This is a genomic window from Arthrobacter zhaoxinii (assembly GCF_024385505.1).
GTDB classification, from domain to species: Bacteria; Actinomycetota; Actinomycetes; order Actinomycetales; family Micrococcaceae; genus Arthrobacter_B; species Arthrobacter_B zhaoxinii.
The window spans coordinates 230,687-343,674 of the sequence record NZ_JANFLT010000006.1; the positions used below are offsets into that span (position 1 = coordinate 230,687).

The following is a 112,988-nucleotide window of genomic DNA, read 5'->3' on the forward strand; positions in this document are numbered from 1 at the left end:
CGCTGGTATATAGCGGGCTACGGGGATTAGGCGTCGGCGAGCCTGGCGAGCAGTTCGGCGTCCTTCGTGAGGATGGATTCGAGGGCAGCGTCGATTGCACGCCGGCGCTCGTCTCGATCCAAACCGTCCCGCGGGGCCTCATGCTGCTCAGTCATGCGAGCACTCTACCGCCCGCATGGACAGCAGGGGGTTGCCCACGAATACCCGGCGCCCCGTGCCTCTTGCGCAACCTGCCGGCCGTACCTGCCCGGAGCACCCGCAGTTTTTTGCGGGATAGGCTGTGGCAGGTAATCGGTCCGTAGTTATAGGGGGATGAATGCGTCAGGGAAGTATTGCCGGGGTAGTGCTTATTTGTTCTCTGGGATTAGCAGGGTGTACCTCCTCCGATGAAGGATCTGAACAACCGGTTTCCGCAGCTTCCCCGAGCACATCGGCGTCAGGCACCACGGCCCCCTCCACCACTGGGACGACGGCCCCCGCCACCCCGACGTCGTCCGCTCCCGCCGTCGACCCTGCACAGCCTGTGACAGCTATGACCATTGCCCAGCAGCTGCAGACAGCGGTCCCGACCATTACATCTGTCACCGAAGTGACTGAAGCGAATGATTCCACCGGGTCCATCGGTCAGCCGGGCCAGTACACATCGGCGGCGTGGATTGCCGACACCGGTGCTGCCGCGAATGAGAAGAGCGTGGTCGGCGGAGCTGTCGTGGAAGTTTTCGCCGGGGAAGCAGAAGTGCAGGCCCGCTTGTCCTTTCTCCAGCAGCACATCGGCCAGGGCCCGGCCTACAATGCCGAACACCATTATCTGAAGGGAACGGCGCTCCTACGGGTGTCAGGAGCACTAGGTCCCGAACAGGCGGCTCTCTACGAGCAGGCCTTCAACGCCACCAGTTTCGAATAAGCCTTTCTCCAGCAATCCAGTCTCAAACAGGGGGTATCGCAATGCCGTTGTTCAGCACCAAACCGATAGTGGAAAAGAAGGAACAGTGGACCTCGGCCCTGCCGCCGCACGAGGTCTTGGACGTGTTGGCGTCGGCATTCGCGTCCCACGGTGAGGACGTCCGACGGGAAAAGTCCTCGGTGGAGGTGCACCTGGGGTCGAATGCGCTGTACCGGACATGGGGCAACATGACGGCCGAAGGCCGCGCGAACATACCGGTCGCCTTGAGCTTCACCGTGGCTGAATCCGGCACCGGAACTGCCCTGTCCGTCCATGCGTTCGACACGTTCGGTTTTAGAGTCGGCAGCGGAAAGTCCTTCGGTGTGCCGGAGACCTTCAACCGGCGGCTGGAGGAATTCCTCAGCTACGCAGCGGGGGTTATCGGCATCGACCGGCCCGTCACCGGACCCGTCCCTGCCCCGCCTCGCTTCAACCTTTAGGCCCGCACCAGCCCCAGCATCCGCCGGACAATCTCTTCCCCGGCCAGGATTCCGCGCGCCTCGGTGACCTGCAGGTGCGGCTCGAAGTAGCCGGCGTCGTCCAGCTCGCCGTGTGCCGGACGGAAGGCGACGTCGGCGCACTCCAGCATCGGCCGGTCCAGCAGTGAATCCCCGGCCGCGATGATGCGGTCCGCACCGATCCGGCGGGCAACTTCAGCGACGGCCTGCTGCTTGGTGACCGGCGTGGGCACGCAGTAGAGCTTCCGGCCCTGCAGCGACACGGTCCAGCCGCGCGCATCGCACCAGTCCTCCAGAGCCAGCAGGAACTCGCCGGGGAGGGCCTCCCGGTCCACAATCGCGTACGCGAACAGGTCCTCGGCGGAACGAAGCTTCAGAATCCATTCATGGAACTCAGGACGGCCCAGGTAAGCCTCGATCTCGGCCAGCGGCGCGCACCCGGTCGTGACAAGGCTGCGCACCGAAGCCTGCCAGTCAACGACGGTCTCCCCGTGGTGCAGGATGACGCCGCCGTTGGTGGTGACCGCATACTCCGGGGTGGGCCCGGGCAGCTGGATCCGCCGGTACTGCGCCACGGTCCGGGTGGTGACGGGGACGAACACGGACGCTTCGGCGGCGGAGACCAGCAGGGCTTCGGCGGCGCGGGTCATATAGGACAGCGGCTTGCCCTCGTAGACTTCCGCGACCACCATGGCCGGAGCCAGGGCATCCTCGGTGTTCAGGAACAGCGCGTTGGCGGAGTAGATCAGGGTGCGGTCCAGGTCGGACGCGAGCATCGTCTTCACGCGTCGGCCCCCGGAACACCGGCACCGGCAGCAACAGCCCGGCCGTCGGCGCCCACGGCACCGGCGGTGAACTGCGGATGGATCAGGCCCACGCAGCTGAACGGCAGGTCCGGCACCTCCTCCACCGGAACCCCGCGCTGTTCGGCCAACAGCAGCACATGCGCCACGTCCTCCAGCGCCCCCGGATGCACCAGGACCTTCCACGGCACCCGGCGCAGCAGCACGCGCGTGGTCTCGCCGACGCCGGGCTTCACCAGGTTCACGTTGAGAATGCCGTATTCCTCGCTGAGGCGCTCCACCGCCTGCCAGCCCACCCAGGTGGGGGTCCGGTCCGCGGCAGCCAACGCAGCCGCAGCCGCGTCCGCCTCGGGCCGCACGTCGTCGAAGTGGGACTCGATCGCGGTCAGGAAGTCGCGGGACACGTCGGCGCCGGCGAGATGCGCGTAGAACTTCGCGCCGTGGAAATCATGCGGCGCAATGAGGTCCTTGTTGAACACCGTGCGGGAAACCAGCCCGGAGACGGTCGAGTTCAGGCAGGCCGACGGAATCAGGTAGTCCTCGCGCGTGCCGAACAGCTCCACGGAATGGCCGGGATCCGCAAGCACCGCCAGCTCCGAGGAGAACCGCACCCCGTCGGTCGCTTCGAACCGGTCCAGTGCGGCGGTCAGCTCGCGGGTGATGGCTCCCTTGCCGGTCCAGCCGTCCACAAACAGGATCCGCCCGGGGGAGTACGTCCGCGCCAGGTAGCGCAGCGCGGTTTCGTCCATCCCGACGCCGCGGACAATGCTCATGGTGTAGTGCGGCAGGTCCAGGCCGTGCATCCGCTGCGCCCAGCGGCGCATCAGGATCCCGATCGGTGTGCCGGCCCGGGCGAGCGAGACCAGCACCGGCTCGCGGTTCCGGGCGGCCAGCGCCAGTTCCGTCACGGTGCCGACGGCGGCTGCGACGCGGGGCGCGGAACGGCGCAGCGCTTCCTCGTACAGATCCTGGTACTGGGCCGACGGCAGATATTCCATTGGCAGCGACTCGGCGTAGTTGGCGCCGCCGGACTGGATGGCCGCCTCCCGTTCAGCGGTCGGGGCTTCCAGCGCCGCATCGCGCAGGTCCTTGAGCAGCCAGGTCACGTCCTCGGGTGCGTAGGACCCGAAGTCGGGTCCGGTCAGCGGCACGGCGACGGGAACCTCAACGGGTGCGTCCCAGTCCCCGGGGGCGGGCGCATCGGCGGGCAGCAGCACAACGACGACGGCGCCCGTCACTGCGCGCAGCGCCTCGGTGACGCTGCCCGGGCCGGTGATCGAGGCAGGGTCGGTGCCGGGTTCGGGCAGCAGGACAATGCTGCCGAAACCGGTCTCCGCGCCGGTTGCGTCCCGGCGTGGTCCCACGTTGTACGCGTGCCGCGGGCCGGGGCCGTCCTCGGTGAGGTCGTGGCTGGAGAAGTCCACGGCGTTGCGGATGGCGTAGTCCGGCCGGTCAATCGGCACGATGGGGGAGCGGGTGGTGGTCGCGAACCGGACGGCGGCATCCGGCAGCGCTTCGGCCAGGGCATTGGCAATGGTCAGCGGCACGTGGATGAATTCCTCGCAGCCCAGCACCAGCACCGGATCCGCCTCGGTGGGCAGTGCGGCGGAGATGCGGGAGGCAATGAGGGCCAGACTCTCGGCGGAGACGGCTCCGGGCAGGGCGTCCGGCAGGGAGCCGAGGTATTCGGAGGAGACGCCGGCCTGGTTGCCGAACCGGTCGCTGTGCAGGCCGCGTGCAGTGCCGGAGTAGTCCAGCACGGTCACGGTGCCGGGTTCGGGAGCATCGGGTTCGGGGACTGCGGGTGCCGGTGCAGCGGGCGCGGGTGCGAAGGCGACGGCGGCAGCAGCGCCAGCCCCGGGTACGGCAGGCAGCACGGTCGGCGGTGCGGAAGGCAACGGCTCCGAAAGCCCGCCGATCAGCTGCTCCGCCCGGGCGAGGATGTCTTCGCCGAGTTCGATGCTGCCGGTGCCCAGCGCGACCACGCGGATGCTGCAGCCCAGTTCTTCGGCCAGGTCGTCGAAGCGGGACCGGTCGGCGTCGGAACGCAGGTCGATCAGCGAGGCCACCACATAGAGCGGATGCGGTGCGGCGGTGTGCAGTTCGGTGATGGTGTTGATGACGGTGGCGCCGGTGCTGAGCTCATCGTCCACCAGCACCACCGGTGCCGGGATGTTCAATGCCGAGGAGTCCACGGGCAGCAGCCGGTGGGAGGTGGCATGCGAGTGGGCTTCTTCGAACGCGCCGTAGGCTACGGCACCTGCCGGGGCGTGCCGGGTGGAGTGGATGTAGTAGGAGCCCAGCATGTCGGCGACCAGCCGGCCGAGTCCGGTGGCGGTCTCCGCGTAGCCGATGGTGACCACGTCGGGGTGGGAAATGGGCAGCGCCCAGAGCCGTTCGCGGGCATACTGCAGCCGGGCGCGCGGTGACCGGGCAGCGGTGTGCCGCCCGCCGTCGTCGTTCCCGGTTTCTGTGCCGTCCTCGAGGACCGCCCCGAGCTCACCGGCGACGCTGCGGAGCACGGCCTCATCCACGGTGCTGCCCAGTGCCGCACCGGTGAGTGCGCCGAGCAGCTCCCCGGCGGCCAGGACCAGGGCGGGTTCGGTGGGCACATGCTTGGCCAGCACGCGGGACACCAGCAGGTGGGCCCGGCGCGGGTTGCGGCGCAGCGCCAGTCCCACCAGGTCCTCCACCGGCAACAGCGCTGCGGGATCCGAGGTGATCCGCACTCCCAGGGCCTGGTTTACAAATCCGCCGGTCCAGGGGTGGTGCTTCAATTCATGCTCGCTTCCAGAAGATCTACATAGGTGATGTCGGGGGCCGCGACGCCGAACGCGGCGGCCCGGACGAGGGTGGAAGCTGCCCACGCCTGATGCGGTTTCATTTCGTTCATCTTGTTGCGGTACGGCGACGCCGCGGCGCCGCCCCCGGAGGCTCCGGAGATGTGCAGGGCATCCAGGTACGCCTCGTGGCTGATCACGGACATGGCGTGGACCAGGGGAACGTGCGAGGGGTGGATGACGGTCTTGCCGAGCAGCCCGTTGGCCTGGTCCAGTTCGATTTCGCGGATCAGGCCGTCCAGGTTGGCGGTCAGCAGCCGCTGTCGCAGGCCCAGTTCGTCGGCGTCCGCGAAGGGGGAGGAACGCAGCATCGGGCGCAGCAGCCGTTCGCCGGAGCTGTAGTGTTCCCAGACCGGGCCGCTGATGACAAAGCCGTCCGGCCGGCCGAGCATATTGACGATGTCGCCGATCACCGCGGAGACCACCTTGACGTCATAAATGGTGAGGTCCCGGGAGCGGCGCAGCCCGTAGGCGCTGGACATGTCCGTGGCGCCGATCCGCACGGCCAGGATGTCCGGCCGGTTCGCTTCCAGCACCTCGAAGATTCCCGTGAGGGTGGTGGTGCGGGTTTCGGCGTGGATCATCAGGGGGGATTCGAGGATCGGCATGATGCGCAGCGGACGGGCGCCGGGATCGGCAGTCCAGCGGGCCTCGTTCACGGTGTGCAGGGCGTCGAGGAAACGCTGGGCAGCACCGGTGGTGTTCTCGAACTTCGGAATCACGAACCCGGTGAGGACGTCCAGGGCGGGCCCGCTGCGCTCGGCCAGGCTCAGGAGCTGCTCGGGGGTGCGGACACGGACGAAGAGCATCAGGTCTTCGGGGCCGCCGGGTTCGCGGACACCGTCCGCGTGCAGCTCGGCGAGGGCTCCCACGACGTTGGTTTCGGCCGCCGGGACCTCGGCGTCGGCAATGGAATCCTCCAGGCAGATGACCATGCTGACGGCTCCGCGGGCGGCCTGCTTGCGGATGTCCTTGACCAGCTCCGGCCGGGTCGCGGGGCTGTAGAGCGTGGCCCCGAGGGCGGTGGCCAGCAGGGCAGCGTCGGAGTCCAGGGTCAGCTGCTGGGGCGGGAGGTGGAACAGGCGGGCAGTTTCCGGCTCGCTGAGGTAGGAGAAATGGCGCACGGCTTTACCGCCCCTGATAGGGCAGGCGGGTGGTCATGTGAAATCCGAACGCCTCCCAGATGGTTTGAAACTCCATCCCGTACGGCAGCTCTTCGGCCCGCAGTTCCAGGACGTCGCCGATGCGGATGACGGAGAGCACGTAGAAGCTGCGCTGGCCTGCCTTTGCCGGGATGGTGACGGACTTGCCGTTGTAGAGGCCCACGCTCATGGGCTGCTTGGGCTTCGGGAAGAACAGGGCGCGGCGCAGTTTCCGGACGTGGCGCAGCGGGACCAGTGCCAGGTCACCCTCGTAGCCGACCAGGGGGCGGTTGCCCGGAGTGGAGACCAGGACGCCGTCCAGGTTTTCCGGCTCGAACTCGCCGGAGGAGATGGAACCGGTGCTGTATCCGGGCCCTTCCCACACCGCACGGACGGTTCCGGCGACCACCAGGCTGCCCACCGCCGATTCCATCGGGGTCAGGCGCACCACGGGGTGCTGCCGGTCCAGGCTGCGCAGGTCGCCCATGCCCGGCGCCGGAAAGAGGCGGCTGTGCAGGGGAGCGACGCGCACCGGCTCGGGCGAGCCGGAAGACGACGTCGGCCGCGTGGAAGCACCGGCTCGACTGCTGGCTGCCTCGGCATTGGGGGACAGGCCGAGCGAGAGCGACGGGGAGACCGACGGCGCAGCCTCCTGCCGGGGCGGCGGGGACAGCGAGAGGGAGCCCGGTGCCGGGGCCGCCGAAGGCGTCCTTGAAGCAGGCCGAGCAGCCGGCGTCGTCCGCGGTGCCGACGGTGCCGACGCAGCGCTCGGTGCGGCGGCAGCCGGGGGTGCAGCCGGAGCCGCAGCGCGCGGCTTGACCCGGCGGCTCAGGAAGGGAAGATCGGTGCGGACGGCCGACGAACGGTTAACAGCCATCGACTAGAGGTCGAATCCGAAGTCGGCAGCCAGCCCGCGCAGGCCGGTGGTGTACCCCTGGCCCAGGGCGCGGAACTTCCAGTCGGTGCGGTGCCGGTACAGCTCGCCGAACATCATCGCGGTGATGGTGTCCCGGTTCGCCGCGGGCAGGTCAAAGCGGACCAGCTCTCTGCCGTCGGGCCGGGCCACGCGGACATACGCGCTGCGGACGGCTGCGAAGGTGCCGGGTCCGCGCATTTCCGGATCGGCGTAGACGGCAAAGACGATCTTCGAGACGGCATCCGGCACCCGGGACAGGTCGACGTCGATCTGCTCGGTGTCGTCGTCGCCCTCGAAGAGGACGGATCCCTCCGGGCTGGCGATCTGGTTGAAGAACACCAGGTGCGCGTCGGAGAGCACCCGGCCGTCGGAACCGCACAGCAGCGTCAGCGGAACCAGTTCGGATGCGGGGCCGCGGCTGGGAATCACGTCCCAGCCCAGTCCCACCATGACGGAGGTCAGGCCCGGGTTTTCCGCGGTGAGGGCGGCGTTGGCGCCGGCTACCAGGGTTCCCATCAGTTCTCTCCGAAGGTCAGGGATGAGGGGGAGAACTTGTCATCGAGGAACCGTCCGTGCGAGGACAGTTCGGCAATGGCGCCGGTGCGGACCTGGTTCTCCAGGTCCCGGGCAATGCCTTCCAGGATGGTCAGCTGGTCAACGAGCAATGTGGTCGCCTCTGAAGTCTCGGTCCGCTCTCGGTCGCTGAGGGCCACGTAGGCGCGCAGGGGAGTGGGGAGGTAATTGGTAATGATGGCGTTGAGCAGCACGCGCTGCTCGGTGGAGGCTCCGTGGCTGCCCACGTACTCCACCAGCGGCGCCAGGATGTCGTCGATCTGCCGGACCATGGAGGACACCGAGGTCGGCAGGGCGCCGCCGGCCCTGCGCACCGCGGTGCGCAGGTTTTCCAGGGACTTTACGGTCTCCTGGTGCTCGGCGTCGGGGCCCGACGGCGAGGCGGGTGCGGACAGCTCCGGCGCCGGGTCCGGTTCGGGCGAGTTGCCGAAGAGGGACCCGAAGAACCTGCCTACCGGCATGGCCGGCTCCTTTCCGCCGGAGCTGTCCTGGGCCGCATCTAGCGGGACTCGCTCTGGCGGGAACGCTCGAGGTAGGGCCGGGCCTGCGTGATGGTGGACTCCAGGGACTTCACGGTCCCTTCCATGTTGCGGGCCGCCTCGGAGCGGAACGTGTCGATCGCGTCCATGGTCTGGTACACGTTGTCGAAGGCCTTCTGCAGGGTTTCCACGCTCACGCCGGAGGTGGAGGCCTGCTGGTGGATACGGGCCGTCTGGTCCTTGAGCATTTCGCTGGTGCTCAGGATCATGTTGTTCGTGGTGGTGTTCACCGCGTCGATCTGGTCCAGCACCATCTTCTGGTTGGCCAGGGCCTGGGCTACGATCACGGCGGTGCGCAGCGCGGAAATGGTGGTGGTGCGGGCGCGTTCCACACCCTTGATCAGTTCCACGTTGTTCTTGCGGATCAGGTCCATGGCCAGGTAGCCCTGCACGGAGACGGCCAGCTGGGTGAGGATGTCCTGGCGGCGCTGGCGGATGGGGAAGAGGACGTCCGCCTCCAAGGCGTTCGCCTGCTCAATCTGCCCGGCGTTCTTGAGCTTGTCCACCTTCTCCACGCAGGCGGCGTCGAGGGACTCTGCGAGCACGGAGTATTCGCTCAGGGTCTGCATGGTCTTCCACAGCTCCACCTTTTCACCGGCGAGCGAAGCGTTGTCCTTGAGCAGTTCATCCTGGCCGGCCATCAGGGCCTTGATGATCTTGTCCAGCTGCACCTGGGCGGACTCGTACTTCTGGAAGTACTTGGCCAGCTTGTTGCCGCCCGGGATGATGCCCAGGATCTTGCGGCCGGTGCCGAGGTTCGCCTGGTTCGGGGTCAGGTCCTCAACGGTGCTGCGCAGGTCGCCCAGGGTGGTGGCGACCTTCTTCTGCGCGTCGTTGCCGGACTTCTTCGCACCGTTCACCGAGGTGGAGGAACGGTCCAGCAGGCGGGACGAATACCCGGCGGACTGCACCATTTCGGAGCCGGCCAGCTTGTTGATGGAATCCACCTGCGCGGTGAATTCCGGGCTGCGCGCATCCAGCTTGGACACTTCATCCATGAAGGACTTGGCCTGCGCGGCGATTTCAACGCGGCGTTCCTCCGGCACCGGAACCATGCCCGGAGCGCTCTCGGGAGCGACCGGAGCGGGCGGTTCCGGAGCGTTCAGCACCAGGGCGGCTTCGGTGGCGTCCGGGGGAGTCAGCGGTGTGGTCATGGTCCAGCCTTTTCTTGGTTGAGCTGCGTATACGGAGGCGGGGAGTGTCCCGGACTGCGGAACACTCCCCGCAGGGTGTAGCTGAAAGGGCGAGTCTAGCCCAGCTGAACACCGAAATCGGTTGCGATGCCGGCCAGCCCGGTGGCGTAGCCCTGGCCCACAGCCTTGAACTTCCATTCGCCGTTATTGCGGTACACCTCGGCGAAGATCATGGAGGTCTCCGGAGCGGCGTCCTCGCTCAGATCGAAGCGGACAATTTCGCTGTCATTGTCCTGGTTGATCACGCGGCAGTATGCCCCGCGGACCTGGCCGAAGTTCTGGTTCCGGACATCGGCCTGGTCGATGGAGACGACGATGACCACGCGGTCGACGTCGTCGGCCATCTGCGTCAGGTCGATCAGGATCTGCTCGTCGTCGCCTTCACCGGCGCCAGAACGGTTGTCGCCCAGATGAGTGACGGATCCGTCCTTGGCGGCGGGCTGGTTGTAGAAGATGAAGTCGTCGGAGGACCGCACCTTGCCGTTGGGTGCGATGATCAGCGCGGAGGCGTCGAGGTCGAAGGGCTCGCCCGTGGTGGTGCGCGGGTCCCAGCCCAGGCCGACGACGGCCTTCTGCAGTCCGGGATCGGTCTTGGTGAGGGAAAGGTTGTTGCCCTTGGTGAGGGTCAGTCCTGCCATGGTGTTCAGCTCCTTGTAGACGAAGTGGAGATTAGTCGAGGGTGATGCCGAAGTCGGTGGCAACCCCGTACAGCCCGGACGCGTAGCCCTGGCCGATGGCGCGGAACTTCCACTCTCCGCGGTGGCGGTAGATCTCAGCGAAGATCATGCAGGTTTCCGCTGCGGCGTCCTCACTGAGGTCGTAGCGGACCACCTCGGCATCGGTGTCCTGGTTGACCACCCGGCAGTACGCATCGCGGACCTGCCCGAAGTTCTGGTGCCGGGCGTCCGCCTGGTCGATGGACACCACAATGACCACGCGGTCGACGTCGTCGGTCAGGATGCTGAGGTCAATCAGGATCTGCTCGTCGTCGCCGTCGCCCTGGCCGGTGCGGTTATCGCCCTGGTGGACCACCGAGCCGTCCTTCGCGGACAGCTGGTTGTAGAAAATGAAGTCGTCCTGGGAGCGCACCTTGCCGTCGGCTCCGAGCAGCAGTGCGGAGGCGTCCAGATCGAACGGATCTCCGCTGGTGGTGCGAGGGTCCCAGCCCAGGCCGATCAGGGCCCGTTCCAGGCCGGGGTCTGCCTTGGACAGGGAAAGGTTGCTTCCTTTGGAAAGTGTGAGGCCGGACAAGGTGCTCTCCTTACGGACGGGCGGGTGGTTAGAGCGAGCGGGCTGCCGTGGGGATCAGGTCCATGACGGTGCGCCCCTGGGCGCGTTCGCCGATGGCCTTGAAGCTCCAGCCGGAGCCTTCGCGGCCCACCTTGGCCATAACCATGGCGGTGTGGGTGCCGGCGTCGGTCAGCTGGTAGCGGGCAATCTCGGGGCTGCCGGGCGTGGAATCGTCGATCAGGCGGCAGAACGCATTCTGCACCTGGTCGAAGGTCTGCCGGCTGTAGCTGGAGATTACGAACACGATGTTCTGCACGGCGGGAGAGACGGCCGAGAGATCCACCAGGATGACCTCGTCATCGCCTTCGCCGGCACCGGTGAGGTTGTCACCGGTGTGCTTCGCGGAGCCGTCCTTGCTGGCGAGCTGGCCGTACCAGACCTGGTCAACAGCGTTGCCATTGGCGTCGAAGAAAATAGCCGAGGCATCCAGATCCACTTCGGCGGTCTTCTTACCGAACAGGCCGCGCTTGGCCGGCGCAGCGGAATCCCAGCCCAGTCCCAGGCGCGTCTTGCTCAGGGCGCCGCCGTCCTTCTTCGTCAGTGAAAGCGACTGACCTTTCTGCAGGCTCAAGCCCATGATTCTCCCTCGTTAGTTTGTGTAGACAGGTTCTTTGCCTGCGCCGGACTTCGCTGCGCGCTTGTTGCGCACAATCGAGGAAGCCAGCGACGCAAGGATGAAGACGACACCGATCAGGCCGGTGAAGATCTCGTTGATCTCGATTTCGATGGTGAGCAGCAGGATGGTTGCCAGGGCGCCGATGGCCCAGTGCGCACCGTGGTCCAGGTAAACGAACTCGTCCAGGGTGCCCTGCCGCACCAGGAACACGGTCAGGGACCGGACGAAGATGGCACCGATCAGGCCGAGGCCCAGAGCGATGATGATCGGGTCCGAGGTGATGGCGAAGGCGCCGATGACGCCGTCGAAGGAGAAGGACGCGTCAATGACTTCCAGGTAGAGGAAGAGCATGAAGGCGGCCTTGCCGGTGGCCTTCACGAGTTCGCCGTTGCCGGACTTCGGAGCACGTGCCTCTGCATCGTCGGCGTCGAAATCGTCGTCGCCGTCGACGTCGAACATGTCACCCAGGCCGGTGACCAGCAGGTAGGTGATCAAGCCGGCAGCGCCGGCGACGAAGACGTCGGTGGTGTGCGAGGGATCCGAGCGTCCGCCGGCGGCCAGCAGGGCACCGAGGCCGACGATCAGGGAAGCGCCGTTGACCTTGCCGATCTTGGCGAACGGGGTTTCCAGCCAGCGCAGCCAGCGGATGTCGCGGTCTTCGAACATAAAGTCCAGGAAGAGCATCAGCAGGAACAGGCCGCCGAAGGCGGCGATCTGCGGGTGCGCCTCGTGGAGGAGGTAGCCGTAGCTGCCCGGCTCATCCGGGTCGCCCTTCTCGAGGGCCAGCTGCAGGGCTTCGATCGGGTTGATGCTGGCGGTAATGCCCACAATGACCAGCGGGAACACGATGCGCATGCCGACGACGGCGATCAGGATGCCCACGGTGAGGAACATCTTCTGCCAGAAGACGCTCATTTTTTCGAGGATGCGCGCGTTGACCACGGCATTGTCGAAGCTAAGGCTGATTTCCAAGACGCCCAGGATGGCGCAGAGGATGAGTGCCTCTACCCCGCCGTAGAAGAACGCCGTAACCAGCGCAGCGGCCGTAACAACAAACGACCAACCGAAAGTTTTGAAAAACACTCTGCTTGCAGCTCCTTCAGTTCCTGCGCGCAGCCGGTGGGGGCGGGAAGGGCAAAAACCAAGTAGGGGATGGATGAATCCGAAACGAATTAGGCTTCAGTATGTCGCACCCCGGAGGCCACGGGCAACTACCCTCCGTTGGCGTCGGCGGGGATGCCCGCGCCGATTGGCCGGTGGCCCCCGCGGTCTGAAAAGATAATGGAAAGGCTGCTTACGAGGGCACCCATTTGAAGGAGGACTGCATGCAGGACGAAATGTATGGGAACGGCAATGCGGAACCGGTCATGAACATCCCGGCGGCCGACGTCGTCAGCGGCGGGGCATCCGCGGCAGCACCCGCCGAGGTGGATCCGGCCGAGGTCGCCATTCTGGCCCAGGCGGAGGACCCCGGAACAGATCCCCTTCGGCTGCAGGAGCTGGCCACCGACCATCCGCTGGCCCGGCCGGCTGTTGCCGCCAACCCGGCTGCCGGCCCGGAACTGCTCGAATGGCTGGGTGCGCTCGGCGACGCCGGCGTGAACGAAGCCCTGGCCCGCCGCGGCCGCTAAGCCGTTCTTTCCGCTTAAACGGAACATCCCGCCGCACAAAAGCCTGTGCGGCGGGATGCTGCGTTTAAGCCGTGCACTCAGATTTCGGCGACGGCGACGATCGGGAAGGTGGGGGTGCTGGATCCGCCCGCCGGTTCGACGGTCAGCGCCACGGCTCCGGCCCGGGCTACGTCACCGCTGAGCCAGATGCTGACGTCTCCACCGGCGAAGTGCGTATCCGGAACGGGGGTCTCACCCTCGAGCAGCCACAACTGGTACTCCTGCCCCTCGCCGGGATCGGGCAGGGCATCCGCTACGAACAAAGCTGCGTCTTCCTCGCGGGAAACGAGCAGAGTGGCCGGGTTTCCGTTGACGTCCACGCGGTGCGTGGCAACGTCCGGTGCGGCCAGCAGCCGGTTTTCCCGGTCCTGTTCCTGCGCTGCCTGCTGCTCCTGCTGGCGCTGCTCCGACTGGGCCCCGAGGGTCCATCCGGCCACGGCGATTCCCGGAAGCAGGACCGCGGCTGCAGCTGCGGCCAGCAGGCGGCGGCCGCGGCGGCGGCGTCGTTCGTCCAAGGAGACGACGGCGGCCGGCTCGGCTTGGAGGTCCGGCTGCTCTGTCCGGGGGCCGGGCAGCGGCCGGGTGCCGTGGACGGCGGAGAGCACGGAGGCGCGCAGGGCGGGCGGGGGAGTCGAGTCCGTTCCGGCGGCCAGATCGGCGGTGACCTCCGCGTACTCGGCCAGCTCGGCCCGGCAGCGGGGGCAGTCCGCCAGATGCTGTTCGAATGCGTCCCGCTCGGCCGGTTCCAGGGCGTCCACGGCGTACAGCGGTGCCAGCTCATGGATATCCCCGCTGTTGTGGCTGTGCTCGTTCATGATTGACCCCCCAATGCTGACCGAAGCTTCTTCAACCCGTCCCGGATACGGGCTTTGGCCGTACCCAACGGAATATCCAGTCGTACGGCTACCTCCTGGTAGGTGAATCCCTGGTAGTAGGCGAGGGCAACCGCTTCGCGCTGGAGCGGCGTGAGTGAGCTCAGACCGTTCCGCACCTCATGGGTTTTCATGCCCTGCTCCACCTCCTGCCACGTCTGGTCCACCGGTGTTCCGGTCCGCTGGTCCTCATAGGTCTGTTCCCGGTCCCGTTCACGGGACACCTGGCGCACCCGGTCGACAGCCCTGCGGTGCGCAAGGGTGCCTAACCATCCAAGCACCGTTCCCCGGGCCGGGTCGAAGCGGGCCGACTGCTGCCAGGCCATCAGGTAAACCTCCTGGACAACTTCAGCTGCGATCTCCGGAGACCGGGTCACCCGTACCGCCAGTCCGTACACCCTGGACGACGTGGCATCGTAGAGGGCCGCGAAACCGGCCTCGTCACCTTCCCCGCACCGCCGCACCAGCTCTGCGAGCTCGCTCCCGCGGTCATCCGGCGCGGCATCCGGCACGGCAGCCGGCACGGCAGCCGGTGCCGCTGCGGGCGAATGCCGGGCCGGGAAATCCGCCGGGCCCATCCCGGGGTCAGTCATGGGCTCCCACAGGTCATCCCTTCGGCGGCGGCGCCCCGCCGAGGCTACGGACGGGGATATGTTCGCTGAGAACACTGCCATACTTTCGCACCAAGCTTCGACCCGCCCGGTGCCGTAAACCCGTGAAGAGTTCTTCATGCCCGGTGTTCGCAGCCAACCGCTTGCCGGACGGGTGCCGCTCCCGTCCCTTGCGTGCAGGTAGCCGGTGCAGATTTCAAAGTATTTCTTCCCGGCACCCATCCGGCAGGGGATCGGCTCCGAACCTTCCATGTCTAACCACCGATGCACACACGTGCACACCGACACGACGAAGGAACCGATCATGAACAAGAAGATGCGCCTGCTTGCCGTTCCCACCCTGGCCCTGGGTGCACTGGCCCTCTCGACGGCCCCGGCCATGGCCCACGGCGAAGACTCCTGGTCGAGCCAGGCCACGTTGAACACCATGAATAATTCCGGCACCACCGGCCAGGCCATGGTGGAGGTACACGGCATGGAGGCCAAGGTAACGGTCAACGTTTCCGGTGCGGCAGAGACGTTCATGGACGGTCCCTTCCCGCACGCCCAGCACATCCACATCGCCGCCCAGGGCGTCTGCCCCGGGCCCGACGCCGACACGGACGGCGACGGCGTCGTCAACACCACCGAGGGCCACCCGTTCTACGGCCACATCGGCAACTCGCTCACCACCGAAGGCGACACCAGCGCAGACTCCGCACTGGCCGTGGAGCGGTTCCCGGGCGGATCCGCCTACACGTATGAGCGCACCTTCGAACTGACTCCGGAGACCGCAGCATCGCTGAAGGACGGATCTGCAGTAGTGGTAGTCCACGGCGTTGATCCGACTCTGATGCCCGCCGCCGCGTCTGAGAAGATGTCCGACCTTGACCCGTCGCTGCCTGCCGCTGCGACCCTTCCGGCCGCCTGCGGCACCCTGGCCGGCTCACAGATGGATGCCATGCCCGAAGGCGGAGCTGACACCGGTGTGGAGGCAGCAGCCAGCAACGGCAACACCGCCGGAATTGCCGTAGCCGGCGCCGGTGTCCTGGCCATGGGCGGCGCCGCGATGGTTCTCCGCCGTCGTGCCAACGCCTAAGACTGAACCTCGCTGAAGCGCCGATTCCCATGACGGCATCCAGCCACGGCCGCCGCGCTTCTCCTGCTCGCCGGGTGCACCGGCTCATCCTCCCCGGAGGCCGGAGCACCCACGGGTACAACGACGGCGGCGTCCCCGTCGATCACACCGAGTCCGTCTCTCACGCCGGGCCCGTCTCTCACGCCCGGCCCGGCCCCCGACCCCAGTCGGTCCGCCGCCCCGACAACGGATCAGTCACCGGTCCTGGCCCCGTCCGCCCCCGTGTCCTTGTCCATCCCGGCCAGCGGCACCGACTCCACGCTCCTGCACCTGGGGCTGCGGGAGGACGGTTCCCTCGACGTACCGCCGGAGCAGCCGGGCTCGCCGGCGAGCTGGTACACGGGCTCGCCCACTCCCGGGGAACGCGGCCCTGCGGTCCTGCTGGGTCACGTCAACGCCACCGACGGCGGCGAGGGCGTCTTCGCGGGCCTGCGTACCTTGAAGCCCGGCGACCGGCTCGAAATTGCACGGGAAGACGGGACCACGGCGGCGTTCGTCGTCGACCGCGGTGAACAGTACGGCAAGGACACCTTCCCGACGCTTGAGGTTTACGGAAACACAGCCGGCGCAGAACTACGCCTCGTCACCTGCGACGGCTTCGACCCCGCGACCGGAACCTTCGACGACAACTACGTCGTGTACGCCACCCTCGCCCGCTGAACCTTGTCCCTCCTGGCCGCAGGAGGGACAGCGTCGGATACCCCCTCTCCCGTCCCGTAGCCCGGCCTGGCTGCGTGCTAGGGTCATGTGCGATACGTATCTGTTGGCTCGGGGGGACCATCACTTACTCCTTCCGGGTCCTCGCTGACACCTGGGGGAGTCGTGAAACACTGCACGTCCTGCGGCGCTGAACTACAGCCGCACTGGAAATTCTGTACCAACTGCCAGGCGCCGCAGCCTGCAGCGACGGGCAGCGAAACCACCGCAACGCCGGCAGCGGAAGCCGGCTCTCCTCAGCCCGACGAGTTCCAGACGCAGCAGTTCGAGCAGCCTCCGGCACAGCAGGCGCAGCCGACGCAGCAGTTCGAGCAGCCTCCGGCACAGCAGGCACAGCAGGCACAGCAGGCGCAGCCGACTCCGACGGGCATTCCTACGGCGCCGACCTCGGTATTCGATCCGCCTGTGGCGGCCCCCGCGGCAAGCCTTGCCCACTCCGGATCAGTCCAGAGCAGTCCCCTCGCCGCAGGTCCTACTGACGGTGGATCGAACGACGGCGGGCCCTCCGGTCCGCAGGGACCCGCCGGATCCGGCACACCGTCGTCGGGCGGCAAGAAGCGCTCCCGCAGGACGATCATCCTGGTCTCCGTGCTGGCCCTCCTCGTGGTCCTGGGCCTGGGGGCGTTCCTCTTCGTACAGAACATGATCCGCGGCGGCGCCGGGTCCGCGGAAAGCGCTGCGGACAAGATGGTGGAGGCCATTGAGTCCAAGGACTTCATCGGACTGGCCACCATGGTCCCGCCGGAAGAACGCGAACCGCTCCAGCGCCTCCAGGAACATCTGATGGACAAGGCCGAGGATTTTCGGCTGGAGGATGCGATCAACAAGGTCGCCGACGAAGAAGCGGAACTCGACGATGACCTGACCTTCGACGGCATCAGCATCACGTTCGACGGCGTGGAGCCCGAGATTACCGAGATTGACGATTCCACCGCGCTGATCAAGTACACCTCCGGTGAGGCACGGTTCCAGCTGGATCCGGCCGAAACCACCGGAGCCATCCGCTCCGCACTCGAGGCCTCCGGCCACGAGGACGAGGAAAAGATCGATGAAACCGTCCAGCTCAACGAACTGGGACCGGACGGCTCTCCGCTGACCCTGGTGGCCACCGAACGCGGCGGCCGGTGGTACGTGAGCCCGATGTACAGCATCACCGAAATGGTCAGCGAGAGCGAAGGCTATGACCATGGCAGCATTCCCGAATCAGCGGGCGGCAGCGACAGCCCGGCTGCAGCAGCGCAGGCCGCAGTGGAAGCAGTACCGGATGTGATGTCCGAAGGAAGCGTGAATCCGCTGGCCGGGACGCTGTCCATCCACGAAGGCAGCCTGCTGTTCCTCTACCAGGATCTGTTCGACGACGCCCTGGCCGGGGCAGGCGGGGAAGAGCTGAACATCGGCGACGTGCGCTTCACGGAAGGCGAGAAGGACGGCGACCGTGCCGTCGCCGTCGTCGAAAACATCACTGTCGAAAGCGAATACGGCGACAAGCTCACCCTGACCGGCGACTGCATCGAGGGCGAGCGGGAATCCGACAGCATCTGCTTCGGCGATTCCGGTTACTCCATAGAGCCTTCCATGCAGATGCTGGGCGGCGCGAAGATCATGAGCCTGACCACCATCAAGGAGGACGGCGAGTGGCGGGTGAGCCTGGGGCACACCGTCACGGACTGGATTATTAACTGGACCGATTCCCTGACCCGTGAGCAGGCCCTGGCCATGCTGCAGCTCGCGAACGCCGAGGACGCCACCGGAGATATCAGCGTGGAGGAAGCCACCGAGGTGGAGTTCAACTCGGCCGGCTTCGCGGTCCTGAACCTCACTGTGGAGGAGGAGACTGCGCTGACCTCTGAAGACGACTACGAGTTCAGTGACATGGCGGTGTACTCCGCGGACGGCAAGGAGTTGGTTGGCGACCTGGGGTACGGCGATGAAATCCCCGCCGGGGATTACAAGCTCGTGGTCTTTGCCGGTTCGGAATGGCAGGAGGGGTTCGCCGAAAAGGGCAACGACTTCGAATACTCCGCCGAACTTACGCTCGTTGAGGATGAGCCGTACGACTTTGACTCTTCGGATTACCCATCGGATGAATCGGAGTACCCATCGGATGAATCGGATTATTCGACGGAATCCCTGCCGTCCGGCTCGTATCTCACCACCGACTTCGGCGTGCTGACCACGGAGTCCGCGGAAGATTCCGTGAAGAGCCACACCATCTCGGGCACTGACGTTGCAGCTGATTTGGAAATCAGCGCCTTCGGCTCATCGAGCTCTTCAACGGTGCTGGGCATCACGCTTGACGGTAAGGAACAGAAGCTTGAAATCCCGAAGGGCGGGACGGACGCAACCGAGCTTGTCATTGCCTACCCCAATGACGGCAAGGACCACGAGCTGAAGGTCCAAATACTGTCCACAAGTTCCGAGAGCGAATCCGTGCTCGTGAGCTATACGGCGGCGCTCAAAACGAAGTAGCAGGCGCCCCGGCGCAGTTGTTCAGCCTGCGCCGGGGTCTGCCGGAGAACCGGCCCCAAATGATTTCTGAAATTCCAAGGAAGGCGTTATGAAATTCTGTCCCGAATGCGGCAAACAACAAGAACCGGGGGGCCGGTTCTGTGCAGAGTGCGGTTACGCCGTCGGCGCCGCACCTGGTGCCTCCGCGCCTGCTGTCGAACCCGTTGCCTCCGCGCCTGCTGTCGAACCCCGGATGCCGGTGGCCGGGACACCGGACGCCGAGTCCACAGTAGAGCCGCAGCTCGCCGCCGTCGGGCCTTCCGGCCAGCCGGTCCAGCCGGTTCAGCCGGGCCAGCCGCCTTACGGCCAGCACGGCCAGGGCTACGGCCAGCCGCATTACGGCCAGCCAGGCCAGCCGATCCAGCAGCAGCGTCAAGAGCAGCAGTATCCGGGGAACAGCACCTCCGGTTACGGCCAGGCCCAGGCGCCTACGCAGGTCGGAGCCAGGCGGCCGTCCGCCTTTGCCGGAGTTCCGGTCAGCGATTACGTCCGGGACGGCCTAGCCGTCCTGGCCCTCTTCGCCTCGCTGTTCATGACCTGGTCCAGCGGGAGCAGTTACGACGACGACGGCAGCAAAGCCGGCACCCGCGTTGATGTACTACTGATTACCCTCCTCAGCATCCTCTCCGTGGGCGTCAGCTACCTGTGGCGTGCCGGCGTATTCGGCCCCACGGTCGGCTACCGCAGGATCCAGGATATCCGGCTCCTCGCCAATCTTCCGTACGTCCTTCTGGTGCTGGTCTACTTTGCCCTGAGCATGGTCTCGGAGTTCGGGTACGACGGCGTCCGCTACCTGGACGGAGCCGTCGCCTTCGGTCTCGCCGGTGCCCTCCTCGCGGCACAGCCACGACGAGGAGAGATCGCTCCCGGCGATGTTGATGCGGCCCGCCACCGGCGCTGGCTGTTCGTGATGCTGGGCATTGTCGGTTTGGCGGCTGTCACCACCATGGTGCAGGTCATCACCTTTGCCCTCAGTGCGGCGGACTACGCCAGCGCGGCCTCCGACAGCTTCTGGGCGTACATGGTCGCGCAGTCCCTTGCCGCCCTCCTTTCGGTTGCGGTCCTCGCACTTGTTGCCCTCAAGGTCTTCCTCGGGTCCGACGCATGGCGCTTCACCGGTGTGGCGCTCGGTGTTGGCGCTGCCTTCCTTTCCGTGCTGGTACTCCTGGGTGTGGACTCGGTTGGGTTGGGCTACTTCCCGGGATCGGCATGGTTCTCCATCCTGTTGTGGATGGCCTTCGGCGCTGCGGTTTCCGCTCCGTCCGTCGCCCGCACCACCCACCGCACTGCCGTAGCCCCGGGGGACCGCCTCACTGCCCTCCGGCCGGTACTGGTCCTGACGCTGATCCTGGCGTCCGCTCTGGCGGTATTTATGCTGGTTGGCCTGGGCCAGACGGTGGCGGAGGACCTGGACGGCGTGGCCACCTGGTCTGTCGGGCTGGTCCTGGCACTCCTGCTGGCCGCAGCCACCGTGGTGGTCGTCAAGCTCGCTGCCCGCGACGAGCGTTCCGCTTTTGTGATGGGCAGCGTGTACGCCGGTGCCGTGTTTGTCCTGTCTCTGATCCTGATGGTCCTCTTCGAAGTGCAGGACTTTGACCAGGCTTCTTCGATGGATTATGTACTGCTGCCGACCGGAAGCGTCCGGCAGCTGATCATGGTGCTCACCTGGGTGATGCCGTTCGCGGCTCTGGCGGTGCTGTGGCTGGACAAGGCCGCGCGCGCACACTTCAAATCGCTGCCGGCCTCCGGCAACACCGTCAACGGGTTTGCCTTCGAAGGGGCACCGGCACAGCCTCAGCAGCCGGGCATTCCGATGCCGCAGGCCTTCTATGCAGGTCAGCAGCACCAGATCCCGCAGCCGGGCCAGCCGGTCCAGCAGCAGGCGCCGGTCCAGCCCCAGCAGCAACAGCAGGCTCCCGCCACCGCTGCATACGAACCTTCCGTTCCGGCAGCTGAGGTGCATGAACCGGCAGTTCCCGTTCAGGAACCCGCAGCCGAGCCGGCTCCCGCCCAGGAGCAGGCTCCCGTTCAGGAACAGGTGCAGCCAGCTCCCGCCCAGGAACCCGCTGCCGAGCCGGCTCCGGTTCAGGACGAAGCGGACACCGTTCGGCCTACGCCGGCCGCTGACCCGGATGCCGCGCTGCTGGCCGAAGCGGCCGATCCGGCCACGCCCCTCACCCGGCTCCAGGAACTGGCGACCCACCCGCGCGCACGGGTGGCCGTTGCCGCCAACCCGTCCACCTATCCGGCATTGCTGGCCTGGCTGAGCCAGCTCGGGGACCCGGCAGTGAACGAAGCACTGGGTCGACGGTAATCAGGTACTAAGCGGCGGCCGGCGTCGCTGGCACTGGGAACATCACTGGTGCCAGCGACGCCGGCCGCCGGCGTTTAATATCCACCAGCTCCGAGGGGCGCTTATGAAGAAGTCCATACGACGGGCGGCGGGCATCGCCTGCACGGCAGTACTGCTCTCCGGGTGCTCGACACCGCCTGCAGCCGGACCGCTGCCGAACGGTACGGCAACGGCGTCGCCACCGGCAGCCCCCGACGCGGCCTCCGACCCGGCATCGTCATCCCCGACACCCCCGTCCCCGCAGCCGGAACCGCCCCTGCCCTCCGGCTGGCTGGCGCAGATAACGGGCGACGCCGGACGCCTGGCCATTCTCGGAGACTCCTTCGCCGCGGGGGAGGGCGCCGGCGACTACCAGCCGGCGGTGCCCGGCCGCGGGGATTCCTGCCACCGCAGCGTCTACCCGGCGGGGGCCGAGTTGTTTGCCCCGGAAAACACCGCAAACCTGGCGTGTTCCCGGGCCACCACCGGGCATCTGGCAGCTCAACAACTCCTGGAAACAACAAATGAAACCGGCGCTGACACCGTTCCTGCCCAGCTGGAGCAGCTGCAGGACTTCGACCCCACGCTGGTGGTGCTCTCCGTGGGCGGCAACAACCTCGACTTCGCCGGAATCCTGCAGGCCTGCCTGCTGGAAGCCACACCCTGCAGCGACAATCCGGGACTGGGCGCGCACGCGGAAGCGGAGCTGGCTTCGCTCCTCCCCGACCTTGTCGACGGATATGACCAAGTGGCGGCTGCCGTCTCCGCCCCGGTACTGGTGCTTCCCTACCCCCAGCTTTTTGACGCGCCCGACGGCGACTGCGGCCGGCTTACCACCGAGGAACAGCGCTTCGGGCGGAACCTCATCACCGACCTGAATGCCGTCATCCGGTCCGCCGTGGACAGCTCGTCCGCTCCGAACGTCTACTACGTGGACGCCGTCGAAAACGCGCTTGCCGGCCACGGTGTCTGCAGCCAGGAGCCTTTTGTGCACGCGGCGGATGTGTCCGGGCTGCTGCAGGCGGCCGATTCCCCCACCGCCAACCAGGAACTGCTGCATCCCACGTATGAGGGCTACCGTGCCATGACCCGGGAGCTGGTCCGCTGGGCCGCCGCACACCCGGCGCCGTAGTGAGCCGCATCACGGCAAAGCCCTGGGGCTGCGTAATACTGGGACGGTCGGCAAGGACGCCGGCAGGGACGAAAGGACAGGCGCATCGTGACGGAACCCCCGCAGCAGACCGCGGCATTTGAAGGATTCACCACGCTCCGGGTCACGGAGAGCGCGGACCGCATCCACGTCCAGTTGCACCGTCCCGAGGTCCGCAACGCCATTGACGCCGCCATGGTGGCGGAACTGCATGCGGTCTGCGCCGAACTGGAGCGCCACCCGCGGGTGCTGATCCTCTCCGGCACCGAAGCCGGCGGAAAAGGGATCTTCGCCTCCGGAGCGGACATCACCGAGCTGCGCGAACGCCGCCGTGATGACGCCCTGGCCGGCATCAACTCCGGCCTCTTCACCCGGATTGCGGCCCTGCCGCTGCCCGTGATTGCCGCACTGGACGGATTCGCGCTGGGCGGCGGCGCGGAACTGGCCTACGCCGCGGACTTCCGGATCGGCACACCCCGGCTGAAGATCGGCCAGCCCGAACCAGGGCTCGGAATCATGGCGGCCGCCGGCGCCAGCTGGCGGCTCAAGGAACTGGTAGGGGAGCCGTTGGCCAAGGACATGCTGCTGGCCGGGCGGATCCTGTCAGGGGAGGAAGCCCTGGCCGTCCGGCTGATCACCGAACTCCACCACCCCGCCGGCCTGCTGCCCGCCGCCCATGCGCTCGCGGACCGCATCACCGCACAGGATCCGCTCGCGCTCCGCCTCACCAAGGCGGCCTTCGCCGCCCCGCGCGAGGCGCATCCGCTGATCGACAACCTCGCCCAGGGCATCCTGTTTGAATCCGAGGCAAAGTTCGACCGCATGCAGGCCTTCCTCGACCGCAAGGAGAATCCCCGTGAACAGCGCTGACAGCATGCCAGCCCGGGTGGGGGTGCTGGGCGGCGGCCGGATGGGTGCCGGCATCGCCCACGCCTTCCTCCTGGCCGGCGCCGAGGTGGTGGTCGTCGAACGCGACGGGCAAGCCGCCGACGCCGCCCGCACCCGGGTCAGCGGCTCCGTCGCCAAGAGCGTGGAACGGGGAGATACCGATCAGGCTCCGGAGCAGGTCACCGCCCGGGCCTCCTATGCAGTGGACTATGCAGCGTTTGCCGGCTGCGGTCTGGTGGTGGAGGCGGTGCCGGAGGACTTCGCGCTGAAATCCGCGGCCCTGCGCGAGGTCGAGGAACAGCTCGACGACGGCGCCTGGCTGGCCACCAACACCTCATCGCTGTCCGTGGACCGGCTGGCTGCGGACCTGCTGCGGCCGGAGAATTTCTGCGGGCTGCACTTCTTCAACCCGGTGCCCGCCTCCCGGCTGGTGGAACTGGTCCTCGGTACCAAGACGTCCGGGAACCTGGCCGCCAGCGCACAGGGGTGGATCGAAGCCCTGGGTAAGACCGCCGTCGTCGTCCGCGATACGCCCGGCTTCGCGTCCTCACGCCTTGGCGTTGCCATTGCGCTGGAGGCCCTGCGGATGGTGGAGGAAGGCGTGGCGTCCGCCGAGGACATCGATGCAGCCATGACGCTGGGCTACCGCCACCCCACCGGACCGCTGCGCACCACGGACCTGGTGGGACTGGACGTGCGGCTGGGCATTGCCGAGTATCTGCATTCCACGCTGGGGGAGCGCTTCGAGCCGCCGCAGATCCTGAGGGACAAGGTGGCACGCGGCGAACTCGGGCGGAAGACCGGCCAGGGGTTCTTCAGCTACGAATAGCCCGCTCCGGCGCCACCGTCTCCAGGAAGGTCCGGACCATGGCGGGGTGGTCCAGGGCCATGGCCACTGAAATGACCGGTGCCGGAGCGAGCAGCCCGTGCACCGCATCTTCGCCTGCGATTCTCCGCCGGTCCACCAGGGTCTGCCCGCGGCTGTGCCCGGCCAGCTCCACCCGCACCGGATAATCCTCCAGCACCACGGTCTCCGGCGCCGCAATCAGGCAGGCGGCACCGGCGTCGCCGATCGTCATGGGCTCGAGGGTGCCGTCATTCGCGCTCACCCGGGGAAGCGGTTCCGCGCCGACGACGCCGCCGGCCGCCCGGGTCCGCGCGCCCGAGGCCAGCAGTTCGCCCACGAGCCGTGCCCCGGGATCCGACGAAGCTTCCAGTTTCAGGTACTGCGGCGCATCAAGGGTTGCCAGCATAAAGACGTCCAGCCCGTACATGGTCACCGGCACACCGCTGTCCAGCACCACGGCCAGCGCCTCCGGATCGTGCCAGGCATTGAACTCCGCATGCGAGGTGGCATTGCCGATCCCGGCGGACCCGCCCATAAACACAATCCGCTCAAGCTTCCGGGCGGTGAGCGGGTACGCGCGCAGGAACACCGCCAGATTGGTCAGCGGGCCGATCCCCAGCAGGGTCACCGGCTCCGGAGACTCTTCGATGGTGCGGTGCAGCAATTCGACGGCGGCCAGCGGCGAGGCCAGCGTGCTGCTGGCCGGCAGCTGCAGCCCGCCGATCCCGTTGGCGCCGTGGAAGGCATGCGCGTTGCGGGGTTCGTTGATCAGCGGCCGCTCCGCCCCGCGGGCCACCGGCACGTCCGGCCGCCCGGCAAGGTCCAGTACGTCCAGGGTGTTGCGCAGGACCTGGTCGACGTCGGTGTTCCCCGCCACGCAGGTCACGGCCCGCAGGTCGATCCGCGGGCTGCGGGCCAGGAAGGTCAGGGCCAGGGCATCGTCCACGCCGGTGTCGACGTCGGCGATCACCGGGATGCGGCGCGGCTGTTTCGGGGAGGAAGAGGAATGCACGGCGCCGTCTTTCGCTTAAACTGCTGGGAATTGAAGGTGGTTAGAGAATTAAACACCGCGGTTCTTCGCAAAGGGGAAAAGCATGCCGAATACGCTTCCGCCGGACACCGTTGCTGTCCTGGGCGGCGGAGTGCTGGGACTCTCAACCGCGGTGCAGCTGCTGCGCGGCGGTGCGGACGTGCTGTTGGTGACGGAGGCGGAGGTAGGCAGCGGTGCCTCCGGGCGCTCGCTGTCCTGGTTGAACGCCGGCGGCGGCTACGGCGAGGACTACTACCGGCTCCGGATGGCCGGCATTGACCGCTACCGGACCCTGCTGGCACGGAACCCCGGCCTCGACTGGCTGGCTTTCGACGGCGGCCTGTACTGGGACGATGATCCGTTCACCGTGGTCGAGCGGCACAACAGCCAGACCCGGCAGGGCTACGACGCCCGGATGCTGGAACGCGAGGAGGTTCCCGGTGCCGTAGCCGGTGTGGAGCCCGGTGTGCTGCCGCACCGGGTGCTGGTCAATCCGGGGGAGGGCTGGGTGTCGCTGCCGCACCTGGTCCGGCACCTGGCCGAGGAGTTCACGCTGCGCGGCGGCACCCTGATCGAACACGCGGGCCGGTGCACGCTCACCCGCGGCACTGTTCCCGGCACTGAGGGCACCGACGACGGCATCAGGGTGCACGGGCTGCGCACCGCCGGCGGGGAAGAGTACGCGGCCGACGCCGTCGTCGTCGCCTGCGGGGCCGGCACCTCGGCAGTGCTGGCCGAAGCCGGAGTGCAGCTGCCCGACGCCTCGGACCCGGCGATGCTGGTGATCAGCGAACCGGTGGAGCACGGACTGCGGGCCGTGCTGAACACGCCGCGGATCTCGCTGCGTCCGCATCCCGGCGGACGGCTCGCCATGGACTCCATCTGGTATCTGGACCGGGTGGAACGCCGTGCCGACGGTAGTTGGAGTGTGGATTCGAAGGTGCCGGGCGAGCTCGCAGCGGAAGCGACCCGGGTGCTGGCCGGGCATCCCGAGGTGGTGCCGCAGAGCTGGCATCCCGGGCTGAAGCCGGTGCCCGGGGACGGGGAGCCCGTGCTCGGTGAGCTGGCCGCGCTGCCCGGTTGCTGGGCAGTGTTTACCCATTCCGGGGCCACGCTGGGCCTGATCGCGGGGGAGCTGGTCGCCGACGAGATCCTCACCGGCCGCCGGCATCCGCTGCTGGCACCGTTCCGGGCCGAGCGTTTCAGCTTCGGCTGGGACTCCTGAGGGGATTCCTAAGCCTGGGACTCCTAAGCCGGATGCGGCGCGGCCAGCACCGGAGCGAAGGCCAGTTCCGCGGCGCCCACCAGCAGCAGCTCGGAACGCAGCGCCGCCCGGCGCAGCTGCACCCGCTCGCCCAGGCCGGCCACCGCCTCGGCGGCAACAGCTCCGGTCAGGCGTTCCGGATTGGCAGCAAACAGGGTGCCCAGGAAACCGCCCAGGACAATCGCGTCCGGGTTGAAGATGTTGACGAAGTTCGTCAGTGCCACTGCCAGCTGATCCAGCTGCCGGTCCACCTCTGCGTTGACGGCGTCGTTCCGGGGTTCGGCCATTGCGGTGTCCAGGGTGTCCTGGTCGGCGCGGTCCAGGCCCAGCGCATCCAGCAGCCGGGCCAGGTTCACTTCGGTTTCCAGGCAGCCGCGACGGCCGCAGTGGCAGGAAGCGCCGGCGCTGTTGACCTGCGTATGCCCGAGTTCGCCCGCGTAACCGTCCGCTCCGCGCAGCGGTGTGCCGGCCACGATGATCCCCCCGCCGATCCCGCTCGCGCTGCCGTTGAGGTACACGGTGTTTTCCGTGTCGACGGCGGCACCGAACAGGGTTTCGGCCACCGACCCCAGCGTGGCGTCGTTGCCGGCGAAGACCGGCAGCGCCAGTGCCTGGGCCAGGGGAGCGGCCAGCGGCTCGTTCCGCCAGCCCAGATGCGGGGCCAGCAGCACCTGCCCGTCGGAGGTTCGGGTGAGTCCGGGCACGGCCACGCCCACGCCGGCAATCCGGTCCATGGCGGCAAGATCCGGAGCCATCCCAGCGAGCACGGCGCGGGTGATGCTGACTGTTTCATCCACGCTCGGCGGCGAGACGGTGTCATGGCGGACCCGGCGGTGCACCCGGCCGCCCAGGCCCACGAGACCCACGGTCACGGCGTCGACGTCGGGGTGGACCACCACGGCAGCCACCCGCTCATTGGGGTGGACCAGCGGACTCGGCCGGCCGACGCGTCCGGCGGGCGGATCCGTCTCATAAGCCAGCCCCATGGCGGCCAGGTCTGTTGCCAGAGCGCCGACGGTGGAGCGGTTGAAGCCCGTGAGGCGGGTCAGGTCTGCGCGGGAAAGCGGGCCGCTCCGGTGCAGCAGGGTCAGGATGCGCGAAAGGTTGGCGGAGCGCAGGTTGTCCGTGCCGCGACCTGCCGGTGCAGACGCGCTGATAATGCTGCGTTCCACTCTGCGTTTCCCCTCCCTGTCGCTGTCCCTTCCAGCCTACCCGCCGGCGGACGCCTTTAGTTGGACATGGCAACAAAATCCCGCGGGAAGCCCGCGACCGTCCGGATTGTCCCGGCCGAAAGTCCGGCAGGCATTGACATGCGAGCGGTGTCACAATATGTTGTTGGTTCCAACTAATACTTCATCTGGAGCTAACGTGACAATGACGCCATCGCCTTCCGACCGCTTTACCTTCGGCCTCTGGACCATCGGCTGGACCGGAACCGATCCGTTCGGCACTCCCACCCGCGCGGACCTGGACCCCATCAAGGGCATGCACAAGCTCGCGGAACTGGGTGCCTACGGGGTGACCTTCCACGACAATGACCTGATTCCCTTCGACGCCACGGCGCAGGAGCGGGAACTGATCCTGAAGAACTTCACCGACGCCTTGGCGGAAACCGGTCTGAAGGTTCCCATGGTCACCACCAACCTGTTCAGCCACCCGGTCTTCAAGGACGGAGGCTTCACCTCCAATGACCGCTCCGTGCGACGCTTCGCACTGCGCAAGGTCCTGAAGAACATCGATCTGGCCGCGGAACTCGGCGCCGAAACCTTCGTTATGTGGGGCGGCCGTGAAGGCAGCGAGTACGACGGATCCAAGGACTTCGCCGCAGCATTCGATCGGATGAAGGAAGGCGTGGACACTGTTGCCGGCTACGTCAAGGAAAAGGGTTACAACCTGCGCCTGGCGATTGAGCCCAAGCCGAACGAGCCGCGCGGCGACATCTTCCTGCCGACCATCGGCCACGCGCTGGCTTTCATCAGCCAGCTGGACAACGGCGACATTGTCGGCCTGAACCCGGAGACCGGTCACGAGCAGATGGCCGGGTTGAACTTCACCCACGGCATCGCCCAGGCACTGTGGTCCGGCAAGCTGTTCCACATTGACCTCAACGGCCAGAAGTCCATCAAGTTCGACCAGGACCTGGTGTTCGGACACGGCGACCTCACGAGTGCCTTCTTCACCGTGGACCTGCTGGAAAACGGCTTCCCCAACGGTGGTCCGCGTTACGAAGGTCCGAGGCACTTCGACTACAAGGCCTCCCGCACCGAGGGCTACGAGGGTGTCTGGGAATCGGCCAAAGCCAACATGGGCATGTACCTGATGCTCAAGGAACGCGCCCTGGCGTTCCGCGCCGATCCGGAGGTGCAGGAAGCCCTGCAGTACTCCGGTGTTACCGAGCTGGGCCAGCCCACGCTGGCTGCCGGTGAGTCGGTTGCGGACCTGCTTTCCGACACGGCGTCCTTCGAGGACTTCGACGCCAACGCTGCCGCGGAACGCGACTTTGGCTTTGTGAAGCTGAACCAGCTGGCACTGGAACACCTGATGGGTGCCCGCTAAGCTGCCTGCGCACGGCGCCGCACACCACTGAATCGTGCTGCCGTCGGCTCTCCTTGGGGGGAGAGCCGGCGGCAGCGCCCTTTGAAAGGCTCACCACCATGCCCCTCGTTGCCGGAGTCGACAGCTCCACCCAGTCCTGCAAAATAGTCATCCGCGACGCACACACCGGCGCACTGCTGCGCGAGGGCACGGCCCGCCACCCGGCGGGTACCGAGGTTGACCCGGAAGCGTGGTGGGCTGCGTTTCAAGAAGCGGCGGCCGCCGCCGGGGGACTGGACGACGTCGATGCCGTTTCGGTGGGCGGGCAGCAGCACGGCATGGTCTGCCTCGATGAAACCGGTGCAGTGGTCCGCCCCGCCCTGCTCTGGAACGATGTGCGTTCCGCTGCGGCTGCGGACAAGCTCGTGGCCGATGCCGGACCCGACGGCGCCCGCTACTGGGCCGAGACCACGGGATCGGTGCCCGTGGCCTCCATTACTGCCACGAAGCTGCGCTGGCTGGCGGAGAACGAACCGGAAAACGCCGCCCGAACGGCTGCTGTCTGCCTTCCGCATGACTGGCTGAGCTGGCGGCTGGCCGGTTTCGGCCCCGGCAGCGGCGCCGAAGGGCTGGCAGCGCTGACCACCGACCGGTCCGATGCCTCAGGCACCGGCTACTGGTCCCCGTCCACGGGGAAGTACCTGCCGGAGGTCCTCGAACAGACCCTCGGCCATGTCCCGCAGCTGCCCCGCGTACTGGGCCCGCTCGAGGCCGGCGGCCGCACCCCGGCCGGTGCCCTCATCGGGCCGGGTGCCGGCGACAACGCCGCGGCCGGACTGGGTGTTGCTGCCGGGGTGGGGGACGTGGTGGTCTCGATCGGCACCTCCGGCACCGTGTTTGCGGTCGCCGACGCGCCGACGTCGGACGCCACCGGTCTGGTGGCAGGTTTTGCCGACGCCACGGGCAACTTCCTGCCGCTGGCCTGCACCCTGAACGCTTCCCGCGTGCTGGACGCCACCGCGGCCCTGCTCGGGGTGGACCTGAATGAACTGACCCGGCTGGCCCTCTCCGCTCCGGCCGGTGCCGACGGCCTGGTGATGGTGCCTTACTTCGAGGGCGAACGCACCCCCAACCTGCCCGATGCCACCGGGTCCCTGCACGGTATGACGCTGCGGAACTTCACCCCGGCGAACCTGGCCCGTGCCGCCGTCGAGGCTGTGGCCTGCTCGCTCGCGGACGGCTTCGCGGCGTTGAAGGACACCGGGGTCTCCGCCCAGCGGGTGATTCTGGTGGGCGGCGCGGCCCGGTCCGAGGCAATCCAGCAGTCCATCGCGGCTGTCTTCGGCCTTCCGGTCACCGTCCCGAGTCCGGGGGAGTATGTCGCTGACGGTGCTGCCCGGCAGGCTGCTGCCCTGCTCACCGGAGCCTGGCCTGCCTGGAACGACGGCGCGTCGGTGGTGGTGACGGCCGATCCCGCCCCCGGGGTGCTGCAGCGTTACCGGCAGGCTGCCGGAACTGCGACGCTGCCGGCAGCCCGGTAGGATCGGCGCATGAGAACCTCTTTCGGCCCCAACGGCCATCCTGTCGAACTGGCTGCCGGGGATTACCGGGCCACCATTCTGCCCGTCGGGGCTGCCCTCGCTGGGCTGACCCGCGGGGGCCGACATCTGGTGCTGCCGTTGGATCCGGACACCATCCCGCAGGCCTTCACCGGCAAGGTACTGATGCCCTGGCCGAACCGGATTGTCGGCGGCCGCTACACCTTCGAGGGCACCGACTACCAGGTTCCGGTCAATGAACCCGAGACCGGGATGGCCCTGCACGGGCTGGTGGCCTGGGATGCCTGGGATGTTGTTGAATCCTCGCCGGAGCGCGTGGTGCTGCGGCACCGGCTGATGGGCCAGCCGGGGTATCCGTTCCAGCTGGAGCTGGAAGCGGTTTATGAGCTCGACGCCGAGTCCGGACTGAGTGTGGAGCTCGCCGCCGTCAACGCCGGCACCGTGTCCGCACCCTACGGCGTTTCGGCGCACCCCTACCTCACCGCAGACCAGGTGCCGGTGGACCGCTGCGTGCTGGACGTTCCTGCCGCGCAGGTCCTCGGCGGTCCCGAGCAGCCCGGCAGGCCCCTGGACCTGAGCGAACTGCGGGACACCGCGGGAACGGTGCTGTCCTTCTCCGCTTCGGAACCGATCGGTACCCGAACTGCGGACCATGCCTTCACCGGCCTGCCCGACGGCGACTGGCAGGTGACGCTCACCGACCCGGAGACCGGCGTCGGCGCCGTGCTGTCCGCCGTCGGCAAGGATGCGCCGTGGCTGCAGGTCTACTCCGGCGAGAAGATGGACCGCCTCGGCGTCGCCGTCGAACCGATGACCTGCCCTCCGGATGCGTTCAATTCCGGGGAGGGCCTGATTGTGCTGGCTCCCGGCGAGGAGCATCGACTGGCTTACCGGATCGCTGCTGCCTAAGAGAGGGCGCGGCAGTAGACTTCCCGGATGCAAACCCTGGAGACGCCCCGACTGACCCTGCGCCCGTTCACTTCTGGGGACGCGGACTTCGTCCTGGACCTGTACTCCCGCATGGAGGTGCAGCGTTTCCTCGGAGCCGTTCCGAAACTGATGAAGGATCTCGACGAGGCAAACGCCCTCATTGAAGCCTGGGCGCGCGTGGACGACGGGACCTGCGGCGTCTGGGCGGTGCAGGACAGGGAGTCCGGGCAGTTGGCCGGGACGCTGCTGCTCAAGTCCATTCCGGCGTCGGGCCCGGAGCGGAAGCCCTCGGGCGATATCGAGATCGGCTGGCATTTCCATCCCGACAGCTGGGGACACGGCTATGCTCCGGAGGCTGCCTCCGCGGTCCTGCGGTACGGCTTCAAGCAGGGGCTGCCCCGTGTGGTGGTGGTGATCAATCCGGCCAATACGTCCTCCCGGCGGGTCTGCGAGAAGATCGGCGTGGTTTCCCAGGGCAGCACGGACCGGTATTACAACGCCATGCTCGAGCTGTTCACCGCCGGGAACCCGGGTTAACCCGCCAGCTGCTTCTGCAGGAACGCCAGCGCGGCGACGTCGTCCTCGATGGCCCCGGCCTCGTGTCCGTTGAACGGCCACACCGTCAGTTCCTTGGGGCCGGCGTAGTTGTTGTACGCGGCGTAGACCGTGGACGGGGGAGTGGTGGTGTCCATCAGCGCCACCGAGAACAGCGCAGGAGCGGTGGACCGCGGCACCAGGTTCACGGCGTCGAAATAGGCCAGCGTCTCCATCACCGTCTCCACCTGCCCGCGCTGGACCGCGAGGTAATCCCGGATCTCGCGGTATGGATAGGAATCCGTGACGGTCACGGCGCGCGGGAAATCGGACAGGAACGGCACGAATGCGACGACGGCGGCCACGTCCGGGCAGAGCGCCGACGCCGCGAGGGCCAGCGCCCCGCCCTGGCTCTGTCCCAGCGTGGCCACCCGCGCCGGATCCACCGGGACCAGGCCGTCCTGTGCCAAAGACCGCATCGCTTCCACCGCCCGGACGGCGTCGGTGAACAGGCGCCGGTAGTAATAGGTGTGCGGATCCAGCACGCCGCGGGTCATTACCCCGGGAACCTGCGGACCGGCGCTGCCGGCGGCGTCGGGCGTGGTGCCCTTGCTCCAGCCGGCGCCCTGCCCGCGGGTATCCATCTGCAGGTGCGCGAACCCGGCCGAAGCCCAGAACAGGTTCTCGTGTGCGTCCCCGCGCCCGCCGCCGTAACCGACAAACTGTACGACGCCGGGCAGCGGATCGTCACCGCGCAGGCTCCGGGCCGGCAGCCGCAGCCAGGCCCGGATGGGGTCACCGCCGAAGCCGGGGAAAACCACGTCGTAGAGCTCCACGGTCCGCAGCCCGCTGGGGTAGGGGATGACCTCTACCGCCAGCGGGTGCTGCCGCGCCTCCTCCAGGGTGTCCGCCCAGAACCGGTCCAGGTCCTCCGGGGGACGGGTGCTGCCGCGATAGGCGGCCAGTTGGTCGGCGGGCAGATCGGAGTTCATGTTGGCTCCCGGGTTGATGGAAAGGTGCTCAGCCCAGCGGCGCCACGTCCGCCGGGCAGTGCAGCCGCCGGGTATGGTCCACCACCCGCACGGTTCCGGTCAGGCTAACACCGGCCGTTCCGCGGATATCGGCACTCGACGCCCCAAGACGCAGCTCCAGGCCACCGGGCTCCACAATCCGCTGCCCGTCCCGCCCGGTGAAGGACGCGGCATCGGCCGGAACCGTAAACCGGACCTTCGCCGCTTCTCCGGCGCGCAGCGGGACCCGGGCAAACCCGGCCAGCCGCTGCACCGGACGCACTACCGAGGCCACCGGATCGTGCAGGTAGAGCTGGACAATTTCGACCCCGTCGCGTCCACCGGTGTTGGCCACCGTGACGGAAACGGACGTTTCGCCGTCGACGCCGAACTCGGCAGGACCTTCCAGGGCGACATCCGACCAGTCGAAGCTGCTGTAGGACAGCCCGTGGCCGAAGGCGAAGGCGGGGGTGGGGTCGATGCTGGACACGTCGCTGGTCTGCGCCAGCGGCGCGGCCAGGTAGGTGGACGGCTGCGCGCCGGGGGAGGCCGGCACGCTGACCGGCAGCCGGCCGCTGGGATTGACCCGGCCGCTCAGGACTCCGGCGATGGCCGGTCCGCCCTCTTCGCCCGGGAAGAACGCGTGCACAACCGCGGCTGCTTCCGTGGCGGCGCGGCCCAGGGCATAGGGCCGGCCGGTGAGCAGCACCAGCACCACGGGGACCCCGGTATCCATCAGCGTTTCCAGCAGCTGCTGCTGGACGCCGGGCAGGACCAGCGATTCGGTGTCGCAGCCCTCGCCGCTGGTGCCGCGGCCGAACAGCCCGGACCGGTCACCCAGCACGGCCACCACCACATCGGCCTCGCGGGCTGTGGCCAGCGCGGCCGCAAAGCCATCCGTCTCCGGCCCGTCCACAGTGCAGCCGGAGGTCACGGTGATTGAGCTGTCCGGGAATTCGCGGCGCAGGGAGTCCGCAACGGTAGGCAGCTCGATTCCGGCTGCCACCTCCGGGTGCTGCACGCCCACATGGGCGGGGAAGGAGTAGCAGCCCAGGAAGGCCATGGGGTTGTCTGCATTGGGGCCGACGACGGCGATGCGGCCCGGTGCTGTCAACGGCAGGACGCCGTCGTTGGTGGTGAGGATGAGTGCCTGTTCGGCGACCTCCGCAGCCAGGGACCGGTTTTCCGGAGAGTCCAGGTTCACCGAACCCCGCACGGCGGCAGGATCCTCGGGATCCAGTCCGGCCAGGGCCGCGGGCACCGGGGACCAGCCCGGATCCAGCAGGCCCAGTTCGATCTTCTGGGTCAGAACCCGCAGCACAGCAGTGTCGATCACGGATTCGTCCAGGCGTCCTGCTTCGAGTTCGGCCAACAGGTGGTCGCCGAAGGCATCCACGGTGGGCAGTTCCACGTCCACGCCTGCGGTCAGCGCCGCAGCGGCGGCCTCTCCGAGGGAGCCGGCCACCCGGTGCAGTTCCTTGAGGAAGCTGATGCCGAAGTAATCGGCCACCACTGTGCCGTCAAAGCCCCATGTCTCGCGGAGCAGGCCGGTAAGCAGGGAGCGGTCGGCAGCGGAGGGGACGCCGTCGACGTCGGTGTAGGCATGCATGACCGAGCGCACCCCGGATTCCTGCACGGCCATTTCGAACGGCACCAGCAGCACATCGGCGCGCTCGCGCATGCCGACGGAAACCGGGGCCAGGTTGCGGCCCGCCTTGGATGCCGAGTATCCGACAAAGTGCTTCAGCGTTGCGACTACGCCGGTTCCTTCCAGTCCGCGGATGTAGGCGGAGGCAATGCTGCCCACTAAGTAAGGGTCTTCGCCGATGGTTTCCTCGACCCGCCCCCAGCGGGCGTCGCGGACGACGTCGAGCACGGGCGCAAGCCCCTGGTGCACGCCGACCGAGCGCATGTCGGTGCCGATGGCGGCGCCGATCCGTCCAATCAGTTCCGGGTTGAATGTGGCACCCCAGGACAGGGGCACCGGATACGCCGTGGCGCCCCAGGCCGCGAACCCGGCGAGGCATTCCTCATGGGCCATGGCGGGGATGCCGAACCGGTTGGACTCGGCGATCCGCTGCTGGGTGCGCATCAGGGACAGGGCGCCCATGCCGGCGTCGACGGGCACAGTGCCGAAAGGCCGGGTGAGCTGGCCCAGGCCGGAGGGCAGCAGGTCCTCCAGCGGGACGGGTTCCTTCATATCGTGCTGGTGGGGTGCTACCTGGCCGCCTTCGCTGGAGGCGCCTACCCAGACGCCGAAGAGCTGGGCCACCTTCTCCCGCAGTGTCATTTGTTCCGCCAGCCGGACGGCGCGCTCGCGGTCGGGCAGGGAGGTGTCCCGCCAGGGGAGGTGCTGAACTGTTGTTTCTGTCATGTCTACTTTCCGCCAACGCCCATAAGGCCCTGGACCAGCGCACGGCGCGCAAAGAGGTACACCAGCAGGACCGGAACCATGGAGAGCATCACTGCGGCGAGGATGCCCGGCACGTTGATGCCGTACTGGGTTTGGAAGTTGAAGAGGCCGAGTGTGATGACCTTGGTGGACTCCGACTGGGTAAGGATCAACGGCAGCAGGAACCCGTTCCAGCCCTGCAGTGCGGCGAAGACCGCAATTGTGGACAGTCCGCCCTTGGACAGCGGCAGTACCAGGCGCAGGAAGGTGCGTGCGGTGCTGGCTCCGTCCACGGACATGGCCTCGTACAGCTCGGGGGTGATGTCCCGCATGGTTCCGGACAGGATCAGCGTGCAGATCGGCAGGGCGAAGGCAGCCGTGGGCAGGATGATGCCCAGCAGCGTGTCGTACAGGCCCACCGAGTTGATCAGGTAGAACATCGGCACAATCACTGCCTGGACCGGAATGGCCAGCCCGAGCAGGAAGAACCGGAAGATCAGTGTGGTGCCGCGGGACTGGCTGCGCACAATCGCGTAGGACAGGGGCGGCACCACCAGTAGGACGATGCCGACCACGCCGGCCGTGACCAGGAAGGTGTTCAGGAAGTACTTGCCGAAACCGCTGTCGAAGACCAGCAGGAAGTTCTCGAAGGTCAGGCTGGTGGGGACGGACAGCGGCCCGTTGGCGCTGAACTCGGTGCGGCTCTGCACGCTGGCGGCCACCATGACATACAGCGGCAGGGCCACGATCAGAAGCCAGACGGTGACCGCGGCGCCGGCAATGTAATTGGGACGGGTACGCATCAGAGTCCCTCCATGGTGCTGCGCATTTTGTCGTAGCCGGAGGCCTTGACCATGATCAGGGAAATGGCGGTGGCGACGATTACCAGAACCAGGGCAATGGCGGAGCCCATGCCGAAGTTGTAGCGGCGGAACGCCTCTTCGTACATGTAGAAGGCGGTGATGGTGGTGTCCGTTCCGGGTCCGCCGTTGGTCAGGATCAGCACCGTTTCGAAGGTGGTCAGCCCGCCCACCACCATGAGGATCACGGAAGTGATGATGCTGTTGCGCAGTTGCGGGAGGGTGATGCTGAAGAACTGCCGCGCCCTGCCCGCTCCGTCGATTTCCGCGGCCTGGTACAGCACCGGGGGAACGGACTTGGCGGCGCCCTGATAAATCAGCGTGTGGAAGGGCGTGAACTGCCACATGCCCACGAAGATGATGACGCCGATGGCGGTGGACTGGTGGCCGAAGAGGTTGCCGTCCCCGAACAGCCATTTCAGCTGGGCCGGAACACCGAAGTTCGGGTCCAGCAGTGCCCGCCACAGCACCGAGATGGCAGCGGAGGAGAGCAGCAGCGGCAGGAAGAAGATCGCACTGAGGACGGCGCGGTTGCGCTGCGGGCCGGCGGCCCAGACGCCCAGCAGGATGCTGACCGGGGTCTGCGTGGCGACACCGAGGACGATGAACAGCACGCTGAGCCACAGGCTCTTGAGCATGACCGAATCGCCCGCGAGCGTCTGCCAGTTCTCCAGGCCGACAAACTTGGGATCCCCGAGTCCCGTCCAGGTCATGAAGGACAGGACGACGACGGCGATCAGCGGCACCACGGCGAAGAGCAGGAAGAAGATGGTGGCCGGCAGGGTCCAGGCAAGGCCCGGACGGTTGAGCCGGGCCCGGCCGGCCCGCACCGGACGACCCTTGGCAGGGTTGTCCGGTGCGGCCGGAGGCCGGGGTGGAAGCAGAGTGGTCATGGTCTGGCCTTCGGTCCGGCTACTTCTTCAGCGACTGCATGGCGGCAATAAAGCCGTCTTCGTCGATGCTTCCGGCGAAGAAGTCGGCAACAGCGCTGTGGATGGTGGGTGTTGCGGCCGGCGGGTAGGCCTGGTCCCAGGACAGCTGGAAGTTGGGCGCATCCTGCACCAGTCCGAACTGGAACCGGGCGTAATCCGGATCAGCGGCCTGGTCCAGGAACTGTTCCGTGCTGGTGGTGGTGGGCAGGTTGCCGATGGACATCTGCTCCTGTACGAATTCATCCGAGTACATCAGCTTCAGGAAGTCACGTGCGGCGTCGGGGTACTTGGTGTCCTTCAGCACGGAGTAGTAGTTGTTGGTGTTGCCCACCAGGTTCGCTGCGTCACCCTTGCCGCCCTCGATCGCGGGGAAGGCGCTCCAGCCGAGGCTGTTTGCCACGAAGTCGGGGTTGGTGTCCTGGATAGTGGAGTACTCCCAAGAGCCCATGAGTTCGAAGCCGGCCTGTCCGCCGGCGAGTAGTGCGGGGGAGCCGCCGTCGGTGAACTTCACGGACTGGAAGTTGGTGCCGAAGGCTCCGGCATCCACCAGCTCGCGCAGCATGCCCAAGGATTCCTTGCTTTCGTCGGATTCCCAGACGTCGGTCTCGCCGTCAATTGCGCTCTGGAAGAGTTCCGGCCCGGCCACGCGGTCATAGACGTAGGAGAACCACATCTGGGTGGGCCATTCGTCTCCGCCGCCCAGGGCGATGGGGGTCTTGCCGGCCGCCTTGAGCTTATCGACGTCCTCGAGCAGCTCATCCCAGGTCGCCGGGGCTTCGTCGATGCCCGCTTCCGCCAGCACGTCCTTGTTATGGAAAAGCATCACGGGCTGGGTTCCGCGCATCGGCACACCGTACGGGGTGCCGTCCACCGTCGCGACGTCGAACACCGAGGGAAGGAAAGCGTCCTTGAGCTGGGGATCCTCCTCGATGAAGTCATCCAGCGGCATCAGCAGATCAGCGTCCACGAAGTCGGAGATGCTGCCGCCGCCCCAGTTGAAGAAGATGTCCGGTGCTGCGTCGGTGCTCATGACCGTCTGGAGCTTCTGCTGGTATTCGGCGCCGGGGATGGTGTCCAGCACCACCTTGACGTCGGAGGTCTCATTGAACTTTTCGACCATGGCGGTCTCGACGTCGTTGCTCGCGTCGCCGTAGACCAGGACATGGAGTTCATTTTCGGGACGGTCGGAGGCGGCGGAATCGCCGCCTCCGCAGCCGGCCAGTGTGAGGCCGATGGCCAGCATGCTGGCGGCGGCCAGGACCGGAGTCCGGGGCGAGGGTTTGTTCATCGTTGAACACCTTCCGAAAGTTTCGGTATGTTGATCGAAAGTTACATGATGCCGTCAGCATAAGTTGCGCGTAATGTGATGCGCAATACTTTTTTCCAAGTCTCTAATCCGCTGCGTCTCGAAGCCCCTGAAGGACACTCCATGCAGTCATCACTGCCGTCGAACCCGGTCACGCTTGCGCATCTGGCCTCCGAGGCCGAGGTTTCGCTCTCCACCGTTTCGAAAGTTCTCAACGGTAGGTCCGACGTTTCGCGGAAGACCAGAGCGAAAGTGGAGACGCTTCTCGAGGAGCACGGCTACCGGCGCAAGGGCGGAGCCAAGTCACGGCTGCTGGAACTGGTGTTCCATGAACTCGAAAGCGCCTGGGCTCTGGAGATTATCCGGGGCGTGGAAAACATTGCCCGGGAGAAGGGGCTGAGCGTTGTCCTGACCGAGAGCGGAACGCGGCACTCGCCCTCGCCCGAATGGGTGGAAGGCGTCATCGCGCGGCGTCCGGTCGGCGTCGTGCTGGTCTTTTCCGATCTTGCCCAGGATTCGCGCAGGCAGCTTGAAGCGCGGTCCATTCCGTTTGCGATCATCGATCCTGCGGGCGATCCTGCTCCGGATGTGCCGTCCGTGGGGTCGGCGAACTGGTCCGGAGGGATGATGGCTACCCGTCATCTTCTCGATCTGGGGCATACGCGGATCGCTGCGATCACCGGGCCCGAGGACATGATGTGTTCACTGGCCCGGATTGACGGCTACCGTTCGGCGCTGAACGCTGCCGCGCTGCCGCTGGACAAGGACCTGATCCGGTACGGCAACTTCCACGTCGACGGCGGCCGCGACCACGCGCTGGAGCTGCTCAGCCTTCCGGACCGTCCCACTGCGATTTTTGCCGGCAGCGACCTGCAGGCCCTTGGGGTGCTCGACGCCGCACGGCAGTTGGGCATCAGTGTTCCGGAGGAGCTTTCGATTGTGGGCTATGACGATCTGCAGGTGGCGCAGTGGTCCAGCCCTGCGCTGACCACCGTGCACCAGCCGTTGATTGAAATGGCCGAAGAGGCTGCCCGGATGGTGGTGCGTCTGTTTGAGGGGGACCAGCCGAACAACCTGCGTCTGGACCTGGCGACGTCGCTGGTGGTTCGCCAGAGCACGGCTCCAGCTCCGGTTTCCTCCTGAAGGCGATTTCCTCCTGAAGTCGAAGGCGGTCTCTAGGCCGGCTAGGCCGGCTAGGCCGGCTAGGCCGGCGTGCGGGCGTACTGCAGATCTACTTACCCGGCGCCGGCGTCGGAGGCTGCAGGAGGTCGAGCTGCAGTCCGGGTCGGACCCCTAGACGTACTTGCCCGGCGGCGGCGCCTGGCTCCTGCGCGCTTACCTGGCTTCGGCGCCCTGGCCTGACCCCGGAGCGCTTACCTGGCTCCTGTGCTTACTTGGCTTCGCCGCCCTTACCTGGCTCAGGACAGGAGGCTGCGTTCAGAACGGAGGGGGTGAATCCGGTTCGCCTTGGCTTTGCCGGCCTTGAGTATTCTGGTCCTGACCTTGAGCCGGAGGCCTCGGTTCCCGATGCCCTGGTTCGAAGAGCCCCAGTTCGAGGAACGGTTCGGTCCGGTAGACCCGTCCCGTGGGGGACGTCCACTCCATCACCCCGGGTGTGGGTTGGCTGGCTTTCCAGTAGCCCAGGGTTTTGAACCGGTGATGCCGGCGGCAGAGGTGTTCCAGGTTGCCGTGTTCGGTGTCCCCGCCTTTCGCCCAGTCGGTGGTGTGGTCGATCTCCGTGACCGCAGTACTGACCCGGCAGCCGGGAAACCGACAGGTTCCGTCGCGGGCTCTGAGCCAGCGGGCGAGTCCGGCGGGGACTTTCCGGCGTCTGCCTACCCCGAGGATCTCTCCGGTGGTTGGGTCCTGGGCTAGTCCGGTCCAGTGGGCGGCGTTGCGTGCGAGCCTGCGGGCTGCGTCGGCACTGATCGGCCCGTAGCCGTGCAGTTCGGCAGGCTGCTCATCGGCACCAAACAACGTTTCCGCGTTGATCAACACCATGATCTCCGCCCGCGGCAAAACACCTGCAGGACCCTCTTTGCCTGAATCGCTGTCCGACGCGTGACCTGACTTCGAGGCACCGTCTTCGCGGGGTGAACCAAGCCCGCCCATGAGCAGCTGGGACAGGATGTCGGCACGCAGCTGGTCCGCTGTCCTCGGATCCCCGTCAGCCTGCTCACCCCCAGCCGACGTACACAATGCCGTGTAGATCTGTTGGGCATGCTCGGCCCGTAGATGGGCGGAGAGCCAGGACATGCCGTCCTCGTCGCGTTCCAGGACCACCTTCCGTTTCTCGAAGGCCGTCTGATGCCGTTCGGGAATGGTCTCGGGATAGGTCTGCTCCCGCAGCCGGCGGGCTTTAACGCAGAACTGCGCCCGGGTCACGCCTTCGGCTTTGCCCAGAAGCTCCGCCTCAAACCCGGGAAGCTTCGCGTCGGGAATGCTCTGGCACTGATCCAGGACCACCTGGGCGTGCGCGTAACTAAACCGTCCTTCTTCCAGTCCGGTCAGGGTGGCGGTATGGGTGCTGCAGAGCCTGACCGCTTCGACCATCATTCCCTGCGCGGTGGTCTGCGGAACGTTCAGGATCGCGGCGCATTCGGAGGCGGCGAGGCTGAACGCGATCCCCGGTCCTTCCTTCCCCCATGTGGGTGACAGGTCCTTCCGGAAGAGTTCCTCCATATGGTTGATCGCGCGGGCCTGCTGGGCCTGCGTCCACCGCACCAAATGCGACAGCCGGGCCAACACCTCACCTGTGGCGTGTTCGTCGAAGGACTCTAGGTTCGCCATCGCCAGCACCCCGGTGAAACCGTCCGGGAAGCAGTCAACTCCGGTGGGTTCGGCAGGTCCAGCGGTAGCCGAGCCGGACGCGGAATCAGGTGCGGACCCGGGGGCGGGAATGGGTGCATCAAAGAGGGCGGCAGCAGGAGTTGCGGCTGATTCGGTAGACCCGGTGCCGCGGTTGGTGTCCGTGGACGTGTCAACGCCGGCCTGAGTGGCGCCGTCGTCGTCGGAGTCCGTACCGTCGCCACTGAGATCCGGAACCGCCCGATATACCGCCAGCGTGCAGGGCGTGCGCGACGCATCCGCGTCGCCAGCGGAGCCTGTTGGCTGCTGGTCGTCACGATCCTGTTTTTCGGTTGTCGGTTCGGTGTTTCCGAGCTGATCCATACCCTCAGGATTTCACCCGGCACTGACATTTCCGGCCCGAAAACAGGCCAAAAACAGCCCTCCCGAAAAGCGAAAATACTCGTCTTTAGAACACCACTACCTAGTCGCTAAAACCGACCTCACGATCGCTCACACACCTATAAGTCAGTATGTGGCGTGAACCCCGCAACAGGTATTCACGGCCCGTCAGCCTAGCGTTCACTGACCGGCAAACTCGGGTAATTAGCGTGGCACACCTGCCTCGGTGGCGACTGACACGGAATTCGGCCGGCTCCACGAGGCAGGTCTAGGATCGACGAGGACGAGCCCCGGTTCCGGTGGCGCGGAAAACTCTATGGGAAGTGTGACGAGGTAGCCGTCAGGTGGCAGACAAAACAGGACCGACGGCACTTCTCATTCCGCTAGTGGTGGGGCACCGCGGAAACAGCGGTTCGGCGCCGGAGAATACGGCAGCAGCATTCATCGAGGCCAGAGCCGCGGGGGCAGACATGGTTGAGACCGATGTGCGCCTGACGGCCGACGGCGAGCTCTTCCTTTTCCACGACAACACGGGCCTCCGTACTACTAACGTCGCGGAGGTGTATCCCCTGCGGGCAAAGGACCCGATCACCTCGTTTACGGCAGGAGAACTCCGGCGGCTCGACGCCGGAGGCCACGTTGCCGGGCAGTACGCAGGGGAGGGAGTCATGTTCCTGGCAGACCTGCCGGCAGCGGTGGGCTATGACCTGGGCGTCAATCTTGAGGTCAAGGAACCCGCCAGCTCACCCGGCGTTGAACAGGCCATCGCCCGGATGCTGGCTGAACACGATGACTGGCTGCGGCTGCGTGAAACCGAGCGGGTAACGGTCAGTTCCTTCGACCCGGGGGCTGTCCGCAAGGCAGCTGACCTGGGTCTGCCGGCATGGCAGCTGGTAGGCACTGATCCGGATGCCCTGCTCCTGGGCAGGCTGGATCCTCGAACGGAGGGAGTGGTAGCCGACCATAGGTCCCTGACCGACGACGGCGCGGCCGCCGTGTGGGCGGCAGGCCTTGGCCTGTGGGTCTACACGGTCAACTCACCCGCAGCCACCGCGGCGGTCCTTGCACTGGGCGTTGACGCGGTGATTACCGATTTTCCGGCAAACCTGCGGGCAACCCTCGGCGGAACCCGGGGACGTTCGGTGGAACCTGCAGCCGGTTAGCAACTCACGGCAGTCCCGCCAGCAAGACAAGGCAGACTGCCAGCCCACCGGTCCCGGGGAGCCCCGTTGACCGGCTCCGGAGCTGGTTTCACACTGGGAGCAGCACGTGAGCTGTCCGCCCCTCCACTGAAGGCGCTTCCCATGGACAAGAACTTCCTGACCTATCCGGACTGGCAGGCCACGGCCGACACATTGCACCTGTACCTGCAGGTGGCAGGCAAGGTGAAGCTGGAACGCAGCTATCCGGAACCGGAATGGGGCCATGTACGGATGCCGCTCACGGTCCAGGGCATTGGTACCGGGATCATCCCCGGTCCCGCCGCAAACTTCGAGATTTACTTCAACCTGCGCCAGCACCACGTGGACGTCCAGAACAGCAACTACATCCGCACCCGGCTGGAACTCAGCGACGGTCTGAGCGTGGCGGATTTCTACCGCCAGCTAATGGGGGCACTGGACTTCATCGGTGCGCCAACCACCATCAACACCGAGCCGCAGGAATTTTACGACCCGGTGCCGTTCGACGCCGACACCAAGCACGCCACTTACGACAAGCACGCGGTGGAGCTCTTCCTGGACAACCTGCACTTCGCACACCGCAGCCTTGGACAGTTCTTCGGGCCGGTCCGTGGCAAGGTCTTCGCACCCTCGTACTGGTTCGGCACCATGGACCTCTCCGGGACCATTTTCAGCGGCCAGCCGGAGCCGTACCCGGGCAGCGGCGTAATAGCAGTGAACTGCTTTGACGAGAGGTTCTGCGAGTTCGGCTTCTGGCCGGGGGACCCGTCCTCCACAGAACCCTCGTTCTATGTGATGCCGTATCCGTTCCTCTCCAACATCGGCAGCTACGGGACCATGCTCGCCCCGCAGAAGGCCGAATTCCTCACTCGGTCCAGTGAATTCATCCTGACGCTTCAGGACGCCTTCTCCTATGACGATCCGCAGCGGGCGGTAGTGGACTTCTGCCGCACCAGCTTCGACATCCTGCAGCGCATGGACCCCTGGGGAGACATCGAATGGATTACTCAGCCGCTGACCTATGACTGACGGCGCTCGACGGAAAGGTTGATCTTCGTCGCAGGTGCGCCCCGGGTGGGGGTCCGCGGCCAACGGCCGCGGTAGGATTCTGACAACCCGTTGGTAACCCCTGGTTGCCGCGGCAGCATCCGCCACCACCGAGAGAGCACCGATGTCTCCCCGCAAACTGTTCCGCACCCTCGCCCTGGCCGAAGCCGTGACCTGGACCCTGCTCCTTATCGGCATGTTCGCCAAATACGTGCTGGATTTCGAGGCCCTGACGCCGATCTTCGGCGGCCTGCACGGCTTCGTCTTCCTGGCCTACGGCGTCGTCACCCTGTTTGTCTGGGCCAACCAGAAGTGGCCGGCTCGCACCGGCATCCTCGGCCTGGCCACCACGGTGATCCCGTGGGCAACCATTCCCTTTGAGCGGTCAGTGGACCGCCGCGGGATGCTGGCCGGAGGCTGGCGGATGGCTCCCGGCGGCGAAGAGCCGGCCAACGGGGTGGACCGGATCGCCGCCCTCGTGCTGCGCCGCCCGATCGTCGCCGGGATCGTGGCCCTGATAGCCGTGGCCGTGGTCTTCAGCGTCCTGCTCCGCCTCGGCCCGCCCGTTCAAGTGGGGTAAGCGTTCCGATGGGGTAAGCCCTAGGACTCCACACCAGCCTGGGCGGCACCAGCCCCGGTCGGCTCGGCCTCCGGACGCAGCCGACGCCGGCCCGGACGGTCGGAGCCGCCCCGGCGGTACGCCGTCGTGGCCGTGGCCAGGATCAGGACAATCAGCACGGCACAGCCGATGATCACCGAGACCATGGCCAGGGCGCTGCCCCCAAGGATGCCGACCAACGGGCTGATAAGTCCCGCCAGTCCCACCTGCAGGGCGCCGATCATGGCTGCGGCACTGCCGGCCATGTGCCCGTAGTTGCTGAGGGCCAGGATGGAGGAGTTCGCGGCGATGAAGCCGTGCATGGCCAGAACCAGCCAGAGTCCGGCCGTCAGGCCCGCCGCTCCGCCCAGCCCCGTCAGCACGATGACCGGCAGCAGTGCAGCCAGTCCCAGCAGCAGGAGCACGGCCACCCGCAGGATGCGCATTGGGGAATGGCGGCCCACCAGCCAGGCGTTGAGCTGGGCCGAAATCACCATGCCCACGCCGTTGATGGCGAACACCAGCGCGTACTGTGCCGGGCTCAGACCGTAGCCCTCCTGGAAGACGAACGGAGAGCCCACCACGTAGCTCATGATCACTCCCATGCCCAGTCCGGGGATGATGGCGTGGGCCAGGAACTGCCGGTCACGCAGCAGCACACGGAAACCGCTGAACGTGCTGGCGCCGGCCTTGGTGCGGCGGCGTGCCGGCGGCAGCGTCTCCGGCATCCACCGAAGCACAATGACACCGAGCACAACCCCGATCAGTGCCAGGGCGAGGAACACCGCCCGCCAGCTGAACAGCCCGGAAACAGCACCGCCGATAGACGGCGCCAGCAGGGGAGCCAGGCCGATGATCAGCATCAGCCGGGACAGCATGGCCGCGGCGGTGGAACCGGTGAACCGATCCCGTACTACGGCAAGGGACACCACGCCGGCGGCGGCGTTGAAGAAGCCCTGCAGCATCCGGAGCGCAATCAGGATGCCGATGTTCGGGGCGATGAAGCACAGCAGTGACACCACTACATGCATTCCGATGCCGATGATCAGCGGCAGCCGCCGGCCGAAGCGGTCCGAGAACGGACCGATGACGAGCTGCCCGACGGCGGCGCCAAGCAGCGTGCCGGAAAGGGTGAACTGGGCGGCGGCGGCACTGGTGTGCAGGTCCTCGGCCACCTCGGGCAGCGCGGGGAGGTACATGTCGGTGGTCACGGCCGGCAGCGCGGCCAGCGCACCGAGCATCAGGATGTACTTGATGCTCGTGCGCTTACTGACGCGCGAACTCGTGCGGTCTCGTGTTCCGGTCTTGGGCGGGGTATCGCTCACTGGGCTCCTGGTGCAGGTACGGTTACAAAAATCTTAAGGGTGCCGGACACCGGCTCCCGCGAGCACGGCCCGGTAGCCTTCCCGGTACGTGGGGTAGGCAAACTCGAATCCGGTTCCCAACAGCCGCCGGTTGCTTAGCCTGCGGTTGCCGCCGCGGCTGCTGGACGTGTCGCCCTCCGGCGGCAGTTCCCGGCCGAGTTCGGCAGCCAGGAACCCGAGCACCTCGGCCAGCTCCACCGGCTCCATATCCACTCCAACATAGAGCGGCGCGGGATCCGAAACCCGGGTCGTCAGATGCACGATGGCCGCGGCTGCATCATCGCGGTGGATGCGGTTGGTCAGCTGGCTTCCGTCCGGTACGACGGCGGTTCCGGACGTCACGGAATCGATCAGGCGGGTCCGTCCCGGCCCGTATATGCCGGACAGCCGCAGCACCACCGCGTCGGGGCGGCGTGCGTGCAGCAGCTGCTCGGCTTCCCGAATGACGGCACCGGTGGCCGACGCCGGGGCGGTCGGAGTTTCCTCGTCCACCTCGCCGCCGTCGGCATCGCCGTACACCGCAGTGGAGGAAACGAAGAGGATGCGGCGCGGTTGGACGCCGTCACGGTCCAGGGCGTCGAGGACGTTCGAGGTGCCGGTGACGTAGGCGGCACGGTAGGCCTCCTCGGTGCGGCTGCCGGCGGCCACTGCTATCACCACGACGTCGGTGTCCGCCGGAATGCGCGGCAGGTCCCCGGCGGCCAGATCTCCGGCCTGCCCGGTGATTTCCTGCGGAAGTTTCTCCGGGGAGCGGCGCCAGCCGAGCACGGAAAAGCCGGCCGCGGCAAACCGCAGGCCGGCTTCCGTGCCCAGATCACCGCAGCCGGCGATCAGGACCGTCATGTTCTACTCAGCCAGGGCGGAGATGACGGCCTTGGCCACATCCTCGCTGGACTGGGGGTTCTGGCCGGAGATCAGGTTCCGGTCCCGGACAACGTAGCTGGTCCAGGCCGGACCGGTTTCGATCTCGGCACCCTTGGTCCGCAGCACTTCCTCCACGAACCAGGGGGTGTTCTCGCCGGTACCGCCGCCCCGCTCTTCCTCGTCGGTGAAGACGGTGAGCTTGCGGCCGGCAAAGATGAACGTGCCGTCTTCGGTCTCGGCGGCCAGCAGGCCTGCCGGGCCGTGGCAGAACGGGGCAATGATCTTGCCCGCGGCGTCCGCCTCAATGAGGATCCGGCCCATGTCCTTGTCGAACGCCAGATCCGCCATGGGACCGTGCCCGCCCGGCATCACCACGGCGTCGTACTCCGACATGTCTACATCGGCGAGCACCAGCGGGGAGGAGAGCTCAGCGTCAATAAAGGAGATGTACTGGATGAAAGCGGCGGCCTTTTCCGGGCTGCCGGCGGACTCGGGGGCCAGGGATACAGAGTCCACGGTAGGCTTCACGCCGCCGGGGGTGGCGATGCGGACGGTATGTCCGGCCTCGCGCAGCACCCGGTGGGATTCAACCAGTTCTTCGGCCCAGTAGCCGGTGGGGTGTTCGCTGCCGTCCTTCATGGTGAGGGAGTCTGCTGCGGATACAACCATCAGGATATTTGCCATGCGTTCTTTTTCCTTTGCTTGGCGGAAATGCGGAAAGTGTTGTTACTTGGCCGGTGCTGCGGCGGCGCCGGCAGCGTCCAGCTCAGCGAAGGTGGCGTCGTCGAGTGAAATGTCGGCTGCACCCAGGTTGTCCTCGAGGTGGCTGATGGAGCCCGTGCCCGGGATCGGCATCATGACCGGCGAGCGGCGCAGCAGCCAGGCGAGGGCGACCTGCGAGGTGCTGGCATTCAGCCGCTTGGCGGCTTCGTCCACGGGGCCGCCCGGCTGGGCCAGCTCGCCGGCGGAGATCGGGGCCCACGGGATGAAGCCGATGCCGTTGTCCTCGGCGTACTTCAGCACGTCCTCGGAGGAGCGGTCGGTGAGGTTGTAGCGGTTCTGCACGGTGGAGACGGTGAAGAACTTTGACGCGGCTTCCAGCTCGGCAACGGAGACCTGGGACAGGCCGAGGGCCTTCACCTTGCCCTCCTGCTGGAGATCGCGCAGCACGGCGAACTGCTCTTCGGGATCGACCTTGGGGTCAATGCGGTGCAGCTGCAGAAGGTCCAGGGAATCGACCTTGAGCTTGCGCAGCGCGAGTTCGGTCTGCTGGCGCAGGTATTCGGGGCGGCCCACCGGTACCCAGACGTCCGGGCCGGTACGGACGAAGCCGACCTTGGTGGCGATGCGGACACCGTCCGGGTAGGGGTACAGTGCCTCGGCGATGATTTCTTCGCTGATGTTCGGTCCGTAGGAATCGGCGGTGTCGATGAAGTCGACGCCCAGCTCGACGGCGCGGCGCACCACGTCGACGGCGGTTCCGCGGCTTTCCGGTTCGCCCCAGACACCGGGCCCGACAATGCGCATCGCCCCGAAGCCCAGGCGGTGTACGATGCCGAGATCCTTGAGGTCGATGGTGGGGGACAGGGCGGGAGAGTTTTCCGTCGTATCAGTCATACAGGCGTCAACACGGCCCGTCGCCGGGTTTATTCCTCAGCAGCCTTAGTTCGGCGGTGGCGACTGAGCGGTCCGGGGCCCGAAGGCGGCCGTCCGGACCCTGTTGTCCGGACTCCGAAGGTGGGCTACGTTGTGACCACTGCCGCGTGACATCCGGTGGTGCCGGCCGGCGAACACAGCTGAGCAGGAACCCAGCAGGAACCCAGCAGCAACACAGAGAGGTGTTGGCGATGACAAAGACTTCCGCCCAAGTGGTGACCGGGCTGTACATCAACGGCGAGTCCCGGAGCACGCAGGAGACCCTGGCGGTCGCGGATCCTGCCAGGCCCGGGTCGGTGGCCGGCCATGCAGCGGCTGCATCGCCGGAGGACGTGGCGGATGCCGTCGGAGCCGCCAAGGCAGCCTTTCCCGCGTGGTCCGCACTGTCGGCACAGGAACGGGCGGCCCGGATGGCCGACGCGATTGCCGGCATAGCCGATCTGCGGGATGAGGACGCGGCCATCCTGTCCCGTGAGAACGGCAAGATTGTTATGGAGAGCTGGGTGGATGCCCTCGTCTTCGAGCTCCGCTGGCAGCTTGCCCTCTCGCTGGCCGATCAGGTGGATCAGGACGGGATTCTCGAACCGGCGCCGGGCATCCCCGTGACCACCACCGTGTCCTACCAGCCGCTGGGCGTGGTGACGGTGATTGTTCCCTTCAACTGGCCGGTGGCAATCCTCGGGGCGTCCCTGCCCCACGCCCTGCTGGCCGGCAACACCGCCATCGTCAAACCGCCGCCCACCGCACCGCTGGCAACCACCCGGATTGTGCAGCGGGTTGCCGAGAAGCTGCCGCCGGGAGTGCTGAACGTCGTCACCGGCCGGGACAGCGACATGTCCGGCCTGATCCGGAACGACGACGTAGCCAAGGTCTGTTTCACCGGCAGCGTCAACGGCGGCAGGCGGATCATGGAAATGGCTTCCGGATCGCTGACCCGGGTCACCCTCGAGCTCGGAGGAAACGACGCAGCCATCATCCTTGACGATGCACTCCTGGACGACACTCGGCTGGACCGGCTCCATGCCGCGGTCTTCGATACCACGGGGCAAATCTGCATGAACGCCAAACGGATCTACGTCCACCGGTCCCGCATGGAAGAACTGGTGCAGGGATTGTCCGCCCGGCTGGAGAAGGCTGTCCTGGGCTACGGCCTCGATGAAGGAACAACCATGGGGCCGCTGCACTCCGCGGCGCAGAAGGCCTTCGTCGAAGACCTGATCCAGGAGGCGGAGGCCGCCGGTGCCGAGGTCCGCCGCTTCGGCACCCTTCCCGAGGACCCCGACCTGCGGGACGGCAACTTCCTGCGCCCGGCGCTGGTCCTTGATCCGCCGCCGGAACTGCGTGTGGTCACCGAGGAGCAGTTCGGGCCCGTGATCCCGATCATTCCGTTTGATGCCGAGGACGACGCCGTCACCTGGGCCAACGACACCTGGGCGGGGCTCTGCGGCTCGGTCTGGACCGAGGACCCGGCTCGGGCCAACGCGGTCGGTTCACAACTTGCCTGCGGCTACGTGTGGGTCAACGACCACGGAGCAACCCGTTTGGACCTTCGTGCCCCGTTCGGCGGCATGAAGCAGTCCGGCATGGGCCGTGAACAGGGAATCCAGGGCGTCCGGGCTTTCCAGGACACCCGTTCCATTGCCCACCTTGACGAGGCTGCAGCCGCTGCTGCGCACTGAGGTCTGAAGCTCCAAGACCGCAGACTTTCCGCTAAACGGGACAAAAGTCGCATCCGAGTCGAGTCACGCTGCCGGTGCCCTCTCCGTTGAGCAGACATAGGCTCACCGAGTGATAAGCACCACACACTCGTACTTAGGAGGATGCATCGTGTCATCCCATACTCCGCGTATTGAGGGAACACATATTTACGACACCGAGTCGAGCAATCGAGGACGGGCCTTAAATAGAATGTTTTTCTCCCTCAAAGATGCGGCCAACCGAGAAAAATTCAGCCTGAACGAAGCCGCTTACTGCGACGCACACAACCTCAACGATGAGCAGAAACGTGTGGTCCTGGAACGCGATTGGAAGAGGATGACGGAAATAGGAGCGTCGATTTTTTACGTCCTCAAACTTGCGGCCATTGACCGTAAATCCATGCAGGACCTCGGCGCGGTCTTCACAGGTATGAGTACCGATGAGTTCATCGCCGAGCTTAGGGCAGGAGGGCGGAAGCTTGGCTGAAATAATCTGGGGCCTTGCCACCTCACATGTGCCGTCAATTGGGGCGGCGATGGATAACCGGAAAACCGCGGACGAATACTGGAAGCCCCTATTCGACGGGTACGCGCCTGCTCGGGAATGGATGGCAGTCCGCCCGCCGGATGTTGCCGTCATCATCTACAACGACCACGCGAACGCGTTGGATATGTCCATCATTCCCACCTTCGCTATGGGAACGTCGGATCATTACCAGGTCGCTGATGAGGGTTACGGACCTCGCCGGGTTCCGAACGTGGTCGGTGCGCCTGATCTCTCCGAACACCTGCTGGTGAACCTCGTGGACGAGGGATTCGACCTCACCGTCCTGCAGGACCTCGACGTGGATCACGGACTCACCGTGCCTCTGTCGGTGTATACACCGGCACCGGGGGATGCATGGCCTTGTTCCGTCGTGCCCATCCTGGTCAACGTGCTGCACTATCCTCAGCCCACCGCGCAGCGGTGCCTGGAGCTGGGCGAAGCGCTCGGACGTGCCATTCGGTCCTATCCACAGGACATCAAGGTCGCGGTCTTCGGTACAGGCGGCATGTCTCACCAGCTATCTGGAGAACGAGCGGGCCTGATTAATGAGGAGTTCGACCGGAATTTCCTCACTCAGATAGAGAAGGACCCGCAGAGTCTCGCCGCGATTTCCCGGACTGAATACATCCGTGAAGCGGGGTCGGAAGGCATAGAGATGATCATGTGGCTGATCATGCGCGGAGCACTGGGGGATGACATCCGCCGTGTGCATGACACATACCACGTGCCAGCATCCAACACCGCAGCGGCGCTCGCTCTTTTCGCCACACTGGAGGGCGATGCCATCGTCGACGAAAGGGAAGGGATGATCCATGAGTGAGATGTCATCGTCCGCGGTGCCCGCACGCCCGGCATCCGCCAGCGGCACCGGGCATACCGCGCTGCCTCCCGCAAAGGAGAGGAAACAGGTCCTGGGTGCCAGTCTCGTCGGCACTGCCATTGAATGGTACGACTTTTTCATTTACGGTTCTGCGGCGGCGCTGGTCTTTGGACCGCAGTTCTTTCCGACCGACAATCCCCTGGCTGGAACGCTTGCAGCCTTTGCTTCCTTTGCCGTTGGCTTCCTGGCGCGCCCGCTCGGCGGCCTGATAATGGGGCACTACGGAGACCGGGTAGGCCGCAAGTCCATGTTGCTTGTCTCCATGTTGCTGATGGGCATCGCCACCGTGGCAATCGGCTTGCTTCCGACCTACGCTACGATCGGCATCTGGGCCCCCATCCTGCTGGTCACTCTGCGGCTGATGCAAGGTATCGGAGTCGGGGGTGAGTGGGGCGGCGCGGTCCTCATGGCCGTGGAATATTCACCGACTAACCGGCGGGCTCTCTATGGCTCATTCCCCCAGATGGGGTTGCCGATAGGCATCATCGGCGCCAACATTGTGTTCGTCATTGTCACGAATATTCTTGCCCCGGACGCCTTCCAAGCCTGGGGTTGGCGGGTGCCCTTCCTCTTCAGTGCGGTCCTGATCCTCATTGCCCTATGGATGCGCCTGAGAATCGAAGACTCGCCGGCATTCAAAGCGGTCAAGCTGGAACGGAAGGACGTCAAGGCTCCGATCCTGGATCTATTCCGGAATTACACGGGCACCGTGCTGCTCGCCGGGATCGTTTCGATCGCTGCGCCGGCAATCGGATACCTCTATTCCGTTTACATGCTCTCCTACGGTACGAGTACCCTGGGGATCGAGCGGAACACCATGCTGCTGCTCATCATTTTTGGCGCAATCTGTCATCTGATCACAATCGCCCTTGGTGCGGTGCTGGCGGACCGGTTCGCGCAGAAGCCGGTCTTCCTGTGGGGGGCGGCGTTGCTGACCGTTTGGTCCTTCCCGTTCTTCTGGCTCGTGGACAGCGGAAAGCCGTTGAACATAGCGATTGCCTTTGCGGTGATTCTGTTGGGCCAGTCACTGATGGCCGGGCCCCAGGCCGCCCTGATCGCTGAGCTCTTTCCCACGGAGGTGCGTTACAGCGGTGCGTCAACGGCATACCAGATCGGTTCTATCCTCGGGGGCGGCTTCATGCCCCTTATCGCAACAGGTTTGTTTGCGGCCTTCAATTCCTCGATGCCGATCGCGCTCTACCTGCTTCTCATGGGCCTGATCAGCTTTGCTGCCATGGCGGTCCTCAAAGTCGGGCGGCATCCCGCCTCCGCGGACGCCCCCGTGAAGCCGGGCGCGGAACATCCCGGCATGGGCGCGGTACGGGAGGGCCGGGAATGAGTACCATCGTCCTGGTGCCGGGAGCGTGGCACGGCGGGTGGTGCTGGCAGCGGGTGGTGCCCCGACTCGAGGAAGCCGGCCACAGGGTCTATACCCCCACGCTCTCCGGTGTTTCGGACCGGGCGCACATCATCAATCCGTATATCGGTTTGGAAACGCACGTCGATGACATTGTGAAGATGATTGAGGCTTATGATCTGGCCGAAGTCACCCTGGTCGGTCACAGCTACGGGGGGCAGGTAATCACAGGGGTGGCCGATAGGCTTCCGGCCCAGATAGCCAGGCGGGTGTACCTAGATGGGTTTATTGGGGACGGCCGCCCGGCGATTGATCTTCTTCCGGCCACTGTGGCGCACCATTATCGGGAATCCGTCAAACAGTCCGGCTTCGGTTGGCTTATCCCTCCGAGGCCACTGGAAAAGCTCGGAGTCACGTCTTCGGACGACCTTAATTGGCTTGTGCCGAAACTGACCCCGCATCCGTGGAAGACGTACACCGATCCTTTGTTCCTTACCGGAGCCCATAGGGAAGTTCCCGGGGTCTTCGTGGAATGCGTCGAATGGATGCGCGTTTTTCAGGCGTTTGCCCAACAGTGCGCAGCAGAGGGGTGGGAGACGCATGAGCTTAAGACTGGCCATGAAGCCATGGTGACGGCGCCGCAGGAGCTCGTCTCCGTACTGCTCAAGATTATTGGCTGACCCAGGCTGGAGCCTCAGGAAGGGGCATGGATGGAATTTCTCGTCCGATTCGAGACGACGCTGCCGGAATCGTTCAGCAAGGAGCACATTGCCGGGCTCAAACAATTGGAGCGTGAGCGGGCAGCGGAACTTCGCCGGGACAAAATATTGAAGCGGCTATGGCGCGTTCCTGGACGGCGAGCAGTCGTCGGGCTGTGGGAAACCGCTGACGCCACCGAACTTCATGAAGCGCTGTCTTCCCTGCCACAGTTTCCGTGGATGGACGTACACATTGAGGCGCTTGCGACGCACCCGCAGGAGCAATGAGGATCCGTGCGTTCTGATCGTGCCTCCTAACCTCCTTGCTACTGTGTGATCCAAAGCACGCAAGGAGTGGAAAGGTGGAGCGTGAAGAGCGGGGATGCGAATACCTGGCCGGTTGGCTTAGCCCTCCTGGATGAGCGCGGAAAAGTGGAAGAGGTCAACGCTGTCGGCCGGGAAATTCTTGGACAAGGCGGGACTGAGGTGTTGGAGGGCCTCATCCCTGCGCCATCAAGGCTTAGCGATAAGGATGATGGCAGCGGGTCCAATTGGAGTTCAGGGTGGATCAGGACCTCTGGAGTGTCTCGCGAGTTGGCGTATCGGATCCAGCCGTCAAACGGCAGGTATGCCATTGCTTTTCACGATGTAACCGTCCGTCGGCAGCGTGAACGGCGGGCAGCGGCAGTGGCCCGGACAGCTGCGAGGGTGGCGTCCGAGCGATCGCTGCCGGCGACACTCAATGCCTTGGCCAACGAAATTCTCCAGGCCGACGGATTGGCCGGTGTGCAAGTGCTGGCCAACGAACAGTCCGGGGGAGAGAGGCTGCATATGCTGGGCATGGCGGGCTTCCCGTCATCCCGGAGCGGTTCTTTCTTCCCCCTGCTCATGGAATGCAAGACCAGGGGAGCGGATCTACGTATGCTTGATGCCTTCGAGTCCGGTGAACCCGTGGTTATTTCCCATCGATATGCGGCCATCATGTCGAACCCCGCTTGGCAGCCACTACACGAGTTCCACCGGTATCCCGAATGGGATGCGTTTGCCTCAATTCCAATCAATGTTCGGCACAGCACCATTGGCATCCTTAACGTGTTTGTGAAGCCCGGTCAGGAAATAGACGCCGAAGCGGTTGACTTTCTGGCATCGATGGCTGACCAGGCAGGGCTAGCTATTGACTATGCGTCCCTTCTTGAAGAAGAACGCACGGCGGCTCATCTGGAGGAACGCCAGCGCCTGGCCCGGGATCTCCACGATTCAGTGGTACAGCAGGTTTTCTCCATGGGCATGCTGACGCAAACACTGAAAGTCCTGGCCGGAGTGGAAGGTATTGGATATGACCCGAGGGTCCAGTCAGTCGCCAACGAACTGGGGAGCATCTCGGAGTCGGTGCTGAAAGACCTGCGAGGCCTCGTGGCGAAACTAAGGCCAAGCGCTATCGAAGGTGTGGGTCTGGGGGGAGCCCTCTCCAGATTGGCGGCCACGACTCATCGGCAAACCGGGGTGAAATTCGAGCTCCACGTTGACCCGCAGCTTGACCGAATCAATGAGGGCCTGGGGGAAGACATTTACCATGTGGCGGCCGAAGCGGTCCACAACGTGTTGAAACACTCTCCGGCAGATCTCGTGGACGTCCGTTGCGTCGTTGAAAGCGGGCGGGTACTGCTAACGGTGCAAGACAATGGCGGTCCGCCCGCGCGCAGACTGACAGATCCCGTGGGGGATGGGCACGGGATGGCTTTCATGCGGCAACGCACCATGCGCTGGCAAGGGTCCTTCAGCGTGGACTGGGACTTCGGGAACATCGGCACTGTGGTGCGTGCTGACGTTCCGTTCGTGCTCGATGAGGGAGAAAAATGATGAGTGTTCCCCAGCTGTTGAAGGTTCTCATTGTCGACGACCACGCGGTCGCCCGCCGTGGGATATCTGCCTACCTGGACGTATTGGATGACATCGAGGCGGTGGGGCAAGCGGTGGACGGCCAAGATGCCCTGGAACAACTGGCTGCCCTTGCCGCCTATGGAAAGCTGCCCGACGTCGTTTTGCTGGACCTCATGATGCCCAATATGGACGGGACCAGCACCATGCCGGAAATCCGACGCAGATACCCGGATGTAAAGGTGGTTATTCTTACCAGCTACGGTGAAGCGGAAAGAATGAACACCCTGATGCAGCTGGGTGCATCCGGTTATCTGCTCAAGGATGCAGGTGCCCAGGAGGTTGCTGCTGCTATTCGGGCAGCCGCGCGCGATGAGGTTTTTATCGATACCTCTATGGCCAGGAAGTTTGCGAATATTATGAGTTCGCCAGGTGCGGGCATTTCTTCCCTTACAGAGCGGGAACGGACTGTTCTTCAGCTGGTGGGTACAGGGAAATCCAACCGTGAGATTGCCACAGAACTGTTTATCAGTGAACGCACTGCCCGCACCCATGTCTCCAATGTTTTGGGCAAGCTCAGTCTCGCCTCTCGAACCCAGGCCGCCTTGCTCGCAGTCAGCGTGGGGCTAACCGTGCCACCTGCCTAAACCGGGCGTGAAGTGCCGTTCTCAAAGCAGCTGAACGTCAGGTGCCTCGGAACCATTTGCCGTGATGAGTCCGGACTTCCACTGCGACATATGTCGCGGTGGAAGTCCGGACAGATACCTTACGGGCTGAAGGAATTCCAGACTTAGAGTGAATGCGTCTGGATCCTCGGCACCGAGGGCCAATCATCAAGGAGGACTGATGGTTTCGCGAGTGTTGGCGGCCACGAACGAGCAGCGGAGCACCCTTGCGGCACTGCTGGACAATATCAGCTACGAAATCATGCCTTTTAAGACCGCCAAAGACAAAGTTGTGGCGGAAGTGCCAACAAACATCCCCCTGACGGTCACGGCTACCGGCGGCAAGGGACTCGAGCCCACCTTGGAGACGGCCGTCTACCTCCAGAACCGCGGCTACTCCGTAGCTCCTCATATTCCGGCACGTTTGGTACGGGACGTCGAAGAGCTCGATACCGTGGTGCGCCGATTGGAAGCAGCCAATATCCATAGGGTTTTCATCATCGGGGGCGATGTTCAAGAGCCTGCCGGCGAGTTTTATGATGCGCTCGGCCTCTTGAAAGCGTTGAAGGACCGAGGGCACCACTTTACCGACGTCGGCATCGGCGGTTACCCGGAGGGGCACGCGCTAATCGACGATGCTGTCCTGGAACAGGCACTGGGCGACAAAGCGCCTCATGCGACCCGGGTTCTGACCCAGATCTGCTTTGATCCGCGTACCTTCATGGACTGGGGATCCCGCATGCGCAGGAAAGGCATCAACCTGCCGATTTATGCCGGCATGCCCGGGCCGGTCAGTCGGCAAAAACTGCTTCGTGTGTCTGCAGGGCTTGGACTCGGGCAGTCAGCCAATTTCCTCAAGAAGCAGCAGAACATGTTCTGGCGGTTCTTTAGCCCCTCCGGTTACGAGCCGACGCAGCTCATCAAGGGGCTGGTCCAGGGGCTTCCGTCCAGCGAGGCCGCTATCAAAGGCTTCCACATTTTCACCTTCAATGACCTAGCCCATACTGAAGCCTGGCGTCGGGCCATGCTTGAGCAGACACGCGGATAGAGGAGAACCGTCATGGACAGATCCGGGACAACTCCCGCACCGCTTCCCCAGGAATCTGCTGCGCCCTACCCTGCTGCTGACGATGTTGCGCGGCTCGTCCTTCATGGAACAGATCAATCCGGCATCGTAGCCGCCATCACCGAGGTTCTTGCCCGATTCGAGGGAAACATTGTTTCACTGGACCAACACACCTCGGACCCGGTTGGAGGCCGCTTTTTTCAGCGCACAGTTTTTACGCTTCCTGATCTGGCTGCCAATCTTGATTGTCTACGAGGGGCACTTGAGTCCCGTCTCGATGGTTTCGGCCTTGAATGGCAGCTGATCGAGGTGAAGAAGCGTAAGCGCGTGGCCGTCTTCGTTTCGAAATCGGATCATTGTCTGCTGGACCTTCTCTGGCGGCAGCGCCGTGGCGAACTGCCGATCGATATCACCATGGTCATCTCAAACCATCCGGACCTCAGCGAGGACGTTCGACCCTTCGGCATTCCCTATTTCTATATACCGGCTGACAAGGAGAATCGAGCCGAGGCAGAGGCGCGCCAGCTGGAACTCATCGATGGGAACGTTGACCTCATTGTCCTCGCCCGATACATGCAGATCATTACCGAAGAATTCATTGAGCAGGCAGGGGTCCCCATCATAAACATCCATCACTCATTCCTGCCGGCGTTTATCGGTGCGGCTCCTTATCGGAAAGCCAAAGAACGAGGCGTGAAGCTTATCGGAGCCACTGCCCATTACGTCACCAAAGACCTGGACGAAGGTCCCATCATCAGTCAAGACGTTATTCACGTTACCCACCGTGAGTCTGTGGCCGATCTTCAGCGGCGCGGAGCCGATGTAGAGCGACGTGTGCTTTCGCACGCGGTCGAAGCCCACTGCGCGGACCGGGTGCTCCGGGACGGCAACGTCACAATCGTTTTCTAGCGCCGGATAGAGCCAAACGGGGCGGTGTTGGTTGACGGAGCCAGCCCCGAGGACGCCGTGGTTGCTGTAGCCGGGCCCGAGCCTTTTGCAACAGATTGCGCAAGCAGCACGTTTTACAACAACGAAAGGAAACCTGACATGACCAACGCTTCCCTGCAAGAGGTTTTAGACGCGTCCGGAAACATCGTGGACCACCTGCGCAATGTGCAGGTCGGTGCCTACGTCTACCCGGTTGTTGCCGCGGAGTTTACTAACTGGCGTAACGAGGTGCGGTCATGGCGTGAATCTGCTGTGCTGTTTGATCAGTCCCATCACATGGACAACCTGTTTATATCCGGGCCGGGGGCGTTGCAGCTGATTTCTGACACCGCTATCAACTCGGTAGCCGCTTTTCCCGTGAACAAGGCAAAGCAATACGTTCCCGTCACCCCCTACGGACACGTCATCGGGGACGGCATCCTGTTTCGGGAAGCCGAGGAGGAATTCGTATATGTCGGCCGGTCACCCGCTGCCAACTGGCTGCTCTACCACGCGGAAAAGGGTGGATATGATGTCGAACTGACGGCCGACCGGAGGTCACCTTCCCGGCCGATGGGGAAGGCCGTGTCTCGTGAATACTGGCGTCTGCAGATCCAGGGTCCACGGGCCTGGGATGTCATCGAAAAAGTCCACGGCGGGCCGCTGGAACAGTTGAAATTCTTCAACATGTCCCATATGAACGTGGGAGGCACCGAGGTGCGGACCTTGCGTCATGGAATGGCGGGAGCGCCCGGGCTGGAACTCTGGGGTCCGTACAAGGACTATGACAAGATTCGGGAAACCATTCTTGAAGCAGGCGCGGAGTTTGGGCTGGAACCCGCCGGAGCACGGGCCTATTCCAGCAACACCCTGGAATCCGGGTGGATTCCCTCACCGTTGCCCGGAATCTACAGTGGAGAGAAACTGGCGGATTACCGTCAGTGGCTCGGTGCAGATAGCTATGAGGCCAACTCAGCCATTGCCGGATCGTATGTTCCCGAGAGCATCGAAGGTTACTACACCACGCCGTGGGAACTTGGCTATGGATCGTTCATTAAGTACGACCATGACTTCATTGGGCGTGATGCCCTTGAGGCGATGGACGTGGAGGCACAGCGCAAGAAAGTCACGCTGGCCTGGGACGGCGATGACGTAGCAACTATCCACGCGTCGATGTACCAGAAGGACCAGCTGCCCTATAAGTTTTTCGACCTGCCAAATGCTAATTACGGAGCGTCGAATTTCGATTCGGTAGTCGATGAAGCGGGCCAGGTGGTAGGAGTCTCCATGTTCACCGGCTACAGCTGGAATGAGAAGCGGCCGCTTTCACTTGCGATTGTGAACCCCGATGTGGAGATCGGGTCGCACCTCAAGGTCGTCTGGGGCGAGCCCGAAGGCGGGACCAAAAAATCCTCCGTCGAGCCGCACCGCCAGTACGAGGTCAATGTGGACGTCAGCCCCGTGCCTTTCTCAGAAGTTGTTCGCAAGGATTATACGGACGGCGGATGGCGGAACTCAGTGGTTGTGTAGGACCCTGTCCCGGCCTGGTCCTGCTTCAATACTTTCCGTTCACTGGCAATGCAGCCCGCGTCGGCAAATCGACAGGGCTGCATTGCTGGTGTGGCGAACCTGAGAAGTGTGCGCGACGGGCACCGGCAGATTCGGCCCGGACCGAATCTGCCGGACGAGGACTGAAGCTGTCCGCAGCGCTGTTCCGCGCCGTCGTCGGCGGTCCTAGCGTGGAGGCCATGGACTGGAAAATCGAACTTGTGCCCGTCCCCGTCTCCAACGTGGATGCTTCCAAGGCCTTTTATGTGGATCAAATAGGGTTCAACGCCGACTTCGACGAACGGATCGATGAGAACCTGCGCTTTGTGCAGCTGACCCCGCCCGGGTCCGCCTGCTCGGTGGTGATCGGCCCCGGCACCACGGACATGGCCCCGGGCACCCAGCGCATCCAGGTGGTGGTTCCCAATGCTGCCGACGCGCGGCAGCACCTGGTGGACCATGGCGTGGCCGCCAGCGAGATCACCCCGCTGGACTGGGGAACGTTTGTTTACTTCAGTGATCCGGACGGCAACCAGTGGTCCCTGCAGCAACTCCCGGAGATTCCGCCGACGCTGCCGTCGGAATCCGGGGCGGGGAACGGTTAGCGCCGGCCGCCTCGGCTCCTACAGCTCCGCGGACACCGCGCTCAGGGCCTCGACCACGTCGCCCCTGCTCTTGCCGAAGTCAAGCACTGTGGTGGCAACGGCCGGCGTGCTGGTGACCACCACGCGCGTGCTGCCGGCAGTGACCGGCTCGAAGGCAACGGTAATCATCCGCGCATACGTATTCCAGCCCGAGCGCTGGAACTCTGCGCGTTCGGGCCACACCCCCGTGAGCTTCATCTTCGGCAGGCGTGCCGAGGCCCTTTCGACGGCGGCGGGCAGACTGTCCACCGGTACAGCGACCACCGTCTCGCCCCGGGCGCGGGCCCACTTGGACGTGACGTTGAACCGCTTGGCATCGATACTGACCGGATTCGAACTCCCCATATTCGTCATCTCCCGAGACTAACGCAGGTAACACCGGTCACGGTGCGCGGTTTTAGGCGGCAGACCGTCCGTCCCTAGAGTTCTGCGGCTACGGCGCTCAGGACCTCGGTGAGCTGCGCTTTGCCCTGTCCCCAGTCAGTCAACGTTGTGGGGACCGCCGGAGTGCTCGTGGCCAGCACGCGTGTGGTGCCGGCGTCGACGGGTTCAAAGGAGAGCACAATGTTGGCTCCGTAGGACTTCCAGGTCATGCCGACCGCGAACTCGGCCCGGTCCTGCCACATCCCGGTCAGTGTCATCTTCGGCAGCCGAAGTGCTGCACGCTCGACGGCGCCCGGCACGGCGGCCGCAGGTGCGGAAACCAGCAGCTCACCCCGGCTGCGGGCCCGTTTGGACGTCACGTTGAGACTGACTGTTTTCGAGTTCCCCATATTCGTCATGCACCCGAGAATAGCGCAGGGTGAACTTGTTCGAGTTCTAGAATTACTACGTGTTCGTGAAGGTTGATTCTTCGAGTGATGAACGGCTGTTTGCTCAGTTGGCTGCCTCGATCCGCGCAGATGCGGCGGCGGGACGGCTTCGGCCGGGAGACCGGCTTCCGAGCGCACGGGACGTGGCTGAATCCCTGGGAGTGAACGTGCATACCGTACTGCATGCGTACCAGGAGCTGAGGGAGGAGGGGCTGATCGAGCTTCGCCGCGGACGCGGGGCAGTGGTGACCGAGGCGGCAACTCCGCTGGCCGCCCTGCACGCCGACATCAAGGCCCTGGCCGCGAAGGCCAAGGCCCTGGGCCTGTCCCCGGAAACCCTGGCTGCCTGTGTTCGGGAGACGGCGCATGACAGCTGCTGAGCCGGAAACCGCGCATATTCCCCCGCCTCAGGCATATCAATCGGCGGAGTTATATTGAAAGATGGTTCCACCCGAGGAGGCGCAGCGCCGCGCTTCCGCTGAAAGGCAGCCATGAAGATTGCTCTGTTCGCCACCTGCATCGTGGACGCGATGTATCCCTCCACCGCCCGCGCCACGGTGTCCATCCTCGAACGGCTGGGGCACGACGTCGTGTTCCCGGCAGGCCAGGCATGCTGCGGGCAGATGCACCTGAACTCCGGGTATTTCCCGGAGGCGGTACCGGTGGTCCGGAACCATGTGGAGGCGTTCGAGTCCCAGGAGTACGACGTCGCCGTGGCGCCGTCGGGTTCCTGCGTCGCCTCGGTGAAGCATCAGCACGCCATGCTGGCCCGCTCCGTAGGCGACGCGGACCTGGAAACCCGTGCCACCGCCGTCGGCGCCCGCACCTACGAGCTCTCCGCACTGCTGACCGATGTCCTGGGCATCAGCGACGCGGCGGCGCAGCTCGGCTCCTGGTATCCGCACCGGATCACCTACCACCCCAGCTGCCACGGCATGCGGCTGCTGCGGCTGGGTGACCGGCAGGCGGACCTGCTGCGGACCGTGGAGGGACTCGACCTGGAACCGCTGCCAGAAGCGGACCAGTGCTGCGGCTTCGGCGGAACCTTCTCCCTCAAGAACGCAGATGTTTCCTCGGCCATGCTGGCGGACAAAAACGCGAACATCACCGCCACCGGAGCGCAGCTGTGCAGCGGAGGCGACGCATCCTGCCTGATGCACATCGGCGGCGGCCTGTCCCGGGAAGGCAGCAGCATCTCCACACTGCACTTCGCGGAGATCCTGGCCAGCACCCGCGAGCACCCGGCGCCGCCGCCGGGCTCCGTCCGGGGCGGGACCCGGCACACTGCTGATCTCGCGGGAAAGGAACGCCAATGAGTTCCACCTACCTGGGGATGCCCAGTGTCCCCGTCTTCGGCGAAGGCAACCTGCACGCCTCCGAACCCTTCCCGCAGGCGGCGCGGCGGGAACTGGACAACGCCCAGCTGCGCGCCAACCTCGGCCACGCCACACACACCATCCGCGACAAGCGGCTGCGCGTGGTGGCCGAACTGCCGGACTGGGAGGAACTGCGCGAAGCAGGCAGCGCCGTCAAGGCCGCCGTGATGGCCCGGCTGCCCGAGCTGCTCGAACAGTTCGAGGCGAATTTCACCGCACGCGGCGGCGTCATCCACTGGGCACGGGACGCCGGGGAAGCCAACGGGATAGTGCGGGACCTGGTCCGCGCTGCCGGTGCGGATGAGGTGGTCAAGGTCAAGTCCATGGCCACGCAGGAAATCGGCCTCAACGAATACCTTGAAGAACAGGGCATTGCAGCGTTCGAAACCGATCTGGCGGAACTGATTGTCCAGCTGGACCACGACAAGCCCAGCCACATCCTCGTTCCTGCCATCCACAAGAACCGCAGCCAGATCCGGGACATTTTCCTGCGCGAGATGCCGGACGTCGATCCGGACCTCACCGACACCCCGGCACGGCTGGCCGAAGCGGCCCGGCTGCACCTGCGCCGGAAGTTCCTCTCCGCCAAGGTAGCCATTTCCGGCGCGAACTTTGCGCTCGCGGATACGGGGACCCTCGCCGTCGTCGAATCCGAAGGCAACGGCCGGATGTGCCTGACCCTGCCGGAAACGCTGATCACCGTGATGGGGGTGGAGAAGCTGCTGCCCTCGTGGACGGACCTGGAAGTGTTTATGCAGCTGCTGCCGCGCTCTTCCACGGGGGAGCGGATGAATCCGTACACCTCGCTGTGGACGGGAGTGACCGAAGGCGACGGCCCGCAGAATATACACCTGGTGCTGCTGGACAACGGACGCAGTGCGGCGCTCGCGGATGAGCGGGGACGCTCGGCACTGCACTGCATCCGCTGCAGTGCGTGTATGAATGTCTGCCCGGTATATGAACGCACCGGCGGGCACGCCTACGGCTCCACCTATCCCGGCCCCATCGGCGCGATTCTTTCGCCCCTGCTGACCGGAATCACCTCCGAGGAGAATGCGTCCCTGCCGTACGCCTCCTCCCTCTGCGGGGCCTGCTACGACGCCTGTCCGGTGAAGATCAACATCCCGGAAATCCTGGTGCACCTGCGCTCCGAGGATGTTCAGAGCCGGCGCGGGAAGAAGAAGAAGGTGCCGGGGCAGATGGATGTGGCCATGAAGGCGGCGTCCTGGATGATGGGCTCGGGGCGGCGGATGGCATTGGTGGAGAAGGCCCTGCCGCTGGGAAAGCTCGCGGCCGGACCGGATCGGAAAATCAAGAAGCTTCCCGGCCTCGCCGCCGGGTGGACCCGGAGCCGGGACCTCCCGGCTCCGCCTGCGCAGTCCTTCCGGGACTGGTGGGTAAAAGAGCACGAAGACACTGCGTCGAAAGAGCAAGCATGAGCGCCCGTTCGGAAATCCTTGACCGGTTGCGGTCCGCCCTCCACGATGCCCCGGAAGCTCCGGAAATTCCCCGGAAATACCGGCACAGCTCCGGCCTGAACGAGGACGGACTCATAGAACTGCTAAGCGACCGGCTGCTGGATTACAAAGCCGGTGTCAGCGTGGTGGATGAGGCATCGGTGCCCGCCCGGGTGGCTGAACTGCTGGCGGGGGAGAGGACCTACGTGGTTCCCGCGGGACTGGAGGAACGCTGGACCGCGCTGGCCCCGGGACGGGTGGTGGATTCTCCGGAGGAGCCGTTGAGCGTGGAGGAGCTGGACGGCATTGACGCCGTGGTCACCGGCTGCGCGGCGGCAGTAGCGGAAACCGGCACCATTATCCTGGACGGCAGCCCGGGGCAGGGCCGGCGGGCGTGTTCACTGATCCCGGACCACCACGTGTGCCTGGTCCGGGCCGGGGACATTGCCGGGGTGCTTCCCGAAGCGGTGCGGCGCCTGGACGGCACGCATCCGCTGACCTGGATCAGCGGCCCGAGTGCCACCAGCGACATCGAACTGCAGCGGGTGGAGGGCGTGCACGGGCCGCGGAGGCTGGACGTGGTGATCATCCGGAGCTGACGCTGCACGCCGGCGGTGTAAGGGTTGCAGCGGTGTAAGGATTACAGCTAAGCGGCGAGCCGCCGTTTCGTGGAGGCGAGGTCCTTGTGGAGGTCCCTGCCCAGGGAGATCACCTTTTCCGGGGCCCGCCCGGGCAGGGCGGATATGCCGGTCACGTCCGCCAGGAAAGCAACCGTGGAGTGCAGCGATTCCATCGCCTCGGGGCGGTGCAGCTGGAACTGGTATTCGTGTCCCAGCTTCGGTTTGTAATCCTTCGGCCAGAACCTGCGGCGGACGGGTACCCCAAGGTCCTCGAGCCTGTCGGCCAGGGGGATCGACTGCTCGAGGGTCAGGTTGTCGCCGTTTCCGCTGGAGATGTAGGTGGGTGGAAAGCGGTGATCCACGTGTTTCGGAATGCACATGTGGTCTGCGGCGGGGGTGGCGGCCCAGTTCCTGGAGCCGGTGTAGGCCCACAGGGCCTTTCGAAGTCCCCAGCCCACCGGTCCGGCCATGCGGGCCACGGAGTCCAGGTCGAAGACGCCGCAGTTCAACACGATTCCGCGCAGCTGCCCGGGACCGGCGGCGGGAATAACCCCGGAGTCCCGGGCATACTCCGGGTTGGTGATGACCAGGGCCAGCTGTGCGGCCAGCTGCGCGCCGGCGGAATCGCCGGCCAGCACAATCCGGTCGGGGTCCAGTCCGTAGCGGTCCGCGCGCTCGCGGATGAAGCCCAGCGCAGCGTTGAGCTCTTTGACCGCGGTTGGATAGAGGGCTTCGGGGGAGATGGAATACCCGACCCCCAGTACGGCGTAACCGTATCCGGCCAGGACCCTGAGGTACGGCGCCACGTCTTCCTTGGAGCCGGAAATCCATGCTCCGCCGTGGATCCACATCACCACCGGGAGCGGTTTCCGGGCCGGATCGTCAGGCAGGAACAGGTCAAGGGAGGGTTTGCCTTCGGCTGCCAGATACCGCAGGTTCCGGTGTCCGGTCACCGTGAACCGCGGGATGTGGGGAAGGACCTTCTTCACCGGAACCCTGCCTGCACCGGCGAAGACCCCGCGGATGAGCAGTGCAGCCGGCCGGGGATCCCGGTGAAGTGCGGCGGCAGCGCTGATCCCGGCAACAGCGGCCGCCCCGGCCAGGAACCCCGCCGAAGTAAGCGAGGAGAGCTTCATGCCCTTAAGCTAAATCCCCGGAAACAGGCCCCTTTCGGCAGGTTCCGCGTCCTGAAGCCGCTCCGGGCCGGCAGCTGCGAGGAATCTCATGGCCGGTGGTGTTGGACGGCACTGCGGGGCCGCGCCGGACGCTGCAGCGCCCGGCGCGCCCGCGTCAGGCCTGGCTGTTCCCCGTCCGCCAGCCGCCCTTGTACTCCTTGCGGACCGTTTCGGAGAACGGCACCGGGCTCACGGTTGCACGCACATTGAACTGCCGGTGCGGTTCCACGGTTGTCTTGGCGCTGCCGCCGTCGGGCTCGCCCCACACCACCCGGAGTTCGGCACCCAGGGGCACCGACGGATCGACTGTAGCCAGCGACAGGCCACGGCGCTCGTTGGCCGAGTATCCGGTGAACATGGAAACGCCCACAACGTTTCCGTCCGCATCGATGACGGAGTCGTAGTTGGAGGAACCGTAGTTGGCCAGGGGAAGGTCGAAGTGCTTGTACGGTTCCTCCGTGCCCAACGGTGAGGCCAGGATCTTCCCCAGGTCTTCGGCGTTCCAGTCCAGCGTCACCTTGCGGCGCTGTGCTGCCGGGTCCATCTGTTCCAGGGCCTCCCGGCCAATGAAGTCGTGGTCGAACTTGACGAAGGATCCGTACCCCAGTTCCCACGGGGTCAGGTAGTAGTCCTCGATGTTCGGACTGACAAAGCTGCCTGCAATGGCGTTGGAGGCTTCGTAGCTGTCCGCTCCCAGCCACTCCCGGTACGGCCGCAGCTCCTCCCCGGTGTAAATGGCCGGCAGCGGAGAAGGTATCCAGCCGGACTCGAGCGTGTTGGACGGATAGGCGCGGGCGCCGACGGCGGCCATTCCGTACTCCGCGCCGACCTCCATGATGGTGTCCCGTACTTTCTCGTAGGAGCCGTAGTCGCCCCAGATCTCCAGCCCCGGAGCTCCGGCCATGCCGTGGCGAAGCGTCCGGACCCGTTCGCCGGCAATGCTCATGTGGTCCATGTTGAAGAATTTCAACTGTTCCACCGAGGAGCCGTTCAGCTTCTCGATGATCTGCCAGGCGTTGGGGCCCTGGATCTGGAACCGCCAGTAGCGGCGGGATACCGGGCGGCCCATTGGCCGTGAGGGGGAGCGCCGGTCAACCTGGACGTCGAGGTCATAACCACCGGTTTCGGCGTTGAACAGCAGCCAGTTGGCAGCCGGTGCCCGTCCCACGTAGATGTATTCGTCGTCGTCCTCGTGGAAGAGAATGCCGTCACCGATCACGTGGCCCGACGGGCCGGTGGGAACGTACTGCTTCGCCTTGTTGACCGGAAAATTCGCCACGCTGTTGACCGCGGTGTCAGAGATCAGCTTCAGGGCGTCGGGGCCCTTGATGAACAGGTTGTCCATATGGTGGGACTGGTCAAACAGCACCGCCGTCTCGCGCCAGGCCCGCTGTTCGCTGCGCCAGTTGCTGAACTCCGGCGCCACGACGGGATAGATGTACGCTCCGATCTGGGAATTGCGGAGCCGATCCACTACGTTGCCGGTCGAGTCCAGGACGTCCTGCAGATTCTTAGGTGCCACGTTGAACCTCTTCTTTGCTGGGATATGTATACGTTTTCTCTCCGAAAGCAGCGCCTCCGCCGGCGGACCACGGATACAACTTGCCTTCCCTGGCCCGCCCGCCGAGAAGCAGCACGGATTGTCCCGACCCTAGGGCCATCTTCGAGTGCTGTCGAGAGCCCCCACGGAGGAGCCCTGCCGAAGGAGCCCCGGCGCCGGGGCTCCGACACGCCGCCGGAGACCTCGCTGGCCGAGCAGGCCAAACGCGGCTAGGGTGCAGTTACCGACAGGGCAGCCGGGGTCTGGCTTGCCTCCGGCACGGAAAAACTGGAGGGCACGATGAGGAAAACCGGTGTTGCTGCGGTCCTGGCGGCGGCCTTATTCGGCGTTATGGGATGCAGCGGCGGTTCGCCGTCGTCCGAAACCGAGACTGAAGCCAGCGGAGACCTGGTGCCCATCGAAGTGGGGGTTATTCCCATCGTCGATGTGGCCCCGATCTACCTGGGGGTGGAGCAGGGCTTCTTCGAGGACGAAGGCCTGGAACTGACCCTGACGCCTGCACAGGGCGGGGCCGCGATTGTCCCGGCAGTCACCTCGGGGCAGATGGCGTTCGGCTTCTCCAACGTGACCTCCATGATCGTGGGCAAGTCCAAGGGCCTGCCCATCCGGATGGTGGCTCCGGGCGCCAGCACCACCGGCGATGTCGATGCGGACTTCGCGTCCGTGATGACGCTTCCGGGCAGCGGGATCGAGGAAACCGCGGATCTGGCAGGCAAGAGGGTAGGCGTGAATACGCTCAACAACATTTCAGACTCCACCATTTCCGAAGCAGTGAAGCAGGCCGGCGGAGACTACGAGAGCATCGAGTTTGTCGAGATGCAGTTTCCCGACATGCCGGCCCAGCTCGACGCCGGCAACGTGGACGCCATCGCCGCAGTGGAACCCTTTGTGACCATCACCGAGGCACAGGGCGCCGTTCCGGTGTTCTCCAACTACGCGGAGCCCATCAAGGACCTCACCGTTGCCGTTTATTTCACGTCGGACCAGTACGCGCAGGAGAACCCGGAGACCATGGACAAGTTTGTCCGTGCGATGACGGCATCGCTGGAATATGCCGATTCCAATCCTGACGAGGTACGGGCCGTCCTACCGACCTACACCTCGCTGGAACCCGACGTCATTGAGCAGCTGACCCTGCCGAGGTACTACGGCGAGATCAACCAGGATTCCCTGGAGGAGGTTATGCGCATCTCGCTCGACCGCGGCCTGATCGAGGAAGAACCTGATCTGGAAGCGCTCCTGCCCCGGTCCGGCTAGGTTCAGCTGCGGTATCCGTGCACCCATTCCGCCGTGGTTCTGATTCCGCCGAACGTATAGAAATGCAGCCGGACATCGCCGTGGAGTGCCGGCGAAAGAGCCTGGCCCAGGTCCTGGATGAACCGGTCAGGACCGGCCGTGCCGAGCAGATTGGTCAGGGAAAACCCGTACTTGTGGGCAATTCCTGCCGAGGAGGCAACACCGAACCGGCGGGCGTAGCCCAGGAGGCGCTTCACGCCGGCGGGCCCGGGGACGCCGATCCGGACGGGTGCACTCACACCGCGGCTGCGGAGCTCCTCAAGCCAGGTGAGGACGGGAGCGACGTCGAAGCCGAACTGCGTGGTGATCGAAGCCTCCAGTCCGCTCTGGTCCAGCGCGGAGATTTTGTCTTCCAGAGCCGCCCAGAGGGTGTCAGTATCAATGTCCGGATGTCCTTCGGGATAGCCGCTGATGCTTACGGCGCGGACCCCGTGCCCTGGGAGCATTCCGCTGCGGATCACGGACAGCGCGTCCGGAAAAGGGCCCAGCGGGGAGACCGGGTCTCCGCCGACCACAAAGAGCTCACGCGTGGCGTCGGCTTCCTCGAGCGCCGCCAGGAACTTGCCGAGGTCTTCCCGGGACTCCAGCCGCCGCGCGGAAATATGCGGAACGGGAACGAACCCGCCGGCCCGGACCGCCGCAGCAGCGGCGACGCGCATCGGAAGGTCCTCATTCCCCAGGAAGGTCACGTTGATCCGCGTCCCCGCGGGGATGGAAGGCTGCGCTTCCTGGAGTGCGCCGATGTCCTTGCCTGTCATCTCGAGCGAGAAGCCTGTGAGGAGCCGAGCGGGGGCGGAGGACGTTTCCGTGGGATCTGGAGTCATGCGCGTTACCCTAGCGACCGCTGAAACCGGTGTCCATGGTTCCGCTCGCGGGGCTTACGGCAGCATCCACTCGAGGACGGGAGTGGACTGCAGATAAACCAGGATGCACAGGGCCAGGAGCAGCAGCACGCTCCAGCCGATCACTTTGCGCAGCAGCACCGATTCCTGCCCGCTCATATTCACGGCGGCCGCACCGATGGCCAGATTCTGCGGGCTGATCAGCTTGCCCATCACGCCGCCTCCGGTGTTGGCGGCAACCATGAGCTGGGGATCCAGCCCGGCTTCAATTCCGGCTGTCTGCTGCAGCTTGGCGAACAGGGCGTTGGCGGAGGTATCCGAACCGGTGACGGCCGTACCGATCCAGCCGAGCACGGGGGAGAGGAAGGCAAAGAAGCCGCCGGTGGCAGCCAGCCAGGTACCGATGGACACGGTCTGCCCGGAAAAGTTCATTACGTACGCCAGGGCCAGCACCCCAAGGATGGTCAGCGCCGCGGAACGCATCCGCACCGCCGTCGTCCAGATCTCCCGCACCGCCGCCCCCACGGTCAGCGGATACCGCCCGTTTTCATTGAAGCGCGAGTAGACCAGGGCGACTATCAGGCCCGTGACCAGCAGCAGCGTACCTGGGCTGATCAGCCATTCGAAGGAATAGATCGTGGAGGACTGGGTCTGGCCGTTGCTGTCCAGCAGGGCCTCGTGCAGCACCGGCCACGGGATTTCTATGTTGGTCTTCGCGAGTGCTTCGGGCACGTCGATGCCCAGCGTCCACAGGTTCACGAAACCGAAAATGACGATGACCGCCACGTATGGGAACAACGCCATCCATGCCCGGGACGGGGTCAGCCGATCCTCAGCGGTGTCATCCGCCGAGGTCAGGACGTCCGACGCCGCACCGGAGCCCGACGGCGTCCAGCCGTCCGCCCGTGCCTGCGCCAGTTCCGCTTTCATCCGCTGGCCGGCCTCGCCTCCGTTGCGTGGATGCCAGAAGCGCAGGAACCCCACGGCGGCCAGCAAGGCCACGAGGGAGGCCACGATATCGGTGAGTTCGTAGGAGAAATAGTTTGAGCAAAGGAACTGGAAGATGGAGAAAACGACGCCGGTGAACAGGGCAATGGGCCAGCAGTCCCGCAGGCCGCGCCGTCCGTCCAGGATAAACAGCAGGATCAGCGGCACAAACAGGGCCAGCACCGGTGTCTGCCGTCCCACTACGGCACCGATCTCGTCGCCGGTGTAGTTGGTCAGGTTGGCTGCGGTGGTGATGGGAATGGCAAGGGCGCCAAAGGCCACCGGGGCGGTGTTGGCCACCAGCACCGCCGTGGCCGCACGGATCGGGGCGATGCCCAGGGCCAGCAGCATGGTTACGGTAATGGCCACCGGGGCGCCAAATCCGGCGAGGGCCTCCAGCAGCCCGCCGAAGCAGAAGGCCACGAGGATGGCCTGCACCCTCAGGTCTCCGCCGCCGATCGCGTCGAAGACCCTTCGCAGGTCCTCGAACCGGCCGCTGAGCACTGTCACCTGGTACAGCCAGACTGCCATCACGATGATCCAGACCACCGGGAACAGCCCGAAGGCCGCGCCCTGCGTGGCGGAGAGCAGCGCCAGCCCAACAGGCATGCCGAAGCCAAAGACCCCGACGGCGAGGGCCACCAGCAGTGCCCACGCTCCGGCTACATACGCCCGCGTCTTGGCGAAGGCCAGCAGGAAGAAAAACGTCAGCAGTGGAAGCAGGGCCACCAGCGCAGACAGGGCAACACTGTTGAGGACGGGATTGGTGCTCGGGGTGAAGCTGTCCATAAAGACCTCCGCGTCGAGCCGGGAGACGGCTTCAACGGATGGAGCTTCCCAGCCGGGCCGGAAGACCGGCTCAACCGGGGAAGCGCTGGAACAAGCGTTCATTCAAGCGTACGGCGGTGTATCCGGCTGGTAACCCCCGGCAGGCATCTGCGGGCCTCGCCCCGGGCAGGAAACTACGCCGAAACTCCTGCGTCACTGCGCTCGCGGTGGTGGCGGACATAACCGGTCACGGCCACCGCAATCGAGATAACGGCCGAGATGGTCAATCCCAGCCACAGCCCGACCTGCAGGGCAGCAGCGCCGGCTACCGCTCCAAGCAGAATCAGGGCGATCGCGAGGGCACGGCGGACCCAGTGCTTGCTGTCTCCGCCGGCCAGGCGCGAATCCGAGGCGAGCCCCGTGATGGTTGAGGTCACCACCACTGTGGTGATCTCAGCGACCTTCAACCGCTTGGCGGTCGCGGCCTGGATGCCCATCGAGATGGCGAGAGCCGACGTCGTGATGCTGCCCAAAATCGAATTGTCCTGTACATCCACCACCGCCGTGAGGACGGCCAATGCGGTGATGACACCGGCGACCACCATCAGCGAGAGAGTGGTCCGCCCGGACCAGCCCTCCGGCCCCCTGCGCAGCATCCGTCCGGCCAGGGCCGCACCCAGCATAAAGAAGATCAGCGCAAGGACAGGGCGCAGGATCGGCAGGTCGGCACCGCCGTCGGCAAAGGCCATGCCCAGCAGCACCACGTTGCCCGTCATATTTCCGGTGAAGACCCGGTCCAGGCCCAGGTAGCCGACGGCGTCGATCACCCCGGTGGAGAAGGTCAGGGCCAGCATCAGCCACAGATGGACCCGTTCGGTCGGTACGGCGTTGAGTCGTTTCACTGGCCGAATTTCTCCTTAACAATTTACCCGTTCGTCATAGATGTATACGAAGCTGTGGTTGTAGTTTCGATTGTATTCAAAATTTCTCCAGGCAAGGAACGCCATGGCACCTCCACTGCGTATCAACCCGACCGCCCGCCGTCCCCGCGTGCCCCGGCGCCTGGCCGCGGCGGCGCTGCTGATGCTGGCCGTCACCGGGTGCCGGCCGGTCCAGGCCCTGGAACCGGCACCGGAACGGACCAACGTGCCGGCCGCCGTCATCGGAGACCGGGAGATTGTCGAGGGCGGTGATCTGGTCATGGCGCTGTCCGCGGAGCCGGACCGCCTGGATCCCACCACGTCCTCCTCGCTCTACACGCGCTACGTGATGCAGACCATGTGCCAGAAGCTCTACGACATCGACGCGGAAGGCGAACTGGTGCCGCAGCTGGCCACGGCGCTGCCCGAGGTGTCCGACGACGGTCTCACCGTCACCATCCCGCTGCGGGACGACGCGGTGTTTGCCGACGGTACCCCGTTCAATGCCGCCGCTGTCGAGTCCACCCTGGAACGGCACCTGACCATGACCGGGTCTACCCGCAAGGGCGAGCTGGGACCGATCTCCGGCATCACCGCAGTGGATAACACCCATGTGCAGGTCAGCTACGAAAAGCCGTTCGCCCCGCTGACGGCGGCTCTCGCCGACCGCGCCGGCATGATGCTCTCGCCCCGGGCCGTCGCGGAGAACGGCGACCGGTTCGGCGACCATCCGGTGTGTGTGGGGCCGTTCAAGTTCGTTGAACGCGTGCCGCAGACCTCCATCCGGGTGGAACGGGACCCGCTGTACTACGACGCCGGTAACGTCCATCTGGACAGCATCACCTACCGCATCATGACCGATGCGAACATCCGTGCCGCCAATCTGCGCTCCGGCGACGTCCAGGCTGCCGATACCATTTCCCCGCAGGACGTGGACGCACTCCTGCAGGAAGAGGGCATCGGGGTGTTGCAGACCTCGTCCCTGGGGTACCAGGGGCTCACCCTGAACATCGGCAACGTCAACGGGACCGGGGAGGCGCCCGGCGTCGTCGACAGCCCGCTGGCACAGAACGCGGCCGTACGGATGGCGCTGTCCATGTCCATTGACCGCGAGGCTCTGGTCAACACCGTCTTCAACAGCTGGTTCGAACCTGCCTGCTCGCCGATCTCGCCGGACAGTCCGTATTCGTCTGAGGCCAGCGAGGCCTGCCCGCCGTTCGACCCCGAAGCGGCGCGGACACTGCTGGAGGAAAGCGGCGCGCCTGTTCCGTATCCGCTGACCGTCCAGGTGACCAACAGCCCCGACACCCTGCGGTACGCCCAGGCACTGCAGGCAGCCGTGGCCGAGGGCGGCTTCGATCTGACCATCCAGCCCGTGGAGTACTCCACCCTGCTCGATGTCCAGACCCGGGGCGACTTCGAGGCCCTGCAGCTGGGCTGGTCCGGTCGGATCGACCCGCACGGCAACATGTCCAACTTCCTCACCACCCAGGCCGGCAACAACTACTCCGGCTACAGCAACCCCGTGGTGGATGACCTGCTGGTCCGGGCCGCCCAGTCCACCGACAGCAGCGAGCGGGCGGCACTTTACGGGCAGGTGGTGGCACAGGTGCAGGAAGACAACCCGATCCTCTACCTGTACCGGCAGCGCAGCCTCACCGCATACACCACCAATATTTCCGGCGTGGCCACCTATCCCGACGGCGTCGTCCGGCTCGGCAACGCCGCCTTCCTGAAAGAAGAGGACTGAGCATGCTGCGCTACCTCGGCACCCGGCTCTGGCAGTCGGCCATCACCCTGGTCCTGGCCTCCCTGGTCATTTTCATCGGCGTCCGCCAGCTCCCCGGCGATCCGGCCCTCGCCATGGCGGGGGAGGAGGCCACCCCCGAACAGGTGGAGGCCGTCCGCGAACAGCTGGGCCTGAACGAATCCCTGCTCACCCAGTACCTGAAGTTCATCGGCAACATGTTCCGCGGCGACTTCGGCGAATCCACCCGCACCGGTGCGCCGGTCACCGATCTGATCGCCACCACCCTGCCGGTTACCCTCTGGCTCTCGGCCTACGCCATTGTGGTGGCCGTGATTGTCGGCATTCTCTTCGGGGTTATTGCCGAGCGGTTCCGCGGCCGCTGGCCGGAATGGACGGCCAACGGCTTCGCCCTGGTGGGTCTGTCCGTACCGAATTTCTGGTTGGGCATCCTCGCCATCCTCTACCTGGCCGTCACGCTGGGCTGGTTCCCGGCGTCCGGGTACGTGGACGTGGCAGAGAACCCGGTCAAGGGCCTGTACTACCTCACCCTGCCGGCCCTGATCCTGGGCACCGGACTGGCCGCAGTGATCATGCGGCAGACCCGGGCCTCGATGATCGAGACCATGAGCACCGACTATGTGCGCACTGCCCGCGCCAAGGGCCTGAGCCGGGGCCGGGTGCTGATGCGCTACGGGCTGCGGAACTCACTGATCGTGGTGGTCACCATTGTCGGCCTGCAACTGGGCGGGCTGATCTCCGGGGCGGTGGTCACCGAACGGATCTTCGGGCTGCCGGGCTTCGGCAAACTCACCCTGGACGCCGTCTTCACCCGCGACTATCCGGTGATCCAGGCGGTCGTGTTGATCATCACGGTCTCCTACATTGTCATCAACCTGGCAGTGGACCTTTTGTACTCCCTGATCAATCCCCGCATCCGAGTCGGAGGAAGCAACTGATGACTGTTATCGAAACCAGTACCCCGGTGGGGTCCTCCGCGGAAGGGCTGGGCTCCGGCCGCGGCCGTGTCCTGAAGTCCCTGCTGCACAATCCGCTCGGGCTCACCGGCGGCATCCTGCTTGCGCTCGTGCTCCTGGCCGGCATCCTGGCCCCGGTGCTGGCACCGTACAGCCCCTCCCAAGTGCACTTCGAGACTCCTTTCCAGCAGCCGGGAACCGTCGGTTTCCTGCTCGGCACCGATGACCTGGGCCGCGACATCTACTCCCGGCTGCTCTTCGGCATCCAGGCCTCCCTGAAGGTGGGTGTGCTGTCCGTGGTGCTCGCCGTCGTCATCGGCACCCCGCTGGGCCTGCTGGCCGGATACTGGCGCTGGCTGGACGCGTTCATCTCCCGCATCACCGATGTCACGCTGGCCTTTCCGTTCCTGATCATCGCCGTCGGCCTTGCCGCGATCAGCGGACCCAGCCTGACCAACGCGGCCGTTGCCCTGGGCATTGCCCAGATCCCCACCATGATCCGGGTGGTCCGCGGGGAGACGCTGCGCATCAAGGAAAGCGACTTTGTCCTCGGCGCCAAGACCATGGACGCCTCCGGGCTGCGGATCATTTTCAGCCATGTCCTGCCGAACGCGGCCTCCGCCGTCATTGTGCAGGCCACTGTGATCATGCCCGTGGCCGTGATCGGCGAGGCGCTGCTCTCCTTCCTGGGCCTGGGCATCCAGCCGCCCACACCCAGCCTGGGCATCCTGCTCTCCGACGCCCAGCAGTACCTCTTCCGTTCCCCCAGCGCCGCGGTTTTCCCCGGCCTGGCAATTGCCGCCATCTGCCTGTCCTTCAACCTGTTCGGCGACGCCCTTCGGGACGCCCTCGACCCCACCAGCTCCAGCCGAAAGTGACTTCCGTGACCTACACCGAACCGAATCCGTTCACCACCCGTCCCACGCTCGAAGGCACCTTCGGCATGAGCGCGTCCACCCACTGGCTGGCCACCGCCTCCGCCCAGGCTGTGCTGGAACGCGGCGGCAACGCCTTTGACGCCGCCGTCGCCGGTGCCTTCGTGCTCCACGTGGTCGAACCGCATCTCAACGGCCCCGGCGGGGACATGACCGGCGTCTTCGCGACGGCGGACAACCCGGCAGAACCCGTGGTCCTGATGGGACAGGGACCGGCGCCCGCCGCCGCCACCCGCGAACATTACCTCGCCCAAGGACTGGAACTGGTGCCCGGAGCCGGCGCCCTGGCCGCGGCCGTGCCCGCCGCCGTTGACGCGTGGCTGCTGCTGCTGCGCGACCACGGGACCTGGGAACTCGGCGACGTCCTGGCCTTCGCCGTCGGCTACGCCCGCTACGGGCACCCGGTGGTGGGCCGCGTCGGCAGCACCATTGAATCAGTGGCCGAACTGTTCACCGAGCACTGGCCGACGTCGGCCGAGCAGTGGATGCCCGAAGGGCGGGCGCCGCGCGAAGGTGAAATCATCCGCAACGAGGCCTACGCCACGGTGCTGGACCGCCTGGTCTCGGCCGGCGCCGGCGCGGACGGCCGGGCTGAACGCATCGACGCCGCCCGGTACGAGTGGCGCGAAGGCTTTGTGGCCCGCGCCGCCGTCGCTTTCCAGTCCCTGCCGCACCGCCATTCCTCGGGCACCGACCACGCCGGAGTTATGACCATGGCGGACTTCGCCGGCTGCGCAGCGGGCTATGAACCTGCGGTCACCTTCGAGTTCCGCGGGCACACCATCGCCAAGACCGGCGCCTGGGGGCAGGGGCCGGCACTGCTGCAGACCCTGGCCATCCTGGCCGGCTTCGAGGACGAACGGCTGGACCCTTGCACCGCACTGGGCGCACACACCATCCTGGAGGCCCAGAAACTGGCCATCGCGGACCGTGAGGCCTACTACGGGGACGCGCAGGTTCCCCTGGATTACCTGCTCAGCGAGGAGTACGCCGCCCAGCGCCGTGCCCTGATCACCGACCGGGCCTCGCACGACTTCCGCCCGGGTGCCGTGCCCGGGCACACCCCCTTTGTTCCGCCGCTGCGCACCGAGTACCTGCCGCCGGCCCTCGCCGGCACGGGCAAGGGCTTCGCCGGCGTCGGTGAACCCACGGTGATGCCCACGGGTGAGACCCGCGGAGACACCTGCCACATCGACGTCGTCGACCGCTGGGGCAACATGGTCTCGGCCACCCCGTCGGGCGGCTGGCTGCAGTCCTCCCCGACCATCCCGGAACTGGGTTTCTGCCTCGGCTCCCGGCTGCAGATGACCTGGCTGGAAGACGGTGCCCCCTCCACCCTGACCCCGGGGAAGCGGCCCCGCACCACCCTGACCCCCACGCTGGTGCTCAAGGACGGCCATCCGGTAACCGCCCTGGGCTCGCCCGGCGGCGACCAGCAGGACCAGTGGCAGCTGCTGTACCTGCTGCGCACCATCGTCGGCGGCTACACCCCGCAGCAGGCGGTGGACGCTCCGGCCCTGCACACCACCTCCATTCCCGGCTCCTTCTGGCCGCGGACCTGGACACCGGGCGGAGCGGTGGTTGAAGACCGTTTGGGTCAGGAGGTGATTGCGGAGCTGGAAGCCCGCGGCCACGTGGTCACCCGGGCCGGGGACTGGGCCCTCGGCCGGCTCTCCTCCGTAGTCAGCGAACCGGAAACCGGTTTGCTCAAGGCAGCAGCAAATCCGAGGGGAGCGCAGGGCTATGCAGCAGGACGTTAAGGAAGAAGTTACCCCGCCCGCCGGAGCACGTCCGCTGCTGGCCATCCGCGATCTGGAGGTCTGCTTCGGGGATAAGGCGCAGCCGGTCCTGCACCGGATCAGTTTTGAGCTCCGGCAGGGGGAGCGGGTGGCCATTGTGGGCCAGTCCGGGTCCGGAAAATCCACCACTGTGGGGGCAGTCCTGCAGCTGCTGGCCGGCAGCGGCAGGATCACCCACGGTGCCATCCTGCTCGACGGCGTGGACCTCGCTGCCGCCGGTGAAGCCGGGATGCGGTCCATCCGCGGCCGCCGGATCGGCCTCGTTCCGCAGGATCCCATGTCCAACCTGAACCCGTCGCTGAAAGTCGGTGCGCAGATCGTGGACGCCCTGGCCGCCAACGGGCTGCCCGGCGTCGCAGACCGTTCCCGCGCCGGCATCCGGCAGCGGGCGGTCGAACTGATGACCGAAGCCGGGATCCCGGACGCGGACCGGCGCTTCGGCCAGTACCCGCACGAATTCTCCGGTGGCATGCGCCAACGGGTCCTGATCGCCATCGCCCTGGCCGGCGACCCGGACCTGATCATTGCCGATGAACCTACGTCGGCGCTGGACGTCACCGTGCAGCGCCAGATCCTCAACCATCTGCAGAAGCTCGTGGACGCCCGCGGCACCTCCCTGCTGTTCATCACGCATGACCTGGGTTTGGCAGCGGACCGCACGGACCGGATCATCGTGATGGCGGACGGCCGGATCGTGGAGCAGGGGACTCCGCGGCAAATCCTGCTGGACCCGCGCGAGGACTACACTCGGGCGCTGGTGGACGCTGCCCCGTCGGTTTCCGCTGCCCTGGCACCGGAACGCGGGCACGCGGCCGGGACCGCCGATGCAGCTGCGGGGGACACCGGCCTGCCCCTGGTGACCGTGACGAACCTGGTGAAGGAGTTCCGGCTGCGCGGCCAGCGCGGCGGTACGGTGAAGGCCCTGAACGACGTGTCCTTCACCGTCGAGCGGGGCACCACCACCGCCGTCGTCGGCGAATCCGGATCGGGTAAGACCACGGTGGCCCGGATCCTGCTGGGACTGGAAACGCCGACCAGCGGCGAGGCCCTGGTCCGCGGGGAGAGCATCACAGCCAGCCGCGGGGCGGCCCGGCGCTCGCTGCGGCGGATGGTGCAGCCGGTATTCCAGGACCCGTACGGCTCACTGGACCCCACCTTCAGCATTGAGCGGCTGATCGATGAGCCGCTGCGCATCTTCGGCATCGGCGACCGGACCTCGCGGCGGGCCCGGGTGGCGGAACTGCTGGACCAGGTGGCGCTGCCGCGCAGCATTGCCCAGCGCCGGCCGAACGAGCTATCGGGCGGGCAGCGTCAGCGGGTGGCGATCGCCCGGGCGCTGGCACCGGAACCGGAGCTGCTGATCTGCGATGAGGCCGTGTCCGCCCTGGACGTTCTAGTGCAGGACCAGATCCTGGCCCTGCTGGCAGACCTGCAGGAGAGACTGGGCCTGACCTACCTCTTCATAACCCATGACCTGGCCGTGGTCCGCCAGATTGCACATAAGGTTGTGGTTATGAAGTCCGGTTCAGTCATTGAGTGCGGCACCGCGGACCAGGTGTTCCTGGCTCCCAGTGCCCCCTATACGCAGGAGCTCCTCAGCGCGATTCCCGGAGCAGCTTTTGCCGGCTGACCAGGCGCCGGCCAGCAAACAGCGCATCCAGGACGAGATCCGCCGGGACATCATTTTCGGCCGGATTCCGCCCGGAACCCGCCTCACTGAGGCGTCCCTGGCCGAAAAGTACGGTATTTCCCGGGTGCCGGTGCGCGAAGCGCTGCGTGCGCTGGAGGCAGAGGGGTTCGTGGAATCGCGTCCCTATGCCGGGTCCACGGTTTCCGAGATCCCGGTGGACGAGGCTGATGACCTCTTTGCCGTGCGTGCAGTGGTCGAGGAGGCCGCCGCGCGCCGGGCTGCCCGGCGCGCCGCCCGGCAGTTCGCTGCGGGAGTGCCGGACGGGACATGGTGGGAAACACGGCGTGAACTGGCGCAGATTCTCGACGCCGGTGATGCGGCCATTGCCGCAGGGAACCTGGATCTTCTGCCGGACCTGAACGTGCGCTTCCACCTGGCGGTGGCGGCGCTGGCGCAGAGCCGGTCCCTGACGGCGCTGCTGCGCCAGCTCGCGGGCAAGATCGAATGGCTGTACGCCGCGGACGTGGACCACCGGGGCAAGGAGTCCTGGGGTGAGCACCGGCAGGTGATGGCTGCCATCGATGCCGGAAACGACACGCTGGCGGCGGAACTGATGGAGACCCACGTGCAGCAGTCCCGGGCCGGCTACCTGAGCCGGTTCGGCCCTTCCTGACGGGCGGGGGCATGGACCGTTCCGTTCGGGAAAGGGCGAGCCTATAGTTCTAGAGGGGGTCCCTCCTAGTGTGAGCGAGGCTTCACCATGGCCAATATCACCACCCGGCCCGTCACCAAACTCGGAATCGTGGGAGCCGGAAGCGTCGGCACCTCGCTGGCTTACGCCGCCATCATCCGGGATACGGCCCGCCGCATCGCGATTTACGACATCGACGCCGTCCGGGCCGAGGCCGAAGGGCTGGACCTGGCGCACGGCACCCAGTTCACCGGCGCCAACACGGTCACCGGCAGCGGCAATGTCGAGGACCTGGCCGGCTCCGATGTCATCGTGATCACCGCGGGTGCCCGGCAGCAGCCGGGCCAGAGCAGGCTGGACCTGGCCGGTACCAACGTGCGCATCCTGGAAAAGCTGATGCCGCAGCTGATTGCACAGGCGCCGGACGCGGTCTACATCCTGGTGACCAACCCTGCCGATGTGCTGGCCGTCGCTGCGCAGAAGATCGGCGGCCTCCCGCGCAACCGGATCTTCTCGTCCGGCACGGTGCTGGACACGTCCCGCCTGCGGCTGCTGCTGGCCCGCGAAGCGCACGTGCTGATGACCAGCGTGCACGCGACCATCATCGGCGAACACGGCGACTCCGAGTTTCCGGTGTGGTCCAATGCGAGCATCGGCCCGGTTCCCATCCGGGAGTGGGAGATCAGCGGCCGGCAGGTGTTCACCGACGAGTTCCTCGCCGCTGCCACGAACGACGTCGTCAATGCGGCCTATCAGGTGATCGAGGGCAAGGGTGCCACGAACTACGCGATCGGACTGGCCGGAGTGCGGATAGTCGAGGCAGTGTTGAATGCCGAAAACGCGGTCCTGCCGGTGGCGGCAACACTCGAGGGGGAGTACGGGATCAGCGGCGTCGCGTTGTCCCTTCCCTCCGTCGTGGGCCATAACGGCGTCTACAAGATGCTGGAGATGCCCCTGGACGACGAGGAAGCAGGGAAACTGACCGCCTCGGCTGAAACCCTGCGCAGCACGCTGGACTCCCTGGGGATCTAGCGGCACATAAAAACACGTCTATACGGCGATACCCTCCCGGGGACCGGGAGGGTATCGGTTCTACACGGGACGTGCCGGAGTCCCTAGCTGACCGCGGCAGGCTCCGGTGCCTGCGCCGGTTCCTTCGCCAACCGGGCGGCGTCGCTGAATTCGGCGTCAACCTCCGCGGAGGGCTTGTGGGTGAACAGGCTCACCACCACGGTCAGGACCACATTGATGATGAAACCGGGAACAATCTCGTACAGGGTTCCCGAAAGCGCATCCACGCTGCCCCAGATGTAGGCGGTGAGGGCGCCGGCAATCATGCCCGTCAGTGCCCCGGCGGTGCTCAGGCGGCGCCAGAACAGGGCCAGGAGGATGGTCGGTCCGAACGAAGCGCCGAATCCGGCCCAGGCGAAGCCCACCAGGTCAAGGATGGTGTCATTGCGGCCCAGCGCAATCAGGATGGAAATCACCGAGACCACCAGGACGCCGAGCCGGCCGAGCATGATCAGGGACCGCGGGGAAGCCTCCCGGCGAAGCGCAATCCGGTACAGGTCTTCCACCAGCGCCGACGACGTAACGATCAGCTGGGAGGAAATGGTGCTCATGATCGCTGCCAACACGGCGGCCAGGACAAAACCGGCCACCAGCGGGTGGAAGAAGATCTGCGCCAGGCTCAGGAAGACCGCTTCGGGCTCATCGAGGGTCAGGTTGTTCTGCTGGAAATATGCCACGCCCACCAGCGCAGTGAGGATGGCACCGACCACGCTGAACAGCATCCAGCCGACGCCGATCCGGCGGCCGGCTTTCGCATCGGCGGGGGAGCGCAGCGCCATAAAGCGGACAATGATGTGCGGCTGCCCGAAGTAGCCCAACCCCCAGGCGAGTGCGGAAATGATGCCCAGGGCAGTGCCGCCGGCAACCGGGTCCAGCAGCTCCGGGTTCACCTCGCGGAGGGAATCGGTCATGCCGCCGAAGCCGCCCACCTTGACCAGGCCAACCACGGGAACCAGCACCAGGGCTGCCACCATCATCAGGCCCTGCACCACGTCGGTGTAGCTGGCCGCGAGGAATCCGCCGAAGAGCGTGTAGGCAATCGTCACGACGGCGACAATCAGCATGCCGGTCACATAGGAGGAGCCGAAGGAGCTTTCGAAGAAGACACCGCCGGCAACCATGCCGGAGGAGACGTAGAACGTGAAGAAGACCAGGATGATCAGGCCCGAGACCACCCGCAGCAGCCGCGAACGGTCCCGAAGCCGGTTCTCCAGGAAGCTGGGTACCGTGATGGAGTTGTTCGCGACCATGGTGTAGGCGCGGAGGCGGGGTGCCACGAACTTCCAGTTCAGCCAGGCCCCGACGGTCAGGCCTACGGCAATCCAGCCTTCCACCAGTCCCGAGACGTAGATGGCGCCCGGCAGGCCCATCAGCAGCCACCCGGACATGTCCGATGCCCCGGCGCTCAGGGCGGCGACGCCGGGTTTCAGGTCCCGTCCCGCCAGCATGTAGTCATCCAGGCTGTTGGTTTTGCGGTAGGCCCACCAGCCGATCGCCAGCATGGCCAGCATATAGATCGTCATGGCGATCACTTTGTACGTCTGATCTGTCATTGCTTAGTTGCCGTTCACTAGGTGCGTGTGAGTTGTACGGCGTCCAAGTATGTCAGGAATCACATCGATGTAAGTTCGCGCAGCCGCCGGGCGTTCCGGACCGCATGCCCCTCAAGATCGTTGTTGAAGTAGGCGTACACGTCTTTGCCCGCGGAGTTCCACCCGCGGATCCGGGCCGCCCACCACTGCAGGTCTTCCTCGGTGTAGGAATCGACGTAGAGCTGCTCCGGGTTCGGTCCGTGCAGGCGGACGTACACAAACGGGGCGGTGGCGCGCAGCATGCAGGGCAGGTGCGCCCCGCTCATGACGGTGTAGGCGGCGCTGTGGCGTTCCAGCAGCCGGAAGACTTCTTCGTGATTCCAGCTGTCGTGGCGGAACTCCACCGCCACCCTGATGGTGTCGGGAAGTTTCGCCAGGAGGTAATCCAGGCGGTCGTCGTCGCGCTCCATGTCCGGGGAGAGCTGAAGCAGGAACACTCCGCTGCGGTCTCCCAATGCGGTGAAACAGCGCCCGATCCGGCCGATCCACTCATCCGGATCCCGCAGCTTCCGCCCGTGGGTGAGTCCCCGGGGAGCCTTGACCGAAAAGACGTACCCTTCCGGCAGCCGGTCCCGGTAGGCGGCAAACGCCTCCTCGCGGGGCCAGCGGTAAAAGCTGCCGTTGAACTCCACGGTGTCGAATTCACTCGCATACTTTTCCAGCCATACCCGGGCCGGCACGCCCTTGGGGTACAGCACATTGCGCCAGTGGTTGTAGGCCCAGCCCGATGTTCCGATATGGATGCTCACACCATCCAAACTAGCCGTTGGCCGTGCGGCGTTGCGGGATTGTGCGTGCCGTCCCTCCGGTTCCACACTGGAGGGGGATCCCGCCGTGCCACCCCCTGCAGGCAGGAGCGTCGAATGCGTGATCAATTTCCCGACGGCGTGCTGCCGGATGAGGATTTCCTGCACATGGTGCGGGATCTGCCGTCCGGTCCAACCGCCATCTACGAGGCCTGGATGGATCTGGCCCGGATTACCTCCTGGTGGGGCGCGGCGGGTTTTATTGTCCCGCCGGACCGCATCTCCGCCCATCAGCACGTCGGAGGGGACTACCAGGCGTGCATGGTCAATACCGCCACCGGCGACGAACTCTGGTGGGGCGGCGAATACCTGGTCCTCGATCCGCCGCACCGATTGGAAGTGACGCAGCAGTGGCAGCAGTCGGACGGTGCTCCTGCGGGCCCGAAGCGGGTGATCAGAATCGAGCTACACCCCATGGACGCCGGGGAAGGGGCCCCCGTCACCCGCATGACGTTCCGGGAGGGGCCCTTCGCTGCAGCAGACGGGGAAATAGAAGGATACGAAAGCGGGTGGAACGAGTCCTTCAACCGGCTGGCCGGGTATCTGGCCAGACAACGCGGACCGGAGTGACCCAACCGTCGGCCCAGGCGTGCCCCGGATGAAATAACCCGGGCCGTGCCGCGGTTGCTACTAGCGTGCCCGGGCAAAAAGGTCCGGAGCGCAAGCAACTGAAAGGCACGCTTCAATGACTGTTCCGCTCTCCATTCTCGATCTCGCCATCATCGATGAGGGCGAGACCGCACGTGATTCCTTTGCTTCTTCACTGGCGCTGGCACAGGAAGCGGAAAAGCTCGGCTATACCCGCATCTGGTACGCCGAACACCACAACATGCCCACCATCGCTTCCTCCGCAACCAGTGTGCTGATCGGCTACATTGCGGCGCACACCCAGAGCATCCGGCTCGGCGCCGGCGGAGTCATGCTGCCCAACCACGCTCCGCTGACCATTGCGGAGCAGTTCGGCACCCTTGAGACGCTGTTCCCGGGCCGCATCGACCTTGGCCTCGGCCGGGCGCCCGGCACGGACCAGAAGACGCTGCACGCGCTGCGCCGGGACCACATGTCCTCGGACAGCTTCCCCCAGGACGTCCAGGAGCTGCAGGGCTACCTGAGTGGCAATACCCTGATTCCGGGCATCAACGCGACGCCGGGTGCAGGCACCAACGTGCCGCTGTACATCCTCGGTTCCTCCCTCTTCGGCGCCAAGCTGGCCGCCGCCCTGGGCCTGCCGTACTCCTTTGCCTCGCACTTTGCCCCGCAGGCACTGCAGGACGCCGTCACCATCTACCGCCGCGACTTCAAGCCCTCGGCCCAGCTGGCCGAGCCGTACGTGATTGCCGGCGTGAACGTGATCGCCGCCGAGACCACCGAAGAAGCGCAGCAGATGTTTGCCGATTCGCAGCGCCGCCGCGTCACCCAGCTCTTCGGCCGGGACCGCACCTTCACCGACGAAGAAGCGGATGCCATCCTTCAGTCGCCGGGCGGACAGCAGGTCAAGCAGATGGGCCGCTACTCGGCCGTCGGCAACCCCGGGGAAGTTCGGGACTACCTCGACTGGTTCACCGGACACGCGCAGGCGGACGAACTGATCGTCGCCACCCAGACCGCCACGCTGGAATCGCGGCTCCGCTCGTTCCAGCTGCTCGCGGATACTGCGCTGCCCGCAGGCGTCTGATCCCGTCCGCGGGGACTGTTAACGCTGTGCTAGATATGAAGGATGAGCTCTAACTCCTACGTCATCTCCTGCTCCGTCGCTATGCGCTGGGGGGACATGGACGCTTACGGTCATGTCAACAATGTTGAGATTGTCCGCATCCTTGAGGAAGCACGCGTGCATGCCTTCGGCCCTCCCGGCGGAACGGGAGGGCCGGGACAGCAGCCTGCCGTCCCGCTGTTTACTGATGTTCCGCCCGGCACCCAGTCCCTCGTCGTCGAGCACCGCGTCCGGTACGTCGCCGAGCTGACGTACCGGAACATCCCTGCCGACGTCGACGTCTGGATCAGCGCGGTCAAGGGCGCCAGCCTCACCCTGGCCTACGTCATTCATGACCCGGTGACCGGTAAGGCCTGCGTGCGGGCCGAGACAACCCTTGCCTTCGTTGACGGCGCTACGGGTGTCCTGCAGCGCCTGACGACGGCCCAGCGGGACATGGCGGCAGCGCACACCGGGCCTCCGCTCTTCGGCTGACGGCAAGGCCGGTGGGCCCGGTGCCGGCCCGCGCCCCCTGTAACCGGCCGACGGCGGCCACTAGCATCTTCGGTAGCTACCGGAAGGTCCGTACCGGAAACCTAGGAGATGCACCGTGTGGCACAACCTCGGCATCACCCCGTCCGAAGCACTCTGGGTCGTCTTGAGCGCCCTGGGCATATATGCCGCCTTCTCCCTGCTGGTCCGCGGCTTCGGGCAACGTGCCCTGGCCAGCTGGTCCACCTTGGACCGGGCGATCGTGATTGCCCTGGGGTCCGTCCTGGGCCGTGTTGTCCTCGGCTACACGCCCACGCTAGCGGCCGGCGTTATCGCGCTGGCCACCATGTTCGGAATGCTGCGGGTTGAAGGCTACCTGCGCAGAAGCGGGTACGGGGCCTACCTCACCAGCCAGCCGATCCTCCTGATGGCAGGAGAAGAGGTTGTCCAGGAGGGGCTCCGGAAGGCCCACATCCTCGAGGAGGAGCTGTACTTCCAGCTGCGGCAGTCCGGCATCCGGAATCTGTCCGAAGTGGCCGTGGCGGTCCTGGAACCCACGGGAGAGGTCAGCATCCTGCGCCGGGGCCAGCTGATTGATCCCCTGCTGCTGAGCAGGGTGCCCAACCAGTCCCGCATTCCGCGGGAACTGCTGCAGCCGGAGTAGGGGCGGCCCGCCGGGCCGTGTCGCGGACGGGCCGCCTGGGCAGGTCTCCACCGCTCTCCGGGTACGCTTCTGCGTACCTGCCCTGAGACGGGCGCCACATCTGAGCAAAGGACAACGATGCCCCTTTCACTCGACAAGGTTGCCGAGAAGGCCCCTTCCCTCCTGAGCCTCGCGAAGAACGCCTCAGCTGCCGTGGATATGTCCGGGCTGAACGGCCAGACTGCCAAGGTTGCGCTTGTCCTGGACTTTTCCGGGTCCATGCACTCCCAGTATCGGTCCGGTGCCATGCAGCGGCTGGCGGAGAAGGTCCTGGCCCTGGCCACGCAGTTCGACGACGACGGCGCCATCGACTTTTTCGTCTTCGACAGCGGCGCAGCGCACCTGGGTGAAATCAGCCTCGATGATTTCAGCGACGGCGTCTCCCGCCTGATCGGTAAGCGGCGGATGGGTACCACTAACTACGCTGCGGCCTTCCTTGCCGTCCGTGACCACTTTGGGTTTCCGCCGGCACTGAAGACGTCGACGCGGAAGGGACTGTTCGGCGGACCGAAGAAGGTGGAGCCGGCAGCGGGCACGGTGCCCGCCGACCAGCCCGTCTACGCCCTCTTTCTGACGGACGGCGCTCCTGACAGCAAGCCGGCGGCCGTCAAGGCGCTGACCGAGGTCAGCACTACGCCGATCTTCTGGAAGTTCCTGTCCATCGGCCGCGAGGAGATGGACTTCCTGCAGAAGCTTGACGATCTTGAGGAACGCTTCATGGACAACGCGGACTACAAGGCCGTGGGTGACACTGACCAGCTGTCCGACACCGCCCTGTTCGAGGCCATGCTGGACGAGTATCCGGCCTGGATTGCCGAGGCCCGTACCAAGGGCCTGATCCGGTAAACCGGGGCCCGGGGGAGTGGATTAGGCGTCCGGGCAAACCTCGTGTAGGCTGAAACGCAGTTGTTGTGTTGCGCATTTTGTATTTCAAGTGGCGAAACCCAATTGGTCTAGCTGCTTTTTCTGTAGAAGCGGTAAAGGAACACCGCGACTGAAACCGCCCGAAAGTCGGGATGTGTTTCGAATGCAGAAGGAATTAAAAAAATGGCTACAGGTACCGTGAAATGGTTCAACTCCGAAAAGGGCTTCGGCTTCATTGAGCCCGACGACGGCAGCGCCGACGTCTTCGCTCACTACTCCGCGATCAACTCCAACGGCTACAAGTCGCTGGACGAGAACCAGAAGGTTAGCTTCGACACCGAGCAGGGCCCCAAGGGCCCGCAGGCCTCGAACATCCAGGCCCTCTAATTCATTAGAGACCTTGTAACGGCCATTTAGTGCCGATACTACATAGAGCAGGACGGGATCTCCCGTCCTGCTCTTGTGTTTAACCGGCAGGATGCAGCGCGCACCCGGTACTTCGTCTTCGTGACCGTGCGTGCCGGCCCCGGTTCGCCCGAGGTCCGGTTCGCTGTTACCGCATAGGCGCCCGGGGTTCGAGCCCCCTCCCGTGCAGGCGCCCGGGGGTTCGAGTCCCCTTCCCGTGCAGGCGCCCGGGTTAGGCGGCTTTAATATTCCTGCGAGCTCTGCGAGCGAGGAATTTCGTTGCCGCCGTTCCGGGCGCCGGAACGGGACCGGGGTAAGCGCGCCTCAGTCGTGGATCCGCACAGCTGCTTCGCGCAGGTACTGCTCCACCCGGCTGTACGCATCCTGCGTCAGGGCCTTCCACAGGTTCATGCTCAGTACCGGGTCCTTTTCGGCCAGCTCGTCGATGGAATCCGCTGTCAGCACCTTGACCTTCACTGGCCCCGACGCCTTGACGGTGGTTTCCTGGCGCTTGTCCTCGCCCATCGCCATTTCGCCGAACGTCATGCCCGGACCCAGGGTGGCGAGTTTGACCCTGCTGCCGTCCGGGCCGGGCATGGAGGTGGTGATGTGCCCGGACACGATGAAGAAGACACCACCGAACCGCTGGCCCACGCGCCGGACCACGTCGCCGTCGTCGTACGTGCGCTCCTCCATCATCTGCTGGAGCAGCTGTGCTTCTTCGGGGTCCAGGGGGCTGAGTGCGGGGGAATCCGCAGGGTCGATGGTGTCCGGCAGGACCAGCTCGGTGCCGTGGCCTTCCAGCATTCTGTTCTCGCACCACTCGATTGCCGCCGACCGCATGGTGAAGGACGCCGTCTCCCGGCCCAGCTCCTGCAGGGCCTCGGTGACCGACCCATCGATGTCCACCAGCGCCAGCTCACGCCCGCTTTGGCGGAGCATGTCCTCGGCCTCGGCAATCAGCCGGATGGCGACGTCGGACACCTCGTCGACGCTGCGCAGATCGGCGACTACGAGTTCGACGTCGTCGGGCAGGTCGGTCAATGCCCGCACCATGGATTCAGCGCCGGCGAAAAGCAGGTCGCCGTTGAGCTCGATGATCTGCGCGCGGTGGCCGTGCTCGGCGAGGATCTCCGCGGCCTCGTCCGTCCGGCGGATGCCGGAGGGGGTCGAGGTGATGTCGTAGATGGCGCGGATGGCGGAACGGCCGGTGCGTGCAGCCCGGACGAAGTGCAGCCCGAGATCGTGCGAAAGCCGCTGGCTGACCGCAACTCCGCGGACACTGTTGCCATGCCCGTCCAGTGGCGGGGAGTAGACGGCCAGGCCTACCTGGCCGGGCAGGACGGCGAGGATGCCGCCGGCCACTCCGGACTTGGCCGGCATGCCGACGCTGCTGATCCACGATCCAGCATCGTCGTACATGCCGCAGGTGGTCATCACCGACAGGACGCGTTCCACCGAAGCGAGGTCCAGGACCTCGTCGCCGGAGAGCGGGTGGCGGCCGCTGTTGGCCAGGGTCGCGGCCATCAGGGCGAGGTCCCGCGCGTTGACCATGACCGAGCACTGCCGGAAGTAGTCCTTGATGATGGGGGCCGGATCGGATTCGATGATGCCGAAGGAACGCAGCAGGTAGCCCAGGGCGGTGTTGCGGTGGCCGGACCGCAGCTCGGAGGTGTAGATGCGCTGGCTGACGTCGAGGTCGCGTCCGGCGAAGGCGGAGTAGGTATCCAGGATGCGCTTGAAGCGGGACCGGCCGCCGGATCCCTTCACCAGGGAGGTGGCGGTCAGGGCGCCGGCGTTGATCATGGCGTTGGCGGGCCGGCCGGTCCCTTCGGCCAGGGAGATTTCGTTGAAGGAATCGCCGGACGGTTCCACGTCCACCTTCTCGTCCACGGCCTCCATGCCCAGGTCGGCGAGGGCCAACGCATAGGTGAAGGGTTTGGAGATGGACTGGATGCTGAACTCCTCGCGCGTATCGCCCACCTCATAGACAAAGCCGTCAGCTGTGGCCAGTGCTATGCCGAAGCAGTCGGGGTTGACGTTGGCCATGGCCGGAATGGCGCTGTACGGTTTGCCGTCTTTCAAACCGGCTATCTCGGCGTGGATCCTGCGCAGGTAGTTCTCGATCGGGGAGTCCATACTTCAAGCCTAGGGGCTGGCGGAGGGGTGACTCTACACGAGGGTCGCGGTATACTTTTTCTTGTTGCAGTGTTGTGCAATTTGTACGTTCAAGCGGCGAAACCCAGATCTAGGGCCAGCCGCTTTTTCTGTATTTTGCACGGAAGGCACGGCAGCGTGAAACTCCCCGAAGGTCGGGGCAGGTTTCGTTCAGAAGGATGATTAAAAATGGCAACAGGTACCGTGAAATGGTTCAACGCTGAAAAGGGCTTCGGCTTCATCGAGCCCGATGATGGCAGCGCTGATGTTTTCGCCCACTACTCCGCTATCAACTCCAGTGGCTACCGGTCTCTCGAAGAGAACCAGAAGGTCACGTTCGACACCGAGCAGGGCCCCAAGGGTCCGCAGGCGGTAAACATCCAGGCTGTCTAATAAGACATTAGGTCCGTTTCACGGGCCGGCTTGAATCAGGGGCAGGACGGGATTAATTCCCGTCCTGCTTTTGTTTTGCCTGCTCATTTAAAGCGCTGTCTTCCGGACCGGAGCGGTGAAGAGCGTCTTCCAACAGCTCCAAATCAATGCGGGCATGCATGCGACCAAGATCACCCGCTTCAGCGGGCCGCCCGCCGATGATGGCGGACACCAGCTTCTCATGATCGAGCAGGGCACGCTGCTCCATTTGGCACATCCCTTCGGCATCTCCCCAGGGGTGCCGGGGCGCCGATATGCTGACCCGCGCCTCGAGATCCAGCAGCAGCGTGGAGAGCGTCAGGTTGTGCGCCGCGGCGCAGATGGCGAGGTGGAGCTGTTCGTCAGCCTGCTGCGACTCCAGTCCCGAGGCTGCGCGGCGGAAGGCCTCAAGGCTTTGTTCCAGCAGGGCTGAGTCGGATGCTGTGCGGTTCTCTGCGGCCGCCCGGCACACGGCACCCTGCAGGTGGGCTATGGCCTCGGAAGTGTCCTTCAATACTTCCCAGCGGCTACCTAATACCCGGTGGACCGCCGGACGGGAGGTGGAGACCGCGGAGGCCGGCAGCTCATTCACGAAAGACCCGCCGCCCCGGCCCCGCTGGGTCCGCAGCAGGCCCTGCCCGACTAGACGGCTAATTGCGGCACGGACGGTCATCCGTCCCACCTGCAACGACGCCGCCAGATCCCGTTCGGAGGGAAGCCTGGAACCCGGCAGATACTCACCAACCGCTATCGCCGTGACGAGGCGGTCTGCTATGTCGTCAACACGCGTCGAGGTTTCAAGCGGGGTGTCCAGGCCGCCGACGCTGCCGCTCATGGTCCTCCTCCTGATTCCGCCGCATCACTGTCCCCGGAAGCGGAGCGAATTCGGCACGCACGTAACAAACATTGTAATGACGTTATTGGTCTTGTTTCGATACCTTTCCTCGGCCATGATGGCTCTCGCCGGGATCGGCACGTGCCGTCTCGGTGAGTGCCCCGGCAGAAGTGGCCACCTCCCCTGAACGAAAGTGCAAAGCCATGAACCGATCCGCCGGCTCCGCAGAGCGGGACGCCCAGCAGGAGCTGGAATCCCTAGGCTATAAACAGGAACTACGACGTTCGGTCTCGACGGCCGATCTGCTGATTTACGGCTTGATCTTTATGCTGCCCATCGCACCCTGGGCCATCTTCGGTACGGTTTACAACGCCTCCGAGGGCATGGTGCCGCTGGTGTACCTCATCGGGCTGATCGCGATGATCTTCACCGCCCTGGCATATGGGCAAATGGCCAAGTCCATCCCGCTGGCCGGATCGGTGTTCTCGTACGTCGGGCGCGGCATCCACCCCAATGCAGGGTTTTTCGCCGGCTGGGCCATCCTGCTGGATTACCTGCTGGTACCCACGCTGCTCTACGTGTTCGCTGCCGAGTCCATGGTGGGTATTTTCCCGGGGACGCCGCGCTGGCTGTGGGCCCTCATCTTTGTAGCCATCAATACGGTCATCAATCTGTCCGGGGTCAGCTCGATCAAGATCATGAACCGTGTGTTCCTTGCCGTGGAGCTGGCCTTCATCGTGATCTTCGTTGTCATCGCCGTCACGGCATTGAACAACGGCACGGTTCCGGGCGCGGAACTGACCATGGAACCCCTTTGGGATCCGGAGAAGGTGTCCGGCCCGCTCATCGCTGCGGCGTTGTCCATCGCCGTCCTGAGTTTCCTCGGGTTCGACGGTATCTCCACCATGAGCGAGGAATCCACCGGCGGCCGCAGCTCCGCAGGCAAAGCCATGGTGGGCGCCCTGATCATTGTCGCTTCCTGCTTCATCCTGCAGACCTGGCTGGCCAGCGCCCTGGCAGGCGGCCGGGACTCCTTCAGCGACGACGAGGTGGGCAATGCCTTCTTCACCGTGGTGGAGGCAGCCTCCAGCAGCGGCTGGGCGACGGCTTTCTTCGCCGTCAACGTAGTGGCCGTCGGTATTGCCAACGCCATGGCGGCCCAGGCCGCCACTTCCCGCCTGCTTTACTCGATGAGCCGGGACCGGCAGCTGCCGGCCTTCCTCAACCGGATCAACGGACGCCGGGTGCCGCAAAACGCCATCCTGCTGGTGTCCGGCATCTCGGCCGTTCTGGTCCTGTTCTTTGTGGGCCAGATCGACCTCATTTCATCCCTGGTGAATTTCGGTGCGCTGTTCGGATTCATGCTGCTGCACCTCTCCGTTATCGGGCTTTACGTTGTGCGCCGGAAGTCCCGGAACTACCTCCTTCATCTGGCCGTTCCGATAACCGGATTCCTGATCATCGGCTACGTCCTGTTCAACGCCAACACGGAGGCGAAGGTGGGCGGCCTCGCGTGGCTTGCCATCGGAGCCTGCGTCTTCCTTTACTACCGCGCCACCGGGCGCAAGACCGAACTGTCCGCGGAGGACGCCGCCCCGGCTGACCTCGCAGACGAGCGAAAGGCATAGCACGATGGATCATTTTCTGGACAAGAGCTACGGCAGGTTCGGTTTCTCGGCGGACGAAACCCCGGCGTTGAAAATAGCCCCGGGGACGGGGGAGACCATCGGTTTCGAAACCAGTGACGAGGTCTACGCGCAGCTCCACGAGTTCCGCGACATGGACAAACTTACGGTGGGCATCAACCCGGTCACCGGTCCGGTCTATGTTGAAGGTGCCCAGCCGGGTGATGCCCTGGCAGTCACTATCCACGAGATCCGGCTCAAGGACCGCGGGTGGTCGGTCAGCCTTCCCGGATCCGGAGCGCTCCAGCATGTGATGGGCGAGGACATGTTCACCCGCCGCATCCCCATCGACGAAGCGGGCGTCCACGTCACGGACCGGCACACCTTCGCTCCGCAGCCGATGATCGGCTGCATCGGCACAGCTCCGGCTGCGGGCAGCAATTCGACAATCATGCCGTCCACGCCGCAGGGAGGAAACATGGATCTCATCCAATGCCGGCCGGGATCCACGGTCTACCTTCCGGTCATGGTGGAAGGCGCGTACCTGTCAATCGGCGACATTCACGCCATCATGGCCGAAGGTGAATCCTCTTTCGTCGCTATCGAGGCTGAAGGCACTGCGGTGGTCAGTGTGGACGTCGTGAAGGGCATGACCCTACGGGCGCCCCGCGTCGAGACAGCAGACGAATGGATCTTCGTCGGCCTTGGGGATCCCGTGCAGGAGAGCATCACCCGCGGGTACGAGGACATGTTCGATTTCCTGGTGACAGGCCACGGCTGGAACCGCGGGGACGCGTATGCGGTGATGAGCGCCGTCGGGCATTCACAGCTCGGAGGTCCCACCGGCTCCGCCGAACCGGACCCGCTGCACCCCTTCAACGCAGTGGGGGCCGTGACCGTTCACCGCCTGCCCAAGACGGTGCTCTAGAGCCACCCGAAGGTAACCCTGGGGTGGGGTGACATGCCGCACAATAGAGCGGTATCGTGCCCCACCCCAAGGTAAGGAACTAAGCATGGCTGCTGACACCCCTCCCAAGAGACCCCTGAACCACGCGGACGCAGTGGATGACGACGGCGGCAGCCCCGCCAAATGGAAGATCGTCGGCCCCGGGCTGGTGGTGGCCGCCACCGGCGTCGGCGCTGCGGACATGGTGGCAACATTGGTGGCCGGATCCCGCTACGGATACGCGCTGCTCTGGGCCGTGATCCTAGGCGTGGTCCTGAAGATCATCCTGGTGGAAGGAGCCGGCCGCTTCACCCTGGCCACCGGGCTGACCATTTTCGAAGGATGGCGTTCCCTCGGGAAATGGACCACCTGGTATTTCGGCCCCTACATCATGATCTGGGGCTTCATCTACGGGGCCACCGCCATGTCCTCCGCCGCCCTGCCGCTGGCCGCCGTCTTCCCGGTCCTCCCGCTGACGGCGTGGGCGGTCCTGATGGGCTTGGCCGGTTTTGTGATGGTCTGGTTCGGCAGGTATGCCACCTTCGAGAAAATCACCGCCGTGCTGGTTGGCCTGATGTTCGTCACAGTGGTGGGGCTGGCCGTGATTGCCGTGCCGAACATTCCGGCAATGTTCGCCGGCCTCATCCCCATGATCCCCGAGGGCGGAGTCTTCTACACGCTGGCACTGGCCGGCGGCGTCGGCGGCACCATCACCCTCGCCGCGTACGGGTACTGGCTGCGTGAAAAGGGCTGGTACACGCCCAAGTGGATGCGGGTCATGCGCATCGATAACTCCATGGCCTATGTCATGACCGGCATCTTCGTGGTGGCAATGCTCATTGTCGGCGCCGAAGTGGTCCGCGCGGCAGGAGTATCCATCTCCAGCGGCGATGCCGGGCTGCTGGATCTCTACGACGTGTTGAAAGCCGAATACGGCGACGTGGTCGGCACCGGGTTCCTGATCGGATTCTGGGCTGCATCGTTCTCCTCGATCATCGGGGTGTGGAACGGCGTCTCGTTGATGTTCGCCGACTTCTGGGGGAACATCCGCGGCAAGGAATCCGGCCATCCGGACACCCGCATCGGCGGCAAGTACTTCCGCTTCTACGTCCTCTGGCTGACCTTCCCTCCGATGATCCTCTTCCAGCTGGGACAGCCCATCGGCCTCATCCTCGCCTACGGCGTACTGGGGTCGCTGTTTATGCCTTTCCTCGCGGTCACCCTGCTTGGGCTCCTCAACGGCCGCCGCATTCCCAAGCAATGGGCTAACAAGCTCCATACCAACCTTGCCCTCGGTTTCACCGCACTGCTGTTCATTGCACTCGGCATCCAGCAGTTGTGGGACAACATCGCCAAGGTGCTCTAGCGGTACGGAATAACCCGGCGCACCTCCCGCCGACAAGCCCGCCGCCAGCCGTTGGCGGCGGGCTAGTTTAGCGCAGCAGACGACCTTCCACGAGGGGTAAAACAGAGTCAAAGAAAAGTGCTTACGGGCCATCTACGCAGCGATTCCGCTCAGCTACGCTAATGGTGGCGAGAGAAGGTTGCAGGATGGAAACCAGCGCAACGGGTGGCCAGGACAGGCTCATTGCAGGCCGATACCGACTCATCGAACCAATTGGACGCGGCGGCATGGCCACCGTCTACCGGGGACAGGATGAAGCGCTCGGCCGCGACATTGCGGTGAAGGTCTTCCGAGCCAGTGCCGTGGCTCCGGATGACATCGGGCGGCAGGAAAACGAGATGCGCCTCCTCGCATCGCTGTCACATCCGGGCCTGGTCACCTTGTTCGACGCGGGCAAGGATGACGCAGCTCCAGGGGACAGCGACGGAGACGGCGGCGCACGGACCTATCTGGTGATGGAACTGGTGGACGGCCCGGATCTGCGCAAGCGCCTGCGCGGGGGCGGGGTGCTGCCTACGGACGTCCCCTTCATCGGTGCCGAACTGGCGGCGGCCCTCGCGTACATCCACGACAGGGGAGTGGTCCACCGGGACATCAAGCCGGCAAACATTCTGCTGCCGCCGATGGCTGCGGGGACGTCGCCGCGGGCCAAGCTGACGGATTTCGGCATTGCCCGGATCCTGGACGGCGCCCGGATCACTGCCGCCGGTGCCACCCTGGGCACCGCCAATTACCTCAGCCCGGAGCAGGCAGCCGGTCTTGGGGCGGAGGCAGCAAGCGACATCTACTCACTCGGGTTGGTGCTGCTCGAATCCGTGACAGGCAGGGTTGAGTTCAACGGCAGCGCAATCGAGGCAGCCGTCGCCCGGCTCAGCCGGGACCCCGAGATCCCTGCCTCCCTGGAGCACCACTGGAGCGGACTGCTCGCGGCCATGACCAGCCGGGATCCCGACGTCAGGCCGACGGCCGCTGAAGTCTCCGCGACCCTGCTGGACTACCGCTGGGCCGAAGGGACTACGCAGCCTGGACTGGTCCCGCAGCTGTCGGCCTCAGGTCCGGGCGGTCCCACCGACCAGGGAGGGACGGCCGAGCAGCCCGGCCCTGCCGAACCGGCCTGGGATGCCTGGAACGGACCGGCAACGGCCGAAGCGGACGGGGCCCCGGCGCGGATCGACGGCGTTGCAGGGGAGGCCGGAGCCGGCCCCGCTAAAGGCACCGGGCCGGCAACCGGTGACGGCCAGGTCCTGGGGTGGCACCCCTCTGCTCCGCTGCCCTCGGTTTCCCCGCCGACGGACCTGCCTGCTCTATCCGGGCCGCTCACGCCACCGCCGACCGTCCCGCCAACAGTGGGGACAACGGCGGCGCCGGGGCCGACGCCGCGGGTGCAGGTGCTCGCCGGGCCGAGACAGTCCGCTGCCGGGCGCGCCCTGCTGGCCGTGCTGGTGATGGCCGTGCTGACAGCGGCGGTGGTCCTGATGCTGGGACGCGTGGGGGCCTTGCCGGATGGAGGGGTTATTCCGGGGGAGAACGAGCAGAACCTGGAACGGCTGCAGGACAACGTTGGCCCGTAGCGGCATCCCCGGCGCGGGATACTGGAGTCATGAGTACCCCACCGCCCGTCCCGTCCGCTGCTGTCACCGATGAGGGCCGGTGCCCCTGCCTCAGCGGGGAAACCTACGGGAACTGCTGCGGACGGTTCCACTCCGGAACTGCTGCCGCCCCCACTGCGGAGGCATTGATGCGCTCGCGGTACAGCGCCTTCGCCACCGGCAACGTGCCCTATCTGTTGGCTACCTGGCACCCGGACCACCGCCCCGCAACCCTCGAACTGGATCCGGGGATCGAATGGCGCCGGCTGGATATCCTCTCCACCTCGGGCGGCGGCCCGCTGGACACCACCGGCACCGTGGAGTTCTGTGCCCACTACCGGCAGGACGGGCAGCGCGGCACGCAACAGGAACTAAGCAGTTTTATCCGCAAACAGGGCCAATGGCTCTACGTGGACGGACGATAGGCCGCCGCTTCTTCCGGACCGGCACGGGTGGCACCTAGGCTGGAAAGCATCCGACGGCGGCCCCGCAACAGGCCCGCTCAGGGAAGCTCCCGAAACGCAGGCGCATCAGAGGTCCTGCACGTAAGTCGGATGAGCAGGCGAGGACACTATGAAAGCACTCGTTTACGAAGGCCCCGGCCAGAAGTCGTGGAAGGACGTTCCCGACCCTCAGATCCAGGACCCGCGCGATGCCATCGTCAAGATAGACACCACCACCATCTGCGGCACTGATCTGCATATCCTCAAGGGCGACGTTCCGGCAGTCACGCCGGGCCGGATCCTTGGCCATGAGGGTGTCGGCACCGTGACGGAGACGGGGTCCGGGGTGAACGCCTTCAAAACCGGAGACAAGGTCATCCTGTCCTGCGTCTCGGCGGACGGCTCCTGCAGCTTCTGCAAGGACGGGCTCTATTCGCACTGCACCGGAGAGGAAGGACAGTCCGGGATCGGTTGGATCTTCGGACACCTGATCGACGGGACGCAGGCCGAGTACGTCCGCGTGCCGTACGCGGACACTTCCATGTACCGGCTGCCCGAAAACGTCTCCCAGGAGCACGGTGTCCTGCTCAGCGATATCTTCCCCACCGGCTTTGAGATGGGTGTGCAGTACGGGCAGGTTCAGCCGGGCGACGTCGTCGCAGTGATCGGTGCAGGTCCCGTGGGGCTGGCCGTCATTGCGACCTCGGGATTGTACGGTGCGGCGAAAATCATTGCCGTGGACCTGGACGCCAACCGGGTGGAGCAGGCCCGGAAATTCGGTGCCACCCACGGAGTGAACTCCGGGGATGCGAACTGGCGGGAACAGATCATGGACCTGACCGACGGCTGGGGCGTGGACGTGGCCGTGGAGGCCGTGGGCATTCCTGCCACGTTCGAGATGTGCACCAACATTGTTCGGCCCGGCGGCAACGTGGCCAACGTGGGGGTACACGGGACGCCTGTCAGCCTGGAGTTGGACCGGCTGTGGATCGAGAACATCAACATCAGCATGGGCTTGGTGAATACCAACACCCTCTCCATGCTCCTGAAGCTGATTGCCGAGGGAAAGCTGCCGGCCGAGGAGTTCATCAGCCACCGCTATGCGCTGGGCGACATCCTAACGGCGTACGACACCTTCTCCCGGGCCGCGGAAACCAACGCGCTGAAGGTGATCCTGCAGGCCTGAACGGGTCTTCAGCGGGCAGGAGGGCGGCGGCCGGTACCGGCTGCCGCCTTTTTGCGCATTGGAGGCACAGGCAGATAATGGGAACCGCGGCCGCGTCTGCTCCCGCAGTTCTCAGCTCAGAAGAGGTTTTCCATGTCGAACGGCACCATGATTGCAGGGCGGCTCAACGTTGAGACCGGCACCTTCTCCATGAAGGAAGTTCCGATTCCCGATCCCGGTCCGGGCTTTGTCCGTATCAAGGTCGGAGCCGCGGGCGTGTGCCTGTCCGACGTACACCTGATCCAGGGGCTGCTGCGTCCGCAGTTCCTCAAAGGCAGCGAGGTCACCCTCGGCCACGAGGTGGCCGGCACTGTGGACCTGCCCGGAACAGGAGTCACCTCCGTGGCTCCCGGCGACCGGGTGGTGGTCCAGGCCGGGTACGAATACAACGGCGTCACGCTCACCATGGGTGTTGATTACGACGGCGGCTGGGCCGAGTACCTCGTGGTCCCCGCCGGTGTGCTGGTGCCGCTGGGGGAGGACATCCCCTTCGACCAGGCATCCATCATTCCCGACGCCGTGTCCACCCCGTGGGCTGCCATTGCCTCCACTGCGGAGGTGCGCGCCGGTGAAGCAGTGGGCGTCTGGGGCATCGGCGGGCTCGGTGCCCACGGTGTCCAGCTGCTGCGCCTGATCGGTGCCGCGCCCATCATTGCCGTGGACCCCATCCCCGAGGCCCGGGAGCGGGCCCTGGAATTCGGTGCCGATCTTGCCCTCGATCCGATGGCCGAGGACTTCTCGGACGCCATGAAGGCCGCCACCGCCGGCCAAGGGCTGGACGTCGCCCTGGACTTCGCCGGCGTCGACGCCGTCCGCGCCCAGGCCATCAACTGCCTGGGCCGGAGCGGGCGCCTCGTGCTCGTGGGCCTGTCCGGCAAGCCGATGACCATCAATGACAGCACCGGCTTCTCCTACGCGCGCAAGCAGATCCGCGGCCATTACGGCTCGGACGCCCACCACGTGCCGCAGCTGGTATCCCTCGCCCGGCTGGGCCGGCTCGACTTCGCCAAGTCCGTCAGTGCCCGCATTCCGCTGGCCGACGCCGAGCAGGCGGTCAAGGCCCTGGATGCCAAGGAAGGCAACCCGATCCGCCTGGTGCTGATTCCGTAGCGTCCTGCGCTACGGCATGTTGGCATAGCGGACGGCTGGGGAACCTGGACCTGGAGTACTTCGGCTTCGCAGTGGTGGGCGTGTTCGGTGGAGCCTGGGGAATCGCCTACGCGTTGTGGCGGGTCTCGGGGCGGATGGGTTGACTGCTTCTGAGGGGACTGCAGGCCGAACCGTACCCGAACCATCGTCCGCCGCCTTTCTAGGGCTCGCCGCGTGGCCGAGATGAAGGCAGACGCGCCGCTGCCGGTGCCCACCCGTCACAGCCGCCGCAGGTAGCGTTCCGGACCGTCGAGGAAACTCTTCCAATTGGTCACCAGATCCAGTTCGTCCCACTGACGCTCCCGGAATCCCCACGAACCCAGTTCGAGGATCCGGGCTCCCGGAAGCGCGGCGAGAAGCGGCGAGTGGGTGGAGAGCAGGACCTGCGATTTACCGTCGGCAAGCAGATCCTTGAGGACACCCAGCAGGGCCAGGCAGCCGGAGAAGGACAACGCGGATTCGGGTTCGTCCAGGACCCACAGCCCCGGTCCGCGGAACCGGTCCGACGCCAGTGCCAGGAAGGATTCCCCGTGCGAGAGGGAATGGAATTCGACGTCCAGACGGGAGGTGGAGGGGTTCTGCTCCAGATAGGTGAAGAATCCGTGCATCGTCTCGGCCCGCAGGAAGTAGCCCCGTTTCGTCGCTCCGGGATTACGCACCAGTTGCAGGTGGCTGCTGAGCTCTGATTCGGTGCTGCGGGTGGTGTGGCGGGCGCCGGTGGAACCGCCTTCGGGGGAGAGCCCAAAAGCCAGTGCCACCGATTCGATCAGCGTGGACTTGCCGGAACCGTTTTCGCCCACGAAGACGGTGGCCGGGGCAAGGTCAAGACCCGCATCCAGAAGCTGGGCCACTGGAGGAAGGGTTGCCGGCCACTTCTGCCGGTTCAGGGGTTCCAAGGGGTGCTCCCGAACCTGGCGGATGGGGAATCGGTCGGTGAACATACGCAGATTGTGCCATCTTTAGGCGTGCCGGATCAGGTCGAGGTTCGGCCAGCAGCTGCTCCTTCCAGTACCGGTATTCCGGATCGGTGCCCCGGGCGGCTTCATGCGCTGTTGCGGCAAGTGCGCGCACCACCGCTCCCTCCGCCGCCAAATCCAGACGCTGCGCAGCGGTCCTGCCCGGGCCGCCGTCCGGAGGCAGGGACTGCGGACGCCAGCCCGCCGCCGTCGCGCTGTCCAATACTTTCGAGGTCCCCAGGACGCCGACGGCGCGGTGCCGCGGTCCGTGCAGGTCCAGGTCCTCATAGAGGTAGTCTCCGGCGGGTCCGGCCAGCCGGGTCCTGCTGCGCAGCGGGCCGGCCTCCTCGCCGGAGCGGCCAAGGACCAGAGTTTCGCGGATCAGTATCCGGGCGCCGGCGGCGAGCTGCACGCGGGTTTCGCGCAGCACGTTGGACCCGGCGGCGGCCACTACGGGTGCCCCCTCCCAGATCAGCACGGCATCCTCGGCGAGCACGGCCTCGAGCGTCCAGCGGGACTGCTTGCCCTCGGCGTCGTACGCCACCATCCCGGCCGGTTCGATCACTTCCAGGGTGACGCCGGCGCCCACAGTCACCTCGATGCGTACATCGTCTCCGCCGAGCAGCATCATGGAGATACCGATCAGGGCGACCCGCAGCTGCCGTGAACCGGCAGCCGAGCCGCCGGCAACCGGCCGGGGAGCCAGGTACTGGCCCTGGTCCAGCAGCGCGAAGCGCGCGCCGTCGCCGGTGCATTCCACCGCGATGCGGGTGGGCCGCGGGGCCTGCAGGGCAGGGAACCTCCGTGCAGGGCCCGGCACCGGCTCAGTGCTGATGGCGGACAGCGTCTTCCTCCCCGTGCGTGTGGACGTAGCCGCCGTCCTCATCGGCATGGAAATGCGGTGCCATGGGACCGGGATCCTGCGGGACGTGCTGCCCGGAGCGGTGGCTGGCGACCAGCCCGCGGACCCAGACGCAGAGTTTCTCCACGGTGTCCTGCTGCTTGCGGGAAAGGGCCAGCACCGGGCCGCCTTCCCGGGCCTCGACGGCGTCCGCCACCATCTGCTCAACGTCCACCTCCACATAGGGAGCCAGATCGATCTTGTTGATCACCAGCAGGTCGGCGCGGGCAATGCCGGGTCCGCCCTTCCGGGCAACATCACCGCCGCCGGCAACGTCCAGGACGAAGATCTGCGCATCCACCAGTGCGGGGGAGAAGGTAGCGGTGAGGTTGTCCCCGCCGCTTTCGACGAGGACCAGGTCCAGCGGAGCGAAGTCCGCCTCCAGATCCTCCACGGCAAGCAGGTTGGTGGTCACATCGTCGCGGATGGCCGTGTGCGGACAGGCTCCGGTTTCCACGGCCCGGATCCGCTCTTCCGGCAGTACCCCCGCGGAGCGGAGGAACCGGGCATCCTCGTCGGTGTAGATGTCATTGGTGATGACGCCGATCTGCAGCTCCCCGGCCATGGCCCGGCAGATGGTGGCGATCAGTGAGCTCTTGCCGGTGCCGACCGGGCCGGCAACTCCCAGCCGCAGCGAGCGGGTGGACGGGGCAGGGGACGAAGTATCAGGCAACGAACAGCCTCCTTGTTCTGGTGGTGTGGTTTTCGGCCCAGTGCTCCATCAGCGGAGCGCTAAGTGCGGGAATGTCGTCAACACTGCCAACGAGCAGCGATTCCGCTGCGACGGCGTCCATCTCCCCGGCGGCGGCCAGGATCCAGCCGGTCGCCTCCATCGGATCGATCGGCAGCAGCTTCAGTGCGGCCGCCACTACCGACTGCGCATCGTCGTAGCAGCACAGCCGGGCGAGCTGCAGCTCGCCGACGCCGAGGGCAGCAGCGGTGACGGCCAGGGCGACGGGACGGGTGGGGCGGGGGACGGTCCGCTGCAGCTCGACGACGGCGGGCGCGTCGGGCCTCAGTTTCGAAGCCAGCCGCAGCATGCCGCGGCCGAGCCGGCGGGAAGCGTCCCGCTGGGCGGCGGAGGGGGTCCGGGCATCGATGGCCGCTTCGATCCGGGGATAGCCGGTGTTGGCCAGGCCGCAGGCGACCCGGTGGGCCAGCACCGCGGCAGCCGTCTCCACCCTGCCCGCCGTGTGCAGCCGGGCGAGGAGGTAGGGATACACGCCGTCGGCGTCCAGACCTGCGATGACCGCCGGCTCCAGGCCCGCCGAATGCGAGTACGCCCCGGACGGCAGCCGGGAATCCGCCAGCAGGAAAGCGGCAACACCGGCGTCGTCAGCTGGCAGCATGATTTCCCCTAGAACAACGAGTAGCGCTGGGTCAGGGGCAGCTCGGACGCGGGGGCCGGTTCGACGACCTGCCCGTCGATGCTGACCATAAACGTTTCCGGATTCACCCGGATGTCCGGCAGCGCCGTGTTGTTCGGCAGCGATGCCTTGGTGACCTCCCGGGTCGAGCGGAGGGCGGTCAGTGTCCGGGTCAGGCCGAGCCGGTCCGCCAGGCCGTCGTCGAGCGCTGCGGGCGCCACGAAGGTCGTGGACAGATGCGGGGCGGACGACGGCGTTCCCGCCAGTGACTCCCGCATCCATACCGGCTGCGGTGTTGGCAGGGTGGCGTTGGGATCACCCATCTGGCCGGCCACAATGGCCCCGCCCTTGATGACCAGGGTTGGACGGATGCCGAAGAACGCCGGATCCCACAACACCAGGTCCGCCATTTTGCCCACCTCGACGGACCCGACCTCATGGTCGATGCCGTGCGCCACTGCCGGGCAGATGGTGTATTTGGCAATGTAGCGGCGCACCCGCTCGTTGTCGGCCGGGAGCTCGGAGGATGCTGCGCCCATATGGTCCTTCATCACGTGCGCCACCTGCCAGGTGCGGGTGATTGTTTCACCGATCCGTCCCATGGCCTGGGCGTCGGAGGACGTGATGGACATGGCGCCGAGGTCCTGGAGCACGTCCTCGGCCATCATGGTGTTGGCCCGGATGCGGGACTCGGCGAATGCCAGGTCCTCCGGAATGCGGGGGTTCAGGTGGTGGCAGACCATCAGCATGTCCAGGTGCTCCGCGACGGTGTTGACCGTGAACGGGAGGGTCGGGTTGGTCGACGCCGGCAGCACGTTCGCGGCGGCAGCCACGGTGATGATGTCCGGGGCATGGCCGCCGCCGGCACCCTCGGCATGGAACACGTGGATGCCGCGGCCGTTGATCGCCGCCAGCGTGTCCTGCACGTAGCCGGCTTCGTTCAGCGAATCGGCGTGCAAGGCCACCTGCACACCCCACCGGTCCGCCGCGGTCAGCGCGGCGTCGATGGCGGCCGGCGTCGACCCCCAGTCCTCATGGACCTTGTAGCCGGCGGCGCCGGCGAGGGCCTGCTCTTCCAGTGCGGCCTGGCTGACGGTGTTGCCCTTGCCGTAGAGCAGGAAATTGAGCGGCAGGTGGTCCAGTGCCCGGTGCATCACCTGCAGGTTCCATGCGCCCGGGGTCACGGTGGTCGCCTTGGACCCTTCGGCCGGTCCGGTGCCGCCGCCGCCCACGGTGGTAATGCCGGAGGCCAGGGCCTCCCGCAGGGCCTCGGTGCCCAGCAGATGCACATGGGTGTCGATGCCGCCGGCGGTGAGGATCCGGCGCTCGCCGGAAATGATCTCGGTTCCGGGGCCGATGACCAGCGCCGGATCGACTCCGTCCATGATGTCCGGGTTGCCGGACTTTCCGATGCCCGCGATCCGGCCGTTCCGGACGCCGACGTCGGCGCGGACAATGCCCCAGTGGTCCACGATGACGACGTTGGTGATCACCAGGTCCGGAGCGCCTTCGGCGGAGGTCCGGGTGGACTGGGCCATGGACTCACGGATGTTCTTCCCGCCGCCGAACACGGATTCGTCGCCGCCGAACGTGTGATCCTGTTCCGGGCTGATCCAGAGGTCGGTATCGCCCAGCCGGATGGAATCGCCCGTGGTGGGACCGTACAAGTGGGCGTATTCGTGCCTGCTGATCCGCATGCTCAGTCCCCGTCCTGCGGGCCCGTACCCCGTAGCTGAAGGCCCGGAACGGTGCCGCTGCCCGCCAGCCGGACGAGGATGACCTCGCGGGAGGCGCCGGGTTCGAAGCGGACGGCCGTTCCGGCCGGCACACTCAGCCGGAAGCCGGCAGCGGCAGCGCGGTCGAAGCGCAGCGCCGGATTCACGTCCGCGAAGTGGAAGTGGGACCCGATCTGGACGGGACGGTCGCCGTCGTTGGTCACCACCAGGCTGCGGGTTTCCCGGCCGGCATTAAGCTCTAGGTCTCCGCCGGCCGTGCGGATCTCCCCGGGCACCAGGCTCATGAGATCGGATCCGTAATGGTGACCAGTTTCCGTCCGTCCGGAAACGTGGCTTCAATCTGCAGGTCCGGAATCATTTCCGGGACCCCTTCCATCACCTCGTCGCGGCGAAGGACCGAGCGTCCCTCACTCATGAGGTCCGCGACCAGTCCGCCCTCACGCGCCCGCTCGATCACCCAGCAGGAAAGCAGGGCCACGGCTTCGGGGTAGTTGAGCCGGACGCCGCGTCCCCTGCGGTCCCGTGCCACCATGCCGGCAACACTGAGCAACAGCTTGTCCTTATCAGCGGGAGTGAGGAACATGCGCCGATTCTGCCACCGGGTTGTTTCCGTGGTGTTGCGTAATTGCAGAAGATGACGGCGGAAAATTGAAGGCCGGGAAGAGAAGGGACATAGACTTCGGCGGTGAGCTCCGGACTGCTGCTGACCATACTGATCGCCGTCTTTGTCGGCGGAATCGCACAGCGGGTGGCCGGCATCGGGTTCGGACTCCTGCTGGCGCCGTTCCTTATTGTTGCCCTGGGGCCGCACCAGGGGGTGGCGGTCACCAACGTCTGCGGTGCGCTGGCGGCCGGCCTGGTGATCCGGCACGTGTGGCGGCGTATTGACTGGAGCATGTACGTCTCGCTGGCGGTGCCGGCAGCACTCGGGGTGCTGCTGGGAACCTACGCGGCATCCGTCCTGCCCGTGGGACCGCTGGAAATCGGCGTCGGCGTTTTTATGCTCGCCGCACTGACCTCATCACTGGTGCTGAACCGCACGGAGAGGGTGCTGCGCGGCAGCATTCCGAAAACGGCCGCCGGCCTGCTGGCCGGGATCAGCAATTCGATGGCAGGGGCGGGAGTCCCGGCCGTGAGCGCCTACGCCGTGCTGGCCCGGTGGCCGCAGGCGTCCTTTATGGCAACCATGCAGCCTTTCCTGGCGACGCTGAGCCTGACCACCCTGACCGTCCGCGCCGTGATTGACCCGGGGGCGTGGCCGCAGCTGGCCTGGTGGATATGGGTGGTGCTCTGCGTCCTCACGGCCGCCGGACTCAGCGCAGGCAGCCTGCTCGCGCCGCACGTACCCGAAGCAACGGCACGCCGCATCGTCGTCGCCCTGGCGTATCTGGGTGCCGCATCCGCCCTGGTCAAAGGGATTATCGACCTGCAGTAACCCGAGGGAGCCTACTTGGCGGCGGACTTCCGGTCCTTGGCCGCTTTGGCGATCTTCGCGGCGGCTGCGGCCTTGGCGATCTTGGCTGCCTTTGAGGATTTGTCCGACTTGGCCGCCTTCGCCGTTTTGGCTGCCTTCGCGGTCTTTGCGGCTTTGGCGGTCTTGCCTGCCTTCGCTGCTGCCTTGCCCGCACCCTTGGCGCCGACGGCCGCTGCCGTGCCCATCACCGGCGTCGGAATGGTGACGACCTTGACCTTGGTCTTCGGCCGCTTGCGGTCCAGGATCAGCGCGGCGGCAATACCGGCCATCCAGGCGTCCTTCGCCAGCCCCAGACCGTCGGGGGAGGGGCGGATGCCGTCCGCTTCCGTCATTTCCGGGGTCTTGAGGTACATCCGGATCATGCCGCCGGAGAAGCACCCCAGAACAAGGCCGGCCAGGCGGCTGGGAACGAACGGGAGCAGCAGGGACAGTCCCACGCAGATCTCCGCGTTGCTCAGCAGCTTGCCGAATTTTGCCGGTTCAATATCCTGCACCTGGGGAAAGGCCTTGGCCGCCGATTGCTGCAGGTACGCGGCGCTTTCCGCATCCAGATTGCGCTTGTTGAGACCGGAATTGAGGATGTAGGCGCCGGTGGTCAGGCGCAGGGGAATGTGGCTGAGTTTCATGGGAGTCCCTTCACAGACGATGCAGTTTTGAGCCTACGGGCGACGCGGTGCCTGCGCCAGAGTAGACGCAGGAACGCACGGTGGCCAAGTACCGGGCAAAAATCCGTGAAACGCGGCTACACAGGTTACTCACCAGTCACCGTGTCTGCTTTCATAAAGGGGTACGCCGCAGTAGCTGTCGACACAAGAAGGTTCCGATGGAATTCCTCCCGGGCGAGCATCCGCGCCCGCGCCATTTCCTCCTCCATCTAAGCGACACCCACCTGCTGGGGGGCAGCAGCAGCCTGTACGGGGCAGTGGACAGCCACGCCAATCTCCGGGCCCTCTTCGCGCGCGTCGAGAACAGCGGGCAAAAGCCGGAAGCCATCGTTTTCACCGGAGACCTGGCAGACCGCGGCGAGGCACGCGCTTACGCCAAACTCCGCGAGATTGTCCTCCCGGCCGCCGAACGGATGGGAGCCCGGGTGATCTGGGCAATGGGCAACCATGACAACCGGGCGGCTTTCCGCGAGGTCCTGCTGAACGAGGCGCCGGAAATGTCTCCGGTGGACCAGGTACACCACCTCGGCGGACTGCGGATCATCACCCTCGATACCACCGTCCCGGAGTACCACCACGGCGAGCTCAGCGAGGGCCAGCTGGCCTGGCTGCGCCGGGAACTGCAGACGGCTGCTCCGGAGGGAACCATCCTGGCGATGCATCATCCGCCGGTTCCCAGCGTGCAGGACCTGGCCGTCCTGGTGGAGCTTCGACAGCAGCACCGGCTGGCGGATGTCCTGGCGGGCAGCGACGTCCGGGCCATCATCGCCGGACACCTGCACTATTCGACCTTCAGCACCTTCGCCGGGATTCCCGTCTCCGTAGCGTCGGCCACCTGTTACACCCAGGACCTCGCGACGCCGGGCACACGCGGCCAGGACGCCGGCCAGGGCTACAACATGGTCCACCTGTACGAGGACTCGGTGGTGCACTCCGTGGTGCCCATGGAGGAAAGCAGCACCGTCGGACAGCAGGTGGGACCGGAGGAAACCGAAACCCGGCTGGCCGAAGCCGGTGTCCGGATCCCGGAGTCCCGCACGCTCGCGTCAGCTTAGTTCCGTGCCGGTTCCGGACCCAGGTTAAAGAACCGCCCGGTCACGGCCTCGGGCACAATCTCCACGTAGCGGTACTTCTCCGTCCGGACCCATGGCTGCAGGGGAAGAAGATCCGCGGCTTCAATCTCGGCGGACGTCTCCAGCATGCGGGTGGTTCCCTTCACGATGACGGACCAGGCCTGGTCGCTGTGCACCCCGTCCGCTTCGAAGGCGACATGGGTGTTGACCGCCATTTCCGCCAGCTTCGTGCCCGGCGCGGTGCGGAGGAGGATGACGCCGTCGTGCGCCAGATAGTTGATGGGATAGATACTGGGGCGGTTCGCCACACTGACGGCAAGGCGGCCGTGATGCGTGTGTTCCAGATACTTCCAGCTTTCTTCCGAAGACAGTTCAACGACGGGCGGCAGCTCTTCATTAGTCATGCTCACAGTGTGCCAACGGTGCTTCCCGGCCGCCACCATCAGGTTGCTTATCAACTTGACTCGCTCCCTGACCTTGCAACAGAGTGGAGTAGGTAGTATTGCCAGCCAGCAATAGACCTCACCACCGAGGAGCACACGTTATGACAGACGCAGAACAGCAGCATTCCACTACCGGCCAGAACGACGCCGGAGACCCGAAGACCCTGACCACACGCCAGGGACACCCGGTCTACGACAACCAGAACACCCGGACTGTGGGAGCCCGTGGCCCGGCCACGCTGGAGAACTACCAGCTCCTCGAGAAGATCAGCCACTTCGACCGTGAGCGGATCCCCGAGCGCGTAGTCCACGCCCGCGGTTTCGTGGCGTACGGCGAGTTCGAAGCTTCCGGCAAGTGGGGCGACGAGCCCATCGCCAAGTACACCCGCGCCAAGCTTTTCTCCGAACCCGGCAAGAAGACCGATGTTGCCATCCGCTTCTCTTCCGTGATCGGCGGACGGGACTCTTCCGAGGCTGCACGCGACCCCCGCGGCTTCGCCATCAAGTTCTACACCGAAGACGGCAACTGGGACATGGTCGGCAACAACCTGGGTGTCTTCTTCATCCGCGATGCCATCAAGTTCCCCGACGTGATCCACTCCCTGAAGCCGGACCCCGTCACCTTCCGCCAGGAACCGGCCCGCATCTTCGACTTCATGTCGCAGACTCCCGAAGCCATGCACATGCTGGTGAACCTCTTCAGCCCGCGCGGCATCCCCGCGGACTACCGCCACATGCAGGGCTTCGGCGTGAACACCTACCGCTGGGTCAACGCCGCAGGTGAATCCAAGCTGGTCAAGTACCACTGGCTCCCGCAGCAGGGCGTGAAGTCCCTGACCGAGGAAGACGCAGCGAACATCCAGGCCAACGACCTGGGTCACGCCTCGAAGGACCTCTACGAGGCCATCGAACGCGGCGACTACCCCAAGTGGGACCTCTACGTTCAGCTCATGGATGACCACGATCATCCGGAACTGGACTTCGATCCGCTGGACGACACCAAGACCTGGCCGGAGCAGGAGTTTGAGCCCAAGTACGTGGGCACCATGACCCTGAACCGCAACATCACGGACCACCACAACGAAAACGAGCAGATCGCTTTCGGTACCGGTGTCCTGGTGGACGGCCTGGACTTCTCCGACGACAAGATGCTCGTTGGCCGTACGTTCAGCTACTCGGACACGCAGCGTTACCGCGTGGGCCCGAACTACCTGCAGCTCCCGGTGAACTCCGCGAAGAACGCACGCGTGGCGACCAACCAGCGCGGCGGGCAGATGTCCTACGGTACCGACCTCGCGCCGGGCCAGAACCCGCACGTGAACTACGAGCCGAACATCACCGGCGGCCTGCAGGAAGCCTCCAAGCCGGAACAGGCCGAAGTCGGCCCCGAGCTTGAAGGCCGCCTTACCCGCGCCCGCCTGCCCCGCACGAACGACTACATGCAGGCCGGCCAGCGCTACCAGCTGATGGAGCAGTGGGAGAAGGACGACCTGGTCGCCAACTTCATTGCCAACGTCGGCCAGGCAGCCCGCCCGGTGCAGGAGCGCATGCTCTGGCACTTCTACATGACCGATGACGAGCTGGGCGCACGCGTCGGCGAGGGCCTGGGCATCAGCCTGGACGAGATCAAGGATCTCGGCCCGCTGGCCACCCAGACGCTCAACGAGGAAGAAACCGAGCGGATGAAGAACCTGGGCCACAACGGTCCCCGGAACGTTGAAGGCCTCACCATGACCCACTGCGTGCCCAACGAGCACGTAGTAGTCACCCGGTAAAGCACTTCGTCATAACGACGGCGCGGACGCACTTCGGTGCGGTTCGCGCCGTCGTTGTTTAACCCCTACTTTTCCCAGGGAGCCCGGACCGGGAAGTACTTTTCGAGGAAATCCGTCACCCGTTCGGCCCGTTCCGCCGCGGGGACTTCGGGGAAGCTTCCGTCATTGAGGCAGAACATGTCCTTGTGGCGTTTGGCCAGCAACCGGTCCATCGCCTTCAGGCCGGAGTAACTGGTGGTGTCCACGTACTTCACCTTTGCCGTTTCCTGGGTGACCGCCCGCCCGGTGAGCAGCGCGTAGTAGTGATAGAGCGAGTTGGTCACGGAGATGTTGTCCTTGGCCCGGAAGGTGCTGGCGGCCGTCGCGGCGAATTCCTCGGGGAATTCCTCCTCCATTTCCAACAGGACACTGCGGCGCAGGGGCGCTGCCGTGTGTTCCAGATGGCGGGTGGTGACCCGGCCGAAGCGTTCCCAGAGCAGCCGCCGGTTCACCCTCGCAGCATTCTCGAAGCCGCTGCGCTCCGGGTCGTTGGCACCCAGGCCAATCCGGGTGCTGGCTTCGATGAACTTGGTGATTCCGCCGGGGGAGAAGAACATGTCCGGGGCCACCGGGCGGCCGAAAAACATGTCGTCATTGGAGTACAGGAAGTGCTCCGCCAGTCCCGGGATGTGCTGCAGCTGGGCTTCGACCGCCTGCGAGTTATGCGTTGGTAGCACGGAGGGGTCCTTGAAATGCGTAGCCGCCGGCACGAAGGTCACGGACGGATGCTCAGCGAGCCACTCAGGCCGGGGGGAATCCGAGGCAATGAAGATGCGGCGGATCCAGGGCACGAACATGTGCACCGAGCGGAGGGCGTATTTCAGCTCGTTGATCTGCCGGAACCGGGCCTCGTGGTCGTCGCCTTCGCCCACCACGGCGCCGCTCATCCGGGCGGCGCGGGCGGCTTGGAACTCGGGGGAACTGCCGTCCACCCAGGAGAACACCAGATCAATGTCGAACCGGATGTCCGTGGCGTGGTCCGCGAACATGTTCTCGATGGTCGGCCAGAGAAGCCCGTGCTTTTCCACGGTGCCGCGGACCGCCTCGCTTGCCGGGAGGGTGCGGCGGGTCAGGGAGTTTTCGACCGGCAGGGTGATGTTCTCCCCCTCCAGATCCCAGAGTTCAATCTGCACTCCGGCGGCCGCGGATATCAGCAGGTTGGTGCCGGTGAAGGCGCGGGGCCGGTAGACACGGATGATCCGTGCCTTCTCGCTGGAGGAGAGGCTGCCGTCAGCGATCAACAGGGTCCGGCTCTTTTTGGTATCCACGGTGCGGGCATAGAAGGGCTCGTCGCGGCAGGCCTCGACCATCGCCTTCCGCAGCTGTCCGCGGTTCCGGAGGTCGACGGCGATGACCGGACGCTGGTCGTTGCCGCGGACCAGAAGGTAGGTCACGCCGGCGTCGTCCAGGACCCGGCGGACAAACAGGAGGTCCTCCACCATGGCCTCGTGCGGCGTCAGCCCGGTGTCCATGAGGGTCAGGCGGCCCCTGACAAGGTCGACATTCGGGCGCTGCTCCACCCGGTGGAGCACCGCGGGGGAAGCGGCCTGCAGGATCTCCGGCTCGAGATCGGGTTCCGGGGATCCGAAGTAGACATCGTGTTCGGCGGCTGTATCGGTAATGGGAACCTCCTAGGGCGGGTGGGCGCCCACAATGCGGGCGCTGATGAGTGCTGCGCTGCACGGGAACTGCTGCCGGGCGTCCGGCGGGTCCTTCAAGATGCGCCGGGGATGCTCCGAATGCTATGTGCTCAACTGCGGGCCGCCAGTAGCATTGTCTTCGGACACGGACATTCCGGGAGTAGATGTGGGATACCGTAACACCGCCCGTGGCAGCACCGCCCAACAAGCCACGGCTCGTAACATAACCGCCCGTAACACTGGCCTGCTCGCGGCAGCATTGCTCCTCACCAGTATCTCATCCTGTGCTGCGCCGCCGCAGGAGGACCCGACGTCGTCCGCCCCACAGTGGTCCAGCTATACGACGGCGGATGGCAGCCTGCGCTTCGAGCACCCGTCGGAGTGGAAGATCACGGAGGTGCCGGCTCTTGCGAACGATCCTGCGGGCGGGGTGTCCCTGGAGGTTCTCGACGGCGGCGGCCGGATACTGGCACGGCTGGACACGGGCGTCATTACGGACCTGAGCTGCACCGAGCCCGCCGCACCGGCATCCTACGTGGAGTACGAGAGCGTCCCGATGCCTGAGCTGGACTCGATGCAGGGGACCGACCAGCGTTTCGTCTACCGCTCCCTGGCACCGTCCGGGCCACGCAATGCCCAGGCAACCTACGCCGTGGTGAGCGGCGGTCAGGAAGGCCAAGGCCAGTGCGGACTGTTCGATTTCGTTACGCTGACCGACTCGAGCGGGGGACGGTTTGCGGGGGAGTACGGGGACGGTTCCGGGGATGCGCAGGACACGGATACCTATCTCGACGGTGCCGAACGGTACCGGGAGACGCAGGAATACAGCGACATCAAGGAGATGCTGACATCCCTGCGCAACGCGGACTAACGGACTGTTTCAGCTCTGGCTTGCTGCCCGCGGGTGCCCATGGTGGGGGCCGCGCGCCGTCGTCGGGCCTGCCGTGGGGTCCGGACAGCGAAACGGGACCAGTGTTCGCGTGGAATGAGTCTTCGGTACTCCGGGTTCCCGGCGAGGTAGGCCCGCGTCTGCGGGCAGAACGGCAGCACCGGAAGACGGCGGCGCAGCGCATCAGCGAGCACGGCTTCAATCAACAGGGTGTGGACCTTCTTCCGCCGGTAGTCCGGGTCCACGCTGACTCGCAGGGCCCAGAGTTCGGCACCGTGCATTTCATACTTCAGGTGGGCCACCAGGGTCCCGTCGACGAAGAGTTCGTACCTGCCGTGGAGATGGTTGTTGTAGGTAGTGGTGTTCTCCGGCGTCACCTTTTGGGGTTTCAGCGCCCGTTCCCGGCCCCGGCTGGTGTCGGGACGTCCTTCCAGCGCCGCCAGGACCGTCAGATACCGTTCCCTGGTCGCTCCGTCCTGGACGCCGGCAAGGTCTTCGGCGGCTGAGGCAACCAGGTCCTGCAGGTCACTGGTGGAGAGATCGCCGATGTTGTGGGGAAGCTCAGCGAGTTTCGGTGCCGCGTCCGGGGCGGCGAGGGTGGCTTCAAGGGTGATGGGGGAATTCACAGCAGGCTCCGCGCAAGTAGAACTATGCGGACAGCTGCTGGACCACGCCTTGAGCATAGCTGCGGAAAAGGGTGTCACCAAATTGATAAGCAACCTGATGGTTCCAACCACTCTGGTGCCCTGTGGATAAGTCGCTAGGCTCTGCAGCGGCCTGACTACTATGGCCGAACCGGCTGCCGGATCCTGTGTTTCGCGGCCTTCCCAACCTTGGGGGTTT

General features: G+C 65.6%; 110 protein-coding genes. 62 read left to right on the forward strand and 48 right to left on the reverse strand.

Annotated features, from left to right (window positions below; translation table 11 throughout):
• Positions 1–26: 26 nt before the first annotated feature.
• Positions 27–155 (reverse strand): hypothetical protein, encoded by a 129-nt coding sequence (locus NNX37_RS12475; protein ID WP_255793073.1) that lies wholly within the window; start codon positions 153–155, stop codon positions 27–29.
• A 368-nt stretch (positions 156–523) separates the two neighbouring features.
• On the opposite strand from NNX37_RS12475, the gene NNX37_RS12480 reads away from it, so the two are divergent.
• Positions 524–904: a hypothetical protein gene (locus NNX37_RS12480; protein ID WP_255793074.1), complete on the forward strand. Its 381-nt coding sequence runs from the start codon at positions 524–526 to the stop codon at positions 902–904.
• A gap of 41 nt (positions 905–945) precedes the next feature.
• Complete coding sequence (locus tag NNX37_RS12485; protein WP_255793075.1) at positions 946–1,383, forward strand: hypothetical protein; 438 nt, start codon at positions 946–948, stop codon at positions 1,381–1,383.
• Here NNX37_RS12485 and NNX37_RS12490 read toward each other — a convergent pair.
• The 4 genes from NNX37_RS12490 to NNX37_RS12505 are packed head-to-tail and all read right to left on the reverse strand — an operon-like array spanning position 1,380 to position 6,673.
• The gene (locus NNX37_RS12490) at positions 1,380–2,177 is read right to left on the reverse strand and encodes an HAD family hydrolase (RefSeq protein ID WP_255793524.1); all 798 of its coding nucleotides are present in this window, start codon (positions 2,175–2,177) and stop codon (positions 1,380–1,382) included. The two genes, NNX37_RS12485 and NNX37_RS12490, sit on opposite strands and share 4 nt — an antisense overlap.
• A gap of 5 nt (positions 2,178–2,182) precedes the next feature.
• Entirely contained in the window at positions 2,183–4,981 is a 2,799-nt protein-coding gene (locus tag NNX37_RS12495; RefSeq protein WP_255793076.1) for a phosphoribosyltransferase domain-containing protein, read from the reverse strand.
• On the reverse strand, positions 4,978–6,168 hold the full coding sequence (locus NNX37_RS12500) for an HpcH/HpaI aldolase/citrate lyase family protein (protein ID WP_255793077.1): 1,191 nt from the start codon (positions 6,166–6,168) through the stop codon (positions 4,978–4,980). Before NNX37_RS12500 ends, NNX37_RS12495 begins: the two co-directional genes overlap by 4 nt.
• Before the next feature lie 4 nt (positions 6,169–6,172).
• The gene (locus NNX37_RS12505; RefSeq protein WP_255793078.1) at positions 6,173–6,673 is read right to left on the reverse strand and encodes a hypothetical protein; all 501 of its coding nucleotides are present in this window, start codon (positions 6,671–6,673) and stop codon (positions 6,173–6,175) included.
• Between NNX37_RS12505 and NNX37_RS12510 the strand changes: the two genes are divergently transcribed.
• Positions 6,672–7,070: a hypothetical protein gene (locus NNX37_RS12510; protein WP_255793079.1), complete on the forward strand. Its 399-nt coding sequence runs from the start codon at positions 6,672–6,674 to the stop codon at positions 7,068–7,070. The two genes, NNX37_RS12505 and NNX37_RS12510, sit on opposite strands and share 2 nt — an antisense overlap.
• Here NNX37_RS12510 and NNX37_RS12515 read toward each other — a convergent pair.
• From NNX37_RS12515 to NNX37_RS12545, 7 genes are all read right to left on the reverse strand, one after another.
• Positions 7,067–7,618, reverse strand: coding sequence for a TerD family protein (locus NNX37_RS12515; RefSeq protein WP_255793080.1), 552 nt, complete (start codon positions 7,616–7,618; stop codon positions 7,067–7,069). The genes NNX37_RS12510 and NNX37_RS12515 overlap by 4 nt on opposite strands.
• Positions 7,618–8,136, reverse strand: a complete 519-nt coding sequence (locus tag NNX37_RS12520) for a hypothetical protein (protein WP_255793081.1) — start codon at positions 8,134–8,136, stop codon at positions 7,618–7,620. The genes NNX37_RS12515 and NNX37_RS12520 overlap by 1 nt, the downstream gene beginning before the upstream one ends.
• Before the next feature lie 38 nt (positions 8,137–8,174).
• On the reverse strand, positions 8,175–9,368 hold the full coding sequence (locus tag NNX37_RS12525; protein ID WP_255793082.1) for a toxic anion resistance protein: 1,194 nt from the start codon (positions 9,366–9,368) through the stop codon (positions 8,175–8,177).
• Positions 9,369–9,463: 95 nt separating this feature from the next.
• Entirely contained in the window at positions 9,464–10,045 is a 582-nt protein-coding gene (locus tag NNX37_RS12530; protein WP_230024545.1) for a TerD family protein, read from the reverse strand.
• Between the two features lie 31 nt (positions 10,046–10,076).
• Entirely contained in the window at positions 10,077–10,658 is a 582-nt protein-coding gene (locus NNX37_RS12535) for a TerD family protein (RefSeq protein WP_255793083.1), read from the reverse strand.
• A 28-nt stretch (positions 10,659–10,686) separates the two neighbouring features.
• A complete protein-coding gene (locus tag NNX37_RS12540; protein WP_255793084.1) occupies positions 10,687–11,274 on the reverse strand; it encodes a TerD family protein in 588 nt (195 codons plus the stop codon).
• Positions 11,275–11,286: 12 nt separating this feature from the next.
• Complete coding sequence (locus NNX37_RS12545; RefSeq protein WP_255793085.1) at positions 11,287–12,396, reverse strand: DUF475 domain-containing protein; 1,110 nt, start codon at positions 12,394–12,396, stop codon at positions 11,287–11,289.
• A gap of 242 nt (positions 12,397–12,638) precedes the next feature.
• Between NNX37_RS12545 and NNX37_RS12550 the strand changes: the two genes are divergently transcribed.
• Positions 12,639–12,944 carry a variant leucine-rich repeat-containing protein gene (locus NNX37_RS12550; protein WP_255793086.1) on the forward strand — a complete coding sequence of 102 codons (306 nt, stop codon included), beginning with the start codon at positions 12,639–12,641 and terminating at the stop codon, positions 12,942–12,944.
• A gap of 77 nt (positions 12,945–13,021) precedes the next feature.
• Here the strand turns inward: NNX37_RS12550 and NNX37_RS12555 are convergent, their stop codons facing one another.
• Together NNX37_RS12555 and sigK are read right to left on the reverse strand one after the other, a co-directional pair.
• Positions 13,022–13,798 (reverse strand): anti-sigma factor, encoded by a 777-nt coding sequence (locus NNX37_RS12555; RefSeq protein ID WP_255793087.1) that lies wholly within the window; start codon positions 13,796–13,798, stop codon positions 13,022–13,024.
• Positions 13,795–14,448, reverse strand: a complete 654-nt coding sequence (gene sigK, locus NNX37_RS12560; protein WP_255793088.1) for an ECF RNA polymerase sigma factor SigK — start codon at positions 14,446–14,448, stop codon at positions 13,795–13,797. Before sigK ends, NNX37_RS12555 begins: the two co-directional genes overlap by 4 nt.
• Positions 14,449–14,770: 322 nt before the next feature.
• On the opposite strand from sigK, the gene NNX37_RS12565 reads away from it, so the two are divergent.
• The 7 genes from NNX37_RS12565 to NNX37_RS12595 all read left to right on the forward strand — a co-directional run bounded on the left by NNX37_RS12565 (position 14,771) and on the right by NNX37_RS12595 (position 24,007).
• The gene (locus NNX37_RS12565; protein ID WP_255793089.1) at positions 14,771–15,544 is read left to right on the forward strand and encodes a hypothetical protein; all 774 of its coding nucleotides are present in this window, start codon (positions 14,771–14,773) and stop codon (positions 15,542–15,544) included.
• Between the two features lie 243 nt (positions 15,545–15,787).
• The gene (locus NNX37_RS12570; protein WP_255793525.1) at positions 15,788–16,243 is read left to right on the forward strand and encodes a class F sortase; all 456 of its coding nucleotides are present in this window, start codon (positions 15,788–15,790) and stop codon (positions 16,241–16,243) included.
• A gap of 162 nt (positions 16,244–16,405) precedes the next feature.
• On the forward strand, positions 16,406–18,769 hold the full coding sequence (locus tag NNX37_RS12575) for a zinc ribbon domain-containing protein (protein WP_255793090.1): 2,364 nt from the start codon (positions 16,406–16,408) through the stop codon (positions 18,767–18,769).
• 88 nt (positions 18,770–18,857) lie between these two features.
• A complete protein-coding gene (locus NNX37_RS12580; RefSeq protein ID WP_255793091.1) occupies positions 18,858–21,122 on the forward strand; it encodes a DUF7937 domain-containing protein in 2,265 nt (754 codons plus the stop codon).
• Positions 21,123–21,225: 103 nt separating this feature from the next.
• Positions 21,226–22,272, forward strand: a complete 1,047-nt coding sequence (locus NNX37_RS12585; protein ID WP_255793092.1) for an SGNH/GDSL hydrolase family protein — start codon at positions 21,226–21,228, stop codon at positions 22,270–22,272.
• Between the two features lie 87 nt (positions 22,273–22,359).
• Positions 22,360–23,160, forward strand: a complete 801-nt coding sequence (locus tag NNX37_RS12590; protein WP_255793093.1) for an enoyl-CoA hydratase/isomerase family protein — start codon at positions 22,360–22,362, stop codon at positions 23,158–23,160.
• Between the two features lie 4 nt (positions 23,161–23,164).
• Positions 23,165–24,007, forward strand: a complete 843-nt coding sequence (locus tag NNX37_RS12595) for a 3-hydroxyacyl-CoA dehydrogenase family protein (protein WP_255793526.1) — start codon at positions 23,165–23,167, stop codon at positions 24,005–24,007.
• On the opposite strand, the gene NNX37_RS12600 is transcribed toward NNX37_RS12595, so the two are convergent.
• Positions 23,994–25,037, reverse strand: coding sequence for a nucleoside hydrolase (locus NNX37_RS12600; RefSeq protein WP_255793094.1), 1,044 nt, complete (start codon positions 25,035–25,037; stop codon positions 23,994–23,996). The genes NNX37_RS12595 and NNX37_RS12600 overlap by 14 nt on opposite strands.
• Positions 25,038–25,119: 82 nt before the next feature.
• Between NNX37_RS12600 and NNX37_RS12605 the strand changes: the two genes are divergently transcribed.
• On the forward strand, positions 25,120–26,280 hold the full coding sequence (locus tag NNX37_RS12605; RefSeq protein WP_255793095.1) for an NAD(P)/FAD-dependent oxidoreductase: 1,161 nt from the start codon (positions 25,120–25,122) through the stop codon (positions 26,278–26,280).
• Positions 26,281–26,303: 23 nt separating this feature from the next.
• Here NNX37_RS12605 and NNX37_RS12610 read toward each other — a convergent pair whose 3' ends face one another.
• Positions 26,304–27,491 (reverse strand): ROK family transcriptional regulator, encoded by a 1,188-nt coding sequence (locus NNX37_RS12610; protein ID WP_255793096.1) that lies wholly within the window; start codon positions 27,489–27,491, stop codon positions 26,304–26,306.
• Positions 27,492–27,693: 202 nt separating this feature from the next.
• Here NNX37_RS12610 and xylA point away from each other — a divergent pair, with 202 nt between their 5' ends.
• From xylA to NNX37_RS12630, 4 genes are all read left to right on the forward strand, one after another.
• Entirely contained in the window at positions 27,694–28,875 is a 1,182-nt protein-coding gene (gene xylA / locus NNX37_RS12615; protein ID WP_407079972.1) for a xylose isomerase, read from the forward strand.
• 98 nt (positions 28,876–28,973) lie between these two features.
• Positions 28,974–30,395, forward strand: coding sequence for a xylulokinase (locus tag NNX37_RS12620; RefSeq protein WP_255793098.1), 1,422 nt, complete (start codon positions 28,974–28,976; stop codon positions 30,393–30,395).
• Positions 30,396–30,404: 9 nt separating this feature from the next.
• Positions 30,405–31,322 carry an aldose-1-epimerase gene (locus NNX37_RS12625; protein WP_255793099.1) on the forward strand — a complete coding sequence of 306 codons (918 nt, stop codon included), beginning with the start codon at positions 30,405–30,407 and terminating at the stop codon, positions 31,320–31,322.
• A 27-nt stretch (positions 31,323–31,349) separates the two neighbouring features.
• Entirely contained in the window at positions 31,350–31,880 is a 531-nt protein-coding gene (locus NNX37_RS12630) for a GNAT family N-acetyltransferase (RefSeq protein WP_255793100.1), read from the forward strand.
• Here the strand turns inward: NNX37_RS12630 and NNX37_RS12635 are convergent.
• From NNX37_RS12635 to NNX37_RS12655, 5 genes are read right to left on the reverse strand one after another with little or no spacing between them, the layout of a single operon-like run.
• Positions 31,877–32,869, reverse strand: a complete 993-nt coding sequence (locus NNX37_RS12635; protein WP_255793101.1) for an acetylxylan esterase — start codon at positions 32,867–32,869, stop codon at positions 31,877–31,879. The genes NNX37_RS12630 and NNX37_RS12635 overlap by 4 nt on opposite strands.
• Positions 32,870–32,897: 28 nt before the next feature.
• Positions 32,898–35,261, reverse strand: a complete 2,364-nt coding sequence (locus NNX37_RS12640) for a beta-xylosidase/alpha-l-arabinosidase (RefSeq protein ID WP_255793102.1) — start codon at positions 35,259–35,261, stop codon at positions 32,898–32,900.
• Between the two features lie 2 nt (positions 35,262–35,263).
• Entirely contained in the window at positions 35,264–36,082 is an 819-nt protein-coding gene (locus tag NNX37_RS12645) for a carbohydrate ABC transporter permease (protein WP_152272743.1), read from the reverse strand.
• The gene (locus NNX37_RS12650; protein ID WP_146362670.1) at positions 36,082–37,032 is read right to left on the reverse strand and encodes a carbohydrate ABC transporter permease; all 951 of its coding nucleotides are present in this window, start codon (positions 37,030–37,032) and stop codon (positions 36,082–36,084) included. Before NNX37_RS12650 ends, NNX37_RS12645 begins: the two co-directional genes overlap by 1 nt.
• A 19-nt stretch (positions 37,033–37,051) precedes the next feature.
• Positions 37,052–38,359: an ABC transporter substrate-binding protein gene (locus NNX37_RS12655; RefSeq protein ID WP_255793103.1), complete on the reverse strand. Its 1,308-nt coding sequence runs from the start codon at positions 38,357–38,359 to the stop codon at positions 37,052–37,054.
• 141 nt (positions 38,360–38,500) lie between these two features.
• Here NNX37_RS12655 and NNX37_RS12660 point away from each other — a divergent pair, with 141 nt between their 5' ends.
• A complete protein-coding gene (locus tag NNX37_RS12660; protein WP_255793104.1) occupies positions 38,501–39,520 on the forward strand; it encodes a LacI family DNA-binding transcriptional regulator in 1,020 nt (339 codons plus the stop codon).
• Between the two features lie 294 nt (positions 39,521–39,814).
• Here the strand turns inward: NNX37_RS12660 and NNX37_RS12665 are convergent, their stop codons facing one another.
• Positions 39,815–41,548 carry an HNH endonuclease signature motif containing protein gene (locus NNX37_RS12665; protein ID WP_255793105.1) on the reverse strand — a complete coding sequence of 578 codons (1,734 nt, stop codon included), beginning with the start codon at positions 41,546–41,548 and terminating at the stop codon, positions 39,815–39,817.
• 362 nt (positions 41,549–41,910) lie between these two features.
• On the opposite strand from NNX37_RS12665, the gene NNX37_RS12670 reads away from it, so the two are divergent.
• The 3 genes from NNX37_RS12670 (at position 41,911) to NNX37_RS12680 (ending at position 44,374) form a co-directional block, all read left to right on the forward strand.
• Complete coding sequence (locus tag NNX37_RS12670; RefSeq protein WP_255793106.1) at positions 41,911–42,729, forward strand: glycerophosphodiester phosphodiesterase; 819 nt, start codon at positions 41,911–41,913, stop codon at positions 42,727–42,729.
• Positions 42,730–42,870: 141 nt separating this feature from the next.
• Positions 42,871–43,776: a DUF5996 family protein gene (locus tag NNX37_RS12675; protein ID WP_255793107.1), complete on the forward strand. Its 906-nt coding sequence runs from the start codon at positions 42,871–42,873 to the stop codon at positions 43,774–43,776.
• Between the two features lie 142 nt (positions 43,777–43,918).
• Positions 43,919–44,374, forward strand: coding sequence for a DUF3817 domain-containing protein (locus tag NNX37_RS12680; protein WP_255793108.1), 456 nt, complete (start codon positions 43,919–43,921; stop codon positions 44,372–44,374).
• 20 nt (positions 44,375–44,394) lie between these two features.
• On the opposite strand, the gene NNX37_RS12685 is transcribed toward NNX37_RS12680, so the two are convergent.
• Genes NNX37_RS12685 through NNX37_RS12700 form a run of 4 tightly spaced genes read right to left on the reverse strand, consistent with a single transcriptional unit; the run spans position 44,395 to position 48,237 of the window.
• On the reverse strand, positions 44,395–45,717 hold the full coding sequence (locus tag NNX37_RS12685; RefSeq protein WP_255793109.1) for a multidrug effflux MFS transporter: 1,323 nt from the start codon (positions 45,715–45,717) through the stop codon (positions 44,395–44,397).
• Positions 45,718–45,750: 33 nt separating this feature from the next.
• The gene (locus NNX37_RS12690; RefSeq protein ID WP_255793110.1) at positions 45,751–46,599 is read right to left on the reverse strand and encodes an SDR family oxidoreductase; all 849 of its coding nucleotides are present in this window, start codon (positions 46,597–46,599) and stop codon (positions 45,751–45,753) included.
• Between the two features lie 3 nt (positions 46,600–46,602).
• The gene (locus tag NNX37_RS12695; RefSeq protein WP_255793111.1) at positions 46,603–47,304 is read right to left on the reverse strand and encodes a type 1 glutamine amidotransferase domain-containing protein; all 702 of its coding nucleotides are present in this window, start codon (positions 47,302–47,304) and stop codon (positions 46,603–46,605) included.
• 42 nt (positions 47,305–47,346) lie between these two features.
• Positions 47,347–48,237, reverse strand: coding sequence for an aldo/keto reductase (locus NNX37_RS12700; protein ID WP_255793112.1), 891 nt, complete (start codon positions 48,235–48,237; stop codon positions 47,347–47,349).
• 230 nt (positions 48,238–48,467) lie between these two features.
• Here NNX37_RS12700 and NNX37_RS12705 point away from each other — a divergent pair, with 230 nt between their 5' ends.
• From NNX37_RS12705 to NNX37_RS12760, 12 genes are all read left to right on the forward strand, one after another.
• On the forward strand, positions 48,468–49,955 hold the full coding sequence (locus NNX37_RS12705) for an aldehyde dehydrogenase family protein (protein ID WP_255793113.1): 1,488 nt from the start codon (positions 48,468–48,470) through the stop codon (positions 49,953–49,955).
• A gap of 148 nt (positions 49,956–50,103) precedes the next feature.
• Positions 50,104–50,460, forward strand: coding sequence for a protocatechuate 3,4-dioxygenase (locus NNX37_RS12710; RefSeq protein ID WP_255793114.1), 357 nt, complete (start codon positions 50,104–50,106; stop codon positions 50,458–50,460).
• Positions 50,453–51,340 (forward strand): class III extradiol dioxygenase subunit beta, encoded by an 888-nt coding sequence (locus NNX37_RS12715; protein ID WP_255793115.1) that lies wholly within the window; start codon positions 50,453–50,455, stop codon positions 51,338–51,340. The genes NNX37_RS12710 and NNX37_RS12715 overlap by 8 nt, the downstream gene beginning before the upstream one ends.
• Positions 51,333–52,739 carry an MFS transporter gene (locus tag NNX37_RS12720; RefSeq protein ID WP_255793116.1) on the forward strand — a complete coding sequence of 469 codons (1,407 nt, stop codon included), beginning with the start codon at positions 51,333–51,335 and terminating at the stop codon, positions 52,737–52,739. Before NNX37_RS12715 ends, NNX37_RS12720 begins: the two co-directional genes overlap by 8 nt.
• Positions 52,736–53,437, forward strand: a complete 702-nt coding sequence (locus NNX37_RS12725; protein ID WP_255793117.1) for an alpha/beta hydrolase — start codon at positions 52,736–52,738, stop codon at positions 53,435–53,437. Before NNX37_RS12720 ends, NNX37_RS12725 begins: the two co-directional genes overlap by 4 nt.
• Before the next feature lie 30 nt (positions 53,438–53,467).
• On the forward strand, positions 53,468–53,743 hold the full coding sequence (locus NNX37_RS12730) for a muconolactone Delta-isomerase (RefSeq protein ID WP_255793118.1): 276 nt from the start codon (positions 53,468–53,470) through the stop codon (positions 53,741–53,743).
• Positions 53,744–54,163: 420 nt separating this feature from the next.
• Positions 54,164–55,315 (forward strand): GAF domain-containing sensor histidine kinase, encoded by a 1,152-nt coding sequence (locus NNX37_RS12735; RefSeq protein ID WP_255793527.1) that lies wholly within the window; start codon positions 54,164–54,166, stop codon positions 55,313–55,315.
• Positions 55,315–55,980 carry a response regulator transcription factor gene (locus NNX37_RS12740; protein WP_255793119.1) on the forward strand — a complete coding sequence of 222 codons (666 nt, stop codon included), beginning with the start codon at positions 55,315–55,317 and terminating at the stop codon, positions 55,978–55,980. The genes NNX37_RS12735 and NNX37_RS12740 overlap by 1 nt, the downstream gene beginning before the upstream one ends.
• Positions 55,981–56,179: 199 nt before the next feature.
• Positions 56,180–57,046, forward strand: coding sequence for a methylenetetrahydrofolate reductase (locus tag NNX37_RS12745; RefSeq protein WP_255793120.1), 867 nt, complete (start codon positions 56,180–56,182; stop codon positions 57,044–57,046).
• Positions 57,047–57,058: 12 nt separating this feature from the next.
• Entirely contained in the window at positions 57,059–57,973 is a 915-nt protein-coding gene (gene purU / locus NNX37_RS12750) for a formyltetrahydrofolate deformylase (RefSeq protein ID WP_255793121.1), read from the forward strand.
• Between the two features lie 138 nt (positions 57,974–58,111).
• Entirely contained in the window at positions 58,112–59,521 is a 1,410-nt protein-coding gene (gene ligM / locus NNX37_RS12755) for a vanillate/3-O-methylgallate O-demethylase (protein ID WP_255793122.1), read from the forward strand.
• A 218-nt stretch (positions 59,522–59,739) separates the two neighbouring features.
• A complete protein-coding gene (locus NNX37_RS12760) occupies positions 59,740–60,144 on the forward strand; it encodes a VOC family protein (protein WP_255793123.1) in 405 nt (134 codons plus the stop codon).
• 18 nt (positions 60,145–60,162) lie between these two features.
• Here the strand turns inward: NNX37_RS12760 and NNX37_RS12765 are convergent, their stop codons facing one another.
• Both NNX37_RS12765 and NNX37_RS12770 read right to left on the reverse strand, forming a co-directional pair.
• Positions 60,163–60,537 carry a hypothetical protein gene (locus NNX37_RS12765; protein WP_255793124.1) on the reverse strand — a complete coding sequence of 125 codons (375 nt, stop codon included), beginning with the start codon at positions 60,535–60,537 and terminating at the stop codon, positions 60,163–60,165.
• A 65-nt stretch (positions 60,538–60,602) separates the two neighbouring features.
• The gene (locus NNX37_RS12770) at positions 60,603–60,965 is read right to left on the reverse strand and encodes a hypothetical protein (RefSeq protein ID WP_255793125.1); all 363 of its coding nucleotides are present in this window, start codon (positions 60,963–60,965) and stop codon (positions 60,603–60,605) included.
• A 50-nt stretch (positions 60,966–61,015) separates the two neighbouring features.
• On the opposite strand from NNX37_RS12770, the gene NNX37_RS12775 reads away from it, so the two are divergent.
• The 4 genes from NNX37_RS12775 to NNX37_RS12790 all read left to right on the forward strand — a co-directional run bounded on the left by NNX37_RS12775 (position 61,016) and on the right by NNX37_RS12790 (position 64,427).
• Positions 61,016–61,375: a GntR family transcriptional regulator gene (locus NNX37_RS12775; RefSeq protein ID WP_255793126.1), complete on the forward strand. Its 360-nt coding sequence runs from the start codon at positions 61,016–61,018 to the stop codon at positions 61,373–61,375.
• Between the two features lie 111 nt (positions 61,376–61,486).
• Entirely contained in the window at positions 61,487–62,311 is an 825-nt protein-coding gene (locus NNX37_RS12780) for a (Fe-S)-binding protein (RefSeq protein WP_255793127.1), read from the forward strand.
• Positions 62,308–63,810 (forward strand): LutB/LldF family L-lactate oxidation iron-sulfur protein, encoded by a 1,503-nt coding sequence (locus tag NNX37_RS12785; RefSeq protein ID WP_255793128.1) that lies wholly within the window; start codon positions 62,308–62,310, stop codon positions 63,808–63,810. The genes NNX37_RS12780 and NNX37_RS12785 overlap by 4 nt, the downstream gene beginning before the upstream one ends.
• Entirely contained in the window at positions 63,807–64,427 is a 621-nt protein-coding gene (locus tag NNX37_RS12790) for a LutC/YkgG family protein (protein ID WP_255793129.1), read from the forward strand. Before NNX37_RS12785 ends, NNX37_RS12790 begins: the two co-directional genes overlap by 4 nt.
• 47 nt (positions 64,428–64,474) lie before the next feature.
• Here NNX37_RS12790 and NNX37_RS12795 read toward each other — a convergent pair whose 3' ends face one another.
• Positions 64,475–65,584 carry an alpha/beta hydrolase gene (locus NNX37_RS12795; RefSeq protein WP_255793130.1) on the reverse strand — a complete coding sequence of 370 codons (1,110 nt, stop codon included), beginning with the start codon at positions 65,582–65,584 and terminating at the stop codon, positions 64,475–64,477.
• A gap of 154 nt (positions 65,585–65,738) precedes the next feature.
• Entirely contained in the window at positions 65,739–67,145 is a 1,407-nt protein-coding gene (gene ligM, locus NNX37_RS12800; protein WP_255793131.1) for a vanillate/3-O-methylgallate O-demethylase, read from the reverse strand.
• 318 nt (positions 67,146–67,463) lie between these two features.
• Between ligM (NNX37_RS12800) and NNX37_RS12805 the strand changes: the two genes are divergently transcribed.
• On the forward strand, positions 67,464–68,441 hold the full coding sequence (locus NNX37_RS12805; protein ID WP_255793132.1) for an ABC transporter substrate-binding protein: 978 nt from the start codon (positions 67,464–67,466) through the stop codon (positions 68,439–68,441).
• Positions 68,442–68,443: 2 nt separating this feature from the next.
• Here NNX37_RS12805 and NNX37_RS12810 read toward each other — a convergent pair whose 3' ends face one another.
• From NNX37_RS12810 to NNX37_RS12820, 3 genes are all read right to left on the reverse strand, one after another.
• Positions 68,444–69,304 (reverse strand): methylenetetrahydrofolate reductase, encoded by an 861-nt coding sequence (locus tag NNX37_RS12810; protein ID WP_255793133.1) that lies wholly within the window; start codon positions 69,302–69,304, stop codon positions 68,444–68,446.
• Between the two features lie 54 nt (positions 69,305–69,358).
• A complete protein-coding gene (locus NNX37_RS12815; protein WP_255793528.1) occupies positions 69,359–71,098 on the reverse strand; it encodes an L-lactate permease in 1,740 nt (579 codons plus the stop codon).
• A gap of 173 nt (positions 71,099–71,271) precedes the next feature.
• Positions 71,272–71,979 carry a YoaK family protein gene (locus NNX37_RS12820; RefSeq protein WP_255793134.1) on the reverse strand — a complete coding sequence of 236 codons (708 nt, stop codon included), beginning with the start codon at positions 71,977–71,979 and terminating at the stop codon, positions 71,272–71,274.
• 103 nt (positions 71,980–72,082) lie between these two features.
• Between NNX37_RS12820 and NNX37_RS12825 the strand changes: the two genes are divergently transcribed.
• The 7 genes from NNX37_RS12825 to NNX37_RS12855 all read left to right on the forward strand — a co-directional run bounded on the left by NNX37_RS12825 (position 72,083) and on the right by NNX37_RS12855 (position 80,808).
• Positions 72,083–73,747, forward strand: a complete 1,665-nt coding sequence (locus tag NNX37_RS12825; RefSeq protein WP_255793135.1) for an ABC transporter substrate-binding protein — start codon at positions 72,083–72,085, stop codon at positions 73,745–73,747.
• Between the two features lie 2 nt (positions 73,748–73,749).
• Positions 73,750–74,703, forward strand: coding sequence for an ABC transporter permease (locus tag NNX37_RS12830; RefSeq protein ID WP_255793136.1), 954 nt, complete (start codon positions 73,750–73,752; stop codon positions 74,701–74,703).
• Positions 74,703–75,599, forward strand: a complete 897-nt coding sequence (locus NNX37_RS12835) for an ABC transporter permease (protein WP_255793137.1) — start codon at positions 74,703–74,705, stop codon at positions 75,597–75,599. The genes NNX37_RS12830 and NNX37_RS12835 overlap by 1 nt, the downstream gene beginning before the upstream one ends.
• A 65-nt stretch (positions 75,600–75,664) precedes the next feature.
• Positions 75,665–77,416, forward strand: a complete 1,752-nt coding sequence (locus NNX37_RS12840; protein WP_304659469.1) for a gamma-glutamyltransferase family protein — start codon at positions 75,665–75,667, stop codon at positions 77,414–77,416.
• Positions 77,400–79,085 (forward strand): dipeptide ABC transporter ATP-binding protein, encoded by a 1,686-nt coding sequence (locus NNX37_RS12845; RefSeq protein ID WP_255793139.1) that lies wholly within the window; start codon positions 77,400–77,402, stop codon positions 79,083–79,085. Before NNX37_RS12840 ends, NNX37_RS12845 begins: the two co-directional genes overlap by 17 nt.
• Positions 79,075–79,758, forward strand: coding sequence for a GntR family transcriptional regulator (locus tag NNX37_RS12850; protein WP_255793140.1), 684 nt, complete (start codon positions 79,075–79,077; stop codon positions 79,756–79,758). Before NNX37_RS12845 ends, NNX37_RS12850 begins: the two co-directional genes overlap by 11 nt.
• Positions 79,759–79,845: 87 nt before the next feature.
• A complete protein-coding gene (locus tag NNX37_RS12855; RefSeq protein ID WP_255793141.1) occupies positions 79,846–80,808 on the forward strand; it encodes an L-lactate dehydrogenase in 963 nt (320 codons plus the stop codon).
• An 83-nt stretch (positions 80,809–80,891) separates the two neighbouring features.
• Here NNX37_RS12855 and putP read toward each other — a convergent pair whose 3' ends face one another.
• Both putP and NNX37_RS12865 read right to left on the reverse strand, forming a co-directional pair.
• Complete coding sequence (gene putP, locus NNX37_RS12860; RefSeq protein ID WP_255793142.1) at positions 80,892–82,400, reverse strand: sodium/proline symporter PutP; 1,509 nt, start codon at positions 82,398–82,400, stop codon at positions 80,892–80,894.
• Positions 82,401–82,459: 59 nt separating this feature from the next.
• Positions 82,460–83,188: a DUF72 domain-containing protein gene (locus tag NNX37_RS12865; RefSeq protein WP_255793143.1), complete on the reverse strand. Its 729-nt coding sequence runs from the start codon at positions 83,186–83,188 to the stop codon at positions 82,460–82,462.
• A gap of 114 nt (positions 83,189–83,302) precedes the next feature.
• Here NNX37_RS12865 and NNX37_RS12870 point away from each other — a divergent pair, with 114 nt between their 5' ends.
• The 6 genes from NNX37_RS12870 to NNX37_RS12895 all read left to right on the forward strand — a co-directional run bounded on the left by NNX37_RS12870 (position 83,303) and on the right by NNX37_RS12895 (position 87,384).
• Positions 83,303–83,815, forward strand: coding sequence for an SRPBCC family protein (locus tag NNX37_RS12870; RefSeq protein ID WP_255793144.1), 513 nt, complete (start codon positions 83,303–83,305; stop codon positions 83,813–83,815).
• Positions 83,816–83,930: 115 nt separating this feature from the next.
• Entirely contained in the window at positions 83,931–84,920 is a 990-nt protein-coding gene (locus NNX37_RS12875; protein WP_255793145.1) for an LLM class flavin-dependent oxidoreductase, read from the forward strand.
• 42 nt (positions 84,921–84,962) lie between these two features.
• Positions 84,963–85,433, forward strand: coding sequence for an acyl-CoA thioesterase (locus tag NNX37_RS12880; RefSeq protein WP_255793146.1), 471 nt, complete (start codon positions 84,963–84,965; stop codon positions 85,431–85,433).
• A gap of 115 nt (positions 85,434–85,548) precedes the next feature.
• On the forward strand, positions 85,549–86,094 hold the full coding sequence (locus NNX37_RS16555; protein WP_255793147.1) for a DUF421 domain-containing protein: 546 nt from the start codon (positions 85,549–85,551) through the stop codon (positions 86,092–86,094).
• 117 nt (positions 86,095–86,211) lie between these two features.
• On the forward strand, positions 86,212–86,979 hold the full coding sequence (locus tag NNX37_RS12890) for a VWA domain-containing protein (protein WP_255793148.1): 768 nt from the start codon (positions 86,212–86,214) through the stop codon (positions 86,977–86,979).
• A gap of 201 nt (positions 86,980–87,180) precedes the next feature.
• A complete protein-coding gene (locus tag NNX37_RS12895; protein WP_146362594.1) occupies positions 87,181–87,384 on the forward strand; it encodes a cold-shock protein in 204 nt (67 codons plus the stop codon).
• 342 nt (positions 87,385–87,726) lie between these two features.
• Here NNX37_RS12895 and glsA read toward each other — a convergent pair whose 3' ends face one another.
• The gene (gene glsA / locus NNX37_RS12900) at positions 87,727–89,541 is read right to left on the reverse strand and encodes a glutaminase A (RefSeq protein WP_255793149.1); all 1,815 of its coding nucleotides are present in this window, start codon (positions 89,539–89,541) and stop codon (positions 87,727–87,729) included.
• Positions 89,542–89,748: 207 nt separating this feature from the next.
• Between glsA and NNX37_RS12905 the strand changes: the two genes are divergently transcribed.
• Positions 89,749–89,952: a cold-shock protein gene (locus NNX37_RS12905; protein ID WP_146362590.1), complete on the forward strand. Its 204-nt coding sequence runs from the start codon at positions 89,749–89,751 to the stop codon at positions 89,950–89,952.
• Positions 89,953–90,004: 52 nt separating this feature from the next.
• Here the strand turns inward: NNX37_RS12905 and NNX37_RS12910 are convergent, their stop codons facing one another.
• The gene (locus NNX37_RS12910) at positions 90,005–90,805 is read right to left on the reverse strand and encodes a FadR/GntR family transcriptional regulator (RefSeq protein ID WP_255793150.1); all 801 of its coding nucleotides are present in this window, start codon (positions 90,803–90,805) and stop codon (positions 90,005–90,007) included.
• A 203-nt stretch (positions 90,806–91,008) separates the two neighbouring features.
• Here NNX37_RS12910 and NNX37_RS12915 point away from each other — a divergent pair, with 203 nt between their 5' ends.
• From NNX37_RS12915 to NNX37_RS12945, 7 genes are all read left to right on the forward strand, one after another.
• Positions 91,009–92,433: an APC family permease gene (locus tag NNX37_RS12915; protein WP_255793151.1), complete on the forward strand. Its 1,425-nt coding sequence runs from the start codon at positions 91,009–91,011 to the stop codon at positions 92,431–92,433.
• 4 nt (positions 92,434–92,437) lie between these two features.
• Complete coding sequence (locus NNX37_RS12920; RefSeq protein ID WP_255793152.1) at positions 92,438–93,358, forward strand: acetamidase/formamidase family protein; 921 nt, start codon at positions 92,438–92,440, stop codon at positions 93,356–93,358.
• An 85-nt stretch (positions 93,359–93,443) separates the two neighbouring features.
• Positions 93,444–94,742, forward strand: coding sequence for an Nramp family divalent metal transporter (locus tag NNX37_RS12925; RefSeq protein ID WP_255793153.1), 1,299 nt, complete (start codon positions 93,444–93,446; stop codon positions 94,740–94,742).
• Positions 94,743–94,927: 185 nt separating this feature from the next.
• Positions 94,928–96,352, forward strand: coding sequence for a serine/threonine-protein kinase (locus NNX37_RS12930; protein WP_255793154.1), 1,425 nt, complete (start codon positions 94,928–94,930; stop codon positions 96,350–96,352).
• 29 nt (positions 96,353–96,381) lie between these two features.
• Positions 96,382–96,795, forward strand: a complete 414-nt coding sequence (locus NNX37_RS12935) for a YchJ family protein (protein WP_255793155.1) — start codon at positions 96,382–96,384, stop codon at positions 96,793–96,795.
• A gap of 148 nt (positions 96,796–96,943) precedes the next feature.
• The gene (locus NNX37_RS12940; protein WP_255793156.1) at positions 96,944–97,999 is read left to right on the forward strand and encodes a zinc-dependent alcohol dehydrogenase family protein; all 1,056 of its coding nucleotides are present in this window, start codon (positions 96,944–96,946) and stop codon (positions 97,997–97,999) included.
• Positions 98,000–98,131: 132 nt separating this feature from the next.
• Positions 98,132–99,148 (forward strand): zinc-binding dehydrogenase, encoded by a 1,017-nt coding sequence (locus tag NNX37_RS12945; RefSeq protein ID WP_255793157.1) that lies wholly within the window; start codon positions 98,132–98,134, stop codon positions 99,146–99,148.
• A 257-nt stretch (positions 99,149–99,405) separates the two neighbouring features.
• Here the strand turns inward: NNX37_RS12945 and NNX37_RS12950 are convergent, their stop codons facing one another.
• The 7 genes from NNX37_RS12950 to NNX37_RS12980 are packed head-to-tail and all read right to left on the reverse strand — an operon-like array spanning position 99,406 to position 104,730.
• Complete coding sequence (locus tag NNX37_RS12950) at positions 99,406–100,128, reverse strand: AAA family ATPase (RefSeq protein WP_255793158.1); 723 nt, start codon at positions 100,126–100,128, stop codon at positions 99,406–99,408.
• Complete coding sequence (locus tag NNX37_RS12955) at positions 100,010–100,963, reverse strand: urease accessory protein UreD (RefSeq protein ID WP_255793159.1); 954 nt, start codon at positions 100,961–100,963, stop codon at positions 100,010–100,012. The genes NNX37_RS12950 and NNX37_RS12955 overlap by 119 nt, the downstream gene beginning before the upstream one ends.
• 4 nt (positions 100,964–100,967) lie before the next feature.
• On the reverse strand, positions 100,968–101,717 hold the full coding sequence (gene ureG / locus NNX37_RS12960; protein ID WP_255793160.1) for an urease accessory protein UreG: 750 nt from the start codon (positions 101,715–101,717) through the stop codon (positions 100,968–100,970).
• Positions 101,710–102,393, reverse strand: a complete 684-nt coding sequence (locus tag NNX37_RS12965; protein ID WP_255793161.1) for an urease accessory protein UreF — start codon at positions 102,391–102,393, stop codon at positions 101,710–101,712. Before NNX37_RS12965 ends, ureG begins: the two co-directional genes overlap by 8 nt.
• An 8-nt stretch (positions 102,394–102,401) precedes the next feature.
• The gene (locus tag NNX37_RS12970; RefSeq protein WP_255793162.1) at positions 102,402–104,108 is read right to left on the reverse strand and encodes an urease subunit alpha; all 1,707 of its coding nucleotides are present in this window, start codon (positions 104,106–104,108) and stop codon (positions 102,402–102,404) included.
• Positions 104,109–104,110: 2 nt separating this feature from the next.
• On the reverse strand, positions 104,111–104,425 hold the full coding sequence (locus tag NNX37_RS12975; RefSeq protein WP_255793529.1) for an urease subunit beta: 315 nt from the start codon (positions 104,423–104,425) through the stop codon (positions 104,111–104,113).
• A 2-nt stretch (positions 104,426–104,427) separates the two neighbouring features.
• Positions 104,428–104,730 carry an urease subunit gamma gene (locus NNX37_RS12980; protein WP_230024638.1) on the reverse strand — a complete coding sequence of 101 codons (303 nt, stop codon included), beginning with the start codon at positions 104,728–104,730 and terminating at the stop codon, positions 104,428–104,430.
• Between the two features lie 102 nt (positions 104,731–104,832).
• On the opposite strand from NNX37_RS12980, the gene NNX37_RS12985 reads away from it, so the two are divergent.
• Entirely contained in the window at positions 104,833–105,582 is a 750-nt protein-coding gene (locus tag NNX37_RS12985; RefSeq protein ID WP_255793163.1) for a TSUP family transporter, read from the forward strand.
• An 11-nt stretch (positions 105,583–105,593) separates the two neighbouring features.
• On the opposite strand, the gene NNX37_RS16560 is transcribed toward NNX37_RS12985, so the two are convergent.
• Entirely contained in the window at positions 105,594–106,247 is a 654-nt protein-coding gene (locus NNX37_RS16560) for a hypothetical protein (protein ID WP_308206323.1), read from the reverse strand.
• 197 nt (positions 106,248–106,444) lie between these two features.
• Here NNX37_RS16560 and NNX37_RS12995 point away from each other — a divergent pair, with 197 nt between their 5' ends.
• Positions 106,445–107,341 (forward strand): phosphodiesterase, encoded by an 897-nt coding sequence (locus NNX37_RS12995; protein WP_255793164.1) that lies wholly within the window; start codon positions 106,445–106,447, stop codon positions 107,339–107,341.
• Here the strand turns inward: NNX37_RS12995 and NNX37_RS13000 are convergent.
• Positions 107,338–107,763 (reverse strand): pyridoxamine 5'-phosphate oxidase family protein, encoded by a 426-nt coding sequence (locus NNX37_RS13000; RefSeq protein WP_255793165.1) that lies wholly within the window; start codon positions 107,761–107,763, stop codon positions 107,338–107,340. The genes NNX37_RS12995 and NNX37_RS13000 overlap by 4 nt on opposite strands.
• 140 nt (positions 107,764–107,903) lie before the next feature.
• On the opposite strand from NNX37_RS13000, the gene NNX37_RS13005 reads away from it, so the two are divergent.
• Positions 107,904–109,577: a catalase gene (locus tag NNX37_RS13005; protein ID WP_255793166.1), complete on the forward strand. Its 1,674-nt coding sequence runs from the start codon at positions 107,904–107,906 to the stop codon at positions 109,575–109,577.
• A 65-nt stretch (positions 109,578–109,642) separates the two neighbouring features.
• Here NNX37_RS13005 and NNX37_RS13010 read toward each other — a convergent pair whose 3' ends face one another.
• Positions 109,643–111,238, reverse strand: coding sequence for a stealth family protein (locus tag NNX37_RS13010; RefSeq protein WP_407079973.1), 1,596 nt, complete (start codon positions 111,236–111,238; stop codon positions 109,643–109,645).
• Positions 111,239–111,653: 415 nt separating this feature from the next.
• Between NNX37_RS13010 and NNX37_RS13015 the strand changes: the two genes are divergently transcribed.
• The gene (locus tag NNX37_RS13015; protein WP_255793167.1) at positions 111,654–112,127 is read left to right on the forward strand and encodes a hypothetical protein; all 474 of its coding nucleotides are present in this window, start codon (positions 111,654–111,656) and stop codon (positions 112,125–112,127) included.
• Here the strand turns inward: NNX37_RS13015 and NNX37_RS13020 are convergent.
• Complete coding sequence (locus tag NNX37_RS13020) at positions 112,124–112,771, reverse strand: GNAT family N-acetyltransferase (protein ID WP_255793168.1); 648 nt, start codon at positions 112,769–112,771, stop codon at positions 112,124–112,126. The genes NNX37_RS13015 and NNX37_RS13020 overlap by 4 nt on opposite strands.
• Between the last annotated feature and the right edge of the window lie 217 nt (positions 112,772–112,988).

Excerpts from the sequence above, each read along its gene's own strand:
- NNX37_RS12705 (WP_255793113.1), top strand. The coding sequence starts at position 48,468 with ATGACAAAGACTTCCGCCCAAGTGGTGACCGGGCTGTACATCAACGGC.
- NNX37_RS12950 (WP_255793158.1), bottom strand. The coding sequence starts at position 100,128 with ATGTTCACCGACCGATTCCCCATCCGCCAGGTTCGGGAGCACCCCTTG.
- putP (WP_255793142.1), bottom strand. The coding sequence starts at position 82,400 with ATGACAGATCAGACGTACAAAGTGATCGCCATGACGATCTATATGCTG.
- NNX37_RS12770 (WP_255793125.1), bottom strand. The coding sequence starts at position 60,965 with ATGACGAATATGGGGAACTCGAAAACAGTCAGTCTCAACGTGACGTCC.
- NNX37_RS12555 (WP_255793087.1), bottom strand. The coding sequence starts at position 13,798 with ATGAACGAGCACAGCCACAACAGCGGGGATATCCATGAGCTGGCACCG.
- NNX37_RS12835 (WP_255793137.1), top strand. The coding sequence starts at position 74,703 with ATGACTGTTATCGAAACCAGTACCCCGGTGGGGTCCTCCGCGGAAGGG.
- NNX37_RS12880 (WP_255793146.1), top strand. The coding sequence starts at position 84,963 with ATGAGCTCTAACTCCTACGTCATCTCCTGCTCCGTCGCTATGCGCTGG.
- NNX37_RS12730 (WP_255793118.1), top strand. The coding sequence starts at position 53,468 with ATGGAATTTCTCGTCCGATTCGAGACGACGCTGCCGGAATCGTTCAGC.
- NNX37_RS12505 (WP_255793078.1), bottom strand. The coding sequence starts at position 6,673 with ATGGGCGACCTGCGCAGCCTGGACCGGCAGCACCCCGTGGTGCGCCTG.
- NNX37_RS12550 (WP_255793086.1), top strand. The coding sequence starts at position 12,639 with ATGCAGGACGAAATGTATGGGAACGGCAATGCGGAACCGGTCATGAAC.
- NNX37_RS12930 (WP_255793154.1), top strand. The coding sequence starts at position 94,928 with ATGGAAACCAGCGCAACGGGTGGCCAGGACAGGCTCATTGCAGGCCGA.
- NNX37_RS12780 (WP_255793127.1), top strand. The coding sequence starts at position 61,487 with ATGAAGATTGCTCTGTTCGCCACCTGCATCGTGGACGCGATGTATCCC.
- NNX37_RS12795 (WP_255793130.1), bottom strand. The coding sequence starts at position 65,584 with ATGAAGCTCTCCTCGCTTACTTCGGCGGGGTTCCTGGCCGGGGCGGCC.
- NNX37_RS12490 (WP_255793524.1), bottom strand. The coding sequence starts at position 2,177 with ATGCTCGCGTCCGACCTGGACCGCACCCTGATCTACTCCGCCAACGCG.
- NNX37_RS12630 (WP_255793100.1), top strand. The coding sequence starts at position 31,350 with ATGCAAACCCTGGAGACGCCCCGACTGACCCTGCGCCCGTTCACTTCT.
- NNX37_RS12510 (WP_255793079.1), top strand. The coding sequence starts at position 6,672 with ATGCCCGGCGCCGGAAAGAGGCGGCTGTGCAGGGGAGCGACGCGCACC.
- NNX37_RS12925 (WP_255793153.1), top strand. The coding sequence starts at position 93,444 with ATGGCTGCTGACACCCCTCCCAAGAGACCCCTGAACCACGCGGACGCA.
- NNX37_RS12830 (WP_255793136.1), top strand. The coding sequence starts at position 73,750 with ATGCTGCGCTACCTCGGCACCCGGCTCTGGCAGTCGGCCATCACCCTG.
- NNX37_RS12760 (WP_255793123.1), top strand. The coding sequence starts at position 59,740 with ATGGACTGGAAAATCGAACTTGTGCCCGTCCCCGTCTCCAACGTGGAT.
- NNX37_RS12620 (WP_255793098.1), top strand. The coding sequence starts at position 28,974 with ATGCCCCTCGTTGCCGGAGTCGACAGCTCCACCCAGTCCTGCAAAATA.
- NNX37_RS12700 (WP_255793112.1), bottom strand. The coding sequence starts at position 48,237 with ATGACTGATACGACGGAAAACTCTCCCGCCCTGTCCCCCACCATCGAC.
- ligM (WP_255793122.1), top strand. The coding sequence starts at position 58,112 with ATGACCAACGCTTCCCTGCAAGAGGTTTTAGACGCGTCCGGAAACATC.
- NNX37_RS12915 (WP_255793151.1), top strand. The coding sequence starts at position 91,009 with ATGAACCGATCCGCCGGCTCCGCAGAGCGGGACGCCCAGCAGGAGCTG.
- NNX37_RS12475 (WP_255793073.1), bottom strand. The coding sequence starts at position 155 with ATGACTGAGCAGCATGAGGCCCCGCGGGACGGTTTGGATCGAGACGAG.
- NNX37_RS12520 (WP_255793081.1), bottom strand. The coding sequence starts at position 8,136 with ATGCCGGTAGGCAGGTTCTTCGGGTCCCTCTTCGGCAACTCGCCCGAA.
- NNX37_RS12605 (WP_255793095.1), top strand. The coding sequence starts at position 25,120 with ATGCCGAATACGCTTCCGCCGGACACCGTTGCTGTCCTGGGCGGCGGA.
- NNX37_RS12785 (WP_255793128.1), top strand. The coding sequence starts at position 62,308 with ATGAGTTCCACCTACCTGGGGATGCCCAGTGTCCCCGTCTTCGGCGAA.
- NNX37_RS12895 (WP_146362594.1), top strand. The coding sequence starts at position 87,181 with ATGGCTACAGGTACCGTGAAATGGTTCAACTCCGAAAAGGGCTTCGGC.
- NNX37_RS12840 (WP_304659469.1), top strand. The coding sequence starts at position 75,665 with ATGAGCGCGTCCACCCACTGGCTGGCCACCGCCTCCGCCCAGGCTGTG.
- NNX37_RS12645 (WP_152272743.1), bottom strand. The coding sequence starts at position 36,082 with ATGCGTACCCGTCCCAATTACATTGCCGGCGCCGCGGTCACCGTCTGG.
- NNX37_RS12625 (WP_255793099.1), top strand. The coding sequence starts at position 30,405 with ATGAGAACCTCTTTCGGCCCCAACGGCCATCCTGTCGAACTGGCTGCC.
- NNX37_RS12580 (WP_255793091.1), top strand. The coding sequence starts at position 18,858 with ATGAAATTCTGTCCCGAATGCGGCAAACAACAAGAACCGGGGGGCCGG.
- NNX37_RS12565 (WP_255793089.1), top strand. The coding sequence starts at position 14,771 with ATGAACAAGAAGATGCGCCTGCTTGCCGTTCCCACCCTGGCCCTGGGT.
- NNX37_RS12665 (WP_255793105.1), bottom strand. The coding sequence starts at position 41,548 with ATGGATCAGCTCGGAAACACCGAACCGACAACCGAAAAACAGGATCGT.
- NNX37_RS12695 (WP_255793111.1), bottom strand. The coding sequence starts at position 47,304 with ATGGCAAATATCCTGATGGTTGTATCCGCAGCAGACTCCCTCACCATG.
- xylA (WP_407079972.1), top strand. The coding sequence starts at position 27,694 with ATGACGCCATCGCCTTCCGACCGCTTTACCTTCGGCCTCTGGACCATC.
- NNX37_RS12905 (WP_146362590.1), top strand. The coding sequence starts at position 89,749 with ATGGCAACAGGTACCGTGAAATGGTTCAACGCTGAAAAGGGCTTCGGC.
- NNX37_RS12920 (WP_255793152.1), top strand. The coding sequence starts at position 92,438 with ATGGATCATTTTCTGGACAAGAGCTACGGCAGGTTCGGTTTCTCGGCG.
- NNX37_RS12485 (WP_255793075.1), top strand. The coding sequence starts at position 946 with ATGCCGTTGTTCAGCACCAAACCGATAGTGGAAAAGAAGGAACAGTGG.
- NNX37_RS12640 (WP_255793102.1), bottom strand. The coding sequence starts at position 35,261 with ATGACAGAAACAACAGTTCAGCACCTCCCCTGGCGGGACACCTCCCTG.
- purU (WP_255793121.1), top strand. The coding sequence starts at position 57,059 with ATGGACAGATCCGGGACAACTCCCGCACCGCTTCCCCAGGAATCTGCT.
- NNX37_RS16560 (WP_308206323.1), bottom strand. The coding sequence starts at position 106,247 with ATGAAACTCAGCCACATTCCCCTGCGCCTGACCACCGGCGCCTACATC.
- NNX37_RS12945 (WP_255793157.1), top strand. The coding sequence starts at position 98,132 with ATGTCGAACGGCACCATGATTGCAGGGCGGCTCAACGTTGAGACCGGC.
- NNX37_RS12965 (WP_255793161.1), bottom strand. The coding sequence starts at position 102,393 with ATGCTGCCAGCTGACGACGCCGGTGTTGCCGCTTTCCTGCTGGCGGAT.
- NNX37_RS12680 (WP_255793108.1), top strand. The coding sequence starts at position 43,919 with ATGTCTCCCCGCAAACTGTTCCGCACCCTCGCCCTGGCCGAAGCCGTG.
- NNX37_RS12870 (WP_255793144.1), top strand. The coding sequence starts at position 83,303 with ATGCGTGATCAATTTCCCGACGGCGTGCTGCCGGATGAGGATTTCCTG.
- NNX37_RS12740 (WP_255793119.1), top strand. The coding sequence starts at position 55,315 with ATGAGTGTTCCCCAGCTGTTGAAGGTTCTCATTGTCGACGACCACGCG.
- NNX37_RS12815 (WP_255793528.1), bottom strand. The coding sequence starts at position 71,098 with ATGGACAGCTTCACCCCGAGCACCAATCCCGTCCTCAACAGTGTTGCC.
- NNX37_RS12745 (WP_255793120.1), top strand. The coding sequence starts at position 56,180 with ATGGTTTCGCGAGTGTTGGCGGCCACGAACGAGCAGCGGAGCACCCTT.
- NNX37_RS12940 (WP_255793156.1), top strand. The coding sequence starts at position 96,944 with ATGAAAGCACTCGTTTACGAAGGCCCCGGCCAGAAGTCGTGGAAGGAC.
- NNX37_RS12725 (WP_255793117.1), top strand. The coding sequence starts at position 52,736 with ATGAGTACCATCGTCCTGGTGCCGGGAGCGTGGCACGGCGGGTGGTGC.
- NNX37_RS12810 (WP_255793133.1), bottom strand. The coding sequence starts at position 69,304 with ATGACTCCAGATCCCACGGAAACGTCCTCCGCCCCCGCTCGGCTCCTC.
- NNX37_RS12675 (WP_255793107.1), top strand. The coding sequence starts at position 42,871 with ATGGACAAGAACTTCCTGACCTATCCGGACTGGCAGGCCACGGCCGAC.
- sigK (WP_255793088.1), bottom strand. The coding sequence starts at position 14,448 with ATGACTGACCCCGGGATGGGCCCGGCGGATTTCCCGGCCCGGCATTCG.
- NNX37_RS12935 (WP_255793155.1), top strand. The coding sequence starts at position 96,382 with ATGAGTACCCCACCGCCCGTCCCGTCCGCTGCTGTCACCGATGAGGGC.
- NNX37_RS12845 (WP_255793139.1), top strand. The coding sequence starts at position 77,400 with ATGCAGCAGGACGTTAAGGAAGAAGTTACCCCGCCCGCCGGAGCACGT.
- NNX37_RS12515 (WP_255793080.1), bottom strand. The coding sequence starts at position 7,618 with ATGGGAACCCTGGTAGCCGGCGCCAACGCCGCCCTCACCGCGGAAAAC.
- NNX37_RS12595 (WP_255793526.1), top strand. The coding sequence starts at position 23,165 with ATGCCAGCCCGGGTGGGGGTGCTGGGCGGCGGCCGGATGGGTGCCGGC.
- glsA (WP_255793149.1), bottom strand. The coding sequence starts at position 89,541 with ATGGACTCCCCGATCGAGAACTACCTGCGCAGGATCCACGCCGAGATA.
- NNX37_RS12690 (WP_255793110.1), bottom strand. The coding sequence starts at position 46,599 with ATGACGGTCCTGATCGCCGGCTGCGGTGATCTGGGCACGGAAGCCGGC.
- NNX37_RS12855 (WP_255793141.1), top strand. The coding sequence starts at position 79,846 with ATGGCCAATATCACCACCCGGCCCGTCACCAAACTCGGAATCGTGGGA.
- NNX37_RS13000 (WP_255793165.1), bottom strand. The coding sequence starts at position 107,763 with ATGACTAATGAAGAGCTGCCGCCCGTCGTTGAACTGTCTTCGGAAGAA.
- NNX37_RS12650 (WP_146362670.1), bottom strand. The coding sequence starts at position 37,032 with ATGACCACTCTGCTTCCACCCCGGCCTCCGGCCGCACCGGACAACCCT.
- NNX37_RS13005 (WP_255793166.1), top strand. The coding sequence starts at position 107,904 with ATGACAGACGCAGAACAGCAGCATTCCACTACCGGCCAGAACGACGCC.
- NNX37_RS12970 (WP_255793162.1), bottom strand. The coding sequence starts at position 104,108 with ATGCGGATCAGCAGGCACGAATACGCCCACTTGTACGGTCCCACCACG.
- NNX37_RS12910 (WP_255793150.1), bottom strand. The coding sequence starts at position 90,805 with ATGAGCGGCAGCGTCGGCGGCCTGGACACCCCGCTTGAAACCTCGACG.
- NNX37_RS12765 (WP_255793124.1), bottom strand. The coding sequence starts at position 60,537 with ATGACGAATATGGGGAGTTCGAATCCGGTCAGTATCGATGCCAAGCGG.
- NNX37_RS12655 (WP_255793103.1), bottom strand. The coding sequence starts at position 38,359 with ATGAACAAACCCTCGCCCCGGACTCCGGTCCTGGCCGCCGCCAGCATG.
- NNX37_RS12660 (WP_255793104.1), top strand. The coding sequence starts at position 38,501 with ATGCAGTCATCACTGCCGTCGAACCCGGTCACGCTTGCGCATCTGGCC.
- NNX37_RS12790 (WP_255793129.1), top strand. The coding sequence starts at position 63,807 with ATGAGCGCCCGTTCGGAAATCCTTGACCGGTTGCGGTCCGCCCTCCAC.
- NNX37_RS12635 (WP_255793101.1), bottom strand. The coding sequence starts at position 32,869 with ATGAACTCCGATCTGCCCGCCGACCAACTGGCCGCCTATCGCGGCAGC.
- NNX37_RS12825 (WP_255793135.1), top strand. The coding sequence starts at position 72,083 with ATGGCACCTCCACTGCGTATCAACCCGACCGCCCGCCGTCCCCGCGTG.
- NNX37_RS12890 (WP_255793148.1), top strand. The coding sequence starts at position 86,212 with ATGCCCCTTTCACTCGACAAGGTTGCCGAGAAGGCCCCTTCCCTCCTG.
- NNX37_RS12720 (WP_255793116.1), top strand. The coding sequence starts at position 51,333 with ATGAGTGAGATGTCATCGTCCGCGGTGCCCGCACGCCCGGCATCCGCC.
- NNX37_RS12805 (WP_255793132.1), top strand. The coding sequence starts at position 67,464 with ATGAGGAAAACCGGTGTTGCTGCGGTCCTGGCGGCGGCCTTATTCGGC.
- NNX37_RS12525 (WP_255793082.1), bottom strand. The coding sequence starts at position 9,368 with ATGACCACACCGCTGACTCCCCCGGACGCCACCGAAGCCGCCCTGGTG.
- NNX37_RS12530 (WP_230024545.1), bottom strand. The coding sequence starts at position 10,045 with ATGGCAGGACTGACCCTCACCAAGGGCAACAACCTTTCCCTCACCAAG.
- NNX37_RS12980 (WP_230024638.1), bottom strand. The coding sequence starts at position 104,730 with ATGTTCCTCACTCCCGCTGATAAGGACAAGCTGTTGCTCAGTGTTGCC.
- NNX37_RS12585 (WP_255793092.1), top strand. The coding sequence starts at position 21,226 with ATGAAGAAGTCCATACGACGGGCGGCGGGCATCGCCTGCACGGCAGTA.
- NNX37_RS12995 (WP_255793164.1), top strand. The coding sequence starts at position 106,445 with ATGGAATTCCTCCCGGGCGAGCATCCGCGCCCGCGCCATTTCCTCCTC.
- NNX37_RS12540 (WP_255793084.1), bottom strand. The coding sequence starts at position 11,274 with ATGGGCTTGAGCCTGCAGAAAGGTCAGTCGCTTTCACTGACGAAGAAG.
- NNX37_RS12875 (WP_255793145.1), top strand. The coding sequence starts at position 83,931 with ATGACTGTTCCGCTCTCCATTCTCGATCTCGCCATCATCGATGAGGGC.